General features: G+C 58.2%; 107 protein-coding genes, 2 tRNA genes and 1 pseudogene. 54 read left to right on the top strand and 56 right to left on the bottom strand.

Annotation, left to right across the window (positions count from 1 at the left end):
- On the bottom strand, positions 1-126 hold a 126-nt coding region (locus ABJD00_RS02070; RefSeq protein WP_413857550.1), incomplete at its 3' end, for a DUF5681 domain-containing protein.
- A 378-nt stretch (positions 127-504) separates the two neighbouring features.
- On the opposite strand from ABJD00_RS02070, the gene ABJD00_RS02065 reads away from it, so the two are divergent.
- Positions 505-993, top strand: coding sequence for a tetratricopeptide repeat protein (locus tag ABJD00_RS02065; protein ID WP_348188768.1), 489 nt, complete (start codon positions 505-507; stop codon positions 991-993).
- Between the two features lie 148 nt (positions 994-1,141).
- On the opposite strand, the gene ABJD00_RS02060 is transcribed toward ABJD00_RS02065, so the two are convergent.
- A complete protein-coding gene (locus ABJD00_RS02060) occupies positions 1,142-1,366 on the bottom strand; it encodes a hypothetical protein (RefSeq protein WP_348188770.1) in 225 nt (74 codons plus the stop codon).
- 138 nt (positions 1,367-1,504) lie between these two features.
- Here ABJD00_RS02060 and ABJD00_RS02055 point away from each other — a divergent pair, with 138 nt between their 5' ends.
- Positions 1,505-1,669: a hypothetical protein gene (locus ABJD00_RS02055; protein ID WP_348188772.1), complete on the top strand. Its 165-nt coding sequence runs from the start codon at positions 1,505-1,507 to the stop codon at positions 1,667-1,669.
- Between the two features lie 582 nt (positions 1,670-2,251).
- On the opposite strand, the gene ABJD00_RS02050 is transcribed toward ABJD00_RS02055, so the two are convergent.
- The 4 genes from ABJD00_RS02050 to ABJD00_RS02035 form a co-directional block, all read right to left on the bottom strand.
- Positions 2,252-2,800 carry an HNH endonuclease gene (locus tag ABJD00_RS02050; RefSeq protein ID WP_348188774.1) on the bottom strand — a complete coding sequence of 183 codons (549 nt, stop codon included), beginning with the start codon at positions 2,798-2,800 and terminating at the stop codon, positions 2,252-2,254.
- The gene (locus ABJD00_RS02045) at positions 2,800-3,000 is read right to left on the bottom strand and encodes a helix-turn-helix transcriptional regulator (RefSeq protein WP_413857544.1); all 201 of its coding nucleotides are present in this window, start codon (positions 2,998-3,000) and stop codon (positions 2,800-2,802) included. The genes ABJD00_RS02050 and ABJD00_RS02045 overlap by 1 nt, the downstream gene beginning before the upstream one ends.
- 147 nt (positions 3,001-3,147) lie before the next feature.
- Positions 3,148-4,320 carry a tyrosine-type recombinase/integrase gene (locus ABJD00_RS02040; protein WP_413835846.1) on the bottom strand — a complete coding sequence of 391 codons (1,173 nt, stop codon included), beginning with the start codon at positions 4,318-4,320 and terminating at the stop codon, positions 3,148-3,150.
- Positions 4,321-4,454: 134 nt separating this feature from the next.
- Positions 4,455-4,544, bottom strand: a tRNA-Ser gene (locus ABJD00_RS02035).
- Between the two features lie 210 nt (positions 4,545-4,754).
- On the opposite strand from ABJD00_RS02035, the gene ABJD00_RS02030 reads away from it, so the two are divergent.
- From ABJD00_RS02030 to ABJD00_RS02000, 7 genes are all read left to right on the top strand, one after another.
- Positions 4,755-5,657 carry an SPOR domain-containing protein gene (locus tag ABJD00_RS02030; RefSeq protein ID WP_413835849.1) on the top strand — a complete coding sequence of 301 codons (903 nt, stop codon included), beginning with the start codon at positions 4,755-4,757 and terminating at the stop codon, positions 5,655-5,657.
- 19 nt (positions 5,658-5,676) lie between these two features.
- The gene (locus ABJD00_RS02025; protein WP_413835852.1) at positions 5,677-6,843 is read left to right on the top strand and encodes a D-alanyl-D-alanine carboxypeptidase family protein; all 1,167 of its coding nucleotides are present in this window, start codon (positions 5,677-5,679) and stop codon (positions 6,841-6,843) included.
- Positions 6,840-7,469, top strand: a complete 630-nt coding sequence (tmk, locus tag ABJD00_RS02020; RefSeq protein WP_413835855.1) for a dTMP kinase — start codon at positions 6,840-6,842, stop codon at positions 7,467-7,469. Before ABJD00_RS02025 ends, tmk begins: the two co-directional genes overlap by 4 nt.
- Before the next feature lie 113 nt (positions 7,470-7,582).
- Complete coding sequence (locus ABJD00_RS02015; RefSeq protein WP_413835856.1) at positions 7,583-8,698, top strand: DNA polymerase III subunit delta'; 1,116 nt, start codon at positions 7,583-7,585, stop codon at positions 8,696-8,698.
- Complete coding sequence (locus ABJD00_RS02010) at positions 8,695-9,495, top strand: TatD family hydrolase (RefSeq protein ID WP_413835859.1); 801 nt, start codon at positions 8,695-8,697, stop codon at positions 9,493-9,495. Before ABJD00_RS02015 ends, ABJD00_RS02010 begins: the two co-directional genes overlap by 4 nt.
- Positions 9,492-10,295: an MBL fold metallo-hydrolase gene (locus tag ABJD00_RS02005; protein WP_413835861.1), complete on the top strand. Its 804-nt coding sequence runs from the start codon at positions 9,492-9,494 to the stop codon at positions 10,293-10,295. The genes ABJD00_RS02010 and ABJD00_RS02005 overlap by 4 nt, the downstream gene beginning before the upstream one ends.
- A 72-nt stretch (positions 10,296-10,367) precedes the next feature.
- Positions 10,368-11,297 (top strand): AEC family transporter, encoded by a 930-nt coding sequence (locus ABJD00_RS02000; RefSeq protein WP_413835864.1) that lies wholly within the window; start codon positions 10,368-10,370, stop codon positions 11,295-11,297.
- On the opposite strand, the gene ABJD00_RS01995 is transcribed toward ABJD00_RS02000, so the two are convergent.
- Positions 11,263-12,150 (bottom strand): YihY/virulence factor BrkB family protein, encoded by an 888-nt coding sequence (locus tag ABJD00_RS01995; RefSeq protein WP_413835866.1) that lies wholly within the window; start codon positions 12,148-12,150, stop codon positions 11,263-11,265. The genes ABJD00_RS02000 and ABJD00_RS01995 overlap by 35 nt on opposite strands.
- Positions 12,151-12,478: 328 nt before the next feature.
- Here ABJD00_RS01995 and ABJD00_RS01990 point away from each other — a divergent pair, with 328 nt between their 5' ends.
- From ABJD00_RS01990 to ABJD00_RS01970, 5 genes are read left to right on the top strand one after another with little or no spacing between them, the layout of a single operon-like run.
- Positions 12,479-13,606, top strand: a complete 1,128-nt coding sequence (locus ABJD00_RS01990) for an aromatic ring-hydroxylating oxygenase subunit alpha (protein ID WP_413835869.1) — start codon at positions 12,479-12,481, stop codon at positions 13,604-13,606.
- A gap of 10 nt (positions 13,607-13,616) precedes the next feature.
- Entirely contained in the window at positions 13,617-14,033 is a 417-nt protein-coding gene (locus ABJD00_RS01985; RefSeq protein WP_413835872.1) for a RidA family protein, read from the top strand.
- Positions 14,030-14,704 (top strand): DUF1028 domain-containing protein, encoded by a 675-nt coding sequence (locus tag ABJD00_RS01980; protein ID WP_413835875.1) that lies wholly within the window; start codon positions 14,030-14,032, stop codon positions 14,702-14,704. The genes ABJD00_RS01985 and ABJD00_RS01980 overlap by 4 nt, the downstream gene beginning before the upstream one ends.
- A complete protein-coding gene (locus ABJD00_RS01975) occupies positions 14,697-15,842 on the top strand; it encodes an aromatic ring-hydroxylating oxygenase subunit alpha (RefSeq protein ID WP_413835878.1) in 1,146 nt (381 codons plus the stop codon). Before ABJD00_RS01980 ends, ABJD00_RS01975 begins: the two co-directional genes overlap by 8 nt.
- 30 nt (positions 15,843-15,872) lie before the next feature.
- Complete coding sequence (locus tag ABJD00_RS01970) at positions 15,873-16,778, top strand: LysR family transcriptional regulator (RefSeq protein WP_413835881.1); 906 nt, start codon at positions 15,873-15,875, stop codon at positions 16,776-16,778.
- 6 nt (positions 16,779-16,784) lie between these two features.
- On the opposite strand, the gene argE is transcribed toward ABJD00_RS01970, so the two are convergent.
- The 4 genes from argE to ABJD00_RS01950 form a co-directional block, all read right to left on the bottom strand.
- Complete coding sequence (argE, locus tag ABJD00_RS01965; protein WP_413836104.1) at positions 16,785-17,939, bottom strand: acetylornithine deacetylase; 1,155 nt, start codon at positions 17,937-17,939, stop codon at positions 16,785-16,787.
- On the bottom strand, positions 17,939-19,183 hold the full coding sequence (locus ABJD00_RS01960) for a flavin-containing monooxygenase (protein WP_413835884.1): 1,245 nt from the start codon (positions 19,181-19,183) through the stop codon (positions 17,939-17,941). Before ABJD00_RS01960 ends, argE begins: the two co-directional genes overlap by 1 nt.
- A gap of 270 nt (positions 19,184-19,453) precedes the next feature.
- Positions 19,454-19,789, bottom strand: coding sequence for a hypothetical protein (locus ABJD00_RS01955; RefSeq protein WP_413835887.1), 336 nt, complete (start codon positions 19,787-19,789; stop codon positions 19,454-19,456).
- A 267-nt stretch (positions 19,790-20,056) separates the two neighbouring features.
- Positions 20,057-20,140: transfer RNA gene (locus ABJD00_RS01950), tRNA-Leu, on the bottom strand.
- 150 nt (positions 20,141-20,290) lie between these two features.
- Here ABJD00_RS01950 and ABJD00_RS01945 point away from each other — a divergent pair.
- Entirely contained in the window at positions 20,291-20,791 is a 501-nt protein-coding gene (locus ABJD00_RS01945) for a Hint domain-containing protein (protein ID WP_413835889.1), read from the top strand.
- On the opposite strand, the gene ABJD00_RS01940 is transcribed toward ABJD00_RS01945, so the two are convergent.
- Both ABJD00_RS01940 and ABJD00_RS01935 read right to left on the bottom strand, forming a co-directional pair.
- Positions 20,788-21,687 (bottom strand): NAD(P)H-hydrate dehydratase, encoded by a 900-nt coding sequence (locus tag ABJD00_RS01940; protein WP_413835892.1) that lies wholly within the window; start codon positions 21,685-21,687, stop codon positions 20,788-20,790. The genes ABJD00_RS01945 and ABJD00_RS01940 overlap by 4 nt on opposite strands.
- Positions 21,688-21,705: 18 nt before the next feature.
- On the bottom strand, positions 21,706-22,389 hold the full coding sequence (locus ABJD00_RS01935) for an NAD(P)H-hydrate epimerase (protein WP_413835895.1): 684 nt from the start codon (positions 22,387-22,389) through the stop codon (positions 21,706-21,708).
- 175 nt (positions 22,390-22,564) lie between these two features.
- Between ABJD00_RS01935 and ABJD00_RS01930 the strand changes: the two genes are divergently transcribed.
- From ABJD00_RS01930 to ABJD00_RS01915, 4 genes are all read left to right on the top strand, one after another.
- Positions 22,565-22,903, top strand: coding sequence for a P-II family nitrogen regulator (locus tag ABJD00_RS01930; protein WP_108838957.1), 339 nt, complete (start codon positions 22,565-22,567; stop codon positions 22,901-22,903).
- A gap of 33 nt (positions 22,904-22,936) precedes the next feature.
- Positions 22,937-24,340, top strand: a complete 1,404-nt coding sequence (gene glnA, locus ABJD00_RS01925; RefSeq protein WP_413835899.1) for a type I glutamate--ammonia ligase — start codon at positions 22,937-22,939, stop codon at positions 24,338-24,340.
- A gap of 271 nt (positions 24,341-24,611) precedes the next feature.
- A complete protein-coding gene (locus ABJD00_RS01920; RefSeq protein ID WP_413835902.1) occupies positions 24,612-25,409 on the top strand; it encodes a lytic murein transglycosylase in 798 nt (265 codons plus the stop codon).
- A 245-nt stretch (positions 25,410-25,654) separates the two neighbouring features.
- Positions 25,655-26,098 carry a glyoxalase superfamily protein gene (locus tag ABJD00_RS01915; protein WP_413835905.1) on the top strand — a complete coding sequence of 148 codons (444 nt, stop codon included), beginning with the start codon at positions 25,655-25,657 and terminating at the stop codon, positions 26,096-26,098.
- 5 nt (positions 26,099-26,103) lie between these two features.
- On the opposite strand, the gene ABJD00_RS01910 is transcribed toward ABJD00_RS01915, so the two are convergent.
- Together ABJD00_RS01910 and ABJD00_RS01905 are read right to left on the bottom strand one after the other, a co-directional pair.
- Entirely contained in the window at positions 26,104-26,853 is a 750-nt protein-coding gene (locus ABJD00_RS01910; RefSeq protein ID WP_413835907.1) for a heme-dependent oxidative N-demethylase family protein, read from the bottom strand.
- 41 nt (positions 26,854-26,894) lie between these two features.
- Positions 26,895-28,013, bottom strand: a complete 1,119-nt coding sequence (locus ABJD00_RS01905; protein WP_413835910.1) for a hypothetical protein — start codon at positions 28,011-28,013, stop codon at positions 26,895-26,897.
- 128 nt (positions 28,014-28,141) lie between these two features.
- On the opposite strand from ABJD00_RS01905, the gene dddP reads away from it, so the two are divergent.
- The 4 genes from dddP (at position 28,142) to ABJD00_RS01885 (ending at position 31,262) form a co-directional block, all read left to right on the top strand.
- Positions 28,142-29,482: a dimethylsulfonioproprionate lyase DddP gene (gene dddP / locus ABJD00_RS01900; protein WP_413835913.1), complete on the top strand. Its 1,341-nt coding sequence runs from the start codon at positions 28,142-28,144 to the stop codon at positions 29,480-29,482.
- 557 nt (positions 29,483-30,039) lie between these two features.
- A complete protein-coding gene (locus ABJD00_RS01895) occupies positions 30,040-30,306 on the top strand; it encodes a DUF1254 domain-containing protein (RefSeq protein ID WP_413836106.1) in 267 nt (88 codons plus the stop codon).
- Positions 30,270-30,995, top strand: coding sequence for a DUF1254 domain-containing protein (locus tag ABJD00_RS01890; protein WP_413835915.1), 726 nt, complete (start codon positions 30,270-30,272; stop codon positions 30,993-30,995). The genes ABJD00_RS01895 and ABJD00_RS01890 overlap by 37 nt, the downstream gene beginning before the upstream one ends.
- 9 nt (positions 30,996-31,004) lie before the next feature.
- Positions 31,005-31,262: a DUF1214 domain-containing protein gene (locus ABJD00_RS01885; RefSeq protein WP_413835918.1), complete on the top strand. Its 258-nt coding sequence runs from the start codon at positions 31,005-31,007 to the stop codon at positions 31,260-31,262.
- 259 nt (positions 31,263-31,521) lie between these two features.
- Here ABJD00_RS01885 and ABJD00_RS01880 read toward each other — a convergent pair whose 3' ends face one another.
- The 6 genes from ABJD00_RS01880 to ABJD00_RS01855 all read right to left on the bottom strand — a co-directional run bounded on the left by ABJD00_RS01880 (position 31,522) and on the right by ABJD00_RS01855 (position 37,550).
- Positions 31,522-32,937, bottom strand: coding sequence for an efflux transporter outer membrane subunit (locus tag ABJD00_RS01880; RefSeq protein WP_413835921.1), 1,416 nt, complete (start codon positions 32,935-32,937; stop codon positions 31,522-31,524).
- 166 nt (positions 32,938-33,103) lie between these two features.
- Positions 33,104-34,363, bottom strand: coding sequence for a TRAP transporter large permease (locus ABJD00_RS01875; RefSeq protein WP_413835924.1), 1,260 nt, complete (start codon positions 34,361-34,363; stop codon positions 33,104-33,106).
- The gene (locus tag ABJD00_RS01870) at positions 34,360-34,887 is read right to left on the bottom strand and encodes a TRAP transporter small permease (protein ID WP_413835926.1); all 528 of its coding nucleotides are present in this window, start codon (positions 34,885-34,887) and stop codon (positions 34,360-34,362) included. Before ABJD00_RS01870 ends, ABJD00_RS01875 begins: the two co-directional genes overlap by 4 nt.
- Before the next feature lie 66 nt (positions 34,888-34,953).
- Positions 34,954-35,928 carry a TRAP transporter substrate-binding protein gene (locus ABJD00_RS01865; protein ID WP_413835928.1) on the bottom strand — a complete coding sequence of 325 codons (975 nt, stop codon included), beginning with the start codon at positions 35,926-35,928 and terminating at the stop codon, positions 34,954-34,956.
- 17 nt (positions 35,929-35,945) lie between these two features.
- On the bottom strand, positions 35,946-36,488 hold the full coding sequence (locus tag ABJD00_RS01860; RefSeq protein WP_413835930.1) for a 3-hydroxyanthranilate 3,4-dioxygenase: 543 nt from the start codon (positions 36,486-36,488) through the stop codon (positions 35,946-35,948).
- A gap of 108 nt (positions 36,489-36,596) precedes the next feature.
- On the bottom strand, positions 36,597-37,550 hold the full coding sequence (locus ABJD00_RS01855) for a dihydrodipicolinate synthase family protein (RefSeq protein ID WP_413835932.1): 954 nt from the start codon (positions 37,548-37,550) through the stop codon (positions 36,597-36,599).
- Positions 37,551-37,694: 144 nt separating this feature from the next.
- Between ABJD00_RS01855 and ABJD00_RS01850 the strand changes: the two genes are divergently transcribed.
- From ABJD00_RS01850 to ABJD00_RS01830, 5 genes and pseudogenes are all read left to right on the top strand, one after another.
- The gene (locus tag ABJD00_RS01850; protein ID WP_413835934.1) at positions 37,695-38,471 is read left to right on the top strand and encodes an aspartate dehydrogenase; all 777 of its coding nucleotides are present in this window, start codon (positions 37,695-37,697) and stop codon (positions 38,469-38,471) included.
- 32 nt (positions 38,472-38,503) lie between these two features.
- Entirely contained in the window at positions 38,504-39,412 is a 909-nt protein-coding gene (locus ABJD00_RS01845; protein WP_413835936.1) for a LysR substrate-binding domain-containing protein, read from the top strand.
- A gap of 105 nt (positions 39,413-39,517) precedes the next feature.
- A complete protein-coding gene (locus tag ABJD00_RS01840; protein ID WP_413835938.1) occupies positions 39,518-40,948 on the top strand; it encodes an NAD-dependent succinate-semialdehyde dehydrogenase in 1,431 nt (476 codons plus the stop codon).
- 212 nt (positions 40,949-41,160) lie between these two features.
- Positions 41,161-42,813: a peptidoglycan-binding domain-containing protein gene (locus ABJD00_RS01835; protein ID WP_413835941.1), complete on the top strand. Its 1,653-nt coding sequence runs from the start codon at positions 41,161-41,163 to the stop codon at positions 42,811-42,813.
- Positions 42,814-42,969: 156 nt separating this feature from the next.
- Positions 42,970-44,196, top strand: a pseudogene (locus ABJD00_RS01830) (alpha/beta fold hydrolase).
- On the opposite strand, the gene ABJD00_RS01825 reads toward ABJD00_RS01830, so the two are convergent.
- The 6 genes from ABJD00_RS01825 to ABJD00_RS01800 all read right to left on the bottom strand — a co-directional run bounded on the left by ABJD00_RS01825 (position 44,193) and on the right by ABJD00_RS01800 (position 48,009).
- Positions 44,193-44,507 carry a hypothetical protein gene (locus tag ABJD00_RS01825; RefSeq protein ID WP_413835943.1) on the bottom strand — a complete coding sequence of 105 codons (315 nt, stop codon included), beginning with the start codon at positions 44,505-44,507 and terminating at the stop codon, positions 44,193-44,195. The pseudogene ABJD00_RS01830 and the gene ABJD00_RS01825 sit on opposite strands and share 4 nt — an antisense overlap.
- 11 nt (positions 44,508-44,518) lie before the next feature.
- Positions 44,519-45,082, bottom strand: coding sequence for a hypothetical protein (locus ABJD00_RS01820; protein WP_413835945.1), 564 nt, complete (start codon positions 45,080-45,082; stop codon positions 44,519-44,521).
- 118 nt (positions 45,083-45,200) lie between these two features.
- Positions 45,201-45,800, bottom strand: coding sequence for a biotin transporter BioY (locus ABJD00_RS01815; protein WP_413835947.1), 600 nt, complete (start codon positions 45,798-45,800; stop codon positions 45,201-45,203).
- 81 nt (positions 45,801-45,881) lie between these two features.
- Positions 45,882-46,295: a DUF6314 family protein gene (locus tag ABJD00_RS01810; protein ID WP_413835949.1), complete on the bottom strand. Its 414-nt coding sequence runs from the start codon at positions 46,293-46,295 to the stop codon at positions 45,882-45,884.
- Positions 46,285-46,653, bottom strand: a complete 369-nt coding sequence (locus ABJD00_RS01805) for a hypothetical protein (protein WP_413835952.1) — start codon at positions 46,651-46,653, stop codon at positions 46,285-46,287. Before ABJD00_RS01805 ends, ABJD00_RS01810 begins: the two co-directional genes overlap by 11 nt.
- Positions 46,654-46,761: 108 nt before the next feature.
- Entirely contained in the window at positions 46,762-48,009 is a 1,248-nt protein-coding gene (locus ABJD00_RS01800) for a hypothetical protein (RefSeq protein WP_413835955.1), read from the bottom strand.
- Positions 48,010-48,176: 167 nt separating this feature from the next.
- On the opposite strand from ABJD00_RS01800, the gene purB reads away from it, so the two are divergent.
- The 6 genes from purB to ABJD00_RS01770 all read left to right on the top strand — a co-directional run bounded on the left by purB (position 48,177) and on the right by ABJD00_RS01770 (position 53,787).
- A complete protein-coding gene (gene purB / locus ABJD00_RS01795) occupies positions 48,177-49,481 on the top strand; it encodes an adenylosuccinate lyase (protein ID WP_413835957.1) in 1,305 nt (434 codons plus the stop codon).
- Between the two features lie 152 nt (positions 49,482-49,633).
- Entirely contained in the window at positions 49,634-49,798 is a 165-nt protein-coding gene (locus ABJD00_RS01790; RefSeq protein WP_413835959.1) for a hypothetical protein, read from the top strand.
- Between the two features lie 103 nt (positions 49,799-49,901).
- On the top strand, positions 49,902-50,507 hold the full coding sequence (locus ABJD00_RS01785; RefSeq protein WP_413835961.1) for a tetratricopeptide repeat protein: 606 nt from the start codon (positions 49,902-49,904) through the stop codon (positions 50,505-50,507).
- A 75-nt stretch (positions 50,508-50,582) separates the two neighbouring features.
- Positions 50,583-51,653 carry a flagellar motor switch protein FliG gene (locus tag ABJD00_RS01780; protein WP_413835964.1) on the top strand — a complete coding sequence of 357 codons (1,071 nt, stop codon included), beginning with the start codon at positions 50,583-50,585 and terminating at the stop codon, positions 51,651-51,653.
- 349 nt (positions 51,654-52,002) lie between these two features.
- Positions 52,003-52,866: a DMT family transporter gene (locus ABJD00_RS01775; RefSeq protein WP_413835966.1), complete on the top strand. Its 864-nt coding sequence runs from the start codon at positions 52,003-52,005 to the stop codon at positions 52,864-52,866.
- 27 nt (positions 52,867-52,893) lie between these two features.
- Positions 52,894-53,787, top strand: coding sequence for a lysophospholipid acyltransferase family protein (locus ABJD00_RS01770; RefSeq protein WP_413835969.1), 894 nt, complete (start codon positions 52,894-52,896; stop codon positions 53,785-53,787).
- A 39-nt stretch (positions 53,788-53,826) separates the two neighbouring features.
- On the opposite strand, the gene ABJD00_RS01765 is transcribed toward ABJD00_RS01770, so the two are convergent.
- On the bottom strand, positions 53,827-54,519 hold the full coding sequence (locus tag ABJD00_RS01765; protein WP_413835971.1) for a DUF1223 domain-containing protein: 693 nt from the start codon (positions 54,517-54,519) through the stop codon (positions 53,827-53,829).
- A gap of 249 nt (positions 54,520-54,768) precedes the next feature.
- On the opposite strand from ABJD00_RS01765, the gene acnA reads away from it, so the two are divergent.
- Positions 54,769-57,456, top strand: coding sequence for an aconitate hydratase AcnA (gene acnA, locus ABJD00_RS01760; RefSeq protein ID WP_413835973.1), 2,688 nt, complete (start codon positions 54,769-54,771; stop codon positions 57,454-57,456).
- 422 nt (positions 57,457-57,878) lie between these two features.
- Here the strand turns inward: acnA and ABJD00_RS01755 are convergent, their stop codons facing one another.
- From ABJD00_RS01755 to yajC, 10 genes are all read right to left on the bottom strand, one after another.
- On the bottom strand, positions 57,879-58,421 hold the full coding sequence (locus ABJD00_RS01755) for a DsbE family thiol:disulfide interchange protein (RefSeq protein ID WP_413835975.1): 543 nt from the start codon (positions 58,419-58,421) through the stop codon (positions 57,879-57,881).
- The gene (gene ccmD / locus ABJD00_RS01750) at positions 58,414-58,572 is read right to left on the bottom strand and encodes a heme exporter protein CcmD (protein ID WP_413835978.1); all 159 of its coding nucleotides are present in this window, start codon (positions 58,570-58,572) and stop codon (positions 58,414-58,416) included. Before ccmD ends, ABJD00_RS01755 begins: the two co-directional genes overlap by 8 nt.
- On the bottom strand, positions 58,569-59,312 hold the full coding sequence (locus ABJD00_RS01745; RefSeq protein ID WP_413835981.1) for a heme ABC transporter permease: 744 nt from the start codon (positions 59,310-59,312) through the stop codon (positions 58,569-58,571). Before ABJD00_RS01745 ends, ccmD begins: the two co-directional genes overlap by 4 nt.
- 47 nt (positions 59,313-59,359) lie before the next feature.
- A complete protein-coding gene (ccmB, locus tag ABJD00_RS01740) occupies positions 59,360-60,016 on the bottom strand; it encodes a heme exporter protein CcmB (RefSeq protein WP_413835984.1) in 657 nt (218 codons plus the stop codon).
- Complete coding sequence (ccmA, locus tag ABJD00_RS01735; RefSeq protein ID WP_413835986.1) at positions 60,013-60,627, bottom strand: heme ABC exporter ATP-binding protein CcmA; 615 nt, start codon at positions 60,625-60,627, stop codon at positions 60,013-60,015. The genes ccmB and ccmA overlap by 4 nt, the downstream gene beginning before the upstream one ends.
- A gap of 115 nt (positions 60,628-60,742) precedes the next feature.
- On the bottom strand, positions 60,743-61,096 hold the full coding sequence (locus ABJD00_RS01730; RefSeq protein ID WP_413835989.1) for an Mth938-like domain-containing protein: 354 nt from the start codon (positions 61,094-61,096) through the stop codon (positions 60,743-60,745).
- Positions 61,097-61,101: 5 nt separating this feature from the next.
- Positions 61,102-61,854 (bottom strand): TSUP family transporter, encoded by a 753-nt coding sequence (locus tag ABJD00_RS01725; protein ID WP_413835991.1) that lies wholly within the window; start codon positions 61,852-61,854, stop codon positions 61,102-61,104.
- The gene (gene secF, locus ABJD00_RS01720; RefSeq protein ID WP_413835994.1) at positions 61,847-62,815 is read right to left on the bottom strand and encodes a protein translocase subunit SecF; all 969 of its coding nucleotides are present in this window, start codon (positions 62,813-62,815) and stop codon (positions 61,847-61,849) included. The genes ABJD00_RS01725 and secF overlap by 8 nt, the downstream gene beginning before the upstream one ends.
- A 3-nt stretch (positions 62,816-62,818) precedes the next feature.
- Entirely contained in the window at positions 62,819-64,483 is a 1,665-nt protein-coding gene (gene secD / locus ABJD00_RS01715; RefSeq protein WP_413835996.1) for a protein translocase subunit SecD, read from the bottom strand.
- A complete protein-coding gene (yajC, locus tag ABJD00_RS01710) occupies positions 64,483-64,761 on the bottom strand; it encodes a preprotein translocase subunit YajC (RefSeq protein ID WP_108838952.1) in 279 nt (92 codons plus the stop codon). The genes secD and yajC overlap by 1 nt, the downstream gene beginning before the upstream one ends.
- Before the next feature lie 242 nt (positions 64,762-65,003).
- Between yajC and ABJD00_RS01705 the strand changes: the two genes are divergently transcribed.
- The gene (locus ABJD00_RS01705) at positions 65,004-65,699 is read left to right on the top strand and encodes a trypsin-like serine peptidase (protein WP_413836000.1); all 696 of its coding nucleotides are present in this window, start codon (positions 65,004-65,006) and stop codon (positions 65,697-65,699) included.
- A 235-nt stretch (positions 65,700-65,934) separates the two neighbouring features.
- Positions 65,935-67,227: a serine--tRNA ligase gene (serS, locus tag ABJD00_RS01700; RefSeq protein ID WP_413836002.1), complete on the top strand. Its 1,293-nt coding sequence runs from the start codon at positions 65,935-65,937 to the stop codon at positions 67,225-67,227.
- Here serS and ABJD00_RS01695 read toward each other — a convergent pair.
- On the bottom strand, positions 67,224-68,300 hold the full coding sequence (locus ABJD00_RS01695; protein WP_413836005.1) for a DUF2235 domain-containing protein: 1,077 nt from the start codon (positions 68,298-68,300) through the stop codon (positions 67,224-67,226). The two genes, serS and ABJD00_RS01695, sit on opposite strands and share 4 nt — an antisense overlap.
- 94 nt (positions 68,301-68,394) lie before the next feature.
- Here ABJD00_RS01695 and ABJD00_RS01690 point away from each other — a divergent pair, with 94 nt between their 5' ends.
- A complete protein-coding gene (locus tag ABJD00_RS01690; RefSeq protein WP_413836007.1) occupies positions 68,395-69,084 on the top strand; it encodes a hypothetical protein in 690 nt (229 codons plus the stop codon).
- Here ABJD00_RS01690 and der read toward each other — a convergent pair.
- The 3 genes from der to ABJD00_RS01675 all read right to left on the bottom strand — a co-directional run bounded on the left by der (position 69,081) and on the right by ABJD00_RS01675 (position 72,675).
- Positions 69,081-70,538, bottom strand: a complete 1,458-nt coding sequence (gene der / locus ABJD00_RS01685; protein WP_413836010.1) for a ribosome biogenesis GTPase Der — start codon at positions 70,536-70,538, stop codon at positions 69,081-69,083. The genes ABJD00_RS01690 and der overlap by 4 nt on opposite strands.
- A gap of 81 nt (positions 70,539-70,619) precedes the next feature.
- Entirely contained in the window at positions 70,620-71,990 is a 1,371-nt protein-coding gene (locus tag ABJD00_RS01680) for a PQQ-binding-like beta-propeller repeat protein (protein ID WP_413836013.1), read from the bottom strand.
- Positions 71,991-72,000: 10 nt separating this feature from the next.
- Positions 72,001-72,675, bottom strand: coding sequence for a tetratricopeptide repeat protein (locus tag ABJD00_RS01675; protein ID WP_413836016.1), 675 nt, complete (start codon positions 72,673-72,675; stop codon positions 72,001-72,003).
- A 243-nt stretch (positions 72,676-72,918) separates the two neighbouring features.
- On the opposite strand from ABJD00_RS01675, the gene ABJD00_RS01670 reads away from it, so the two are divergent.
- From ABJD00_RS01670 to ABJD00_RS01650, 5 genes are all read left to right on the top strand, one after another.
- Complete coding sequence (locus tag ABJD00_RS01670) at positions 72,919-74,214, top strand: efflux RND transporter periplasmic adaptor subunit (RefSeq protein ID WP_413836019.1); 1,296 nt, start codon at positions 72,919-72,921, stop codon at positions 74,212-74,214.
- On the top strand, positions 74,211-78,104 hold the full coding sequence (locus ABJD00_RS01665) for an efflux RND transporter permease subunit (RefSeq protein WP_413836022.1): 3,894 nt from the start codon (positions 74,211-74,213) through the stop codon (positions 78,102-78,104). The genes ABJD00_RS01670 and ABJD00_RS01665 overlap by 4 nt, the downstream gene beginning before the upstream one ends.
- Positions 78,105-78,400: 296 nt before the next feature.
- Positions 78,401-79,471 carry a hypothetical protein gene (locus tag ABJD00_RS01660; RefSeq protein ID WP_413849850.1) on the top strand — a complete coding sequence of 357 codons (1,071 nt, stop codon included), beginning with the start codon at positions 78,401-78,403 and terminating at the stop codon, positions 79,469-79,471.
- A gap of 437 nt (positions 79,472-79,908) precedes the next feature.
- Positions 79,909-80,391, top strand: coding sequence for a hypothetical protein (locus tag ABJD00_RS01655; protein WP_413836028.1), 483 nt, complete (start codon positions 79,909-79,911; stop codon positions 80,389-80,391).
- Positions 80,392-80,401: 10 nt separating this feature from the next.
- Positions 80,402-81,058 (top strand): hypothetical protein, encoded by a 657-nt coding sequence (locus ABJD00_RS01650; RefSeq protein WP_413836031.1) that lies wholly within the window; start codon positions 80,402-80,404, stop codon positions 81,056-81,058.
- Positions 81,059-81,140: 82 nt separating this feature from the next.
- Here the strand turns inward: ABJD00_RS01650 and ABJD00_RS01645 are convergent, their stop codons facing one another.
- A complete protein-coding gene (locus ABJD00_RS01645) occupies positions 81,141-82,985 on the bottom strand; it encodes an ABCB family ABC transporter ATP-binding protein/permease (protein ID WP_413836034.1) in 1,845 nt (614 codons plus the stop codon).
- Positions 82,986-83,050: 65 nt separating this feature from the next.
- Entirely contained in the window at positions 83,051-84,538 is a 1,488-nt protein-coding gene (locus ABJD00_RS01640) for an Ig-like domain-containing protein (protein ID WP_413836037.1), read from the bottom strand.
- 128 nt (positions 84,539-84,666) lie between these two features.
- Here ABJD00_RS01640 and ABJD00_RS01635 point away from each other — a divergent pair, with 128 nt between their 5' ends.
- Positions 84,667-85,206, top strand: coding sequence for a TIGR00730 family Rossman fold protein (locus ABJD00_RS01635; RefSeq protein ID WP_413836040.1), 540 nt, complete (start codon positions 84,667-84,669; stop codon positions 85,204-85,206).
- A gap of 66 nt (positions 85,207-85,272) precedes the next feature.
- Here the strand turns inward: ABJD00_RS01635 and ABJD00_RS01630 are convergent, their stop codons facing one another.
- The 5 genes from ABJD00_RS01630 to ABJD00_RS01610 all read right to left on the bottom strand — a co-directional run bounded on the left by ABJD00_RS01630 (position 85,273) and on the right by ABJD00_RS01610 (position 90,240).
- On the bottom strand, positions 85,273-85,872 hold the full coding sequence (locus ABJD00_RS01630; RefSeq protein ID WP_108838890.1) for a superoxide dismutase: 600 nt from the start codon (positions 85,870-85,872) through the stop codon (positions 85,273-85,275).
- Positions 85,873-86,022: 150 nt separating this feature from the next.
- Complete coding sequence (locus ABJD00_RS01625) at positions 86,023-86,601, bottom strand: sarcosine oxidase subunit gamma (protein WP_413836044.1); 579 nt, start codon at positions 86,599-86,601, stop codon at positions 86,023-86,025.
- Entirely contained in the window at positions 86,594-89,608 is a 3,015-nt protein-coding gene (locus tag ABJD00_RS01620; protein ID WP_413836047.1) for a sarcosine oxidase subunit alpha family protein, read from the bottom strand. The genes ABJD00_RS01625 and ABJD00_RS01620 overlap by 8 nt, the downstream gene beginning before the upstream one ends.
- Positions 89,605-89,934, bottom strand: coding sequence for a sarcosine oxidase subunit delta (locus tag ABJD00_RS01615; RefSeq protein WP_413836050.1), 330 nt, complete (start codon positions 89,932-89,934; stop codon positions 89,605-89,607). The genes ABJD00_RS01620 and ABJD00_RS01615 overlap by 4 nt, the downstream gene beginning before the upstream one ends.
- Positions 89,935-90,021: 87 nt before the next feature.
- The gene (locus tag ABJD00_RS01610) at positions 90,022-90,240 is read right to left on the bottom strand and encodes a hypothetical protein (protein ID WP_413836053.1); all 219 of its coding nucleotides are present in this window, start codon (positions 90,238-90,240) and stop codon (positions 90,022-90,024) included.
- 200 nt (positions 90,241-90,440) lie between these two features.
- On the opposite strand from ABJD00_RS01610, the gene ABJD00_RS01605 reads away from it, so the two are divergent.
- Complete coding sequence (locus ABJD00_RS01605) at positions 90,441-90,626, top strand: hypothetical protein (protein WP_413836056.1); 186 nt, start codon at positions 90,441-90,443, stop codon at positions 90,624-90,626.
- Between the two features lie 3 nt (positions 90,627-90,629).
- The gene (locus ABJD00_RS01600) at positions 90,630-90,827 is read left to right on the top strand and encodes a hypothetical protein (protein WP_413836059.1); all 198 of its coding nucleotides are present in this window, start codon (positions 90,630-90,632) and stop codon (positions 90,825-90,827) included.
- On the opposite strand, the gene ABJD00_RS01595 is transcribed toward ABJD00_RS01600, so the two are convergent.
- A complete protein-coding gene (locus ABJD00_RS01595) occupies positions 90,821-92,065 on the bottom strand; it encodes a sarcosine oxidase subunit beta family protein (protein ID WP_413836062.1) in 1,245 nt (414 codons plus the stop codon). The genes ABJD00_RS01600 and ABJD00_RS01595 overlap by 7 nt on opposite strands.
- Positions 92,066-92,296: 231 nt before the next feature.
- Between ABJD00_RS01595 and ccmI the strand changes: the two genes are divergently transcribed.
- The 3 genes from ccmI to ABJD00_RS01580 are packed head-to-tail and all read left to right on the top strand — an operon-like array spanning position 92,297 to position 94,247.
- Positions 92,297-93,514 (top strand): c-type cytochrome biogenesis protein CcmI, encoded by a 1,218-nt coding sequence (gene ccmI / locus ABJD00_RS01590; RefSeq protein WP_413836065.1) that lies wholly within the window; start codon positions 92,297-92,299, stop codon positions 93,512-93,514.
- Entirely contained in the window at positions 93,511-93,987 is a 477-nt protein-coding gene (gene ruvX / locus ABJD00_RS01585) for a Holliday junction resolvase RuvX (protein WP_413836068.1), read from the top strand. The genes ccmI and ruvX overlap by 4 nt, the downstream gene beginning before the upstream one ends.
- The gene (locus ABJD00_RS01580) at positions 93,984-94,247 is read left to right on the top strand and encodes a DUF1289 domain-containing protein (protein ID WP_413836071.1); all 264 of its coding nucleotides are present in this window, start codon (positions 93,984-93,986) and stop codon (positions 94,245-94,247) included. Before ruvX ends, ABJD00_RS01580 begins: the two co-directional genes overlap by 4 nt.
- A gap of 102 nt (positions 94,248-94,349) precedes the next feature.
- Here ABJD00_RS01580 and ABJD00_RS01575 read toward each other — a convergent pair whose 3' ends face one another.
- The 6 genes from ABJD00_RS01575 to dusA all read right to left on the bottom strand — a co-directional run bounded on the left by ABJD00_RS01575 (position 94,350) and on the right by dusA (position 100,639).
- Positions 94,350-95,243 carry a fructose bisphosphate aldolase gene (locus ABJD00_RS01575; protein ID WP_413836074.1) on the bottom strand — a complete coding sequence of 298 codons (894 nt, stop codon included), beginning with the start codon at positions 95,241-95,243 and terminating at the stop codon, positions 94,350-94,352.
- A gap of 78 nt (positions 95,244-95,321) precedes the next feature.
- Positions 95,322-96,668 (bottom strand): cytochrome P450, encoded by a 1,347-nt coding sequence (locus ABJD00_RS01570; protein ID WP_413836077.1) that lies wholly within the window; start codon positions 96,666-96,668, stop codon positions 95,322-95,324.
- Positions 96,665-97,969: a hypothetical protein gene (locus ABJD00_RS01565; RefSeq protein ID WP_413836079.1), complete on the bottom strand. Its 1,305-nt coding sequence runs from the start codon at positions 97,967-97,969 to the stop codon at positions 96,665-96,667. Before ABJD00_RS01565 ends, ABJD00_RS01570 begins: the two co-directional genes overlap by 4 nt.
- A gap of 65 nt (positions 97,970-98,034) precedes the next feature.
- Positions 98,035-98,781, bottom strand: coding sequence for a hypothetical protein (locus ABJD00_RS01560; protein WP_413836082.1), 747 nt, complete (start codon positions 98,779-98,781; stop codon positions 98,035-98,037).
- On the bottom strand, positions 98,778-99,599 hold the full coding sequence (locus tag ABJD00_RS01555) for a sulfite exporter TauE/SafE family protein (RefSeq protein ID WP_413836084.1): 822 nt from the start codon (positions 99,597-99,599) through the stop codon (positions 98,778-98,780). Before ABJD00_RS01555 ends, ABJD00_RS01560 begins: the two co-directional genes overlap by 4 nt.
- Positions 99,600-99,631: 32 nt before the next feature.
- Positions 99,632-100,639 (bottom strand): tRNA dihydrouridine(20/20a) synthase DusA, encoded by a 1,008-nt coding sequence (dusA, locus tag ABJD00_RS01550; RefSeq protein WP_413836087.1) that lies wholly within the window; start codon positions 100,637-100,639, stop codon positions 99,632-99,634.
- A 99-nt stretch (positions 100,640-100,738) separates the two neighbouring features.
- On the opposite strand from dusA, the gene ABJD00_RS01545 reads away from it, so the two are divergent.
- The 5 genes from ABJD00_RS01545 (at position 100,739) to ABJD00_RS01525 (ending at position 105,305) form a co-directional block, all read left to right on the top strand.
- Positions 100,739-101,332, top strand: a complete 594-nt coding sequence (locus tag ABJD00_RS01545) for a hypothetical protein (RefSeq protein WP_413836090.1) — start codon at positions 100,739-100,741, stop codon at positions 101,330-101,332.
- The gene (locus ABJD00_RS01540; RefSeq protein WP_413836092.1) at positions 101,332-102,363 is read left to right on the top strand and encodes a tyrosine-type recombinase/integrase; all 1,032 of its coding nucleotides are present in this window, start codon (positions 101,332-101,334) and stop codon (positions 102,361-102,363) included. The genes ABJD00_RS01545 and ABJD00_RS01540 overlap by 1 nt, the downstream gene beginning before the upstream one ends.
- 122 nt (positions 102,364-102,485) lie before the next feature.
- The gene (locus ABJD00_RS01535; RefSeq protein WP_413836095.1) at positions 102,486-102,746 is read left to right on the top strand and encodes a hypothetical protein; all 261 of its coding nucleotides are present in this window, start codon (positions 102,486-102,488) and stop codon (positions 102,744-102,746) included.
- Positions 102,743-103,144, top strand: coding sequence for a hypothetical protein (locus tag ABJD00_RS01530; protein ID WP_413854466.1), 402 nt, complete (start codon positions 102,743-102,745; stop codon positions 103,142-103,144). The genes ABJD00_RS01535 and ABJD00_RS01530 overlap by 4 nt, the downstream gene beginning before the upstream one ends.
- A complete protein-coding gene (locus tag ABJD00_RS01525; protein ID WP_413854468.1) occupies positions 103,116-105,305 on the top strand; it encodes an AAA family ATPase in 2,190 nt (729 codons plus the stop codon). The genes ABJD00_RS01530 and ABJD00_RS01525 overlap by 29 nt, the downstream gene beginning before the upstream one ends.
- The last annotated feature ends 115 nt before the right edge of the window (positions 105,306-105,420 follow it).

Raw genomic sequence — 105,420 nt, 5'->3', positions numbered from 1 at the left:
TTCATCAGACAGAAGCTGCGTCATGCGATTAACCGCAAGCTCACCATTTGAACGGATGGCCTCGCGGACTTCTACTGGCATTTTCGGCCGCCCACTTGGATTGCCACTTTGGCCTTTTTTAAACACGGCACGGCTCCTGTTATCAGTTTGTTTCCAATTCACGACATCACGGGCGCGAGGTGCGCGTCTGCACGCTTAAATATGCCCCCCCCCTGAGCCAGGGGATGAGGGGTGCCCCCTGCTTTGGCTCGCGGCTTGGGCATGGGGACTTTTCAACCTTTGGCTGATCGGAAGGCACACCCAAATAATTACCAGAATAAATAATAAACGCAAACTTTATGAGTTTGGCTCATGGTCGAATTAGTGGCCCGCCACGGGGTTTTGAGCGCCAGCGATAAGCTACACAGTTGTCACTAGGCTCAGGCCCCACAAATCGAACAAAGCGCAACTGGCGTTTCCAATCTGTGGCGCATAACCTGCGATCAGTTATTTGAGGCGGACGTTTTGAAACAGGTTCTTGGTGCTACTGCACTGGCGGTGCTTTTGGCTGTCGGTGGTCAAGCCGTTTCGGCGCAGGATTACGATAAAGGATGGGCAGCGTATGAAAGCGGTGACTTTGAAACAGCACTGCAAGAGTTTCGACCGTTGGCAGAGCAAGGGAACGCAGACGCGCAACTCAGACTGGGTCGGATGCACGACAAAGGTGAGGGTGTCACACAGCACCATGTAGAGGCGGTGAAATGGTATCGCTTGTCGGCGGAACAGGGCGAGAAATTCGCGTTGTACTATCTGGCTGATGCGTATCGCGATGGCAGAGGCGTCATTCAAGATAACCTATATGCCCACATGTGGTTCAACATTGGCGCATCTTTGGGTTTTAAACTAGCCGCCCTGAATAGAGATGAAATGGCCAAAGAAATGACCGCCGAAGACATTTCCAAAGCTCAAACACTTGCGCGGGAATGCGTTGCCAAGGATTACAAGGGCTGCTGACCCACAGGCCTGAGATGCGCTCAGAGACTCACACAGCGCCTCTGGCGATAGTCGAGCCACCAACACCCCAGAATGGACCCACCGTCATTGTGTGAGTCTCTCAGTCGAGCTGTCCGAATACGTTTCCACCACCTCCACCGTGAGCATCTCAAAAAAGGCCGGGGCGCGTTGTGCGGTTGGCAATCAGTATCGCGGCTGCTGCTTCAACAAGTGATCCATACGCGGGGTGCGACATTGCCTGTGTATGTGACAGCTCCAATTTAGGTCGCTCGGATTTCTGCGCTTCATTGATAAGCGTCCGCGCCACCGTGTGCGCACGCCTCAGTTCTTCGGCTGCTCTGTCCATCATTACTTTTTCCGTTTCTTTCCTCATCCATCTGTCTCCTTGCTGGTGATGATTGGGGTCGGCTGTGCTGGCAGTTTCAGGATCACGTCACAGGCTTGACCAAAAACGAGACTTCAACCATCTTTCCCTGATTGAGTTATTTGATTGCGTGAGAGAGGAAACACCATGGACGTCGCCGCCACAATGGGCTGGGGTTTTGCATTGATGGGCATGGGTCTGTCCGGCTGTGTCTGCGCTTCGATAGCCGACAAAAAAAACTACGCGCCGTTGCCATGGTTTATCGCAGGTTATTTACTCAGCGGACTATCTCTCGCTGGCCTCGTCATGTGATAGTCCTGCTCTTCCGCAGCCATCTGCTTCCTGCGCCACCCTGAGCATTTTAAAAAAATGACCGTCTTGTTTTTGTCTCGTCTCGTTTTCGTCTCGTTTTAGTCTCGTCTAGTCTAGTCTCGTGTTACCGAACCCTTCGGGAAGCCTTTCGGAACCCTTTCCGGTGAGGCTATCTGACCGCCGGACATAGTTCCGCTTTCCGCATCAGGTTGACCCTGTAGGAGGTCAAAGCGGCCTGCCTGCTCACATGCTCTGTATCCACGCGCTGTCCCATTTAAACGGAGGGACCAGACCGCGACCGCAACTTAAGATCAGTTGCCACTGTCAACCTATAGGCGCGCTTCTGTCTGGGGGCGTGAGCACCACACCAGATCGGCCCGGAAACCCCGCTCGGCGCCCCGTAGGTCACGCAGGGGAGAAGCCCAAAGCATCTGACTATCAGGGGAGCCAGCACAACCACGCGCTTTTTTGGGAAACGTCAAAACCCTTGGCTGAGGTACAGTGTGCCCGACGAGCGGTCTGCCTGCTCAAGCCCATCGCATCCAACCAACGACACGAGACTGGGCTGTTTGGATTTGAGTGCTAGGCGGCGTCGAGATCGCGCGCGGCTCGGACCTTGTCAGACCTGCCGTGGAGTTCATCGAAACCGTATTTGATTTCAGCGGCTTTTCGGGCGGCGGCAGCGTCTTCCAGACGGTCGAAGTGTCCCAGATGGAGATTTTTCCCATCGACCCTGATCGTCGCGCGCCATTTGCGCGTGAGCTTGTGGAGATAGACGCCCGTAGTCCCAGACGTGTTGTTGGATCGCCTGCGCGTGTTTCGCATGTTCGCCGAGCGGTCACTGGGCCTGAGGTTCATAAGCCGATTATCCGCACGATTCCCGTTCGCGTAATCGACTTCTTTCGGAAAATAGCCGTAGACAATTGCAAAAGCTGCGCGATGTGCTTTGAGCATCCGCCCTTGGAACCGCCCAATCTTATAACCTTGACAGTCAGCCGTCAGCGCAGGTTGGTGCGCAAATCGGGTGTTCCACCACGCTGGTACGTCGTCTCTGTATCGCCAGAATAAATAACCTGTGACAGCACAATAACGCAGCGACTTTCTCAGCTCGTCGATGTCAGGGCGGCTCATTACGCCACCTCGTCACGCGCTCGGACGCGGTCTGCTATCCATGAGTCGACCTCTGACTCAAGCCATGCCACCGCCTTCGCGGAGATGCGTACTTGTTTCGGGAATTCGCCTTCTGCTGCTTGGCGATAAAGTTCCGCTTGCGAGAGTCCGGTTTTGGCCAAGACATCTGGCTTGCGAAGTAGTCGGGCGTGATTCTGCATCCTGCTAGAACCTCCAAAAGAAAGTTCCCGACACACGGACATCGCGTGCGGGTCGACTTTTTTTGAATAATCTGAGTAGGTTGCTTAGTTTGGCTCGCTGAGACACGCCCAGTGAGTACCAGAATCATACGGAATCAGTTGCGACAGTCAAGCACTATATGTTGAGAACAAATAATCCGCCCAATCGGCCATAAGTTCTTGACGATGCTCAAGAAAATCACCCCGGCGGTATGCCCGCTCAACAGCGTTTCCGACAACATGGGCCAGAGCGTCTTCGACATACTCGCGTCGATACCCCTCCCGATTTGCCCAGTCTGAGAACGAACTGCGCCAGCCGTGTGGGGTGTACTGGCCGAGGCCACAGCGGCGCATTGCGGCCTTCATCGTCATGTCTGAAATCTGGCCCATGCGGTTCGATGGGAATAAGAGGTCGCAGCCCTTGAACCGTGGCAGGCTGTCGAGGTGTTCCCGCATCTGAGGCGTGATCGGCACCCGGTGTTCCTTGCCCGCCTTCATGCGGTCCTTGGGCACCACGATCATGTCGTCCTGTATGTCGTCCCACAGCAGCCCTCTGACCTCTCCTGAGCGCAGGGCGGTCATGATGCCCAAGACCAGCGCAGCGGCCCCCTGCCCCTCTCTGCGGCGCTCCCACAGCTTGGCAAAGGCTTCTGGCACGTCATCAACCGGGACAGCAGCATGATGCGTCACGTCCTTCTTCTGGCGGGGCAGGACATGCTCCAGATTGTCTTTCATCGCAGCCGGGTTTGGGGCTGGTCGATTGCCAAGCGCGATCTGGGCCGACATCACCCGGTCAATCCGCCCCTGCACTCTGCGCGCTGTCTCGACCTTCGAATGCCATATGGGCAGCAGGCAGGCCACCACATCGGCTGTGGTCACGTCCTTGACGCCTCGGCTCATGAGCGGCGCTGCATACGTGTCGAGGGTGTTTTGCCACTGCTGGCGATGCTTGGCGTTTTTCCAGTTGGGGGCGTTCGCGTCGAGGAATGTTCGCACGGCCTCAGCGAACGTCACAGCCGCTGTCTCGGCCTCTGAGGGGCGGTCACGCTCTGCAATGGGGTCGAGGCCTTCAGACACCTGTTGACGTGCCTCAGTGGCCTGTGCGCGGGCCTGTGCCAGCGTTACCGTCGCCAATGCCCCAAGACCCATCTCACGCTTGCGTCCGGCCATTGTGTATCTGAAAACCCACGACTTGCGCCCGTTCTTGGCGCGCAAAAACAGCCCGCCTCCGTCGCTGTGCATCCCGTCGCCTGCTGATTTAACCGCCACAGCAGATAGTTTGTTTAGTGCTTTCGTACGCATCGCCCCACCTCGCGACCCACCTGAATGGTGGAGATGTCCTAATAAGTACACGGAACCTGTGGGAATGGGGAGAACTTAAAACCCTTAGAAATAAAGGAATTAATCAGTTTCTTGGAATTACTCGGATGTGGGGGTGGCGGAGGCTCAGGGATTCGAACCCTGGGGACGCTCTCACGCCCAACGGTTTTCAAGACCGCCGCATTCGACCACTCTGCCAAACCTCCGGTGAACCCCCTTTAGGCACGCTTTTGCGATTCGGCAAATGCCCCACACCATGTGGAAAATTGCCGATATCGCACACGCGCGCTTTTCAGAACGGTATATTGGCGCTATGCTTCCTTCAGAAACCCGCATGACGGGCAAAAAATGATGTCGAAAACGACATCAGGTCACAAAGTGGCCACTTGAGGCAACAGCAGGCAAGGATTTGGTCCATGAGCAGACCCATCACGCGTTCCACTCTTCGCAGCGGTGTAGTTTTAACCATGACGTTGGCTTTTTTGGCCGGATGTGACGAAAGTGGGCAGTCTGTGGCTATGCAAGCCTTCAAACCCAACACCGAAACTGAAGGCGTACCAGAACCCGGTGTGGCCATTAAAACGGTTGAACGCGATGTAGAAGCACCAGATGTGTTTTCCGCAAATGAAGCCGGTCTTTGGGACGGACGTCCGTCGCTTGGCGGTGTCTGGGTTGCACACCCGGACGTCACGGACCCTGAGAGGGTGATTATTCGCAACGCCAACAACGACAAGTTTGTAGTGGGTGCCCTGTTCCGCCGCGAACGGGACATTCCCGGCCCTCGCCTCCAAATCAGCTCAGACGCTGCCGAAGCTCTTGGCATGCTGGCCGGAGCCCCCGCAGAACTGAACGTAACGGCCCTGCGCAAAGAAGAAGTCGCCTTGGAGCCTGAAGTGGCACCAATCGAGGCCGACGCGGTCGCGGCGCCCTCCGAAGTGATCGCAACTCCGCTTGATCCAATTGAAAGCGCAGCGGCAGCCATCGACGCGCCCATCCCCACTATCCAGCCCACGGCTATCGCAACGCCTGAGCCGACCCCTGTCGCAGCTGTTGCACCGGCGCCAGCACCCGCGAAAACTTCTTCACTCGCCAAACCGTTCATCCAGATCGGCATCTTCTCTGTTGAGGCCAACGCAACCCGCACGGCCAAACAGATGAGCAGCGCCGGGGTTGTCCCAACGGTCAAAACGTTTGAGCGCGACGGAAAGTCATTCTGGCGCGTTGTCGTGGGGCCTGCAGCAACATCCGGAGCGCGCTCTGACCTGCTGGCAAAGGTTAAGAGCGAAGGGTTTACAGACGCCTACGCTGTAAAGAACTAACAAAGGGAGACGTCCGTCCGTGATCCGTATCCTTGCTGCCGCCACCCTCGCGGTTCACACCACTGCAATGTCCGTTGCCGCCTTTGATACAAGGGCGACTTCGGCCTATGTGATTGACCACACGACGGACACCGTTCTTTTGAACAAGAACGCGGACGAACCCCTGCCCCCGGCCTCGATGTCAAAACTGATGACGCTCTATATGGCGTTCGAGGCGATTGAGCGGGGCCAGCTGTCGATGACAGACGAATTGGTGGTTTCTGCACACGCAAACAGCTTTGGCGGCTCCACCATGTTTTTGCGAACCGGCGAGCGGGTGACAGTCGAAGACCTAATCCGGGGCATCATCGTTTTGTCTGGCAATGACGCCTGTGTCGTGATTGCCGAAGCCCTTAGCCCGGATGGCACCGAAGGTGGCTTTGCCCGCCTGATGACCCGGCGCGCGCAGGAAATGGGCATGACCAACTCGACCTTCGCGAACTCAAGTGGCTGGCCCGCTGCCGGACATTTAATGTCCATGCGTGATCTTGGACTGCTGGCTCAACGCCTGCTGACCGATTTTCCTGAATATTATCCGATGTTTGCAGAAACAGAGTTTCTGTTTGACCCTGAAGAGGCCTCGAACCGCTTTAACCGCAATCCGTTGTTGAAACTAGGGATCGGCGCGGATGGTTTGAAAACCGGCCACACCCGGGAAGCGGGATACGGCCTGACCGGGTCCGCCAAACAGGGGGACCGGCGTATTATTTTTGTGCTGTCCGGCATGGACAGCGGCGCTGTGCGCGCACAAGAATCTGAGGCCATCGTGAACTGGTCGTTCCGCCAGTTTGCGCAGCGCACTCTGGCCCCATCTGGTCAGCGGCTCGCCGTGGCCGATGTCTGGGAAGGTGCAGAGCCACAAGTGGGCCTTGTTCCGGCCCAGGACGTCAACGTTCTACTACCAGTTTTAAGCGCTGCGGCGTTGAGCGCCGAGGTTGTTTATACTGGCCCAATTCAGGCACCGATTGCTGCAGGCACTCCCTTGGCTGAACTGGTGTTGCAACCCGAGGGTCTTCCTGAGGTGCGCATTGAACTCGTTGCCGAAACAGATGTGGCCTATGGCGGTTTTCTGGCCAAAGTCTCGACTGCGGCCCTGTCCATTTTCAACATCGTGCGCGGCACACCTGCAGCGGAAGACGGGGCGTGAGCGCCAAAGGGCACTTTATCAGCTTTGAAGGCATAGACGGGTCGGGCAAATCGACACAAGCCCGCTTGCTCGCAGAGCATTTGCGCGCCAAAGGCTATGAAGTGGTGCTGACACGGGAGCCCGGGGGCAGCCCCGGAGCCGAAGAAATTCGCGCTCTTGTTTTGCAGGGAGATCCTGATCGTTGGTCCGCCGAAACTGAGCTGTTGCTTTTTACAGCCGCACGCCGGGATCACATGGAGCGGTTGATCTCCCCTGCCCTTGCTTCGGGAAAAATTGTGATCTGTGACCGTTTTGCGGACAGCACGCGCATGTATCAAGGCCTCAGCCGAGGCGATTTGCGTACTTCTGTGGATGCGTTGCATGACTTGATGATCGGGCGTGAACCTGACCTCACGATCCTCATTGACATGGACCCGGCCCAAGGGCTGGCGCGCGCCAAAGGGCGGCAGGGCCATGAAGAACGGTTCGAGGATTTCGGGGCTGAACTGCAACGCGCCATGCGTAGCGGTTTCCTCGCTCTGGCGGATGAATATGCCGGCCGGTTTCGGGTGATTGATGGCGCGCGCACCCCGGAAGCAATCGCTGAAGATATTCAATCCGTTGCGGACACCTATCTCGCAGGCTGACCTGCCCACTCTGCTTTTCTGCTTCAAAGAATCTCCGAATAGACGTGGCAAAGCCTCCGTCAATTCAACGCAGACCATTTCCCCTGCCCTACACCAGTGCTACATCGCGGGGCATGGCTGACGAAGCATCCGATCCCACCCGCGTCCCCGGCGCGCCGCACCCTCGCGAGACCGCAGAGCTTGTCGGTCAGGACGCGCCTCAGGCGGCCTTTCTGGACGCCTTCAATGCTGGGCGGCTGCACCATGCTTGGTTGATCACTGGCCCGCGCGGAGTGGGCAAGGCGACGCTGGCCTGGCGCATAGCGCGCTTTTTGCTGTCCACACCCGATCCGGACCCGGACGATATGTTCGGCGCGCCGATCCCGACCAGCCTTGCTGTTTCGCCAGACCACCCAGTTGCGAGGCGGATTGAGGCGGGGTCTGAACCCGGCCTCAAATCCGTGCACCGCAGCGAAAATGAAAAGACCAAGAGGTTGCGCGACCAGATTGTCGTGGATGACATCCGCGCACTGGCGAGCTTTTTTCAGTTGTCCGCAGCCGATGGTGGTCGCCGCGTAGTCATCATCGACGCGTCTGACGACATGAACGTCAACGCCGCCAACGCGCTTCTGAAAATGCTCGAAGAGCCGCCTGCGCGCACCACGCTGCTGTTGATCTGCCACCAACCCAGCCGCCTTTTGCCGACGATCCGGTCGCGCTGTCGGACTTTGCGTCTTGGCCCGCTTGATGGGGATCAGATGGCACAAGCCATGGCACAAGCGGGCGTTGATCCCGGCGCTGATGGTGCAGCCCTTGCCGAACTGAGTGCAGGGTCCGTGGGCGAAGCGCTCAGGCTTGCCCTGCTCGACGGTCTGAAACTTTATGCAGACCTCATCAACCTGATGAACACGATGCCAAACCTCGACCGCGCCCGTGCCCTCGCCTTGGCGGACACAGCCGGGGCACGCGGGAGTGAGGCAAAGCTTGATCTGCTCTACACTCTCATTGACATCGCTCTGTCCCGCCTTGCGCGCACCGGCGCCGGACACGCCCCGCTGAATCAAGCCGCGCCCAATGAGGCAGAGACCTTTGCACGTCTTTGCGCACACCCGGGTCAGGCCCGCGCATGGGCCGACACGGCGCAAACCGCACTGGCCCGCGCCCGTCATGGACGGGCTGTGAACCTTGACCCCGGTGCGCTTGTGCTCGACACCCTGTTCAAACTTTCCAATACGGCCGCGCCCAGATGACTCCACAGATCACCGACAGCCATTGCCACCTCGATTTCCCCGATTTCGAAGGACAGCTAGACCAGATCGTTGCGAACGCGACCGAAGCCGGTGTGCACCGCATGGTGACAATCTGCACGCGCCTACGCAATGAACCCAGCGTACGCGCCATTGCCGAGGCACACGCGCAGGTTTTTTATGCTGCTGGCACCCATCCCATGAGCGCGGCGGATGAACCTCTGGCCAGTACCGACGATCTGATCGCGTTAGCCAAACACCCCAAGTTCGTCGGCATCGGAGAGACGGGGCTGGACTATCATTACACCTCCGAAAGCGCTGATATACAAAAGAAATCACTGCGCATCCACATCGATGCAGCGCGTGAAACGGGCCTACCCTTGATCATCCACGTGCGCGCCGCAGACGAGGACATGGCGCACATCCTAACCGAGGAGCACGGTGCTGGTGCCTTCAGTTGCGTCATGCATTGTTTTTCGTCCAGCGCGGCATTGGCGCAGGCTGCTCTCGACCTTGGGTTTTACCTGTCTATGTCCGGCATTGCAGCTTTTCCAAAATCCCAAGAGGTGCGCGACATCTTTGCTGCCGCCCCTCTTGATCGGGTTCTGGTAGAGACCGACGCCCCCTACCTCGCGCCGCCACCTCATAGGGGCAAGAGGAATGAACCCGCCTACACAGCTCACACCGCGCGCAAAGGGGCTGAGATCTTTGGCATCGACTATTCAGATTTTGCCGCCCAAACCGAAAAGAACTTCGACCGCTTGTTCTCCAAAGCGGCACAGGCCACAGTCCCGAAATGAGCGATAAGCTGACATTTACCATCCTTGGCTGCGGGTCCTCCGGCGGAGTGCCGAGACTGGGCGGGCTCTGGGGCGCATGCGATCCAAGCAATCCAAAGAACAGGCGGCAACGCTGTTCGCTGTTGGTCGAGCGGCACGGGCCAAACGGGACCACGACGGTGCTGATCGACACATCACCAGACCTGCGCAATCAATTGCTCAACGCAGAAGTCGGGCGGTTAGACGGTGTGATCTATACGCACGCCCATGCAGACCACGTACACGGTATCGACGATTTACGGATGATCGTGTTCAATATGCGCTCCCGTCTGCAAGTCTGGGCGGACGGGGCAACACAAGACGCACTGGTATCACGCTTTGGCTACGTGTTCGTTCAGCCCAAGGGGTCGCCCTACCCGCCGATCCTGGACCTGAACACACTCAAGGGCGCCACCACAATCGATGGACCCGGCGGGCCGATCACCTTTGATCCGTTCGAAGTCGGGCACGGAAGCATCGACACACTTGGATTTCGGATTGCAAATCTCGCCTACCTGCCAGACGTCGCTGAGATCCCGGATGCAGCCTGGGACGCTCTCAAAGACCTCGACATCTGGATCGTGGATGCATTGCGGCGGGATCCGCACCCCACGCACAGCCACCTCGCCAACACGCTGGACTGGATCGAACAGGTGTCGCCCAAACGGGCGATCCTGACCAACATGCACATCGATCTGGACTACGACACCGTATTGGCAGAAACCCCTGATCACATTGAGCCAGCCTATGACGGCATGACGCTTACCCTGCCCGCACCCTGACCCATTTTTATCTCGTCAGATTAACTCCCGCCGGAGGCACATGCACTCTCGGCACACACTAAGGCCTGAGACATGCAAGCCCTCCTCGAAGTCATCCTTCCCGTCTTTCTGGTGATTGGGTTTGGCTATGTTGCTGTCTGGCGCGGGCTGTTTCCGGCATCCGGGGTCGATGCACTGATGAAGTTTGCGCAAAACTTCGCAATTCCCTGCCTGCTGTTCTCGGCCATCGCCAATCTCGATCTGTCGGTCAGCCTCAATCCCCGGCTTCTGATCAGCTTTTACGTTGGGGCCGCGGTCGGCTTTCTGGTTGGCCTATTGGGCGCACGTTACCTGTTCAATCGTGACTGGGAGGATTGCGTTGCCATCGCGTTTTGTTGCCTGTTTTCGAATTCCGTCCTTCTTGGGCTTGCGATCAACGAACGGGCCTATGGTGCGGATGCGCTTCAGGGGGCTTTTTCGATCATCGCATTCCATTCGCCATTTTGCTACGGGGTCGGCATCATAGCGATGGAAATTGCGCGTAATCGCGGACAATCCCCTTGGTTGATGGCGCGCGGCGTGGCGCGAGCGATGTTTCGCAACGTGCTGGTGTTGGCCATTCTGGCCGGGTTCGTCGTGAACCTCACAGGCATTGCGCTGCCCGGCGTGATCCGCGACGGGCTAGACCTTGTGATCCGGGCAGCCTTGCCGACGGCCCTCTTTGCCCTCGGCGGTGTACTGATCCAATATAAACCCGAAGGGGATGCCCGTGTGATAGCAATGATCTGTGCTGTTTCCCTTTTGGTGCACCCGGCGGTCACATGGGCCCTGGGCACCGCATTGTCCGTGCCCTCTGGTATCTTCAAAACAGGTGTCCTGACCGCAGCGATGGCGCCAGGCATCAATGGTTACATCTTTGCCAACATGTACGGGCGTGCACGCCGTGTGGCCGCCTCTTCCGTGCTGGTCGCGACGGGGGCGTCTGTGGTTACGGCGTGGATGTGGCTGGTGGTATTGGGTTAGCCGCATTGCGCGCTAGTTGCGCATTGAGCGCGCCCCCTAGCAGGACGAGATAGGCGCTGATGAACAGCCACATCAACATGACGATCACGGCGCCGATCGAGCCATAGACCTCGTTATATGTCCCAAAGTTGCGCAGGTAGATTGAAAACCCAACCGACGCGGCAACCCAGCACACCGAGGCAAAAACGGCGCCCGCAGATATCAGTCTAGGATAGCGCCCTTCAAGGTTCGGACCAAGCCGATAGATCAGGGCAAAGCCCATCAGCAACACTCCGAAGCCCACAACCAGACGCACCACCTCAACACCCAGCCCGGTCCAGGGCCCCAAGGGCACAAATGCAAGGATAAGCGGCAGGATCACGATGCAAGCCATTGCGACGAGAAGAACGCCGATCAGGCTCGCCGTCAGTAAAAGCGAGCGGAAGAATTGCGAAAAGCCGGCACCGTTAGGTGCATCGTAGATCGTGTCGAGACCGCGCATGATCGCTGCCACGCCCGCCCTTGCCGACCAGAAGGCAAACAAGAATGACACGATTGAAGCCCAACCTAGTGTGAGGCCATCCGCCGTAGACAACTTGCTCAATTGCCCCGCCAGAAGGCGGTAAACATCACTCGGTATGACGGCCTGAAACTCTTCAAGCTGGGTCAATGCCAGACCTGGATCGCCGACAATCCCCCAAAGTGCAATGGTCGCTGCAAGTCCCGGAAAGATCGCGAGGATCGCGTAAAACGCCACGCCCGCAGCGATCAGCCCAAGGTTCTTTTCGTTCATCAGGCGCATCACATGACGCCCAACGCGCCACCAAAGTGCAGCAGGTTGCGCGGCGCGTGTCGCGAAAGCAGGTTTATTCATGGATTGGCAGTCGCCCTTGCTGGTTTGGCGGTCATGTTAGCCTTTGCTTGGCGCGGCGCAAAGCCATGGTTCTGAAGTCACTGAGTTCCTCGGTTTACCGTCGATACACTTGGCCACCGAGCCGCTTGCCGTGTCTTTATGCATTCATGTACGCGTTGCGTTGATTAGCTTGTCCCAAAGCAGGTGTTGGGCAGAGCATCCTTTACCCAACCCAATTTTGCGATCAACATCGCGTTGACGCGACTTTGTCTTGGGCAATTTGGGCCAACCCGTGAATGGGAGACAAGGCAATGACGCAACCACAAGGCCAGACCAGGGGACTCCATCGATGAAAGACGCCGTAGACGAATTGCGCGAAAACGTCTCAGTTCCGTTCGAACGGGCGCGTGCCATGCCGCCTTCGGTGTACACATCAGAGGCGTTCATGGAGCGAGAACTGAGCGACATTTTTACCAAGGACTGGTTTTGCGTTGGACGCGCTTCGGCTTTGTCCGAAACGGGAGATTACGTCACACTGGAATTGGCCGGGCAACCGATCATCGTGTTGCGGGACGGGCATGGTGCGTTGAAGGCAATGTCCAATGTCTGCCGCCACCGTATGTCCACACTGCTGGAAGGGCGCGGCAACGCGCGCAGCATTGTGTGCCCCTATCACGCATGGACCTACAATCTGGACGGATCGTTGCGCGGCGCACCTGCGATGACCCAGAACGAGGGGTTCTGCAAAACCGATTACGCCCTGCCCGACATCCGCTGTGAAGAGTGGCTCGGCTGGGTCTTTGTGACCCTCAACGCCGATGCAGCACCTGTGTCTGATCAACTCGCCTCTCTGGCCGAAATGATCGCCGACTACAATATGGAGAACTACACCGAGACGTTCTTTGAAACCCATATCTGGGACACGAACTGGAAGGTGCTGGCCGAGAATTTCATGGAAAGCTATCACCTACCCGTCTGTCATGCAGGCACAATTGGTGGGCTTTCCAAGCTCGAAGAGATGGTCTGCCCACCCGGCGAAGACGCCTTTAACTATCACACCATCCTCAAGGATGAGACTCTGAGAATCGCGTTGGCCCATCCCGACAACACGCGGATGGTTGGGGACCGACGTCGGATGACGTACCTGATCGCTATCTACCCCAGCCTGATGATCACTCTGACGCCGGGATATTTCTGGTACCTGTCTCTGCATCCGCACGGGGTTGGACAGGTCAAGATCGGTTTTGGGGGCGGCATGTCAAACGACTACGCCAATGACCCGGACGCTCAGGCCAATTTCGTGCAACTCAAGACTCTGCTCGATGATGTGAATATCGAGGACAAGGGTTGTACCGAAAAGGTCTATCGCGGACTATCATCGAACGCCGCCACGGCTGGGCACCTATCGCATCTGGAACGGCCCAATTACGACTTTGCCCAGTATATCAACGCGCGAATGGCGCAAGCTCAAGGATAGGATCAGACCCTTGGCGCACACCCGTATTCGGCCTTTCAACACCAAAGACACCTATCCCGAACAAAGCCTCGACAACGATTTGGCACAAGCGGTGGTGACCACCGGCGGGCGGATCGTGTGGCTACGCGGGCAGTGCCCCCAAAACCTCGACGATGCCAAAAACATCGAAAGCCATGACCCCGTCGAACAGACTCACAAGGTGATGCAAAACATCAAGCAACTGATCGAAGAGGCTGGCGGTGAGATGGCGCATCTGGTCAAGGTCGTCGTCTACATCACCGACGTGCGTCACCGCGAGGCGGTGTACCGCACCATGGGCGAGTACATCAAAGGCGTGCATCCTGTCTCAACCGGCCTCGTGGTGCAGGCGCTCGCCCGCCCCGAGTGGCTGGTCGAAATAGATGGCACGGCGGTGATCCCGGAATGACCTTTTCTCTTGTCGCACGCTGCGCTGATACCGGCATGTTTGGCATTGCGATTTCGTCGTCTTCGCCGGCGGTGGCCGCGCGCTGTGTGTACACGCGGGCGGGCGTGGGTGCCGTGGCCAGCCAGAACATCACTGACCCGCGGCTGGGTCCTTTGGCGTTGGATGCGATGCAAGCGGGCAAGAACGCAGGTGAAGCAATTGCGCAGGTGCGCGATCAGGGTGACTTCATCGACTACCGGCAGGTGTTGGCCATCGACGCCCAAGGGCGCACAGGCATCCATTCTGGCCCAAATTCCCTAGGGATCTGGACGGATGCGGCAGGCGTTGACGTTATCTCAGCCGGTAATCTTCTGGCCAACGAAACCGTGCCACAGGCTATCGTGGTCGGGTTTGAAACAACTGCGGGCCACATCGGGGATCGCCTCATCGCCGCACTGCGCGCAGGCCTTGCTGCGGGCGGCGAAGCAGGCCCAGTACACTCGGCTGGTTTGCAAATCTGCGACAAAGTCGCATGGCCCGTAGCCGACCTGCGCTGCGACTGGACAGATGACTGCCCGATAGAAGCCGTAGCAGCGGCGTGGGAGGTCTACAAACCGCAACTGGACGCATACGTGCAACGCGCCCTGGATCCGCGCGAGGCACCTTCATACGGAGTGCCCGGGGATGCTTGATCTACACGATGCGACGGACAGTCTGTCTGACTTACGAGCCCAACTGGCAAAATGCGCCGCCGCCCCTAACGGTGCACCGCGCAGCCTGCCCGGGCGGGCCTATACCGACCCTGCCCTGTTCCAGCATGAATGTGCCACTGTTTTGCGCACCGGCTGGCACTGCGTGGGTCGGGTCGATGAACTGGAACAGATCGGCGACTATCTGACGCTGAACCTCTTGGGCGAGCCTCTGCTGATCGTTCGGAACGAGGACGGGATCAAAGCCTTGTCGAACGTGTGCCGCCATCGCGGGATGCCTCTCGCCGAAGGCAGCGGAAACGCGAACCGGTTCGTGTGTCGCTACCACGCGTGGACGTACGGTACCGACGGGCAGCTGTTGCGCGCGCCGCGCATGAAAAACACCAGTTTTGATCCCAAGGCGTGCAAGCTGGGCACGTTTCATTGCGCCGAACGGTTCGGGTTTATCTACGTGAACCTTGACGGGGCACCGAGCGATATCGATGCCGATCTCAGCGGCCTTGACGATCTGATCGGACCTTACCAGCCCCAAGACTACAGCATCGCCCATGTGGGGACCGAAATCTGGCACTGTAATTGGAAAACGCTGGTCGAGAATTTCATGGAAGGCTACCATCTTTCGGTCGTCCATCCTCAAACGCTGCATGGCTACACCCCCACTGGCCTCAGCAAAAAGGGGCCGTTTGGGCCCGGATTTACAAGTTACTTTGCGAACTATCCCGACAATATCCCGGGCCGGGGCGAAGGCGCGCCGGGTCTGGACAAAGAAGCGCTGCACCGCTCGACCCTGTTTGCCGCGTTCCCCTGTCAGGTGGTGAGTGTCGCGGCCTCACTTCTCGTCTCGCTCAGCATTCGCCCCCTCACGCCAACATCGATCGAGGTGCGTTGGACCATGTCCGTTTATGGTGACGCGTTGGATGGCGACACAATCGACCAGCGGATCGCGCTTTGGGAAGACGTCAATCGCGAAGACCGGGAAAAACTGGAAGCGATGCAAACCGCTCTCGGCTCGATCCATGCGACGGGTGGGCCGTTGGCGGGGCCTGATTACGAGGGCACGGTGCATGATTTCTTGCTCTGGCTTGCCGGCAGGACGCGCAAACCCTCTGATAGCGCTTGATTTGTCGCGACAGCTGCGCATTGTTCTGTGATGCCTTTGCGGTTCACATTCAGACAGTTGGAGTACCTTGTCGCGGTCGGCGATGAAGGGACCATCGCGATGGCCGCGCAGCAGCTCAACGTTTCCTCACCGTCGATCTCAACCGCCATTAACCAACTTGAGGGGCATTTCGGCATCCAGCTGTTCGTGCGCCGCCATGCCCAAGGCTTGTCGCTGACACCTGGTGGCCGACGTGTCTACAACGAGGCCAAGCGTATCTTGGGCGATGCGGCGGCCCTTAACGATCTGGCCAATGATATCATTGATCTGCCGCGTGGACCGATCTCCATCGGTGCGCTCTCAACCATCGCGCCGGTGGTCAGCGCGCGGTTCCGCAGGTCGTTCGAGGATGCATTTCCCGATGCGCAGGTTTCGTTGCACATGGGCGATCAGGTCGAATTGTTCCGTATGCTGGGTCGAGCCGAAATTGATGTCGCAATCACCTATGACATGCAGTTACCTGTGGATATTGATTTCCACCCGCTCATATCCCTTGCGCCCAAGGTCATGTTGCCCATCGACCATCTGATGGCCGAACAGTCTGATGTGTCCTTGAAGGCGCTGGAGCCTGAGCCGATGGTCCTGCTCGATCTGCCGCTGAGCCGAGATTACTTTTTGTCCACTTTCCAAATGGCCAATACTCAACCCAACATCGCTGAACGCGCCACCGACCTCGCGCTAGTCCGGTCATTGGTCGCAAATGGGTATGGCTACAGTCTGGTCAATATCGGCACTGATCACACCCTGTCACCGGAGGGGATCGAATTGGCGTTCAAACCCGTGCGCGAGCCAGTCAAACCGCTGATGCTGGGCCTTGCCACTATGCGCGCCGATCAACGCTCCGCCATTGTGGCCGCGTTCTTTGATCACGTGGCGGGCATGGATGTGACCCCTTAGCTTCGTTTAAAGCCCAACCATCAGCCGCTGTAGCAACGTATCCATCATCGCATCACAGGCCTCAAGCTGCACGACGCTGACGTACTCATCCGGCTTGTGCCCCTGCGCCATGGACCCCGGTCCACATACCACTGTCGGCACGTCTAGCCGCGACGAGAACAGCCCACCTTCGGTGCCAAACGCAACCTTCAGCGTTGCGTCATGCCCGCTGAGGCCCTGCACCAACTGCACCACGTCACTGTCGGGGGCGGTGTTGAGCGGTGGGTAGGTGTTTGTAACGTCTATCGAGATGTCGGCTTGCGGAAAATTTTTGCGCAAGCCTTGCACATAACTTGCCGCATGGTCTTGAATTTGAGCCAGAATTTGCTCCGGGCAATCTTCGATCAAATTCCTGATTTCGAACAGAAATTCCGATCTGTTGGGCACGATGTTCAGGGCCGTCCCCCCTTCGATCACACCCACATGCAAGGTCGTATAGGGCACGTCATAGGCCGGGTCCCGCGCGCCTGCCGCGGCAAGTTTGTCCTGCAGGTCACGAATAAAACTGATGATGTCGCAAGCCATGTGGATGGCGTTGAGCGCGTTGGGTGCAAGCGCCGAATGCCCGTCCTGCCCAGTCGCGACAAGGCGCGCTGCGGTCTTCCCCTTGTGCCCTGTTGCGACCTGCATCGACGTCGGTTCTCCTACAATACAGAACTGGGGTCGGATCGGTGCCGCCGCCAGCATATCGATGAGAGAGCGGACCCCAACACACCCAATCTCTTCGTCATAAGACAGCGCGAGGTGCAGTGGTGTTTTGAGGTCCAGTTCTGCCGCACGCAACGCCGCCGCCATCGCGCAGGCCACGAACCCTTTCATGTCAGCGCTTCCGCGCCCGAACAGCAAGCCGTCGCGCTCTGTCATCTCGAACGGCGGAACGGTCCAGTCCTGCCCGACCACGGGCACCACATCTGTGTGCCCCGACAACAGAACGCCAGGGCGATCCAAGGGCCCGATGGTGGCATACAGATTAGCCTTCTGGCCGCTTGGGTGTTCGATCAGTTCAACTTGCGCACCAACATCGCGCAACAACGTCTCGCAATACTGGATCAGGTCCAGATTGGGGTCCGCGCTGACAGTTGGAAACGCAATCAGATCGCGTAGCAGGTCGGTTGTTTGCATCACATGGCGACGTCGTTTTGGTGGGAGGCGGAGATATGCTCCGCAAGGTGCTGTGCATCCACCCAGACACCCCAGATAAAGGACGATCCGCGCATATAAAGCCACGGAAGGCCCAGAAAATACACCCCCGGTTCGGATGATACGCCCCGGACGTGCTGCGGTGCGCCGTGCGCGTCAAAGGCATCCACCTTCAACCAGCCAAAATCCTGCGTGAAGCCAGTCGCCCAGATGATCGTACGTATCCCGGCCTTTGCGAGGTCCAACTCCAGCACCGGTTTGATGACGCATTCGGGATCGGGCCGCATGATGCGAGCTTCAGGGTCGGGCGGCAGGTCAAGACCCTCGCGCGCGACGTAGTCATCCGCTTCATCAAGTATCGACAGGTAATTGGCATCCCCCGCCTCGATATTGCTTGCCAGATCCGGGGCGAACCGCATCACTCCATCCTCGCAGTCACGGGTCATCCCCACAAGGTTCATTCCCTTGGTGGCAAAGCGTCGGAAATCCACGGTTTGCCCGCCATTTGCACCGCTCACGGCTATGGTCACATGTTCGGCCCCGGCAGGCGGCAATTTCATCTCCCACTTGCCCAACACGCCCAACCACCAGACAAAATCGTGTCCCCGATAGCTGCGCGGCGGGCGATCGTGCGGGCCAACTGACAGGTAAACATCGCGCCCGGCATCCAGCAATTCTTCGGCGATTTGCGACCCCGACGATCCCGCTCCCACCACCAAAACACCGCCAGCGTCCAACTGCGATGGATTGCGGTAGGCGGTTGAGTGCATCTGCACGAGGCCCGCCTGTTCAGGAACGAGTGGAGGTATCGCCGGGTTCTGAAACGGCCCGGTAGCCGCCACTACATTGCGCGCGCGAATGGTCCCGTGAGATGTCTGGGCAACAAATGAACCGCCATCTGCAGTTTTTTCTACCGACGTCACTTCAACGCCGCAGCGAATGGGTACATCCATCTTGTCTACAAATTCTTCAAAGTAAGCGGCCATGGAATGTTTCGAGGCAAAGTCATCCGGACCGACATCAGAGATTTCCAGACTGGGAAAGCGGTCGTGCCACGCAGGACCATTGGCAACAAGCGAGTCCCAGCGCGCACTGCGCCAGCGTTCGGCAATGCGATGGCGCTCTAAGACCAAGTGATCGATGCCGTGCTTGCTCAGATGTTCGCTCATTGCCAAGCCGGCCTGACCACCCCCAACAACAAGCGTATTTACGGTCTCATCTGACATCGCATTTCCTCAGCCGGGAATTCAGAACGGTTAAATGAAGCTTAGCCAAGGAAAAAGGTGGTTTATACTTCGCATTTGCTAACCACTGCTTGGAGCGACGCTAAGGTCTCTGACCGGGAACGCAAATATCAGAATGTAGAGCGGTGTGCCGGTGCGAAGAAAGTTCAAACTGAACGATAAATCGCCTGCGCCGTTCAAACCAACTAGAACAGCGCACACCGTGAATGAGTTAAAACAATCGATCGCGAACAAGTACGACCGTGAAAAGCATCAGAAACCGCGAGTGTCGTAGCGCGAGAAATTGATGGCCGATTCACAATCGAGATCATCCGTCGCCGAACAGCTGACGGCCCGTATACCGTCGTATATGACCCGACGTTCGAATACTCGGCCGTTTTGATCATAGGTTCTCACCTCTGCTCTCAACGATTCCCCCTGGAAATTGAACGTGGTTTCTTGCGTGGCAATCGTCTCGCTGCACGCGCTTAAGACCAAGGGCAACACCAACAACGATTTTCTAACCATGACTTTTCTTTCCTTTCGGTCGACATTCCCCAAGCGTCGTGCGCCTTTTTCAATGGTGACGCTGTTTTCCGTCGCGTTCAAGTCTCTTGTGTCCGCCCCGTGGAGACGCCGGAACGTGCACTCTTCAAACTGTTAGGCGAGGGCTAGTTCCGGTTGTCAAACCTCAGGCATCCAGAATTTGCCAATACTTATTTCTTTTGCAGACGGCTTCGGTCTTAGCGGAAGATCCCTTTGCCGAATTGGTTCGGACCATCGTCACTCAACCAAAATTTGGAGATATGCGAGTTACTTAGATCGGAATTGTAGCTGCCAAACTTTGATCAGAGTATTTTAAACTCAAGTAGTATTTGGTGCGGGTGAAGGGACTCGAACCCCCACGCCAAAGGCGCCAGAACCTAAATCTGGTGCGTCTACCAATTCCGCCACACCCGCATAAGCGCTGCCTTACCAAAGCCTGTCAAAAGAGGCGAGAGGTATTCGCGCACCAGTACCCCAGAAACTGCAAGATGTTGCGCGACATCAAACCTGTCTTGAGCTATCCTCTTTTTGACCTAGAGGCAGGTTGCAAAAAAGAGAGACGCCATGAAACCGAATACGGTCGGGCGCGAATTGAGCGGGCAAATGCCCCCGTTGCGCAAAGAGATATCCCATGCTGGGCTTGTGTCCGGCACAGTCATTTTGACATCAGACGGAGAAATCCCGGTCGAATACCTTTCGCCGGGCGACCGGATTGTGACTCGCAATGCCGGTCTCGTGCCCCTTGCTGCGGTCCAAACCGTGCGCGTGAGCGAAGAAGCTGTAAAAATCGCGGCTGGATCTCTGGGCGACCGGAAACCGACCCACAACGCCATGCTTCCCGCAGCTCAAATGGTGCTGGTGCGCGACTGGCGCGCAAAAGCCCTGCGTGGCGCGACGCAGGCGGTGATGCCAGCTGGGTGCCTGATAGATGATGAGTACATCACCGCCCTCGGCGCACGCGAAATGACGCTGATACGGCTCGGTTTTGATGCACCTTATGTGGTTTACGCCGACGGTCTGGAACTGTCGGTCCCAGCCATGAGCACGCCGCGCGTCCCGGCCTAGGCCTCAAGGTTTCGTAGTACCTGAGGTAAAATTTCAGGCAGGTCTTCGGCAATGAGGCCGGCGCCAAAAGCACGTGCGCATTCCACATGCAGCCATGTGGCCGTTTCGGCGGCCACCATCGGATCAAACCCGCGTGCCAAAAGGCCCGTTATGAAACCCGCCAACACATCCCCTGCCCCTGCAGTCGCAAGCCAAGGTGCGGCACGGTCATGTTTTGCCGCATGGCACGCTACGCGCCCATCGGGATGAGCGATCACGGTTTGTGATCCCTTGAACAGAACAACGGCGCCACTGCGTTGCGCTGAGTCGCGCGTCGCGGCCACTTTGTCATATGTCGATTCCTGCTCCCCCCCCAGCCGTTCTGAAATGTCCGGAAACAGGCGGGCAAATTCGCCGCCGTGTGGTGTGAGGACGGCATTTGTATTCAAAGCAGTCATGCGGGAGCTGTCCCGCGCAATCAACGTCAATGCATCAGCATCAAAAACGGCACGACGCGAAATGCTAAGGTGGCCTCCGCCCAACACTGCATCCACAAGCGAGGCGGCATGATCATCCAACCCAAGACCAGGACCGAGACACAGCGCGTTGATCCGGGCATCTTCCAGAACGGTGGCTAGTGCGTCGCAATCCGCAACGCGCCTGAGCATGAGGGCAGTGATCTGCGTTGCCACCTCCATCTGCGCAGAAGGTGGTACGCCCAGCGTCACCAGACCCGCTCCAATTCGCAATGCTCCGCGTGCGGCCAAGCGGGCCGCCCCCGTGCGTCCAGCTCCACCGGACAGCACAAATGCATGCCCATGATCAAACTTTTGACCCTCCGCCTTGGCAAGGTCGGGCAGCGTGTCGCGCGTGATTTCTGTCCGCTCAGGGATTTTGCACCTCCGGTTGCACTTCATTGGGCAAAGAGAACTTCGTCACAGTCCGATATCGACCACCGCGCATCTCGTGTCCAGAAAATGAGGCATTTTGTGTATGGGCTTTGGACGGTGAAATGTGACTGCCAATTCTGATGGCAGGGGGCGGCCCGCAAGTGGTTCACCGGTATCTGCGTCATATCCTGTGGGAACGTCAACGGAGATGAAAAGTGGCGCACTCGCTCCGGCATGCCCCGCAGACCAAGCGTCGATCATGGCGTTCACCGGAGCAATCACCTCATCCAACGGTGCCCGCTGCCCGATCCCGAACAAGGCATCGATGACCGGAACAAGGGCCTGAGGGTCAGCGGCCAACCGGTCCAACGCCCCCAACAAATTCACTTTGGTCAACGCTGCGACATCTCCGATCAGGCGCCAGCGTTCATAGTTTCTGCGTGCGTCCGGAGGCAGTTTATCGGCGCTCCCGAGCAAAAACACTTCAACAGACCATCCGGCTTCGGCAAGTAACCGGGCCACGACAAACCCATCGCCCCCATTATTGCCAGGTCCGCACAACACAAGGACTCGATGAGACCCCGCCGCGAAGTCCGGCCATTCCTCGAAAAATGCTTGGACCAGACCCGTGCCGGCCCGCTCCATCAATTCCAGCCCTGAGGCCTCCCCCGATTCAATCACGGCGTGTTCCAGCTTTCGCATCTGCGCAGTCGTCAGCACTTCTGTCATAGTCAAAACCCTTTGCGATTCACTTTCGCCTATTTTTTGTGCGATCCGCACACAAAAAGAGCGGCACAGCAATATTCCTGTGTACACATTGGTATATCGCGCCCCCTCCCATGGACGCCCTACAGGACAGATGGTCCACCCATTTCCACATGATATGGCAATGGGAGGCCACCGCGTGAAAAAGATCGAAGCGATCATCAAGCCCTTCAAACTTGATGAAGTCAAAGAGGCTCTGCAAGAGGTCGGCGTACAGGGTCTCTCTGTCATCGAAGTCAAAGGGTTTGGGCGCCAAAAAGGGCACACTGAACTGTACCGCGGTGCCGAATACGTGGTCGATTTCCTGCCCAAGGTGAAAGTCGAAGTTGTTTTGGATGATGATCAGGTCGATGCCGCCATCTCCGCCATCGTAGATGCCGCCAAGACTGAAAAGATTGGCGACGGCAAGATTTTCGTCACCCCCGTTGAACAAACCATCCGCATCCGCACCGGCGAAACCGGTTCGGACGCTCTCTAATTCTACATCCAAGACAGGAAGGATTTTCCGCACATGGCAAACCCCGTTCTCGACATGATCAAGGCAGAAGATGCCGAATACGTCGACATCCGTTTCACAGACCCACGTGGTAAACTGCAGCACGTGACCGTCATGGCCGATCAGGTCGATGAGGATTTCCTCGAAGAAGGCTTCATGTTTGATGGCTCCTCCATCGCGGGCTGGAAATCGATCGAAGCCTCAGACATGAAGCTGATGCCAGACCAAGGCAGTGCCTATGTTGACCCGTTTTATGCGGAAAAGACGATCTGCGTGCACTGCTCGATCGTTGAGCCCGATACAGGCGAAGCCTATGACCGTGACCCACGGGGCACAGCCGAAAAGGCCGAGGCCTACCTTAAAGCATCCGGTATCGGAGACGTGGCCTACATGGGCCCAGAAGCGGAATTCTTCCTCTTCGACGATGTGCGTTTTTCAAATAGCATCAACAAGGTATCCTACGAAGTTGATGCAACAGATGCTTCCTGGAACACCGACACTGAGTACGAAATGGGCAACATGGGCCACCGTCCCGGCGTCAAGGGCGGCTATTTCCCTGTGAACCCAACGGACGAAGCGCAAGACCTGCGCTCCGAGATGCTCTCTACCATGAAGCGCCTCGGCATGAAGGTCGACAAGCACCACCACGAAGTGGCGTCGTGTCAGCACGAGCTGGGCCTGATCTTTGGCTCTGTCACCGAGCAAGGCGATGAGCTGCAGAAATACAAATACGTCATCCACAACGTTGCTGCCGCCTATGGCAAATCGGCGACGTTCATGCCCAAGCCCATCGCGGGCGACAACGGGACTGGCATGCACGTGAACATGTCGATCTGGAAAGACGGCAAGCCTTTGTTTGCAGGCGACAAATACGCCGACCTGTCGGACGAGGCCCTGTGGTTCATCGGCGGCATCCTGACCCACGCCAAGGCACTCAACGCCTTCACCAACCCATCGACAAACTCATACAAGCGCCTGATCCCCGGCTTCGAAGCACCTGTTCTGCGCGCCTACTCGGCCCGCAACCGCTCGGGCTGTGTACGTATCCCATGGACAGACTCGCCCAAAGCCAAGCGCGTCGAAGCTCGGTTCCCCGACCCATCCGCCAACCCTTACCTGTGCTTTGCAGCGCTGTTGATGGCTGGCCTTGACGGGATCAAGAACAAGATCGATCCAGGCGAGCCATCGGACAAGGATCTGTACGACTTGCCGCCAGAAGAGCTGGCCGGGATCCCAACGGTCTGCGGCTCCTTGCGCGAAGCGATGGAAGAGCTGGAAAAAGATATGGACTTCCTGCTGGCCGGTGACGTGTTCACCAAAGACCAGATCGAGGGCTACATTGAGCTTAAGATGGAAGAGATCACGACTTACGAACACACACCTCACCCGGTTGAGTTCGGCATGTACTACAGCTGCTGATCCTCCCTGGCAGCTAAACTTGAAAGGGCGCCTCCCTCGGGGCGCCCTTTTTTTGTTGTTCAACGTTCTCCAAGGGATGCCAAGACCCTGTAGTCGTCCTTGGGCAAAACAGATTCCAGTTTGGTCACAAAGGGTCGTTTCTGAAGGAGTCGATCAGCGAATTTGTCGTCCGCCGCAAAGGAACTCAATCTACCGCGCAGCGCGCCCCCTTTTCCAATCGATGTCAATTCCGCTAGGCTGCTTGCAACAAAGTACGAGACGGAGTGTTGGTATGCTGTTGAAACCCCTCGGAGTGGCGTGCGCGATGATCGCACTTTCAAGCGCTGCACATGCCGCTAGTTGCGGGAATACGGGGGCTGGCTTTGAGGCATGGAAAGCCGAATTTGCGAGAGAGGCCAAGCGCTCCGGAGTCAAAGCACGCGGCCTCGACGCACTCGCGCAGGCTCGCTACGCCACACGCACCATTGCCGCAGACCGCAATCAAAAATCATTCAGATACAGCCTGCCCAAGTTCATGCAGATCCGTGGGGCCGACACGATCGTGGCCCAGGGCCGAAAGCGGAAGGCGCGCAATCCGGACTTCTACGCGGCCCTTGAACGTCAATATGGAGTGCCTGCGGGCGTGTTGATCGCGATTCACGGGATGGAAACCGCCTTTGGTGGTTTTATGGGAGATAGCGCTGTCGTGTCTGCCATTGTGACGCTGACTTATGACTGCCGCCGCTCAGACTTTTTCAAACCCCATGCGATCGGCGCGCTGAAACTGGTCGATCAGGGCGCGATCACCGGGGCAACCCTAGGCGCCAAACATGGCGAGTTAGGTCACACCCAGTTTCTGCCCGGCAATGCGCTGGAATACGGTGTCGACGCCAATGGCGATGGGCGCGTGGATTTCTACAACCAGACCGACGCACTGGCTTCTACCGCCAACTTCTTGCGCAAAAAGGGATGGAAAAAGGGGCGCGGCTATCAGGAAGGTGAGCCGAATTTTGCCGTGATCAAACAGTGGAACGCGGCCACGGTGTATCAGCAGGCGATTGCGATCATGGCCGCCCGCATCGACGGCTAAGTGCAGGAACAAGACTGTAACCCCCATCCGTCTCCTCACTGATTTGCGGGCAGGTCGGTGAGATGTGGTGAGCCTAACTCTGCCCTTGCCAAAGCCAAATCACTCACTTAGTGACCCGCCCATAGGGTTCAGGCCCCTGCCCTGCGCATATGGTGAAGCCTGACTTTCCGATCCCTGATTGGTCGCAGCCCCGGCAATGCGCAGACCCGAACGGCACGTCTCGCGACTATAGACAGGAGACGGATATGGATATCCCCCTTCCCTCACGGGATGCGCTGAAAGCGCAAGCCAAACGACTACGTGCTGGTCTGAACGCGGCCGGAACGCCATGCTCGCATGCCCAAGCTCTTGAAACAATCGCCCATCAATGGGGCGCGCGTGACTGGAACACGCTCAGCGCGCGGGCCAAAGACACCCCGCAACCGGGCTACCACCCCGGACAGCGCATCAGCGGGCGTTACCTTGGGCAGCCGTTCGTCGGGCAGATCAAAGCGGCCAGCCGCGTCGGTTCTGCGCGGTACCGGCTGACTTTGCGCTTTGATACCAAGATCGATGTTGTGCGCTCTGCTCTTTTTTCGTCATGGCGTCAGCAAGTGAACTGCGTGGTCGACGGCACCGGGCGCAGTTTGCGCAAAACCTCTGATGGTGTGCCCCATGTCGTCCTCGATGACGCATGGTCTGGTGGTTAAGAGCGTCAGCTCAACTCAGGCACATCTGCACGGGCCAACACATAGGTGTGGATTGCAAAAACCACTGCATTGCTGCGCGGCAGGCGCAATAGCGTCTGCCGTTCAGTGCGATAGTAGGGTCCCTCTTTCAGGCCCGAACCAACCCGGCGCAGCTCGAACGCAGAGCGCGGTTGGTAAAGTTCGGGATCCTGATACCAAAGCTGATTGAAGCGCCACAACGGGCTCCCCGCTTTTATCCCGTCAAACAATCGCTGGACCCGGCGCGCCAGATCCTCAGTGTATTCGCGCACGGGCACGTGGATGTCGGTCAACGGATGACCCGCCTTTTCGCTCAGGCGCCATGACGCAGGAAAACACAACACGGCGCCCGTCAGCACATGCTGATCACCGCGCTTTTCCATCAGCACGAAATCGTTCTGGAACATCCGCCCCAGTGCCTCCAGCGGCGGAGTAGACGACACGTTCACGTCACGGCCATCCGGACAGGTGACAACGTCTCCAGCTCGCGCAAAACCAAGGTCAGGTGAAGCCTCCAGAGCAGCGTCAAGAAGTTCCTGTGCTGCCGGTAGCGCCTCCCGTTCCAGATACAGAACATGGTCCGCCTGCTCCTCCAGCAGCGCAACCCGACGTGCCATCTGCGCGGCATAGGCGTCATCCACACGCAGCCAAGGCCCGCGCACGGGCTGGATACCGGGCAATGCACGAGTGTCACGCATATCTTCGGGCAAACTCTTCTGTAAAATGGGTGTACTCATACTGTGTGTCTGCCATGAGCGCTGCGTTGGTTCCAGCCAGTTCAGGCCTCTCGCACAAAGGCCACCGCCGTCTGTTCCTGTTTTGCGCTCTCGATCTGCGTCACGCGCAGTGGGCCCGCAGCTACCAAGTGCTCTGCGATCTCGGGTGGGGTGCTGACGGCGATTTGCCCGGTCTCCCAATCGTGGCGGGCCGTCGAATGGCGCAGATGTGCGCCCGTATCTTGCAAAACAATCGTGCCCCCTTCTGCAAAGAACGCCAGATCGTCTCCCATGTCCGCCCCAATCAACTGTGCACGCATTCCCAAATGGTGCGCCAACAGGGCCGCTGTCACAATCGCAGCAGAAAAGGTGTACGCGTCAACCAACACGGCACACCGCTCGCCACGCCAGTTCCCGCGCAACCAGTCAATCAGAGGCATCGCATTCAGAAAGCTGCCACCGGGATTGCCGCGCAAATCAATCACGACATTTGCACCCGGCTGCTCAGACATTTGCGAGACACCTCGCGTGACTTGCTCAATCTCGAGTGTTTTCAAATCGGCAATGCGCCACCACCACAGCCCGTCGTGCCACACCAGTACAGACCCATCCGGCAAAGCATAGTCATCGCGCTGCGGGTCGAGCGCACCAGTTTCCGCGACCGGATACAAGTCCAGCGCAGGCGCACAGTCTTTCGTCGAAACTACTAAATCAGCGCCGGTCACAAGGCGATAGCGCACCTCCTTGCCCTGCCCGGCCCCAACCATTTGCAACGCCGCGGGCCACGCCATCATGATCCCGGACAAAAGCCGGCGCCGCGCGGCATTACCTGCCAGCAGCCCATCCCACGCCGTCAAAAGCTGTTCAGTCGCTATGCCATCCACGGCAAGAATGCGATGCGCGCGCCCGTCTTCGACCAACGAGGGGTGCCCATCCCGGATCACGATGCGACGCGGAACAACCGCAATGGCCGCATTCGGGATCACCCGGCTGTGACCATTGCCGGCCAGCGCGACAAGCTTCATCGCAGCGAGCATAAAAGCATCCGTATCCGCCCGCTGAGCTTGCGCTTTCAACGCCAGCAGGGCGTCGTTCAATACGTTTGGCGGCACGCTTTCAAAAGCGGGATCGCCTGCAATGACAACACCCTCGATCGCCTCAATGTCGCGCGCAAAATTCATGAATTCACACTGCCCTACATGGCGCGCCACGTCCAACACGCATGAAAAACGACGCGAGATCACGTCGCAAATCGACAAACACCGCGGGAAAAACGCGCCCAAGCTGGCCTTAACACCGGAGAACGACCATGAACCAGCATTACCGTGATACCCGCAAGATTGACCCGACCCGTGGCCCGGTCCTTGGCGATGGCACCCCAAACGATGCCGATCGGATCGAGATAGGGCCAACGCAGCTTGCCTTTGCCGAGTGGGAGGCTGCGGGCCTGACCTTGCCAAACCTGGAGGCGATGCGCGCCTATCGCCTTGAACGTCTTACCCAGCAAGTCGTGGATCGCGCTTACGGCGGGGTGTTGATGTTTGACCCCCTCAACATTCGTTATGCCACTGACAGTACCAATATGCAGTTGTGGAACGCCCACAATCCCTTCCGCGCAGTACTGGTTTGTGCCGATGGATATATGGTGATCTGGGACTACAAGAACGCGCCGTTCCTGACCTCCTTCAACCCGCTGGTGCGCGAAGTCCGCTCGGGGGCTTCTATGTTCTACTTTTCGGCTGGGGACAAACCGGATGTGGTGGCCGACCCGCTCTCAGCCGAAATCCGGGACCTGATCCACGACCATGGCGGCGGCAATATGCGACTGGCCGTAGACAAGATCATGCTGCACGGCGCGCGCGCCCTTGAGGCGCAGGGGTTCGAGATCATGGACGGCGAACAGGTCACCGAGCATGCCCGCTCGATCAAGGGCGCAGACGAGATTTTGGCGATGCGCTGCGCCAACCATGCCTGCGAAACCACCGTGCGCAAGATGGAGGATTTCGCCCGCGCCAATGTCGGCTATGGCGTGACCTGCGAGGACGATATCTGGGCGGTCATGCATGCCGAAAACATCAAACGCGGCGGTGAATGGATCGAAACCCGGCTGCTGTCCTCCGGACCACGCACCAACCCATGGTTTCAGGAATGCGGTCCGCGTATCTGCCAGAACAACGAGATCATATCCTTTGATACAGACCTGATCGGAGCCTACGGCATTTGCATCGACATTTCTCGCAGTTGGTGGATCGGAGATCAGAAACCACCCCCCGAAATGGTTTATGCGATGCAGCACGCGGTTGAGCATATCCAGACCAACATGCAGATGATCAAACCCGGAGTGATGATCCCGGAACTGACGGCGAACTGCCACCGGCTCGACGACAAGTATCAGGAGCTGAAATATGGCTGCATGATGCATGGTGTCGGCTTGTGCGATGAATGGCCCCTCGTGGCCTACCCGGACAAGGCAGTGCCCGGCGCCTTTGACTACCCGCTTCAGGCGGGGATGGTGTTGTGTGTTGAGGCATCGGTTGGCGAGGTTGGGGGAGAGTTCTCGATCAAGCTGGAGGATCAGGTTCTGGTCACCGAAGACGGGTTTGAAAATTTGACCACCTACCCCTTTGATGCGGCCTTGATGGGGGAATAGGCATTGGGGTGTCCCAGCGTGAGACACCTTTCTGATTCATATTTTTCAATAGGTTACATAGGCAGGTTTACCTCGCATTAAAAAATAGCTGCGTGCGACCCGCATTAGAACGTGCCCTCAATTTGCGTCAAATCATCATGCGGACATCGCGACCCTTCGCGTTGTATGGCGTCCGTTTTCCTTTGGAGCTGAGGGCCCGGATCGGACTCAAACTGAACGAGCGGATGCAACCATTGTCCGACAGGTGATTTGGATTTGCCAATTCGGCCAATGGGGGGCAGCCCCGCCGGTCTGACAAGGGATCGGTGCGGCATAGGATTAAGGCCTGCTGACAGATCAAAGCAAACCTTGCTACTAAATTGAACCCATTACAATCTTGGCCTTCAAACTCCCGCATTCTTAGCCCGTAACGAATTATTCTTTGAGGACATCTTGACTAAAAAATTTTAGCAGCAGCCGTGGCATTCGGCTTGAGTGCCGGATCGGCTCTTTCTGAACAAAAGCCTTCGCTTTCCGAAAACAACTTGCGTCAGCTTGCAGCAGACACATATATTTTCATGTTCCCCGTGGTGATAAATTATCGGACAATTTACGCACGGGCGCTAAAGCAAGGTGAGTTTGGCGAGTGGTTGCATCTTTGTGCATCTTCGCCGGCAGGAACCGACATTGTGCCCCCCAACAATGATACCCCGCATTCCTATGCCTGCGTTGATTTGCGAGTAGAACCTTGGGTCCTGACCATGCCCGAGATCGAAAGTGAACCGTTTTCACGAGCCAGTGGGATGACTTGTCGGGCTATGTTCTTGATAATCCGGGGTCTGTGAATGACGGCAACGAGGGCCATTCCTACCTACTTGCTTCGCCATCTTGGGACGGCGACGTTCCGGACGGCATTGAACGGGTCATTCAGGGCGAAAGCAGTATTCTTGGGACACTGACCCGCACCCAAGTTATCAACGGCCCCGACGACATGGCCCGCGTTCAAGACATCCAGAAAAGTCATGCTTTGCAGCAGTTGAGTGCCTTTGCGGGTGCGGCTGTTCTGACCGATGCTGAAACCATTGATTGGCCGGAATGGACTGACGGCGACGAGCTTTCCGAAAACTTTTTTGAATACATGAGCTTTTTGTTGCCTTTCACGCCTGACAACCCTGATGATGCCGAAATGTATGAGAAATTGGCGAAAATGGGGATTGTACGTGGGCAGCGATGGGACGCCGCATCGCTGGACTCTGCGTCTCTTGCGGCAAAGAATGCTAGCATTGCGAACGCGCAAAACCACATGAAGGAAATTTCTGAGGCTCTTTTTGATCCTGCATTCTTTTGTGACACCCGCGAAAAAATTGGAACGGACCACATCAATCGCGCGGGGGGGGGTTATGTCGGCATTTTTGGCGATACGACTGACCAGTCGGTGTATCTGACCGAAGTGAATGATCAAACCGATGCAAGCAAGAACGATTACACTGTCACGTTTGAAGCGGGAAACATGCCACCTGTAAAGTATTTTTAGTCCTACACGATGTATCGTCTTCCCAAGCGATTGTTAGTCGACAATCCAATGGACCGGTATTCCATCGGAAGCAGCACGCCCAGATTGCAGAAAAACGAAGATGGGTCGCCTACGATCTATCTGTCCAGGGACAGCCCCGGTGCCGACAAAGAAAGCAATTGGCTACCGGCGCCTGATGGTCCGTTCTGGGCCGTTTTGCGCACCTATGGTCCAAACGATGCAATCAGCAAAAAGGAATGGACGCAGCCTCCGTTTGTTCCAGAATAGAATGCCCTCTGGACTGCTGGCCTCTCATCAACAACGCACTCATTGTGAGCTCGACGTGTGAACCTTTGGCCCGGAAGGAAATCTGGGCCACCGAAAAGCGCCAGACGTTCCTGTTGGGCTCCATTTAGGTCAAATTCGACTGGATAAGCGCGGGTGAAAGGGTTTTTGCTTTGAGGTCGGCGCTGGCCTTCGCTGCGATCGCACAGGCTTGGAACGGGGATGGGGCGCAACGACGGCCCACCGGGGAAACCGCTCTACATCACCCGTAATTCCCGCCCAGAGCCACGTTCAGATTCACGAAATCGACAGCAAAATTGCGTTTGTCCAACGCCAGAGCATTTTCTGTCGCAAGCAGTGCGCGTTCGGCATCCAGCACCTGCAAAAAGCTTACACGACCTGAGATGTAACCTTGTCGTGCCAAACGCAGAACTTCCTTTAGCTCTTCGATGGCTTGTGACGTAAATTGTACCGCTTCGCGGTGATTGACGAGGCTGACCAATGCGTCTTGAACCTCTTCGACTGCCGTTACGACTTCTTCTTCCCATGCAAAAATCAGTTCTTTGGCGCGTTCCTTTTGAAATGCAACCTTTGCCCGGCGTTCAGGCAAATCGAACAAAGGGATATCAATTCCGGCGCGCCCGAACCCTGCAAGTGGTGGTAAGTCGCCTCCTGAATAGCTTAGGTTAATGTTTCCCGTCAGCCTGAGTTCAGGATACAATTCTGCCTCGGCAACACCCGTCAGCGCGACAGCTTCTGCCAGCCTTTTTTCTGCCAGAATGACATCTGGGCGGTTCCTGACCAGATCGGCGGGCACGCCTGTTGAAAGGGAGTTCAACTGGGGAACGGGCTGAGGTGCTTCTTTGTCCAACCCCTCTTTTGGTCGGTCCCATGCCTGGCCCAAGAGCATACCGATACGCGACACCGACTTGAAAAAGAGAATTTTGGTTTCAGGCAATTCGGCCCGTGCATTGGCCACAAGTGAGTGTGCCTGCGCGACGTCCAGTTCCGTGACCGCAACGACTGGAATGTCGCCATTGTCGTTTTCTGGCAAGCGCTCGATGGAACGCATTGATTCACGCGCCGAAATGGTTGCAGCGAGCGTTTCTTCTCGGGATTCAAGAACCCGTTGGTTGATGCGTATGAGTTCCTGAAAAAACCGAGCGTCGATGTATGCGGTTGTGAGTTCGCTCAAAAGGGTCGTGCGCGCGACACTGACGTCAGCGAAGGCCGCTTCAAGCCGATAAAGAGTTGCCTCTCTTTCTCGCGTCAGGCGTCCGGCCAAATCGGCTTGCCACGTTGCCTCGGCACGTACAAAGCCGCTTTGTACGCCGCCCTCATTGCCTCCGCCATTTGCTCGGAACTCTCCCACTCTGGCGACCCCGGACCATGCGTACCCGGATCCTTCAAACAGCGCCTTGGACTGTTCGACGCGTGCCTGAGCACGCCGGACATCAAGGTTTTCTTTGAGGCCGAATTCGACCAGACGGTTGAGTTTGGGATCATCGTACGCCGTCCACCAACGTTCGTAGCCCCGTGGGACTGGACGCGTTGACCGGCTGGTAAAGAACTGTTCCGGAACCTCTTTTTCTGGGCTGACAAAGTCTTCACCCACAGTGCAGCCTGTCAACCCCGCGACAAGGCAGGTTGAAGTCTTTAAAAATGAACGCCTGTCCATGTATTCGTCTGCTCAGTGGTCTGTTTTTTGAAAATCGTAGCATTTCGCCCAACAAGCCCAAAAGAAAGTCTGCAGCCAATTGCAACAAAGTTGAGGATAGTTGCAGAAAGATGCGCAATGCACGCACCGTTCAGACGGTTGCGGTCATCTCAGCCCGCCCTGCCCCTTAGATCAGCGCCGTTGACAGGACCGGGAAATAGCTCAGCAGCACCAGCACGACCGCCACGGCGATCAGAAATGGCCAGAGAGAGCGCAGGATGGATCCTGGGGTTGCTCCGCTCATGGAAGAGGCGATGTAAAGGCCGATGCCCACGGGCGGTGTCAGAAGCCCCAGCACAAGGTTCAGGCACGCCACGATGCCGAATTGATGAGGGCTGATGTCGTAGGACCCGGTTGCGATGGGCAGCAGGATCGGTGTGATCAGGATGATCGCTGCGATCCCGTCGATCACCATGCCGACCAAGAGCAAGCACAGGTTCACAATCAGCAGGAACATGAACGGATCGGAGGTTATGGTTGTCAGCAGCGCGGCGAGCTTTTGGGGCAGTTCTTCGTAGATGATGACCCAGCCAAACACGCTGGCGGCAGCAATCATGAACAGGATCATCGAAGCGTTCGCTGCAGTTCGAATGAACATGGCGCCCAATGCAGCGGGCTTGAGATCCCGATAGACGAGCCATCCCACCAGAAACGCAATCAACGAGGCGATGGCTGCAGACTCAGTCGGCGTGGCGATGCCAAACAAGATGCCACCGATGATGGCGAGCGGTACCAGCAAGGCTGGCAGCGCCGCAACCAAGGCCCGCCCAGCCTCGACCCGGGACATCCAAACGCCTTTGGGAAACTCCTGAAACCAGCCGATCAGGGTGATGACCAGCGCGAAGGCAACGGCCAGCAGTAGTCCGGGAATGATCCCGGCCACGAACATCTCGCCAATCGGGACCTGCGCCAGAACACCAAAGATCACGAACATCATAGACGGTGGGATCACTGGGGCGAGCAGGCCACCTGCCGCGGTGGTGGCGGTGGCAAAGCCTTTGTCGTAGCCCTCTTCCTCCATCGCTGGGACCATGGCGCGTGACATCACGGCGATCTGCGCTGTGGCCGATCCGATGATGGCGGCCATGAACATGTTGGCCAGAAGATTGATATATGCCAGCCCCCCGCGAAAGCCGCCCACGAACACACGCGCCAGCGCGATAAGACGGCGCGTCATGCCCCCTTCGTTCATCAACTCACCCGTAAGCATAAAGAGTGGGATCGCCAGCAACCCGTAGTTTTCGAGCCCTGCGAACATCTTTTGCGCGAAACTGTCATAAAGGATCGTGTTGCCGCTGTCCCAGATATACCAGATCGCTGTAACGCCCAGCACCAGCGCGATGGGAACCGACAGCAGCAGCGTGGCGGCAAAGACGACCGGGCTCATTTTGCGGCCCTGGGCTTGGAAAGCAGATGCATGGTGGCGTGCAGCGTCGCCCCAAGGGCAAAGACCCACATGACCAGCCAAAACAGATATTTGGGCAAGCCCAGTGTCAGCGTCGGTTCGGCGTAGATAAAGTTGAACGTCGCCCCCTGAAAGGCGGTCCGGTCAAACCCTGCACGCGCGATGTCGAGCGGCAAGAACCAGCGCCAGCAGAGCCACAGCATAGCCAGTGCAAAGGCGAAAACGATGATATCGACGATCTTGTCGATGATCCGGCGGACGGAGTCCGGCACGGCATCTGTCAGAAGTGTGATGGACACCGAATTGCGGTGGTGGAGTGCTGCGGACGCCCCCAGAAAAGTCATCCAGACCATCGCGTAAATCGCCAGTTCGTCCACCCAGAACAACGCATTGCCAGCCGTCCGGGTCACTACGTTGAGCAGGATCAGACCGGTCACACAGACGGCAAGCAGAGCCGCACAAGTCAGTTCTATCCGCGCCCACAGGGCGGAAAGGCGAAACAGCATACCTGGTCCTTTCACGACAAAGGGGCGCAGGTTGCCCCTGCGCCCCCCTTTAGTCGTTTGATATCGTTACTGTGTTTCTGCCGCAGTCGCGCGCAGGGCGTCAAGCGAGGAGGTTTTTTCGGACCAGATTGTGTTCCACTCCTCGATTGCGCCGCCAAAGAAAGATGCGTCCACCTTGGTGTAGGTTTTGCCTGTGCCCGCGATTTGTTCGAGCCAGCTTGCCTCTTTTTCGACATATGAATCGATGGTGCTGTCGACGTATTTTGCCATCAGATCGCCAACCAATGTGCGGTCTTCTTCGGACAGACCAGCCCAGACACGGGCCGACACAAGGCCGACCATGGGGAACATCATGTGATCGGACTGCACAACTGTGTCGGCGTGTTCGTAGTATTTCAGCACCCAGATCAATTCGGCGTCCATGTCGATGGCATCCACCTGCCCGTTGGCCAACGCGTCATAGACAGACGGCAGCGGCATGGGCGTCGGGGCGGCCCCGATTGCGTTGTAGAAATCAAGGATTGGCGTGAAGGGGGTGATGCGCAGCTTGAGCCCTGCGAGGTCCTCGGCGCTGTTCACGTCGCCCCGCGCAACGATCTGGCGCAGACCGGCCATGCCGTACCCAACCCCGACGACACCCACGTCTCCGGCGAGGGGTTCAAGAAGTGTCTTGGCCGTGTCCGAGCGCAGGATACGACCCGCGTGCCCGATGTCATCTGCGAGGTAAGGCGCATAGAATGCACCCAATTCAGGTGCCCGGTTGGACACTTCAGCCACTGTCATGAACGCCATATCAAGCGCGCCTGTCTGAAGCTGTTGCAGCATCTCGGCCTCGTTGCCCAATTGGCGGGCCGGGAAAACGGAGACTGAGTGCGCACCGCCCGAGGCTTCGGCCAGTTCTGCACCAAAGGCTTCGGCGGCCTTGGTCCAGATGTGGGGCGGAGGTGTGATCAGGCCCAGACGGAATTCATTGGCTTGCGCGGTGAGTGCCGAAGCCGCGAGGATCGCTGTGCTTGCGACGATATTTGTGAAGTTTTTCATGGTGTTCCCTATTGTTTTTAAAGTTTGACCCAGCCTTCAGGCGGTTCCTTTCCCGGATGCACTGTGTTGCAGTTCGGGCATGTGCGGGCCTCTTCAGAGGCATAAAATTTTTCATAGACGGGCGGCAGGTCGGTGACGATGGATTTCAGTTGCATTGCAGCGCGGTGGACCCGCGTGCCGCAATTAAAGCAGTACCATTCAATGGCGTCCAGTTGTCCTGCCTGCCGCTTGGGTTCGATCACCAGTCCAACGGACCCTTCCTGTGGCCGCTGCGGAGAGTGACGCACATGCGGGGGCAGCAGGAACACCTCGCCCTGACGGATCGGGACGTCGTAAAACTCTTCTCCGTCAAAGAGTTTGAGCAGCATGTCCCCTTCGAGTTGGTAAAAGAACTCTTCGACTGGATCGTCGTGATAGTCGGTGCGCTTGTTCGGCCCGCCCACGACGGTGACCATCATGTCGCTATCTTCAAACACCATCTTGTTGCCGACAGGGGGTTTCAGCAGGTGACGGTGGTCGTCGATCCACTTTTGAAAATTGAACGCTTTGAGCTTTGTCATGGTTCTCTCCCCTTTTTCAAAACCCTTGGCGGTATTGGTGCCTTCCGCAAAGGCTATGTCCGCATGTAGGTATCTGATTTGTTTATATCGCGTGTGTTTGAGCCAAGCCTAGCGCATGAGCCCGCAGTCTTCAAAGGCTGCGCGAATGGTGTCTTTTTCGGCCTGTGTCAGTTCCAGCATGGGCGCGCGCACCCGTCCGCCCCGTTGACCCAGCAGTTCCTGCCAGTATTTGCCGAAGGCGGTGGGTTTGCCGGGGGGCCGTGTGCGCGCCATGGCGTCGCGCACGGGCGCGAGGCTGTCAAAGACGCGGCGCGCCTCGTCGGCCTGACCGTTGAACGCAAGCTGTGTGTATTCGTTCATCCGCTGGTCTTGGCTGCTTTGCAGCTGGTAGGGTGGCGAGGAGCACAGGTAAAGCTTCCAATCCAATTCCAGAATATTGTCGAGCCATTCGTGTTCTGCCGAAGTGGAGACATGGATTTTGTCGCCCACCATATGGGTCAGCCGTACATACATTTCACGCGGGACGGAGTATTTGATGGCCACGATATTGGGCAATTCGGCGATGCGTGCGCATTCCTCGGGCTGCATCAGATAGCCGCTGTCGGGATGGCTCCACATCGCGATACCGATTTCAATTTCGTCGCAGAAGCGCTTGTAATATTGATATAAAACTTCGCCTCGATCATGCACAAAGCTGAGCACAGGCGCGTGCACGACGATATAGTCCGCCCCACAGTTCTGAGCGTGCCGAGCCAGATCCAGCGCGGTGTCCATATTCTGGTCAGAAACCGAGACAATCACCCCCGCCTTGCCTGCACATTCATCCACGGCAATCTCGAAATTGCGTTTGCGTTCCTCCAGGCTCATAGAGAAGAATTCGCCCTGCTTCCCGGCCACAAACAGCCCCTGAATGTCCAGATCGTCGATCCAATGCCGGATGTTTGAGCGCAACCCTGCCTCATCCAGAGAGAGGTCGTCGTTGAACGGATTGAGGGCGGCGGCCCAGATGCCGGTCATGTTTTCGCGCGCGTAGGCTTTGGCATCGTGTTTGGTGTAGTTCATGGCGAGGTTCCATTGGGATTACCTGCCACAAGACGCGAAGTTGCGCCCTAAATCCAAGGTGAAATCCTACAATTGGATATTTCATATGCGAATACCCACGCCTTTTGGGTTTCGATTTTGTGGGTGCTGGCATAGGTTTAGGGCATGAAAATCGGATTGATCGGTCAGGGTGCCATTGCCCGCTATGTCACAGATGCTCTTGGCTCCAGCACCCATGAGGTGGTGGCAGTGCTGCTGCGCCCCGAACGCGCCCGCGACAATGTGCCGTTTGAGTTTGGGTCTGTTGATGCCTTGCCTGCGGATATCGACGTGATGATCGATTGCGCGGGGCACACGGCATTGGCCGCCTATGGCCCGGCTTTGCTGGCGCGCGGTACGGACGTGATCACCGTTTCGCTTGGGGCGCTGGCGGATCAGGTAACGGCGGAGGCGCTGGACGTTGCGGCCCGTCAAGGACAGTCAAAGCTGCATCTGGCGAGCGGCGCAATTGGTGCACTGGATTGTCTGCGTGCGGCGCGTATCGGCACGTTGGACACTGTCACCTATACGGGCCGCAAGCCGCCACAGGGTTGGATCGGTTCTCCTGCAGACGACGTGCTGGACCTTGCCGGGCTGACGCAGGGCGCACACACCCATTTCGAGGGCACCGCGCGGCAAGCCGCCCTTGCCTATCCCAAGAACGCCAATGTCGCTGCTGCCGTGGCGCTGGCGGGATTGGGCTTTGATGACACCCGCGTTCAGCTGATTGCGGACGCCGACATCAGCCACAACATTCACGAGGTCACCGCCGCGGGCGATTTCGGCACATTTCAGTTCCAGATCAGCGGCAAGGCCCTACCCGACAACCCGCGATCCTCGGCCCTTGCGGCGATGAGTGTGGTGGCCAAGCTGGACCAACTCAGTGCGGCGGTCACGTTGTGATCGGGCGCCATTCGCGCATTGTGGACCGGGCGTTGACCCGCCTGAAGTTGCGCCAATTGCGCCTGTTGGTGGCTGTGGGTGTGCATGGCAACATTCAAAACGCGGCGCGCGAACTTGGCATCTCGCAACCTGCCGCGACCAAGATGATTCAGGACCTTGAGTTGGATTTCGAGGTCAAACTGTTCAACCGCACCAATCGCGGCGTGGTGCCGACCGTGTCCGGTGAGAGCCTGATCCGTCATGGCAAGTTGATCTTTGCCCAGATTTCCAATGCAGCCCAAGAGCTTGATGACTTGAACGAAGGCAATGCGGGCCGTGTTGTGGTCGGCACGCTGCTGGCCGCCTCAACAAGCCTGTTGCCGCGTGCCATCGACATTCTGCTGGCCGAGCGTCCCAATGTGGCCGTCAAGATCACCGAAGGCACCAATGAGGTGCTGATGCCCGGACTACTTTCGGGTGAAATCGACATGGTCGTGGGCCGCCTGCCCGCCCATCGTCACCGCGACAAGATCAGGCAGGAAAAGCTGTTAGAGGATCGCATTTTGGCGGTCGTCGGCCCCGATCATCCTCTGGCTGGCCAAAGCGATGTCACCTTTGCACAGACAATGCCCTTTGGCTGGATCGTGCCGCCGTTAGAGACCACGTTGCGCCGTCAGGTTGATCATTTCTTTGTCGGGCAGCAGCAATATGTGCCGCCTATGAGCATTGAAAGCGTGTCTTACCTTGCCAACCGTGCGCTGTTGCAATCGCGCGATCTGGTCGGATTGATGCCTGCCGAAGTGGTGGCGCAGGACGTGGCCAACGGGCATTTGATGGCGCTGGACTGGACCGTGCCGTTTGGTCAGGGACCGATTGGTGTGTCCTTGCGCGCGGACGATGAACTGTCCCCGGCGGGCCGCGCATTCCGCGCCGCACTGCACCGCGCGGCAGAGGCGAAATGAGCCCGGGTATGCCCCAAACTGATACCAGTATTCTGACAATCCGCTTGAAGCGCTGTCGAGGCCAGCGTGAGTTAAGTGCATAGGGCGTTGGGAGGCGCGGGTTTCATGTATCCAGAGCTAAAACTCTTTATTGCAGGCGCGTGGCGGTCAGCGGCGTCAGATATGCCCGTGATCAATCCCGCCACCGAAGAAGAGGTCGGGCGGTTGCCCTGTGCCAGCATCAGCGATCTGGATGATGCGCTGGAGGCGGCCGTCGCCGGATTTCGCCTATGGTCCCGCACGTCCCCCCGCCAGCGCGCCGATACGATCCTGCGCGCCGCAGCGTTGATCCGCGAACGGCAAGAGGAGATTGCCCAAGCCATCACCCTTGAGCATGGCAAGCCCCTGCCCGAAGCCCGCCTTGAGGTGATCCGTGGTGCCGAATTTTTCGAATGGGACGCGGGCGAAGCGATGCGGGCCTATGGCCGGGTTATTCCAGCTGCTCGCGGGCACAAGTTTTCCGTCCATCATCAGCCCATTGGCGTGGTCGCCGCCTTTTCCCCGTGGAATTTCCCGATGAGCCAACCGGCCCGTAAGATCGCCGGTGCATTGGCGTCGGGCTGTTCCATCATTCTTAAGGCCGCAGAGGAAACGCCCGCCGGTGCCGTGCATATCGTCAAGGCGTTTGAGGATGCGGGCCTGCCTGCGGGGGTGCTGAACCTTGTCTTTGGCAACCCGGCAGAGATTTCCGGCCATCTGATCCCGCAAGATCCGGTGCGTTTGGTTGCGTTCACAGGTTCGACCGCAGTGGGCCGTCACCTGACCACCCTCGCGGCGGGTCATATGACCCCTGTTCTGATGGAGTTGGGCGGGCATGCCCCTGTCATCGTGTGCGAAGATACGGATGTGCAGACTGCCGCCCAATCCGGTGCCGTGCGCAAGATGCGCAATGCCGGTCAGGTCTGCACCTCGCCCACGCGGTTTTTCGTGAACGAAGACATATTTGATCAATATTCAGAGGTGTTTGTCGCCCGTGCCGCTGCGACCGTTGTGGGCAACGGAATGGATGCAGGTGTCGAAATGGGCCCGCTGGCCAACGACCGCCGCGTGCCTGCACTGACAGAACTGGTTGAAAACGCCCGCGCCAAGGGCGCGACTGTTGCCACGGGCGGCGCCGCAAGCGGCAATTGCGGATATTTCTTTGAACCCACTGTGTTGCTGAACGTCCCTGATAACGCGCGTATCATGCAGGAAGAACCCTTTGGCCCCGTGGCGATTGTGAACCCCGTGGCGTCATTGGACGCGGCCATCGCAGCGGCAAATGCAGTGCCCTTTGGACTTGCAGGGTACGGATTTACGAACCGCGCCGACTATATCGATCGCATGATTGATGAGGTGGAAGTGGGTAACCTCAGCATCAACACGCTTGAGGCCTCGATGCCCGAAACGCCCTTTGGGGGTGTGAAATCCAGCGGTACGGGGCGCGAGGGGGGCACGGAAGGTGTTGAGAATTACATGACGGTCAAGAACGTGTGGCACGCGTCCAAAATTAGCTGAGTTTGCCTTGCACCAACTTTGAATTCGCAAAGTCGTTCCCATCACTTTCGCAAATACGCCAGTTTTCGGCGTGATCCTGCGGTCCAATGCGTATGGAATTCCTTACCTTCAGAATTTGCTCAGTTTTACCTAGCTTCCGATAATAACGGGCAATTATTCGAGCCCTGTTCTGCCCTGCGGCAGCTGTTTGAACATGACTTAGGAGTTTAAATTTGAGCCTCGCAATTGCAGCCCCCGTCGGAGACAAGAACCGTATTACCAAAGCTGACAAGAAGGGCGAAAAGTTCAAACCCGTCGCCAACAAAGCCGACGACGTCAAAATGGTGCAGCTTTTCCTGATAGCAAATGGTTTCAGCGTGCCTCTCGACGGCAAGGTGAACGCCGGGATGATCAAGGCGATCCGTGCTTTTCAAAAATCCGCATGCGGCTTCAAGAAGCCCGATGGTATTGTCGATCCCGGTGGTCGGACTTGGAAGGCAGGCTTTGCCAAACTCAAAGCGAAGCATGACGCGAACATGAAAGAACTCGCCAACCGGGTCGAGATCAAAGAAGGCGGTAAGGTCAAATACGTCACGATTAAAGAATTCGAGAAGCAGCAGGCCAAGATGCTCAGGAAATTCTCCGATCGCGCAGATGGTTTGATCAGTCAGGCCGATGTTTGGGAAGATTTCTGCAAAGATGCAGAAAAGACCATGCTCGGCGCCGACGGCTTCATGATGCAGATGACGGAGTTCACGGTCCGTTGGGCTAACAACAAGGCAGAGCCCCCTTGGGGCGCGATCCACGCGGCATGGATCGAGGCCAAGTCGCTCAAGTCTTTGACCACAAGTTCCAAACCCAACTGGGAAAAGATCAGCGCGCAGGAAACAAAGGCTGTCAAAGCGCATAACAAGGGCGTGAAAGCGTTCAAGACCTATATCAACGCGCGCATTGGTACAGCCAGCGTCTTTGCAGGCAGCCTTGAAATCGTGAGCGACACCGCTTTTGCTGTGGTCGAAGTCTATGCCACCGCGCAAATCGTCATCCAATCCAAGGGCAAGATCAAACCCTACGAGGCCCAGATCCTCGCCTCCGTGGCCGTGCAAGGTGTCAAAACCAGCGCCAATCAAGTGGGCGAAGTCCTCGCGGGTAACAACGTCACGTTTGAAGGTGCCGCCAAAAAAGTAGCCTTGGACATGTTCTTTGCCGGTGCCGCGTCGGCCATCACAGGCAAACTAGGGCCGGCCATGGCCAAAAAATTCGCAGGCGATTTTTCTGTGCAGATGTTTTCCAAACTGGGTACCAACAAGATCCCCAAAGAAGCCATCGACAAACTGATCACCAAGTTCCTGAAATCCGGGGCGGGTCAGGCGTACATGGAAAACATGGCCAAAGAGACGTTCATGTTGCTCAAAACGGGCATAGAAAAGGGCAAAGTCACTGGCAAAGATTTTCAGGACGCATTCTTTAAGGCTGCAACCGCCGGGTTGTTAAATGGGACTTTTGGCAAGGCAATTTCCAAGTTCAATGCGGATCGCCCCAACCGAACCGCCCAGGTCGTAGGTAAACTAGTTCACTCCAAATACCTCAAGGGTTCACCAGACATGCTGCGAAAACTCTATCCGGACGAGGCAAACCTGACCATGGTTCTGGTCAAGCATGGGCCTGATATTGCTAAAAACATTTCGGAAAAGGTCTCCGGCAAGATCACCGAAACAGCTATTTTGGCGGCAGTCGACAAGGCTAGCGGCACGGAAAACGAAAAACAGCTTGGGAACCTTTACGACGCCGAATTGCGCAAGTCCAAGGCGCTGCACGACGAGTTGGACAAGCTGATGAAATCCGAAGTGGGCAAATACTACAAAAAGCTTGAAAAGGCGAACTGATCCGAAAGTCGCCCTGACCATTTAACAGAGAGCGTCTTGAAACCGCTGGTGGTGTTCTGAAGCATGTCCTACACAACACCGTCACCCATATTACACCCCCCTTCACAGTTGGCCCTGCATCCCCCACCTTCAGGGCGAGCACGAAGGATCACGCCCATGCCAGTCGAACGCATTTCATTCCCCGGCCATGCAGGTACGCTGGATGCGCGCCTTGATCTGCCTGACGGCCCGCATCTGGCCACAGCCGTTTTTGCCCACTGCTTTACCTGCGGCAAGGATATCCCCGCTGCCCGCCGGATCGCAGCCCGCCTGACCACGCTGGGCATTGCGGTTTTGCGTTTTGACTTCACAGGCCTCGGCCACAGTGACGGTGAGTTTGCGAACACCTCATTCACCTCAAACGTATAAGACCTCGAGCGCGCGGTGGCTTACCTGGAAGAACGCAACATGCCGCCCACCCTGATGATCGGCCATTCGTTAGGCGGTGCCGCTGTTTTGAAGGCGACAGCCAACCTGCCCCAGATTAAGGCCGTAGCCACCCTTGGCGCCCCCTTTGATCCGGGCCATGTAACCCACAACTTTGCCGATGCCCTGCCAGAGATTGCCGCCAAAGGCGAAGCTGAGGTGTCTCTTGGCGGGCGTCCGTTTCGCATCGGTCAGACCTTCGTTGAGGATGTGGCAAGCGAGGCGCTGGCCTCATCGATCGCGAGACTGCACGCAGCCCTGATGGTGCTCCATGCCCCCGGCGACGCCATCGTGGGGATCGAGAATGCCAGCCAGATATTTCTAGCCGCCAAACATCCCAAAAGCTTTGTCACGCTCGACGACGCCGACCACCTGATTACTCGCGCCGAACATGCGGAATACGCCGCAGACATCATTGCGACATGGGCCAAAAAGTATCTGGCGTTGAAACCACCAGCCCCGCCCATTGGCGCGCCCGAAGGCATCGTTCGCAGCTCCGAAGCGGACCCGAACGGGTTCCTTCAGGACATTACCCACGGTACGCGTCACCACGTTCTTGCAGACGAACCGCGCGCCTATGGCGGCACAAATCAGGGCCTGTCGCCGTACGGGCTGCTGAGCGCCGGGCTTGCCGGCTGTACCTCAATGACCATCCGCATGTATGCCCGGCGCAAAGGCTGGCCGCTGGAGCATGTGTCGGTGGACGTGAGCCACGACAAGGTGCATGCACAGGATGCAGACACCGCAAGCGGCGACAAAATCGACACGTGGAAGCGGGTGATTTCGCTGCGCGGTGCGCTGGACGCGGATCAGCGTACGCGCCTTCTCGAAATCGCCGACAAATGCCCTGTGCATCGGACGCTGGAAAAAAGCTCGACCGTGATCACCGAGCTGGCTGAGGCGCAGGCCGCGACTTAGCGGCGACCGCGCCCCCCACCTCCTGCCGGACGGTGTGCCGGCGGGCGGGCCGCAGGCGGACGGGAGAAACCAGGGTCAATTCCACCACCGGGCGGACGCACGGGTCTGTCCGGGCGATCCGGTCTATCAGGTCGGTCTGGCGGTGGGCGATAACCGGGGCGATAGCTGCCATAGTAGTAGTCGTTCCACAGCATCGAGTCGTAATAGACCGCGCCAGATGTCGAAACACCGGTGCCGTCACAGCCCGCAAGAGCCAGCGAACCGGCAAAAGCCAGTGTCATCAGCTTGGAGAAACTTTTTTTGCACGTCATGTTCGTCACCTTCATCGGATTGACCTGATCGATGCCAACATGCGGTTGATGTCCGCGATGGGTTCCTGATCTACGCCCGCTTCCAGAACAACGACGGCGATGACCATCCGGTTGCTTGGCAGGTCGATGGCAAGTGCGGTGAACGCGACGTTTTTGCCGTCGCGGCGCCCCGTGCCTGCGATGCTGCGTGCCGGAAGGCCGCCGATCTGGCGAGATTTGGGTTCTTCGGCCTCAGCCTCTTGGACCAGAAAGGGTCCAATGTCTTGCAGGTATTCACGTGCTTCGTCAAAGTTGGAAACACCATGGGGCGAAATCACCCCGACCCAGACGCCCGGATGCGCATCTGCCGTCATGCCAAAAACCCGTGAGACATCGCGGATGTCATCGGCGTCTGGCCCCTCCAGATCGCGCAAGCCACCTGTGCGCAGGGTCCAGAAGTCAGGCACTTCTAGTTTGAACAGCGCCCGACCATCGTCTTCATAAACAACCGGGGTCCCGGCTTGGGCCGCTCCGATTGCAAGCTGCGCGGCCAGACAAATCGCAAGCCCTCCGCGATAGAAAGCGTTTCTCTTCAAAGCGATCACTCCCATACAACTCACTTCAGCTATTCAGGACCAAAGCACACGAACTGTCCAGCCACAAAAAAAGGGCCAGTGCACCGCACCGGCCCTTTTCGTTTTGAAATCAATAATGTCAGCGACGTGCGTCGCCTACCATCTTCCAGACCGTTGGCAGAACCACTGCCGCCAGCGCCAGTTTGAGCGCATCTCCGATCAGGAATGGAGTGAGCCCCCACTGGAGGATCGGCTTGTCCCAGCCATAAAGCTGACCCAGCCACAGAAGACCCGGCACATAAATCAGCACGGTACCGATCAGCATCGCCAGAGCCATCCAGCCCACTGAACGATCCCAACCGCGTTGCGCCAGCGCGCCCAGCGCAAGCGTCGCCAGCACATAGCCCACCAGATAGCCGCCAGTGCCGCCCATCATGTATGTCAGCCCCGACGCTTCCGCCGAAGAGCTTGCAAAGATGTCAAAGCCCAGCGCGCCGATGATCATGTAGGCAAAGATTGTCACCAGCCCCAGACGCGCGCCATAGGCCGCCCCGATGGTCAGCACTGCAAAGGTGCCCATTGTGATCGGCACGGGCCACATTGGCACTTTGATCTTGGCCGCCACAGCCAGAACAAGCACCCCGACCAGCACCAATGCCACCTGTTTGATGCGCAGGCCAAGGCCCTCATCAGCACCAAAAACGTCGCTCAGCACTTTGTTATTCCACGTTTGCTCCATGAACTCTCGCCTTGTCATATGAATTTGCTGACGGTGTTGTGCCAAGACGGTCACTTTTCTGCAAGCGCAAAGGACATGCGCTCAGGGCGCATTGGCGCGTCGATACCTGCTGATCATCACATAATCCTTGCGTGGTCCCGTCACGTCATAGCGCACTGTGAATGCGGGCCAATCGCTGAAATCGTATGAAACAAGATAGGTGTCGGGATCACAGAAATGCGTGTCCTGGCCTCCGGACGCGGGCACGGTATGAAATGGCCGGCCGTCCTCAAATTGAACCGACAGGTCCTCGCTCCAGATGTATTTCCGTTCGGCGGTCATCGGGGCTGCGCCCTGAAGCTGCAGTACGCCCGTTTCGGTGTAGATCGCCCCACCCGCCTCGGCCTGCCATGTTCCATAGCCGCTGAATGCGGCAGGCGGTCCGTCTGCCGGTGTGATCTGGCGCACGATCTCCCACCGTCCCAGAAAGTCCGCCAGTACCCGTTCAGTCGGCATATTGGGCCACCGCAATATCGTCCCGTTCTCCGACAAAGCGCACAGACTCGCCATCCCGTTCCAGTGCGTAGCAGGTCCAAAGGTCATTAGGGGGCCATTGGCTGCAATACTGATCGTTTTCGACCCGCCAGTATCCCCAGCTTTCGCGTCCCTTGAAGGTGTAAAGCGTCGCGCCCGAAGCGCGGAAGTCTTGAATGGTATCCACGCGCTGTGTCGGGTCGTCTTTGTCGAGGTACACCAGCGTGCGCCCGGTCAGGGCCGTGCGGATTTCGGCGCCCATCAAGCGGGTCCAGTCCGGATCAGCCAGTCCAAGCGTGGGCAAGGTGGCTGTCACGGCGCACAAGACAATGCGGATCATCAAAACCACTCCGGGGCATCAAACTCGGTTAGCATTGGCACAGAACGCAACGGCGCGCGCAAACAGAAAGTTGCGCGCGCCGTCGGTCTTGCCCTTGGAGGGGGTGGCTCAGCTTTCTTCGATAATATCTGTTTCCCCTGTGTCGACCTGCGCCTCATCGATCACTGTTTCGTCGGTCACCGGCTCTTCGGTTGCGGGCTGCTGTGCGATGTAGTCATCGATCAAGCCGTCCTGATCTTCACCAACGCCCATTTTTTCGCTGACCCAATCAAACACCTCTGGCGTAACGTCCTCTTCGGTGGTCGGGCGAGCACCTGTTGCATTCCACCCGTCGACGATTGCCTGTGTCAGAGCCTCGTCCGACGTGGCTATCAATCCCTCATCGACGGCTTCCTGCGCCTCTTCCACGGCCTCGAACGCATCTGACACCTCGTCATAGCCTTCAAGCGCCGCCTCGGCCGAAACCTTGTCCGCGCTCCATTCGTTTACCGCCATGTCATAGGCGTCTTGATCAACGAAGTCGTCGATTACAGGTTCATCCCCGATGGTTTTATCTTCATTCCAAGCGTCGAGAGCCTTTTGATATGCCTCTTGATCGGGAAAGTCTGCGATGGATGGTTGCGGCGCAGTCGCCTGTTTATTCAACAGGTCGGAAAGCGTCTCGAGTTCCATTAGGTTTGCCGGAACGTCATATCCCAGACCGTCCAATAGCGTACCGTACTTCTCCAGAGTTGGCCCAAATGTCTCGAGCGCAGCAGCCAGTGCCTCCTGATCCTCGACAAGCATTGCGCTTGCCTCAACATAGGCGCGGAACCCGACCATCTTTGGATCGTTTGAATTCATCAACCCGTTGATGTTCCGGTTGAGCGAATTCAGGCCCTTAAGTTGCGCCTGTACCGGCTTTTGTTTGGGCGGGCGGATCGACGCGGTCACTGTGGGTCCTGTTGCGGGTCGTGACTTGGCTTTTGCAGGCTTACTGGCCGTCCTGCTCGTCTTACCGCTGCTTCTGTTTTGTTTGTTTGATTTTGGTTTCAGCCCCAGCATTTCACCAAGGCTCTTGCGATTGCCGCGTGTGGCCGAATTGCCCTGTCCGCCTCCGTTGCCCTTGCTGGCGCTTTTGGACTCGTTTTTGGATCCTTTGTCGCTGCTTTTGCCTTTTCCGCCTCCATCGCTCTTGCCGCCGCTATTGCCGCCACCGTTGCCGCCGCCATTACCCCCGCCGTTGCCGCCGCCATTGCCGCCACCATTACCGTTCTTGGCGTAGGCCGACGCATTATCCGTCAAACCGATGGAATCGGTCAGAACGGGTGCGCCTAACGCCAACGCCGAAACTGCAAAAATTTTGATGAGTTGCATGATGTCCTCTTGGGCAGAATTGTGTTCCTGCCTCAATCTTATGCGCAATATGGGCAGAATTGTGTTCCATTCCCGGACCGGCGGAAAATCGCCCAAGGTGGTCGGCCTTGTATACGTCTCAGGCCCATTCTAAGAGGCGGGCAAAGCTAAAACGAAAGGCATATCCTATGATCCCACGTTATTCCCGTCCCGACATGGTTGCGATCTGGGAGCCTGCCACAAAGTTCAAAATCTGGTACGAGATTGAGGCACACGCTTGCGACGCCATGGCCGATCTGGGAGTGATCCCGCGCGAGAATGCCGACGCCGTCTGGAAAGCAAAGGACGTCGAATTCGATGTGGCCCGCATTGACCAGATCGAGGCCGTCACCAAACATGACGTGATCGCATTCCTCACGCACCTCGCCGAACATGTCGGCAGCGACGAGGCGCGTTTTGTTCACCAGGGCATGACCAGTTCGGATGTGCTGGACACCTGCTTCAATGTCCAGCTGACCCGCGCCGCCGACTTGCTGATCAAGGATATCGAAGGGCTCCTTGCCGCCCTGAAACGCCGCGCGATCGAGCACAAAGACACGGTCCGCATAGGGCGCTCCCACGGCATTCACGCAGAACCCACAACAATGGGCCTGACCTTTGCGCGCTTTTATGCAGAGATGGACCGGAACCTCAGCCGCATGCGCGATGCCCGGGCAGAAGTGGCCACAGGCGCAATCAGCGGCGCGGTGGGCACATTCGCCAATATCGACCCAGCCGTCGAAGAACATGTTTGTGAAAAGCTTGGCCTCGTGCCAGAACCGATCAGCACGCAGGTAATCCCCCGTGACCGGCACGCGGCGTTCTTTGCCACTTTGGGTGTCATCGCCTCGAGTATCGAGAACATCGCCATTGAGATTCGCCACATGCAGCGCACCGAAGTGCTGGAAGGGGCAGAATTTTTCTCCATGGGCCAGAAAGGCTCGTCCGCGATGCCGCACAAGAAAAACCCGGTGCTGACCGAAAACCTGACCGGACTCGCCCGCATGGTGCGCGCCGCCGTGATCCCCGCGATGGAGAATGTGGCCCTGTGGCATGAACGGGACATCTCGCATTCCTCTGTTGAGCGGATGATTGGCCCGGACTCGACGATCACTCTGGATTTTGCCTTGTCCCGCCTGACCGGCGTGATCGACAAGATGTTAATCTTCCCCGACAACATGCTGGAAAACATGAACAAGTTCCCCGGCCTCGTGATGAGCCAACGGGTGCTGCTGGCCCTGACCCAAGCTGGGGTGAGCCGCGAGGACGCCTACACTTACGTCCAGCGCAATGCGCTTAAGGTCTGGGAACATCGCACGGATTTCAAAGAAGAACTTTTGGCCGATGCAGATGTTGTGGCGGCGTTGAGTGCTGAAGAGATCGAAGAAAAGTTCGACCTCGGCTATCACACCAAACATGTCGACACGATCTTTGCTCGGGTGTTTGGGGACTAATAACGACCGGCCTATGGCGTCTTCGCCTGACGAAAACCGCGCGGAAATTGGGCAGTTGGGTGCATCTCGATGCGTCCATGACAATAATTCGTTTTGAACCCAGCCCGATCTGCCCTACCCTTACGTCACCTCAAACCTGAAGGAGACGACTGATGAAGACCAAGACGCTCGCAGTGGCCCTTGCACTCACCCTCGCCCCCGCTTTGGCGCTGGCAGAAGGCTGCAATTACGGCAAGATCGAACAGCAAGCCATGTCCTGCGCTGCTGGTACCACCTATGACGCAGGCACCAAATCCTGCCTGCCGACCACCAGCTAAAACACCTTCGGCAAAAAAACGGTTTCGTGATCGCATAAAACCGGGACGCGCGGGGTTATTCCCTTATCTTACGCTCAAGCGCGTCCAAACCGGAGAGACCATCATGCTACGTACCCTGATCCTGACATCCGTCATTGCCTTGCCCCTTGCCCTGCCAACGGCGTCGTTCGCAGCGGGTGACGATAACGAAAGCAAGCCAAAGAAAACCGAGACTACCCAAAACTGCCTGAAGGCAGAACAGTGGGATCCGGAAATCAAGAAATACGTCCGTTTCTCCAAGCCGGTGAACGGCGTGTGGGATGCAGACATCAAAAAGTGCGTGCGCCCCGACAAAACATCTCATCTCGACAGCGACACCCTTTACAAGGCCGTGCGTGAACTGGCCTATGCAGGCCGCTATGGTGAGGCCATCGACGTTCTTGATCAGATGCCCGACCAGTTGGATGATCGGGTGTTGACTTATCGCGGCTTTACGGCGCGCAAGCTGGGCAATCTGGAACAGGCCAATCTTTATTATGAGCAGGCCCTGACCGTGAACTCCAACAACATTCTCGCCCGCTCTTACATGGGTCAGGGCAAGGTTGCCGAGGGTGACAAGGTTGCCGCCATGACGCAACTGCGTGAAATCCAGGCCCGCGGCGGTGCCGGCACTTGGGCCGAGACGTCTTTGCGCGACGCAATTCAGTCCGGCACGACCTACAACTATTGATCTTGCCCGATCGCGGTTGAGAGTTTTTCAACCATTGCCTGCCAGAAATGTCCGGAAATAGTTTCAAGGCAGGACATGACCGATCTGGTACCCGTGTCCGCCGCCCCTGCCATCGTGCAGCCGGGCGGCGGTTCTTCTTTGCCCCCCATGCGTCTGAGCCAGCGGGCCAAGGCGGCGATCGTCGTGCGTTTGATATTGAACGAGGGCGCGGACATTCCGCTTGAGGAACTGCCGGAAGAATTGCAGGCCCACCTGACCAAGGCGATGGGGTCGATGCGCGTGGTGGATCGGGATACGCTGTCCTCTGTAGTGTCCGAATTTGCCGCCGAAGTTGAACGCATCGGCTTGCGCTTTCCTGGCGGCATGGCCGGGGCGCTGACTGCTCTGGACGGTAAGATCAGCCCGCAGACTGCCGCCCGCCTGCGAAAAGAAGCCGGTGTGCGCGAAGGCGGCAACCCCTGGGCCCGGATTCGCGAAACGGACAACGACCTGCTGGTGCCCGTTCTGAAAGACGAAAGTGTCGAAGTGGCTGCCGTCATGCTGTCCAAGCTTGACGTGAAAAAGGCCGCTGCTCTACTCGGCCAGCTGCCGGGGCCGCGTGCGCGCCAGATTACCTATGCCGTGTCCAAGACCGGCGCCATCAGCCCAGACGCCGTGGAACGGATTGGCCTGTCCCTCGCCGCGCAGTTGGATGCACGCCCAGTAAGCGCCTTTGACGATGGCCCCGTCCAACGTGTCGGCGCGATCCTGAATTCCTCCACTTCCATGACACGCGATGATGTACTGGCCGGCCTTGATGAGACGGATGAGGGGTTTGCGAATGCCGTGCGCAAGGCTATTTTCACCTTTGGAAACATCCCCGAACGCATTGCGCCCCGCGACATCCCCCGCATTCTGCGCGATGTCGATCAGGCTGATCTAATCACTGCCCTTGCTGGCGCTGGATCAATGGGGATGGATGCCAGCGTAGAATACGTCCTTGAAAACATGTCCGCCCGTCTAGCCGATCAGCTGCGCGAAGAAGTGAACGAGGCAGGCACTCCGACCCCCGCCGACACAGACGCCGCAATGGCCATGATCGTAACTGTCATCCGGGATATGGAGAATGCGGGCGACCTGATGCTGCTGAGCGCAGATGAAGAGTGATGCTGTGCGATAGCCAAAAGGGCCTGAGTGATACGCGTATGCCTAAGGGATAGGCGCACCCCTGCGTCGAAGCAGGCCGCTTTGGTGGCCGCGATACGCCTGAGTGTCATTTGCGACCGCGCTCTTCCCTCACTCCGGCTGGCACAAAGCGGCAGAGACTTGGAATGTTTCATGCAAGGGGGCGCGAACCCGTTTTCGAATGATCCTGCGGATCGCAAACTTGTTTGGTCAGTTCACGCCGGATGCGTTGCGTGCGGTAAGGCCCCAAAAAATGTCCCGGTTTTCAAATACTTTGCACAGAACTGCGCACCGCGTTCCCTTCTTTGTAAAAACCCACTAAGCCACCAAGATGACAAACAAGACGCCTCCGCCGAAACGCGCCATTCTGCTGGCGGTGGCGGCCATTTTTTGTTTCGGAATTATGGACGTCGCAGTCAAAGCCGTCAGCCCGATGACCGGGACCCTTCCCGCCCTTTGGGCCCGCTATGCCGGGCAAATGCTCATCGTTCTGGTGCTGGTTGCACCGCGCTTGCGCCAGGTGGCCCACAGTGCCTATCCAAAACTGCAAATCACCCGGTCCCTCTTGCTTATGATGGCCACATTTTTCTTCTTCTTGGCTTTGGGTCAAATTGGCCTTGCAGAAGCAACTGCGGTGATGGCGATGAACCCGCTGCTTATCACCTTGGGCGCAGCGCTTTTTCTGGGAGAAGCGCTTGGGCCGCGGCGGATCGGTGCGATTGCGGTTGCGCTTGTCGGCGCACTTATCGTGATCCGGCCCGGGACGGACGTGTTCCAACCTGCCGGATTGCTGCCGCTGGTCGCCGCGTTTTGCTTTGCAAGCTACACCCTGATCACCCGCCGCCTTGGTCCCGACGAAGACGTATGGACATCGCTGTTCTACACAGGGTTGGTTGGTGCCGTGATTCTGACCCTGATCCTACCCTTTCACATGCCCACCTTTAACCTGACCAGCATCTCTTTGCTGTGCCTGATCGGCGCTGTCGGCACCGCAGGACAGTTGATGCTGATCCGCGCGCTGAGCATGGCCGAAGCAGGACTGCTTGCGCCTTTCAACTACACTGGTCTGATCTTTGCTGTGATCTGGGGGCTTGTCCTGTTTGGCGAGGTCCCCGATGCCTTCACCATGCTGGGCGCGCTTGTGATCGCAGGGGCAGGGATTTATGTCTGGCATAGAGAAACACGTGTTGCCTGAGCGACAAACTAAAAAGCAAAGAAGTCCATGGCCCAAGACCCTGCCAACATAGCGCCCAAGAAGCGCGTAGAGTATTATGCGGTCAACTTGCTTGCGCGGGCCTTTATCGGAACGGCCTTCGCGATGCCGTATCGTTGGCGCGTGCCGTTCATGGGCAAGGTTCTGTCTCGTTTCATAGCGCCCGTGTCCGGGTATATGCGCCGTGCACAAAAGAACCTCGAACTCATCCTGCCCCACCTGCCCCATGCCGAACACCGACGCATCGCGCATGCCAGCCTCGACAATGCAGGCCGGACTTTGATCGAAAACTATTCGACAAAACAACTCCTTGCCCGCCAGAACGGGGCCGAGATCAAAGGCGAAGGGTTTGACCATCTGCAACAGGCGGTGGCACGCGGTCAGCCTGTCGTTCTGGTCACCGGGCATTTTGGAAACTACGAAGCCGTACGGGCGACGCTGGTGTCGCGTGGGTTTGATGTGGGCGGGCTTTATCGCGATATGGCGAACCCTTATTTCAACGCCCACTACGTGCGCACCATGCAGGCCTTTGGTGGCCCTGTGTTTCCGAAGGGGCGCAAGGGAACGGCCGGTTTCGTGCGCCACCTCAAGGCTGGCGGGCAGCTGGTGTTGCTCTTTGACCAACACGTGCACGGCGCGCCAGTTTTGGATTTCATGGGCAAACCGGCACACACTGCGGTCTCCGCCGCCGAACTGGCTCTGCGCTATAATGCCTTGCTGATTCCGTTCTATGGACTGCGGGGCGCGGACGGGCTGTCATTTGAATGTGTGATGGAGGCTCCGATCGAACATTCGGATCCGATCACGATGACCCAAGCCATGAATGACAGCATCAGCGCGCGCATCCGTGCGAACCCTGAACAATGGTTGTGGGTGGCCCGGCGCTGGCGCGGCACTGTCTGATCTGCGGCCAGAGAAAGCCCGCCGTAAACCGAACCGTGCCTATTGTATCTGTGCGGCCGCCAGAATGGGGCCATGGCGGCCCACCTGTACAATGACAACGACGGGCGCGTCGCCACTGGCTTGCGCCTCAAGGTCCAGATCAGTCACCCCGTCCCACTCACGCAGGATTTTCCAGTCTTCGGTGACGTTGGCATAGGTCAGCGTGTGGCCCGCGTTTTCGCCCCGCGTGATGCGGGCCACACGCTCGGGTTCGATGCGCAACATATGGACCAGCATACCAGTGTTGCGGGCCGCTGTTGTGGCCCTAATCCGTACCACGTCACCGTCCCGCATCGCGTTGAGCGTCACAGGAGAGGTCAGAGCGCTGTGATCCGCAATCGCCTTGGACAGTTCCATCGGCCGCGCGCCTACAATATCGGTGGTCCCGTTGATGATCATTTGCGGCGTGTAAACAGACCGCCTTCCCGCCTCCATCGCATAGCCACGCTGGCGATCGGCATTGGCCGGGTGCGCAAACTCGTCCTTCCAGCCTATGTAATCCCAATAATCCACGTGCAGGGCCAACGCGATCACGTCGTCCCGCTTGGCCAATTCATGCATCAGCTTGTCCGCAGGCGGGCAGGATGAACACCCTTGCGAGGTGAACAGTTCCACAACCACCGGGGATTGGGCCGAAACCGGCGCGCTGAGCGCGGCAAAGGCAGCCATGACCAGAGGAATCAGATGTTTCATATGCGCAGCTCGATCGTGTTTTGATGTGTTTGTGTGGCGATACGGGACAGACATACGCCGCATAGTTCAGTTTCGCCAATCAAGGTTTGTTGAGGTTGTGTGACAGTGACATTCATGTTTTGACCTAAAATTGTACACCATGGTATACAAAATCGTCACAGGGGTCTGAATTTCTGTTGAACCACGCTGGTCCTTGGGGCATGACACCCTCGAAACAGCCCCCCGCCGCCGCAAGGAAAGGATTTCCCAATGCCCATTACAGTTGGCCACGACAGTGCAAAGACACGCAAGACGCTTAGCGTCGGAACCCAGTCCATCGACTACTACTCCATTCCCGCCGCGACCGAGGCCGGTCTTGGTGATTTTTCGAAGTTGCCCGCCGCACTGAAAGTGGTGCTGGAAAACATGCTGCGCTTTGAAGATGGCAAGACAGTCAGTGTCGATGACATCAAAGCATTTGCCGAATGGGGCACCAATGGTGGCCAGAACCCGCGCGAGATCGCCTACCGCCCTGCCCGCGTGCTGCTACAGGATTTCACCGGTGTTCCTGCTGTTGTGGACCTTGCGGCCATGCGCGACGCTATCGTCTCTCTTGGCGGCGACGCCGAGCAGATCAACCCACTGAACCCCGTCGATCTGGTCATCGACCACTCGGTCATGATTGATGAATTCGGCAACCCTCGCGCCTTCCAGATGAACGTGGATCGCGAATACGAGCGGAACATGGAGCGTTATACATTCCTCAAATGGGGCCAGTCCGCCTTTAACAACTTCCGCGTTGTGCCCCCCGGAACCGGCATCTGCCACCAGGTGAACCTTGAGTATCTGTCGCAAACCGTCTGGACGGACACCGACCAGAATGGCGCCGAAGTCGCCTATCCCGACACGCTCGTCGGTACCGACAGCCACACAACTATGGTCAACGGCGCCGCCGTCCTGGGCTGGGGCGTTGGCGGGATCGAAGCCGAAGCCGCGATGCTGGGTCAACCGATCTCCATGCTGATCCCCGAAGTCATCGGGTTCGAGCTGACAGGCTCGATGATGGAAGGCACCACGGGTACGGACCTCGTGCTGAAGGTCGTTGAGATGTTGCGTGAAAAGGGCGTTGTTTCCAAATTCGTCGAATTCTACGGCGAAGGCCTGAACCGCCTGCCGCTGGCCGACCGCGCCACCATCGCCAACATGGCCCCCGAATATGGCGCCACCTGCGGCTTCTTCCCCATCGACAACGAAACCCTACGCTACCTGCGCAACACAGGCCGGGACGAGGACCGCATCGCGCTGGTCGAAGCCTATGCCAAGGAAAACGGGTTCTGGCGCGGTGACGATTACGCCCCGATCTACACTGACACCCTGCATCTGGACATGGGCACCATCGTACCTGCGATCTCGGGCCCCAAACGCCCGCAGGATTTCGTGGCGCTCACGGATGCCAAGGCGGCGTTCAAGCGCGAGATGGAAGAGACGTTCAAGCGTCCCATGGGCAAGGAAATCGCCGTCGAGGGCGAAGACTACACCATGGAAAGCGGCAAGGTTGTGATCGCCTCGATCACGTCGTGCACCAACACATCCAACCCTTACGTGATGATCGGTGCGGGCCTCGTGGCGCGCAAAGCCGCCGCACTGGGGCTGGACCGCAAGCCTTGGGTCAAAACATCGCTCGCTCCGGGCTCTCAGGTTGTCTCTGCCTATCTTGAGGCGGCTGAGTTGCAGGACGATCTGGACAAGATCGGCTTCAACCTCGTCGGCTACGGCTGCACCACCTGCATCGGCAACTCCGGCCCGCTGCAACCCGAAATCTCGAAATCCATTGCGGACGGTGATCTGGTCGCAACGGCCGTTCTGTCGGGCAACCGCAACTTTGAAGGGCGGATCAGCCCGGACGTGCGCGCCAACTACCTCGCCTCGCCCCCCCTCGTGGTGGCCTATGCGCTGGCGGGCACGCTCGATATCGATCTGTCCAAAGATGCGATTGGTCAGGACAAGGACGGCAATGACGTCTTCCTGAAAGACATCTGGCCAACGTCGCAAGAGGTTGCCGAACTGGTTGAGGCCACCGTGACGCGCGAAGCGTTCCAGACAAAGTACGCGGACGTCTTCAAAGGTGATGAAAAGTGGCAAGGCGTCGAAACGACGGACGCGCTGACCTACGACTGGCCACCAACTTCGACCTACGTGCAAAACCCACCCTACTTTCAGGGCATGGGCGCCGAGCCGGGTACTATTTCCAACATCGACGGTGCCAAAGTACTGGCTATCCTCGGGGACATGATCACAACCGACCACATCTCTCCAGCCGGATCGTTCAAAGAAAGCACGCCCGCTGGCCAATACCTGATGGATCGTCAGGTCGCCCCGCGTGAATTCAACTCCTACGGCTCTCGTCGCGGCAACCACGAGATCATGATGCGCGGCACTTTCGCCAACATCCGCATCAAGAACGAGATGCTCGATGGGGTCGAAGGTGGCTACACCAAGGGCCCTGATGGCGCTCAGACGTCGATCTATGACGCAGCTATGGCCCACCAAGACGCAGGCACACCGCTGGTCATCTTTGGTGGTGAGCAATATGGCGCGGGATCGTCCCGTGACTGGGCGGCCAAAGGCACGGCCCTGCTGGGCGTCAAAGCGGTCATCGCCGAGTCTTTCGAGCGCATCCACCGCTCGAACCTCGTGGGCATGGGCGTGATCCCATTTGAGTTCACAGGTGGCGACAGCCGCAAGTCACTGGGTCTGACGGGGGAAGAGACGGTTTCGATCTCAGGCCTCGATACGATCCAGCCGCTGCAGGTCGTGCCCTGCACGATCACGATGTCCGATGGCACGGTCAAAGAGATCCAGCTGAAATGCCGGATCGATACCGCGATCGAGATCGAATACATCGAACATGGCGGCGTGCTGCACTACGTGCTGCGCAACCTCGCTCAGGCGGCCTAGCCTTAACACCATCGAGCAACAGCACATTAAACTGAAAAACCCGCTTCCGGCGGGTTTTTTGTTCGACCTGCAGCTTAGACATGCCCGATTCGCGCGTCATTTTTCGGCAACAATCCAATCGATGCATAAGGTTTAGCCCTAACATCTCGGCCAACCCACACGCTTGAGGGGAATTATTTCAAAACCTCGCATTATGTGAAACCAAATCCAGCCAAATTTGGACAGGCGAAAATCCGCGCGCTATACTAAGGTATAGAAAACGAAGCTTGACAAATTTTTAAGTGAGACCGCTCGAGACTCTTGTCTAATTGCGACGACTAATTGGTGATTCTGGGTCGATGGCGCTCATACTCAATTTAAACAAAGCATAGCTTAAAGACTTTTCAGCACGTATCGCGCTCGTACACTTCGGTGTGCGGGCGCTATTTTTTTGCGCCCGCCTCTTCGAATGCTGTTACAAACCGGTTTTCGTAATCCGACCCCACAAGCGGGCCAATAAAGCGGTACAGTACCGTGCCATCCCGCCCCAGAATAAATGTCTCTGGCGGTGCGGTGACCCCCCAGTCAATGGCAGAACGACCTGCAGGATCAAAGGCCACGCCAACATACGGGTTCCCATCATCATCAAGGTAACCGCGCGCCGCGTTTTCCGTGTCGCGGAAATTCACACCAACGATCGGAATTCCCGCGGCAGCCATCTCCAGCAGCTTGGGGTGTTCCGCCCGGCACGGTGGGCACCACGAGGCCCAGAAGTTGACCAGGGTCACCTCGCCGCTCGCCAGCATCTCGCGGGTCACGCCCGGAAAATCGCCAAGCGTTTCTTCAGTCAATTCGGGCGCGGGTTGGCCCAACCGGGTTGATGGCAATTCACGCGGGTTGTCACGAAACATCCCCACAGCCGCAAGCGCCACGAACCCGGCAAAGATACCGATGGGTGCCAACATCAAAGGCGACAGCTTAGCCATTGTTTTTGGTCCGGTTTTCTACGTCACGCATAGCTGCACGGACGCGACGTCCGCGCCACAGGCTAAAGCCGACAATCGCGACCAGCAATACGATAGATACCGCATAGGCTGACAGGACGGCGTCCGCGTATTTGCCCAGATCAGGCATCATGCCCCCTGCTCCAATTTGCGCCCTTCGCGGGCGATCAGCGCCCGTGTCCGACGCACCCGAATTTCGGTGCCCGTCCGATACAAGACCAGCGCGAGGAACAGCAGAACAAAGCCTGCGATACACACCAGCAGCGGTTGATAGAACACGTCCGCCACGTTCTCTTCTTTGTCGAGACTCAACGAGGCTCCCTGGTGAAGCCCCTGGTTCCAAAAGTTGACCGCATAACGCGACAGCACAGCAAACACAGTCCCCACGAGACACAGGATCGAAGTCAGGTCAGCGCCCGTGTCCGGATCTTCAATTGCCTCCCACAAGGCGATGTAGCCAAGATAGAACAGGAACAGGATCAGGAACGAAGTCAGGCGCGGATCCCATGCCCACCACGTCCCCCACATCGGTTGGGCCCAGATCGCACCGGTAAACAGTGCGATCAGCGTCATCACCACCCCTACGGGGGCCGCTGCGCGCGCAGCCAGCGCAGACACATGGTGCCGCCGCACAATCCAGATCAGTGAAGCGACAAGCATCATGAACCACGCGTTGATCGCCATCAAAGCCGAGGGCACATGCAGGTAGATGATCTTGACGGTGGACCCTTGACGGAAGTCATCCGGGGTAAAGAAAAAGCCCCAGATCAAACCGACGGCAAGGCAAATACCGGACGACACCCAGAGCCACGGCATGACCCGTTCGCTTAAGGCCAAGAACTTGACCGGATTAGCATATTCCCAAAGTGACATATGTCTTACCTAAATCTTCGCCGCAGCCATCTCAATCAAAATGCGCGTTATCTGAGGTTCACGCGCAGCACAGCCCCTGCGGCAAAGGGCATCAGGGCCAGAACCGCTGCTGTGATCCCCGCAACAAACAGCAAAGGGGTGCTTGCATCTAGCCCTTGCGCCGCACGCCGCGCCGCCTCTGCCCCAAAGATCAACGTCGGCACATAAAGCGGCAGAACCAACAGGGACATCAGCAACCCACCCCGCTTGATCCCCACCGTCAGTGCAGCACCAAAGGCCCCGATCATCGACAGCGCCGGTGTGCCAAGCGCAAGGCTCACCACCAGTACGCTGTATCCTTCAGGCGCAAGGTTGAGCAGCACGCCCAACACAGGGGCCGCCAGCACCAGCGGTAGGCCCGTGGTCACCCAATGGGCGGCCGCCTTGACCGCCACAACGCCCTCCAGTGGCAAGGGCGAGGTTGCGAGCAAATCCAACGCGCCATCCTCAAAATCCACGGCCAGCAACCGGTCCAGAGACAACAGACACGCCAGCAGCGCCCCCAGCCACAACACCCCCGGCGCGATACGCGCCAACAGGTCCGGCGCCGGGCCAACCGAAAACGGCACCAGCACAACCACGATCAGGAAAAACGCAAGCCCAAGGCCAAATCCCCCCCCGGCGCGCAAGGCCAGCGTCAGGTCGCGGACAAACAGCGCTCTCACAAGAACGCCTCATCCGCATGGGCCATCGTTTCGGCAGCAGCACGAAACGGGGTGACATCCAGCACATCCGCGTCCAGTCCAAGTTCGATATGGGTGGCAATCAGGGCTGAACCACCCCCGTTCAGATGCGCACGCACCGCATCCGCAAACAACCCGACAGAGACCGCATCCAGTGACACCGTCGGCTCGTCCAGCACCCAGACCGGGCGCCCCGTGACCACCATCCGGGCCAGTCCCAGACGCCGCTTTTGTCCAGCCGACAAAGATGCAGCCCGCCGGTCCGCAAGAGCCTCTAGATCGAAGGCACGCAAAGCGCCCTCAATGTCGCGTTGGCCAAAGACGGCGCCCCAGAACCGCAGGTTCTCTGTCACGGTCAACGCAGCCTTCAAACCGTCCGCATGGGCACCATAGGCCACGCGATCTTCTGCGCCGGCGAGATGCCCTGCCATGGGCGGCTGCAAGCCTGCAACGGTGCGCAACAACGTGGTCTTGCCCGCCCCATTTGGCCCACGCAGCACCAGTGCACGGCCTGAAGACAGCGCAAAATTCAGCCCCGCCAACACCGGAACGCCCGCGCGTCCCACAGCCAGATCAGAAACAGTCAGGTCCATGGCATCATCGCTAACGGATTGAGGCTGCTCACAAAAGCCCTCGATCCAACTTCATCTTGCAAAACGGACTCCGTGGGAAGTGCGCACGCACCGTCGGCCTGCCCCCTGCAAAGGCTCAAACAGGCAGCATTGCAAGAGCAACTCGGCGCCCTTCGCTCAAAAGCACATTGTACGTACGCGCCGCAGATGGCGACGACATCACCTCGACCCCAATACCAGCGCCGTCCAGCGCTGTGCGCAGATCGGCCGGGATATGCGCAATCTCAGCGCCCGTGCCAAGAAACAGCACATCTACGACGCCCGAGAGATCCAAAAGGTCCTCTGGCGCCTCCAACCCACCCCACGGCCCGGTTCCTTTGGGCCCGGTCAGCACCGCGCCCTGTATCACTTCACCGCCAATGCGAAAAAACCCGGGGCCGTAACCCTCTACAGGTTTGGCATCGGTATAGGTGATCTCATTCAGACGCATATCGCTCAACTCCAGACGGGCAGACCCACAATAGCGGACAGTGCAATGACGATATAGGCCACGCTGCGAAAAAGTCGTTCTGCCTTTGGATCAAACAGCCATGCGCCCAACACGTTGGCGCACATGTAAACCGGCACGCAGACCAACCCCACCGTAATCGCCAGCAGGTCCAACAAACCTGTGGCTGCAAAAATGGCAATCATCAGAACATCAATGCCCAGAAGGTACAAAAGAAAGTTGGCACGGATCGTAGCGATAGGCATTGCACTGGCCATGTAGAGCATGATCACGGGCGGCCCCGGCACGCCGACGAGGCCGCCCAGGAATCCACCAACGCCACCTACTCCGAAAGTACTGGAATGGCTAAGCCGACCCGAATAACGCCAGCCCGTCATCACCAGCACAAGAAGCACCAACACAACAACGGAAACGGCCCATCCAAAAACCGCAGGTTCAAGCTGCGACAGCGACCAAAGGCCCAGCGGCAAGGTCAGCGCAGCGCCCCCCAGCAACAATGCCACCTCGCGCGCGTCACCTGTACGCCATGCCGCGCGCAGATTGGGCAAAGGTCCCCAGAACTCCACAACAGTGAGAAACGCAAGTGCTGCAAAGGGGCCCAGCACCGAACTGGCCACGGGCATGATGATCATGGCCGACCCAAAGCCGGTGAAACCGCGCACGAGGCCGGCCATTACAATCGCCCCCAGCAACCACCACAGCCCCGGCAAGGCCAGGGCCGAGGCGATCAATTCAGGCATCTATGTTGGCGTATTGGTTGCCTGCATTGGCATCCGGCTTGTCCCAGTTGCGCTTGACCCCAAGCCACAACAGGATGGTCGAAGCGACAAAGACGGAACTGTAGGTCCCTACGATTACGCCCCAGATCATCGCGAACACGAATCCGCGGATCACGTCGCCGCCAAGCACATATAGTGAGATTAGCGCCAGCAGCGTGGTCACAGAGGTCATCAACGTTCGGCTCAGCGTCTCGTTGATCGAAATGTTGAGCACTTCGTTGAGGGGGCGTTTCTTGTACTTGCGCAGGTTCTCCCGCACGCGGTCAAACACAACCACCGTGTCGTTAAGGCTGTAGCCCACGATCGTCAGAAGGGCTGCAATAATGGCCAGATCGAACTTGATCTGCAGTTCGGAAAACACGCCAATGGTCAGGATCACGTCATGAACAAGGGCCGCCACAGCCCCCAGCGCAAACTGCCATTCAAAGCGAAGCCAGATGTAGATCAGAACCGCCGCGATGGCCAAGATCACGGCCAGTGCCGCCGTCTGGATCAACTCGCCCGACACTTTCGGCCCAACGGATTCGACAGAGACGAACTTGATGTCCGGCACAGCCTCTTTCATCGCTGCTTCAACGGCAAAAATGGTCTCGGGCGTCACCGCTTCCTGCCCGTCTTGCGCCTGAATGCGGATCATCGCCACGTTCTCATCTTCGTCAAACGTGGGGTCAAACACTTCGGTTATCGAGATATCGCCCAGTTCCAGCGGGGTCATCGCATCGCGGTAAACCCCAATGTCGACGGCTTGCGTGCTCTCGGTGCGGATTGTAGTCCCGCCACGGAAATCTATCCCAAAGTTCAGGCCCTGAATGGCGAAAGACACAAAGCCGAGGATGACCAGCAGTGCCGATATCCCCAGCCAGATCTTCCAGCGGGAAAAGAAGTCATAGGTCGTACCCTGTTTGATCAGTTTCAAACGCATCGCTCAGACCTCAATCGTTTTCGGGCGGCGGCGTTCAAACCACATGACCAGCAAAAGGCGGGTCACGAAGATCGCCGTGAACACGGATGTCATGATCCCCAGCCCCAAGGTTATCGCAAACCCGCGTACAGGGCCCGACCCCATGGCAAACAGGATCACGGCCGTAATGAATGTGGTGATGTTGGCATCCAAAATGGCCGACAGCGCCTTTTCATAGCCAAGTTCAATAGCGCGCGCCGGACCACGAGCCGATTTCAGCTCTTCGCGAATACGCTCAAAGATCAGCACGTTGGCATCCACCGCCATCCCCACTGTCAACACGATCCCCGCAATACCTGGCAGTGTCAGCGTCGCCCCAATCAGGGACAAAAGACCAAAGATCAGCCCGATATTCACAATCAGCGCAATATTGGCAAAGATTCCAAACAGCCCATAGCTCAGGAACATAAAGACCAGCACCGCGGCAAAGGCGACCATAGTCGCCACCTTGCCCGCATCGATACTGTCCTGGCCCAGTTCAGGTCCAATGGTGCGTTCTTCAAGGAAGGTCAGTTCCGCCGGCAAGGCCCCAGCCCGCAGCAAAACGGCCAGATTGGTGGACTCTTCGACATCAAAGTTGCCTGTGATGATCCCTGACCCGCCCGGAATGTGGCTCTGGATCACGGGGGCACTCACCACCTCATCATCCAGCACAATGGCAAAGGGTGATCCGATATTTTCGGCTGTATAGTCCCCAAACGACCGCGCACCGGATGTGTTGAACCGGAAGTTCACCGCTGGATTGCCGTTCTGGTCAAAAGCAGGCTGAGCATCGACCAGGTCTTCGCCAGTGACCACAGGCGCACTCTCGATCACATAGAACTGACCGGGTTCGTCCAGCGACGGAACAAGCTTGTTCCCAAGCCCTGGTGACTGGTCCGGATCCGCAGTCCGGCTAACCACCGGGTTAAAAGTCAACTGCGCCGTCGTGCCAATGATCGCTTTCAACTCGGCAGCCGACCCAATCCCTGGCACCTGAATCAAAATTCGATCGGCCCCCTGACGTTGGATCGTTGGTTCGCGCGTGCCGACCTCGTCGATACGACGGCGTACGATCTCAAGAGATTGCTGGACCGTGCGTTCATCGCTTGCAAGCTTTTCGGCATCGCTGAGCGTAACGACGATCACGTTGGTGCCGTCCGCGCGTACCTCGATATCATTTGCCCCGACACCCGTCAGGGTCTGGACTGGTACGGCCAGGGACCGCACAATCTGCAAGGCGCGCTGCATGCCGCTTTCTTCAGAAATGCGCACGCGCAACTCATCCGGAGCAGACTGTTGAAGGCGAATGGTGCCAACGGTGTTGCGTTCGGGGCGCAAGGCGTCGCGAATCTCGGGCCAGCTGGCCTCCATCCGGGACGCATACACATCCGCAACCTGTACTTCGGCAAGCAAATGCGCTCCGCCGCGCAGATCGAGGCCAAGATTCACAAGAGAGGACGGCATCCAAGTCGGCCATTGCGCCAAGGCGCTCTGGTTCTCTGGCGTATCCGCGCCCAGTTCTATGGCTTGGGCGGCGTCATTGTGCCCCTCAACGCGGGTGTAAAACCCGTTTGGCAGCGCCAATATCAGACCAGCGACGACTGTCGCCCAGATCAGAACCCGTTTCCACCCTTCGATCTGCAGCATTACTTGGCAGGCTCGGTCTTGCTAAGGACTTGTGCGATTGTTGACTGTACCACACGCACTTTGACGCCGTCGGCCACCTCAACTTCGATCTCGTTGTCGTCTTTGACCTTGGTCACTTTGCCAATCAGGCCGCCTTGGGTCACAACCTGATCCCCCCGGCGCAACGCACCGACCATAGCGGCGTGTTCTTTCACTTTCTTTTGCTGCGGGCGGATCAGCAGAAAATACATGATCCCGAAGATGAGGATCAGGGGTACGAACTGAGCAAAGGCTTCCATGTAAGTCGCGTCCTTTTTGTCTTGGGGCAAGCACGCCCGTCGCAAGTTTTGGCATTACCTATTGTTGGTGCGCGCGCGGTGCAAGGTGGAAAGGGCTGTGCAACGACCAATTGGTCGCGCAATGACGTTTTGAGGGTACGGCTGACCGATCTTTCCGGGCACAACCGGCTCCTGCGCCACCCAAAGCGCGCGACAATATGGTGCGATAGACGACTTCAGCAATGGTCGCTAACGTGCGTTCCATGATCCTGCGCATTCTGCTTTTCATCTTTGCCGCTCTGCCCGTTGCCGCAGAAAGCCACCTCACTCCTATGCTTCCGTTGCCAGAGGATAAGGCCGCCGACTGGCCCGCGATCGGGCGTGTCTTTGATCCGAAAAATCCCAACCGTGGTTTTTGCTCCGGCGCGCTGGTGGCGCCGAACCTTGTGCTCACGGCCGGGCATTGCGCTGGAGGTACAGCGTCCAAAGACCGCGACGCACAAACCGTGTTTCTCGCAGGGGCCTTCAACAGTACCGTTTTCGCCAGCCGCCGCATTGTCGAACGGATCAGGCATCCTGACTATCGAAAAAGCGGGCAGCACTCACCCGAAGCGGACATCGGCTTGTGGAAACTCGACAGCCCCATCACAGACATTACCCCGCTTCCATTGGGTCGCCCACAGCAGGACACACTTGCCCTTTTGGGATATCACCGGCTTGCGCCTTATCGCCTGTCTGGCCGCACGGACTGCCCAGTTCGCAAAGCTGCGGCAGATCTGTTTGTGCTGGGATGCCGCGTGATCTCGGGCAATTCAGGTAGCCCAGTGCTGCAACTGGGCCCGGATGGAGCAGAACTGGTTGGAGTCGTGTCGTCTCAGAGCGGTGGAGACGCCATTGCGGTGTCCATCGGGCCATGGAGCCGTACCAACATTGCAATCCATCGCTCGGATGCGCCCTGAAACTGGCCGCTACGCAGTTAACCACCCGGTACGGGCTGTGTTTCTGGTCGGTTGGCCGCATCTGAGGGGCAAGCAAAACACTGAACACCGCATTGACCAAAAACATGCACCAAGCGGTGCACAGGTGGTGCACACCGCGTGTACGCTCTGTGCATCGCCATTCCGCCCCTTTTCGGCGCCTCAACAATCGGGCATATGACCCCCACACATCCACCCTGACCAAAGGTTAGAAACCATGCACGACATCCGCGCCATCCGCGAAAATCCCGCAGCCTTCGACGCCGCCCTCGCGCGACGTGGGGACTCGCCGGTGTCGTCCGAATTGCTTGCGCTTGATGAAGCACGCCGCGCCAAGATTCTGGCAGCAGAAACCGCGCAAGCCGAGCAAAACAAAGCCAGCAAGGAAGTTGGTGCGGCCAAGGGCCGTGGCGAGGAGGCAGAGTTTGAACGGCTGCGCGCCGTCATCGCAGAAAAGAAAAAAGAAATCAGTGTGATGCAGGACGAAGCAAAGGCTTTGGATGCACAGCTCACAGATCGGCTCGCCTACATCCCCAACCTGCCAGCAGACGATGTGCCGGACGGCGCAGACGAGGATGACAATGTCGAGGTCACGCGCTGGGGTATCCCTCGTGACTTTGATTTCAAGCCTCTTGAACACTTCGAACTGGCAAGCGTCGCTCCCGCCATGGATTTTGAGACAGCCGCCAAAATCTCTGGGAGCCGCTTTGTGTTTGGCAAAGGCGCCGTTGCGCGCATCCATCGTGCGCTGGCGCAGTTCATGCTCGACACCCATGTCGACAAGAACGGGCTGACCGAAGTATTCACGCCCGTCCTTGTACGCGACGAAGCCATGTACGGCACTGATAAACTTCCGAAATTTGGCGAAGATAGCTACCGCACCGAAGACGGAATGTGGCTGATTCCCACATCAGAAGTGCCACTGACTTACTCGGTTGCTGGTGACGTGCTCGATGCTAGCGCTCTTCCCATCCGGATGACTTGCCATTCGGTCTGCTTCCGTTCTGAAGCAGGCAGCGCGGGCCGCGACACATCCGGCATGCTGCGCCAACACCAGTTCGAGAAGGTCGAAATGGTGTCGATCACACACCCGGACGAAAGCGAAGCCGAGCAGAAACGGATGCTCCGTTGTGCTGAAGGTATTCTGGAAACGCTTGAAATTCCTTACAGAACGGTCGTGCTTTGCACCGGGGACATGGGCTTTGGGGCGCTCAGAACTTACGACATCGAAGCGTGGTTGCCCGGGCAGGATGCCTACCGAGAGATCAGCTCGGTCTCTACCACCGGTGACTTTCAGGCGCGCCGCATGAACGCCCGCTTCAAGCCCGAGGGTGGCGGCAAGCCACAATTCGTGCACACGCTGAACGGATCGGGTCTTGCTGTCGGGCGCTGCCTGATTGCGGTGCTGGAAAACGGTCAGCAAGTAGACGGATCAGTCAAACTGCCGGACGTGCTTGCACCCTATCTGGGTGGCAAGACGGTGCTGGGCAGCGACGGTATGCTTGCCTAAATGCGCAAGGATTTGGGGCGATAGTCACCGCGCCCCTTCCACCTTTCTCGCACTGAGGCGTGGGTTTCCCACTCCTTAAGCGGGCCTTGGCGCCATTTTTGCAAGAAAGACCGTTTGGGTGTGATCGCAGGTGCATCCACCAATGGATCCGGTTCGCTGGGTGGGAATTTGACCCCCTGCTCAAGCGTCAGCCGGCCCGCCCCCTGTACGACCCAGTCCAGCGGGATCATCGACAGCGGCTGTTCAGCCCCGGACCCACCTACAATGCTGTGATTGCCCACAAACCACATCTGCTGATAGGCGCGCAGAGGGCCGGTGTCACCTTCGTTGAGCCCGCCCTCACCTTCCAGATTGTCCCATTTTGCAGGCTTGTAAAGGACACGGCGCTCATCCAGCGCGAGCGCATGGCGGGCCGATTGCACAAGGCTCGACAGGTTCATGTCGTGGAACTTGTACTGCCGGTTCCAAAGCGAGGCGACGGGTCCAAGCACTGAGGGCGGGATGCCCCGCGCGCCTACAGTGTCCCAAACGCCAATGTAAGCAATGGCCACCAATCGCGACGTGTCGTTGCGCCAGGTCATGTCACTCACCGAGGTCGCAAAACGCGGCGACATCTCGCGCCGCGCCTCACGGATATGTGGCGCATCGGGCGCGTTTCGTTGGCCCTTTTTGCGGTAGAGTTTGAAGGCCGCGTTGATCCCTTCAGTGCTTGTGTCTTCAATGATCCCACATTTGCGGATCATTCCCGCAACAGACCGCGCTGTAAAAGCCCCGCGTGAAAAGCCAAACAGATAAATCTCGTCCCCGGGCTCATAGGCCTGCGCAATGAACTGGTAGGCCTGCTTGACCTTCGCATCGAGGCCCCAGCCAAATGCGCCTCCACCCCATTTGTTGAGGAACCTTTTCACCCGTCCATCAAAACGCTCGTCCGTTCCAATCCCTTGAAAATAGGCGGCAACCTGCCCCCGGGCTGGATCGCTCACCAGTGCCTGCTTTAGTTTATGCACACTGGTGGGTTCCTGGATTTTAGGCGAATTCCACGTTCCATCACAAAAAATCGCAATCCGAGTCATGTGTGGTCAAGTCCTTGAATTACATATGAAAGCAATAGACAGTGCCTAAGCACAGCGTCGCTGAACTACTTTAAATTGTAAACGGTGGAATACCATGCCCCTGATTGTCTTGCTGTTGGCGGTCGCTTTTGCAGCCTCTCCCTTGTGGGTTCCGGGGTTTGGCGGCTTTGATGCGGACCAGTTTCCGGTGCCCCAGATTGACCCGCCCGTGCAGCCCGAAGGCTATGCGTTTGCCATTTGGGGCGTGATTTATCTATGGCTGATTGTCGGGGCCGGTTTTGGGCTATGGAAACGCAGGACTGCGCCCGAGTGGATGGCCATGCGCCTGCCCTTGGCGCTGTCCTTGGGGGTCGGTGCGGTTTGGTTGCCTGTGGCGGTGCGCAGCCCGGTTTGGGCGACAGTATTGATCTGGGTGATGCTGATCACGGCACTTTGGGCACTATGGCGCTCCCCACGCACGGATGCATGGGCGGCGGCATGGCCGGTTGGCCTTTATGCGGGATGGTTAAGTGCCGCGAGTTGCGTGGCCATTGGCTTGCTTCTGGCGGGCTACGGAGTTCTGGAACAAGGCCCGACAGCTTGGATCATGGTCAGTGTTGCGATCGCGCTGGCGTGGGCTGTCCAATGGATTTTGGGCCATACACCCACCTATGGCATCGCAGTGATCTGGGCGCTGGTCGCCATAGCGTTTCAGAACAGCTTTGCCGGTGTGGGGTTGCTGGCACTGGCCGGTGGCGCCGCCCTGATTTCACCCACCCTCAGGGCCGCGCGGGCTTCCAGTTAACTGCGGCGCCCGTTCGTATGTTTGCGCAATTTGCTGGGCGGTGCTTTTTTGCGGCCCTTATAAGGGTTGGCGTCATTCTGGCCGCGCATAAAGATGCGGATGGGCGTGCCCGGCATGTCAAAGTCCAGCCGTAAGCCGTTGACAAGATAGCGGTTATAGCTCTCGGGCACTTTGTCGGGATGACTGCACATCACAACGAACCCCGGCGGGCGGGTTTTGGCTTGGGTCATGTAGCGCAGCTTGATCCGCTTGCCTTGCGGCGCTGGCGGCGGGTGCGCCTCGAGCATGCCAGTTAGCCAACGGTTGAGCTGCGCCGTACTCACCCGACGGTTCCAGACCTCATAGGCCCGAAGGATGGCGTCATGCAGGCGGTCCATGCCCCGCCCTGTCTTGGCAGACACCGTGATTAGCGGAGCACCTTTCAGTTGCGGCAGCAGACGCTCAAAGCTTTCCTTGAGATCTCGCAACTTAGCCTGCTTGTCCTCTTCGACGTCCCATTTGTTGATGGCAACGACGACAGCGCGCCCTTCCCGTTCGGCCAGATCTGCGATGCGCAGGTCTTGCTGTTCAAACGGAATGGCAGCATCCAGCAGCACCACAACCACTTCAGCAAATTTGACCGCGCGCAGACCGTCGCCTACGCTCAGCTTTTCCAGCTTTTCCTGCACCTTGGCCTTTTTGCGCATGCCAGCGGTGTCAAAGATACGCATCGGCGTACCGTTCCAGTCGGTGCGCAGCGAAATCGCATCACGAGTGATCCCGGCCTCTGGCCCCGTCAACAGGCGATCTTCCCCAACGATTTGGTTGATCAGAGTGGACTTGCCCGCATTTGGACGACCGACCACGGCCACCTGCAGTGGCTTGGCGTTGGTGGGCTGAGGAATTGCGTCCGGATCATCGTCTTCTTCATCGAGGTCCACATCAACCTCAGGCGCTTCTTCGGCGGCTTTTTCTGCGTAGAGATCGGCCAGAGGCTGCAGCTGGACATACAGGTCGTTCAATCCCTCGCCATGTTCAGCCGACATGCGGATGGGTTCACCCAGTCCAAGCGAATAGGCTTCGATCACACCCGCATCTGCCGCCGCGCCCTCGCCTTTGTTGGCGGCTAACAAAACGTGGGCAGAGCGTTTGCGCAGGATGTCTGCAAAAATCTCATCCGTCGGCGTCACCCCGGTGCGCGCGTCGATCATGAACAGGCACACATCGGCCATGTCCACCGCCCGCTCCGTCAGGCGTCGCATGCGCCCTTGCAAACTGTCATCCGTCGCTTCTTCCAACCCGGCCGTGTCAATCACGGTAAAGCGCAGATCAGCCAGCCGTGCGGCTCCTTCGCGCAGATCGCGCGTTACGCCCGGTTGATCGTCGACAAGCGCAAGGCGCTTGCCCACAAGGCGGTTGAACAGAGTCGATTTGCCCACATTGGGGCGGCCGACAATTGCGAGGGTCAGGGTCATGGGTCAGGTCCGAACGGATAGGAGTCGCGCACATAGACCAATTGGGCGCCCGCGAAAAGCACCTAAAGTGGTGGCAGCTACTTAGCGGTAGGCGACCAGTTGCCCTTTGCGGTCGACGAGGTACAGCGTCTGACCGGCCACGACCGGCGCTGTAGACGCCCCATTTGGCACCTCAGTCGCCTCGATCAGAGTACCAGATACAGGGTCAAAGCTGCGCATTAGTCCGTCAGATGAAGCGACGATCAAACGCCCTCCGGCCAGAATGGGGCCGTGTTGGGCATAGACCTCGGCTTGCCGCCCCTGCTTGACGTTCACAAAACCGGGCAATGACGCTCCCCAGACCCGCGCGCCATTGCTCGCATCAAGGCGCAGCAATTCGTTGCGATCACTGACCAAGAAGACGCTGCCGCCGACAGGCAGAACAGTGTCGACCGCACCCTCGCTTGCAGTCCAAATCCTTGCACCACTGCGCGCATTTACGGCCACAGTACGTCCTGACTGGTTTCCGGCATAGATTACATTGCCTACCGCAATGGGCCGCCCGGTCACATCATCGTACTTAGACAAGGCCCGTCCCTTGCGTTCGCCCAGCACGGAGGCATCCCAGCGGCGCAATCCACCCTTGCTGAACACAGCCTGCATCTCACCAGAGCCGAATGAAAAGACGGTCAGCCCGGCCACAACAACTGGTGCAGGCGCGCCAAGAACGTTTGTCGGGCTGTCTGATCCGGTGATTTGCCAGGCCAGACGACCGTCTGATTTGTTCAACGCCCAGCCAGTGTCGTCCCCGGCCATAATATAGATCAGATCGCCAAAAACCGTGGGCCGGCCAGATCCTGTCGCCTCAAGGTCTTGGACCCAGATGATATTCCCGGTGGAGGCCTCAAGTGCAGTCAGGGCGCCAAAGCCGGTGGAGACATAAACAACGTTGCCATCAACGGCGAGGCCGCCACCCGTCGCATCACCTTCTTCGGCACCATCAGGCAACACATCGCGTTGCCACAGGACCGCGCCTGATGTCGACACGGCGGTAACAGTGGTTTGCGCATCCAGCGTAAAGATGCGGCCGCCAGACACCACAGGATCCGCGATAATGCGGTGCTTGCGGCTGTCGCCTTCACCGATGTCTACGGCAAAAATCTGGCGCAGCGGTTTCCCCAAGCTTGGATGATCCGTGCGGAAAGCCTGGGTGCCAAAGCTCTGTGCGGCATCTGAGTTTGACACTTGCGCGGGCAATTGAATGCCGCGTGCGGCGTCCGCCACGGTCTCAGCTTCGTCCGTACCTGGCGTGTCTGCTTGCGTCAGAACAGAGCGCACATCTTCACGCGGGCCAGGCAGAATGAATTCGCGTTCGTCGCAGGCCGCCAGAACTGTCAGGGTGATCACGGCAAAACCGAGAATGGTCCGATTGCGCGCAAAAGACCGTCCTTTGGTCGCGCCATGCTCTGTCATGCCAGTGCCCTCACCCATCCTCGGCGGTCTCGGTGGCCTGCGGCGCGCCGCCTAAAGCCACCATCGCCTGTAGGGCACGGCGTTGCAAGCCTGAGGTCACTTCAGCATCGTCCATGATCATCTGAAACCGTTCCAGTGCGGAGTCGGTGTCGCCGGCTTCAACATCCAGCAAAGCCAACTGCTCTTCGGCCAGCAAACGCAGACGCACACCCGGAGCGGACAACGCCTCGAATCCGGCGCGGCGCAGTTCTGCATCCATGCTGTCCGATTGCAGAATCAGCGATTTGAACGACGCCACCTGACGGTAAATCAACGGCACTTCGCCATTGCCTGCCACCGCTTCAAGAGTTTGAGCGGCCTCTTCGGTCTCGCCCGCTTCGGCCTGCGCACCCGCGGTCATAAAGGCAAGAACCGCAGCACCTTGGGCTGTCTCGCTCGTGACATCGGCCAATGCGCTCGCGCGGGCTACATCGTCATTGCGCGACAAAGCGGCCAACATGGCATCCCCAAGAGCCTGCGCTTTGGCGGTCTCCTGATCCTTGCGATATTCGTTGTAACCGGCGGCGGCAACGATCCCGATGATCACTAGCGCAGCAATCCAGCCATACTTGCGCAGGTAGCCATAGAGGCGGTCACGCCGCACTTCTTCGTTGACTTCTTCGATAAAACTGTCGGTGTCGCTCACGCCCGGCGCTCCCCAGATTTTCGGCGCGTTGTGCCCACGCCCGTTCAGATTACGCGCTCCTCTTAACCCGCCCGTGCGCCCAAGCCAAGAGCGACAAAGACACGCCTGATGCCCGGCATTTGATCACCATTGCGAAAAATGCGTAAAAAAAGTAATCTGAACTGGTTAGTTCAGTCGTAAAGTCCCATATAGCACAACAATTGCGTAGTGATGCGCGCACAGTGATGCTGACGGAGAGCGAAAATGCGGTTTGTTTCAGTTATTTTGGCCGTTTTGGTGGCCACAGGTTTGTACCTTGTTGTGATTGAACGCGAGTGGACCATGGCCACACTGGCCGGGATGTCGGAGGGTGACGCCCCCGAAACCACTGAGGAAACGGCCGATGCAGAGGCTGTAGAAGCTGAGCCTTTGGACGCAAGCGCTCTGATCAAAGTCGTCGCTCGCAAGTCTATCGCCCGCGAAATCGACAGCGCCGTCATCCTGCGCGGCCAAACTGAAGCCATGCGCGAAGTTATGGTTCGCGCGGAGACATCTTCGACCGTGGTATCCCCGCCCTTGCGTAAAGGGGAGTTCATCGAAGAAAACCAGTTGATGTGCGAACTGTCCCCCGGCACTCGCGACTCAGCTCTGGAAGAGGCGCGTGCGCGTCTGGCCGAAGCGATTGCAAGCAAAACCGAGGCCGAAAGCCGCGTGCCAGAGGCGCAATCCCGCGTCGTCGAAGCTCAGGCGCGCATAGACGAAGCACTCGTGAACCAGAACGCTGCCCGTCGCCTGAGCGAAGGCGGCTTTGCCGCTGAAACTCGCGTAAAATCAGCCGATGCCAGCCTTGCAGCGGCTCAGGCCGCGCTTGAAGCAGCGAAGGCCGGTGTTATCGGGGCCACCTCGGGCCTGCAGTCCGCGGATGCACGCATCGAAAGCGCCGAAGCTGCCATCGCAACCGCTGAAAAGGAATTGGAACGCATCGAAATCCGCGCACCTTTTGCCGGCCTGCTTGAAAGCGATACCGCCGAGCTGGGCAGTCTGCTCCAGCCGGGTGATCTGTGCGCTACGGTGATCCAGCTTGATCCAATCAAATTGGTGGCATTTGTTCCCGAAACAGAAGTTCAGCGCGTGAACGTGGGGGCGCCTGCTCGCGCCGAACTGGCCGCAGGTGGAACGCCGATCACCGGCACAGTCAAGTTCCTGTCGCGGTCGTCCGACCCCACAACCCGCACCTTCCGCGTGGAAATCGAAGTGCCCAACCCTGACCTCGCGATCCGCGACGGGCAAACAGCGGAAATTCTCATTTCCGCGCCCGGGTCCAAGGCGCACCTTTTGCCACCCTCGGCCCTTACGCTCAATGCGGACGGCCAGCTGGGTCTGCGCACCTTGGACGGTGACAGCACGGTTGTGTTTGTGCCCGTGCAGGTTCTGCGCGATTCGACCAATGGTGTCTGGCTGATCGGCCTGCCGGATGAGGCAGATGTGATCGTCGTCGGGCAGGAGTTCGTGACCGCTGGCGTCAAAGTTGCACCAACCTTTCAGGAGCAAACTCAATGACTGGTATTGTTGACTGGGCCGCGTCTCGGGCGCGGATGGTACTTGCCTTTATCATTCTGTCCCTGACTGTCGGGACATTTGCTTATGTCAGCTTGCCCAAAGAGGGTGAGCCCGACATCGAGATCCCAACGCTGGTGATCTCGGTCCCCTTCCCCGGCATCTCGGCCGCGGATTCGGAGACCTTGCTGGTCCGGCCCATGGAAACCGAACTGGCCGATCTCGACGGTCTCGACCGGATGACGTCCACAGCAGCCGAAGGCTATGCCAATGTCGTGTTGGAATTCGAATTTGGCTGGGACAAGACCCAAGTTATGGCTGACGTACGCGACGCCATGGACGGGGCCGAGGCCGATTTCCCGGACGGGTTCGAACAATATACGCTGGACGAGTTCAACTTTTCCGAATTCCCGATCATCATCGTGAACTTGTCTGGCCCCGTACCCGAACGTACAATCACGCGCTTTGCCAAAGACTTGCAGGACGACATCGAGGCAATGGATGCAGTGCTTGAGGCTTCCATTGTGGGCAGCCGTGATGAGATGGTCGAAGTCATCATCGACCCCCTGCGCCTTGAGGCCTACAACGTCACCGCCGCCGAACTGATCAACGTGGTGCGCAACAACAACCAGCTGATCGCCGCAGGCGAGATTGAAACTGCACAGGGCGCATTCGCCGTCAAGATCCCGTCGTCTTTCAACGAAGTCAGCGACATCTACGACTTGCCCGTCAAAACAAATGGTGACCGCGTTGTGATCCTTGGGGACCTCGCCCAGATCAACCTGACGTTTGAGGACCGCCTTTCCACCGCCCGTTTCAACGGCAACGACACCGTCGCGCTGCAGGTAGTCAAACGCAAAGGTTACAACCTGATCGACACCGCCACTGCCGTCAAAACCATGGTCCATGAACGGGTGGATGAATGGCCCGACGGCCTCAAAGTCGCGGTCGATGTCGGGACGTCCAACGACCAAAGCCGCGAAGTGGCAGGCATGGTCAGCCAGCTTCAGGGTTCTGTCTTTACGGCCATCGCGCTGGTGATGATCGTGTCACTGGCTGCTCTGGGCCCGCGCGCTTCGTTGTTGGTGGGCTTTGCCATTCCGACATCATTCTTGCTGTGTTTCGTGCTGCTGGCGATCATGGGGATCTCCATCTCGAACATCGTGATGTTCGGCTTGATCCTGTCAGTTGGGATGCTGGTGGATGGCGCAATCGTGGTTGTTGAATACGCCGACAAGCGCCAGCAGGAGGGTGCCGGGCCTATGCAATCCTACGTGGATGCGGCCAAGCGTATGTTCTGGCCCGTGGTCTCTTCCACCGCCACAACCCTCTGTGCGTTCCTGCCGATGCTGTTCTGGCCCGGTGTGCCCGGTGAATTCATGGGCATGCTTCCTGTGACGCTGATCTTTGTTCTGTCAGCCTCGCTGATCGTGGCTTTAATCTACCTGCCCGTTATGGGCGGGGTTCTGGGGCGGCTGACCACGTGGATTTCGGCCAAAAGCGGTGACATCGCTCACCTGCCCATGCTGGCACACATTTTCCTGTTCCCACTCGCGATCTTGCTGCTTGCAGGCCTCGGCGTGATACCGGTCCTGCAAGGCTTCGTGTCGGCTGAGTTCGCAGCCATGGATCAGCAGAACACCACGGGCTCTGTGCTTCCAACTTTCCTAACCGTATTTGGTTATGCGCTTGCCATGGTCACACTCGTAGGCCTCGCGCTCAGCGGCATTGTGTTGGCCTTCCTCGCCGCAGGGGCGCTGTTCGTGCGCCTTGGCTGGGCCAGTCAGTGGGCCGGGCGCAAGATGTTCGGACAAAGCAACCGCAAGGTGCGCTCCGGTTATCAGCGCTCAGGTTTTGGCTATGTGATCCAGGGGATCGTTGGCAACCCGGTGATGCCGCTGGTCATGGTCGCTGCCGTCTTTGTCTTTGTCGGCACCACCCTCATCTACTTCATCAACAACAACAAAGGCGTCGAGTTCTTTGTCGAGACCGAGGCAGAACAGGCCATCGTCTATGTGCTGGCCCGAGGGAACCTTTCGCTGGATGAAAAAGACACGCTGCTGCGCCAGGCCGAAGAGGTTGTGATCAACCACCCGGGCATCCGCAGCGCCTTTTCCTTCGCAGGCAACGGTGGCCTCAACGCCAACACAGGCGGAGCGGGCGCACCCAAAGATGCGATCGGACAAATCCAGCTCGAAACCATTCCATGGGAGGAAAGGCCTGAAGCGACGGAACCTTGGTTCACCATCCCTCTGCTGAACTACACCGTCACACGCGATATCAAGGCGCACGAATATGACGGCGACTCTATCATGGAAGAGATCGGCGACCAGCTGGCTGAAATCCCTGGCATCCGCACCGAAGCCCTCGCCCTTGCCCAAGGCCCGGCGACTGGCAAGCCGGTTCATCTGCGCCTGAAGGGCAACAACTGGGACGACCTGATGGCTGCCACCGCGCAAACGCGCGCGCAGTTCGAGGCCACGGATGGTCTCATCACAATCGAAGACACGCGCCCCCTGCCCGGCATTGACTGGCAGATCGACGTGGATGTGGAAAAAGCAGGGCGTTACGGCGCGGACGTGGCCACCGTTGGCGCCATGGTTCAACTGGTCACACGCGGTCTGTGGCTCGACAACATGCGCGTCGACTCCTCGGATGAGGAAATCGAAATCCGCGTGCGGTTGCCCGAAGAAGACAGGGTGCTCTCCACCCTCGACACACTCAAGGTGCGCACCGGTGATGGCCTCGTACCCTTGGCGAACTTCATCACGCGGACTCCTGTGGCCGAACTTGCTCAGATCAACCGTGTGGATCAGGTGCGCTATTTCGACGTGAAGGCAGATGTGCTGGCCGGTTTGCAAAAATTGGTCACCACCCAAGAGGTCGACGGAGCAGAGGTTGAGGTGGTCTCGGCGATATTGCGCCCCTCCCCGAGCGGTGAAATCACCTTTGAAGACGGTGCGACCTACACCGTCTTTACCGTGAATGAGAGCGGGCGCGGCGTTGATCTGCAAGCGGCAATCTACGCAGGCGACCTACGCGTGATCCCGATCAATGCGAACGAAAGGGTGCAGGAAATCAGCAAATGGCTGGAAACTGATCCGTTTCCTGCCGGGCTGGACCATGAATGGACAGGCGATCAGCAAGACCAGGAGGAGTCAGGGGCTTTCCTGGCACAGGCCTTCGCGGGTGCGCTGTTCTTGATGTTCATCATCCTGCTGGCGCAGTTCAACAGCTTTTACAACGCAATCCTCGTGTTGCTTGCGGTCGTGCTGTCGACAGCCGGAGTGCTGTGGGGAATGTTGATCATGGATCAGACATTCTCGATCATCATGACGGGCACAGGGATTGTGGCCCTTGCCGGGATCGTGGTGAACAACAACATCGTGCTGATCGACACCTATCAGGAATACGAACGCTACATGCCCCGCATCGAGGCTGTCATTCGCACCGCTCAGGATCGTATCCGTCCCGTGCTGCTGACAACGATCACGACAATGGCGGGTCTGGCTCCAATGATGTTCGGGCTTAGCCTCGACTTTGGTGGCGGTGGGTACACAGTGGACAGTCCGACAGCCCTCTGGTGGAAACAGCTGGCAACAGCCGTGGTCTTCGGCCTTGGGATCGCTACAGTACTTACGCTGATGATCACTCCGTCGCTGCTGGCTATGCGAGTGTGGGTTGTGACCTACGCCGAATGGCTCAGCCAGCTTCTGGCCAAATTGTCATTGGGACGCGCCAGCGTCGCCGCACGCGACTGGTCGCTATCACGCCAGACGGGCAAGATGAAAAGCCGAGAGTTGGTTTGGGATTTCGATGACGAACCGCAAGCTAAAACATCGCAACCAGAGTTGCCCTTTGCAACGACGCCTCCCTTGAAGGCTGCTGAGTAATCAAAACATGGGGCGGGCAGAAATGCCTGCCCTTTTGTTCTATGAAGACCGGCCGGTCGTGACAACGGACTTTGGCACGCTCGCAAAGTGCTTTTCGTCAAATCGCGATGGTGGCTATACGGCACTTTGCAGCCACTCGTCGCAACGTCCATCAAGGACCGCTGTGCGGACGAAGCTGCCGGAAGCGGGCAACGCAACTCGCCGGACCAATAACAAGACAGTTTAGCAGCGCGGCGGCAGTATTACCCCGAAGCAGCCATTCGCAATGGTTCGAACTGGACTGACGTTTCCAATAGATGGATGACCTCGGGGCTGGTTATTCACCACCGGAAGGTGCAGTTTATAGGTATGTCCATGCCAATCGAGTCCCATTCTTGACCAGACCTGATTTACCCAGACATGATCCAATTATGAGTGAACCGGCCAGTCCCAAACCACGAGCGGCGTTTCTTTTGCCTTGGCGGTTGGTTGCTCTGCTGTTCGTCGCTGTGTGTCTCGCCGGAGGGTTGGCGGCAGTGAGCGCAGGTTCGCAATACGTACCGGGCGCGATCTCGGGATTAATTTTAGGATTTTTTGGCACGGTGTTTGGCGGGCGCACCAAAACGATCTGCGCGATTGCAAGCGTAGCACTAGCAAGCGTAGCGAGCACGATTATCCCAAGTTGGGTCAGTTTCTATGCGTTGGCGCCGGCCTTTGCGATGCTTGCAGGAACAGAACTCGCACGCTTTGGAACCCGTGTCAGCGTTTTTGCAATCATGTCATGGATTCTGCTTAACGGTCCCGCGACGTCTGGTGCAGACCTTATTCCCCTACTACTTGCGTTTTCGGCATCGGCCGCGCTGGGGACGGCCATGGCGGTTGTGTTGAAAGTTGAGGGACGTGTTCCCAGCACGCACGTCGAGCGTGGTTACGCGATCGCACATGGGTGCGCTTTGGCACTTGGACTTGTATTGGCGCAACTCATCGCAAGTCAATTTGACAACGCAAACTCTCATTGGATTGCACTGTTGTTTGCAGCACGTGCTTTGGATCCTCCCGGAAGCCACGCCAAGCAAGCCGGACGCAGAGGGCTCGCTATGGTGCTCGGCGCCGGTGTGGCCTCGGTTCTGGTTATGCTTCCCATAACTCTCCTATGGTACAGGCTCGTGGCAGTAGCATTCTTCTTGATTGGCCTGCGTTATCTGCCGTCAGGCTGTTCTGTATCACCTGCTCTAATGTCGGCAGGTATTATTCTCGCGTCCTCCCCAACTACTGAGACCGCAGTGTTTCGTGCCGAAGCGGCCATCCTGGCCTGCGGCTTGGTACTGTTTGTCTTTTTTCTGGCACGTTTGGCCCGCAAACTCATTCTGGAACTGCGCGGATACTGAGACCGACTTACGGTTCTATCAAACACTATCGACCTGAGCCAGTCGCGGCGATTGCGTACCCGGACTTCCAGTGTTTCCTCATCGACCTTATGTGTATTTTGCACCGAATTCGGCTATCGGAACCTTCCGGCGTGCTATGAAACAGATCTGACCTAGGTCTCCTGAACAACTGACTTGCTGCATCTGCAAGGGTCGGTGCGGGGCAGTGTCCGCTTTGGGTGGCGACCTCAAAGAAGTCGTCGCAGGACTCGCGCGCTAACGCCCGCAACTCCGCGTACAGACATCCCAACACGCCGCATACATGTCCAAAAAAACACCAAGCGCATACTGTCTGCAGCTTTGTCGCGTTTCTCGTTGGTGGAATCCCAGGGAGGATCTATTGTTGCCCAACATAAAGCACGATCCGATTTTAAGCCTGCCTTTGATTTGAGGACGCAATGACCCAAATTTTTCAAGTTGCCGCAATCGCAATAGCCACGCTTGGAACCGGAGCGGCAACGATGACCGTTATGCAGAGCGACATACCGGACTTTGCCGTGCCACAGGGCGATTGGGCCGCTGGCAATGCATTGGATGGCAAATCCTTTCAGGTGGTAGGCCAAGACCTCAAATTAGGAGAGATCCTGGAAGATGAATTTACCTTCGTCGACGGCGCTTTCAAATCCATCAATTGCCAAGCCTATTGCGACTTTGGCTGGACCGCCTACCAGACCAGATCCGACGGGGACATGATCCACTTTGTGTCTCGCCCCGTGTGCCCCGACGCGCCGCATCAAATTGTGTTCTACGGCACGATCATCGGCGAAGATGTCCAGTTCGAAGGCAGCTGGACCACCCGGCGCTGGTACTGGACCCACCAGATCACCTTTGCCGGATCGGGTGCGCAGATGCCGGCCTCAGACACCAGTGTCTCGGGGTGAGGCAGCACGCTTGACCCTATCGCCACCAAGCCTGCGCGCCCTTATCTTTCGCGTGGCACTTTTGATCGCCATTCTGCTGCTTGCCACGTGGGGCGCGCATATGGTGCGCGATGCACTCAGCATCGAAATCAGACCCGAAAACGAACAGCAGGTGCATCGCGGCATCATGTTTGGGACGGTTGCCTACGTTGTATCGCTGGCGCTACCGTTTGTGCCGGGGGCAGAAATCGGGATGGCACTGCTCGCAGCATTCGGCTCAAGCATCGTGCCCCTGATCTATGTAGCGACGATTACCTCGATGATGCTCGCCTATGCAATCGGGCGCTTCCTGCCCATCGGCATGCTTGAAAACACTCTGGCGACGCTCAGGATGCAACGGGCCGCACATCTGGTCGCCCAGGCCGCACCGCTGTCGCAAGAGGAACGGCTATCGATGCTGCTCGAGGGACAGCCCCCACGCATTCTGCGCTTTGCCCTGCGCTATCGGTACATTGCCGTGGCGCTGGCGGTGAACACACCGGGAAATTCCATAATTGGCGGGGGGGGCGGCATCATGATGATGGCGGGGCTGAGCGGCCTGTTTTCACCTGTGGCGACCCTCCTGACGATCATGATCGCGGTGGCTCCAGTGCCATTGGCGGTCTTTTTCTTCGGTCTGTCGCTGTAATCCTAGCGGCAAAACAAATGAACACAGCTCCGTAGCGCATTCAAAATTATCATATTTACCGGGCCTCAACAGATGGCGTTTCTTATGCCTCTTCGTCCGCCTGCTGGCGCTGCCACAGCTGAGCATACCGCCCATCCCGGCCCAAAAGCTCTTCATGAGTGCCCGTTTCAACCTCCTTGCCGTCCTCCAGAACCACAATCCGATCTGCCTCCGCCACAGTGGAAAGCCGGTGGGCAATGGTCAGGACAGTCCGCCCCTCCCCAGCCGCATTGAGCGCGTCCTTGATGTCCTGCTCCGTCTCGGTATCGAGGGCACTGGTGGCCTCGTCCAGCAACAGGATCGGCGGGTTCTTGAGCAAGGTGCGCGCGATACCGACCCGCTGTTTCTCACCACCCGACAGCTTGAGCCCCCGCTCCCCCACGGTGGTGTCATACCCATCCGGCAGGCGCGTGATGAAGTCGTGGATTTGGGCCGCCCTCGCCGCATCCTCAATCTCAGACTGGCTGGCCCCGTCGCGCCCATAGGCGATGTTGTAGCGGATCGTGTCGTTGAACAGCACCGTATCCTGCGGCACCACCCCGATCGCCGCATGCAGGCTGTCTTGGGTCACCTCGCGCACATCCTGCCCATCGATGCGCAAAGCGCCCCCGCCCACATCGTAAAAGCGAAACAAGAGCCGCCCGATGGTCGACTTGCCCGATCCGGTCGAGCCAACGATGGCGACCTGTTGGCCCGGTTCAGCCACAAGGCTCACCCCCTTGAGGATCGCGCGATTGGGGTCATAGCCGAACTCGACATTGTCCAGTTCAACCCGGCCGCCGGTAACATCCAGAACCTTCGCGTCCGGTGCATCCTTCACCTCGGCGGGCTGCTCGAGAAGGTCAAACATTTCGCCCATATCGACCAACGCCTGCCGGATCTCACGGTAGACAGTGCCAAGGAAGTTCAGAGGCATCGTGATCTGGATCATGTAGGCGTTGACCATCACAAAGTCGCCCACGGTGAGCGATCCGTTCTGCACCCCCACAGCCGCCATGATCATCACCCCGACAAGGCCACCAGTGATAATCACTGACTGGCCAAAGTTCAGAAAGGCGAGCGAATAGCTCGTCTTGAGCGCGGCAGCCTCATATTTCTCCATAGCGCTGTCATAGCGGGTCGCCTCGCGTTTTTCGGCGCCGAAATACTTGACCGTTTCATAGTTCAGCAGGCTGTCGATGGCCTTTTGGTTGGCGTCGGTGTCCTGATCGTTCATGACCTTGCGCTGTTTCACGCGCCATTCGGTCACCGTGAAGGTAAACCAGACATAAAGGGCGATGGTGACCGCGACGACCAATAGATACCACGCATCAAACAGGATCGTCAGCACGACCCCTATCATCAGCAATTCCAGCACCAGTGGACCGATCGAAAACAGCAAAAAGCGCAAAAGGAATTCGACACCTTTGACGCCCCTTTCGATGATGCGGCTCAGGCCTCCGGTCTTGCGCGTGATGTGATAGCGCATAGAGAGCTGGTGGATGTGGTCAAACGTCTGCAACGCGAGCATACGCAGGGCGCGCTGCGCGACACGGGCAAAGATCGCGTCGCGTAACTGCTGAAAACCGACAGTCATCAGACGTGCCATGCCGTAGGCAATGGTCAACCCCACAGCGCCAAGCGCCAGCGTCGACACTCCGTCACCTGCCAGCGCATCAACTGCGTCGCGGTAGATGATGGGCGTGTATACAGACACGACCTTGGACAGAACCAACGCCAGCATTGCCCAAACAACCCGCTTTTTCACCCAAGGCATATCCGCAGGCCACAGGAAAGGCGCTACCTTGCGGATCGTACGCCAACCTGACGCGCGCTCGACCGCTTCGACCGGTTTGTCGGCTCCGGGTTGGTTCGCAGAGTCTGTAGTGGCAGTGGTGTCAGATGGCATAAGGCGTCCTTGTCAGTCAGACGCCCTTATCTAGTCCAGCCGTGGGGGATGTGCCAGTACCGCGCTTAATTTGGCAGGGCAAAGACCTGACCAGGAAAGATCATATCGGGGTCGCGAATGCGGTCGCGGTTGGCTTCGAACACCTCGACATAGAGCAGACCTTCGCCGTAACGATCCCGTGCGATAGCCCACAGAGTATTTCCGGTTTGTACCGTAATCTGTGTGGCTGCGGCTGACGTGTCGCTTTGGGCGAGCACTGCAGGGTCTTCACGCCGGAATGGAGTTTCAACGCGACTGGTCACGTCCCCGTCGGCATCCAATTCATCGACCCGTAGCGTGTAGACGCCAGTGTCAATCTGAGGCAACGCGCCACTCCAATCGCCATTTGCGTCCACGTCCAGATCGGCAATCGGACGGTTGTCCACGTATACGCGCACCGCGTCAGCCTCGGACTGCGCACGCCCTGCCAGTTGCACATCGCCCTCGCTCGAGTAACTGATGGTGTCGAGTTCGATGTTGTCGAGCGCCTCTGGTGATGACGTATTGAGCACTTCGACGCCGTCAGGAGTAGATTTGAGAACGGTGACTGCGGGCGTAGTTTCGGCCGAAACAGTTGGGGTCGGTTCCTCTGTTACTTTTTCAGCAACGCTTTTCTCATCAACCTCCGGCTCCTCCAAAACTTCCGGTTCGGCAGTAGTAACAACTGTATCCTGAAGCTCTTCGCCGCCATGCGAGGTTGGGGTTTTGGTGGTCTCTTCGGGTTTGGGGGGCGCCGGGGTCTCTTGCCCGGAGGCCACAACATCAGGCACAGGAGCCGGGGTATCGGCCTGAGGCTTTGCCGGGGATGGCACCGGCACTTCAGGCACCGTTGTGGCAGGTGCCTGAACAATCGCTGGGTCTGTCTGATCCGGTGTCTGTGGTTCCGCGCGAATGTCAGCAGAGGGGGTTTCGGGCACATCAGACGGGACGACCGAGACCACTTTGGTATCTTCGGCGTCCGTGATCTCGTCTGTTTTCTCCTCGGCCAACACAGGGGCGTCTTCCTCTGGTGACAGAGGATTATCTTCTTTTACGGCAGGATCGGGTTGCGCGAGCGGGGCCAGAATGACCTCATCCACCGATGCCGTTTCGTCCAGTCCGACGCGTTGAACGACTGTCAACACCTGCGCCTCTTGGCTTGATGGTAGGAGTGTGATCGCAGCGAAACTGCCGCCGGGGTCGGTGGTTACGGACGCCTTGCTGTTTCCATCCAGCAGGACAGACACTTCGCTTCCAGGTGTGGCGCGCCCGGCGATGATGGTCAGTCCATCCGGCTCCAGCCGAACTTCGTCGATAGAAGGTGGAGCTATCTGCGCTATTTCGGGGTCGCCGGCAGGCTCTTTTGGCGTTGGCGCGACTTCGGGAGCTACGGCCGCCTCGACCACGACTTCGGGCGTGTCATCTACCGAATTCGAGTTCACCCACAGGGCTGCGCCAATTGCACCAACGGCCACAAGGGCCGCCGCGCCGATCAGGGTGCCATTTCCCCCGGCAGAACCCGCTTCTTTCGACATATTTTCGCATTCTCCTGCGCCCAATACGGGCCGGTTTCGTTGCGTCTGCATATCAGGGCGGATTAGAACGGTCAAAACACAGGCGCTTTAAGCGCCCGTTTTCACCACTGATATCAGGAACTGTTGCCATGGCCCCACTGTCTGTATGCGTTTTTTGCGGCTCACGCCCCGGAACTGACCCGGAATACGCCACCGATGCCACACGGCTTGGATCTGGCATTGCGGCTCGCGGCTGGCGGTTGGTCTATGGCGCAGGTGATGTCGGCCTGATGGGGGCGGTGGCCCGCGCGGCCCAGGCGGGCGGTGGCGACACGTTCGGCGTGATCCCAAAGCATCTTGTGGACTGGGAAGTCGGCAAGACGGACCTGACCAGCTACGTGGTGACAGAGACCATGCACGAGCGCAAAAAAGTGATGTTCATGAACTGCGATGCGGTTGTGGTTCTGCCAGGTGGGGCTGGGTCACTGGACGAGATGTTCGAAGTGCTCACTTGGCGGCAATTAGGACTGCACGAGAAACCCGTGGTGCTGGTGAACACACATGGATACTGGGACCCATTGGTCGCACTGGTGGACCATGTGATCGAGGCCGGGTTTGCCGACGCCGATTTGCGCGATTACTTCGCGGTTGCGCCGGATGCAGATGCGGCCTTTGCCATCTTGTCCTGAATACAAAACGAAAACAGCGCCTCAAACGAGGCGCTGTTTTTTTTAAATGCGTGATGAACTGCAGCTTTACAGGCGGCTCGCCACGTTTTCCCAATTCACCAGATTGTCGAGGAAGTTGGTGAGGTAAACAGGCCGCTTGTTGCGGAAATCGATGTAGTAGGAGTGCTCCCACACATCACAGCCCAACAGTGCCGTCTGACCAAAGCAGAGCGGGTTTACGCCATTCTCGGTCTTCGTCACTTTAAGACCACCATCGGCGTCCTTGACCAGCCAGCACCAGCCAGATCCAAACTGACCCGCGCCTGCAGCGGAGAACTGCGACTTGAATTCGTCGACAGAGCCAAAGCTCTCGGTGATTGCTTTTTCAAGTTCACCGGGCATCGCGCCGCTGTCAGGACCCATCATTTCCCAGAATTGGTTGTGGTTCCACAACTGGCTGATGTTGTTGAAGATTCCGTTTTGCGCAACGGCCGAAGCATCATATGTGCCCACGATGATCTCTTCCATGGACTTGTCCGCCCATTCGGTGCCCTCAATCGCCTTGTTGCCGTTTGTGACATAGGCGTTGTGGTGCAGGTCGTGGTGGAATTCCAGCGTTTCGGCAGACATGCCTTTGGACGCCAGCGCATCGTGCGCATATGGAAGATCTGGAAGTTCAAAAGCCATCTGGGCCCCCTTTTTTGGTCATTCACGGACTGACTGACAGATTGGTCCGTTTACCGCAAGGTCAAGGGATCAAGGGTCAGACAGATGACAGTTTTCCGCGCGGTATGCGATTTTTTCGCGGTAAGAACAGCAGACCGTCGATTTCATGTCCTATGAGGTTGCGAAGTAACCAACCTCACTGCCCGGTTGCGCAGCCGTTTTCAGCAGATCGAACATGTATTGCGCGTTTGAGCGGAAGCACACGATGTGGAATGCGTCTTCATCCCGCATCCAGAATGCAGCAGGCACCTGCGCCATCCGGGTGCGTCGGAACATACCGGGTGTGAAGGCGGCGGGCTTCAAATCAACTGGCGCGAGTTTCGCGATCACCTCACGTGCGTTTGCCCCCTTAACAACGAACAGCGCACGCGCGTCGGACACGTCTACCGCTAGGCTGTGCGCGTCGCCCAAGTGAACCCGCATCTTGTCCAAGGTCTTGCCGACCTCCGCGTAAGAGCACAACACCAGTACTTCGTCAGGCGACATCCAGCAAATGCCTTTGTCACCCGCGCATTGCGCCGCGCCTTGCGCGGGCATCTTTTGGCCCGTCGCGCCAGTTGCAGCCTTGATCATCGCCGCGGAATTCAGATCACCCCGCAGCGTGATCATGCCTTGCAGGGGCGCTTCGCTGATATGTGCGATACCGCCCTCCCATGAAGCTCCGTTCAATGCGGTCACAGTCTTAGACATTCTGTTTCTCCCCTTCGGGGTCGTAGAACACTGGGTTTACGATGCGGGCGCTGTAAGTCTTGCCATCGGTGCCCGGGAACTCCAGCACCTCACCCATCCGGTCCGGTCCGTTCAGGATCAGGCCCATCGCGATCCCTTTGTCGAGATTGGGTGAATAGTAGGTCGACGTTACCCGCCCCTGCACATTGCGCTGGCCGTTGTCATTGGTTCCCTCCGCAACCGCATAGGCTCCGTCCGGCAGGACAGACCCGTTGGTCGTTTCCAGACCCACGAGCTTCCAGCGTGTTGGGTCAGCCATATGAGTGCGCAGATGGGCGCGCTTGCCCAGGTAGTCTTCTTTCTTCTTGGACAGGGCCCAGTGGAGTCCGAGATCCTGCGGAATCACGGTTCCGTCTGTCTCGTCGCCGATCATGATGAACCCTTTTTCAGCGCGCAGGATGTGCAGCGCCTCGGTCCCGTAGGGCATAACGTCATGCGCGGCGCCGACAGCCATCAGCGCATCCCAGAATGCCTGCCCTTCAGAAGCTTTGACGGCAATCTCATAGCTGAGTTCGCCAGAGAACGAGATCCGGTAGACCCGCACGTCAAAGCCGCCGATGGTGCCATCCGCCCATTCCATGAACCCTAACGCCTCTTGAGAGACGTCCATACCGCCGAGCGCTTCAAGCGCGGCGCGGGCTTTGGGCCCGACGACAGCGATCTGCGCGTATTGCTCGGTGACGTTGGCGACATAGACTTTCCAATCCCACCACTCGGTTTGCAGCCATTCTTCCATGTGCCCATGGATGTGCTCGGCCCCACCCGTGGTCGTGTGGCATAGGAACGTGTCTTCATCGATGCGCGCGACCACGCCGTCATCAATGAGGAACCCGTTTTCACCGCACATTAGGCCATACCGGCATTTGCCCGGTTTCAACGTGCTCATCATGTTGGTGTAGAGCATGTCGAGGAAGCGGCCAGCATCTGGCCCCTTCACGATGATCTTGCCAAGTGTCGAAGCGTCCAGCAGGCCCAGATTTTCGCGCGCGTTTCTGGTTTCGCGGTTCACCGCATCGCTCAGTTTTTCCCCCGGCCGAACATAGGCCAACGGACGACGCCACTGGCCGACTGGTTCCCAATCGGCACCGTTTTCTTCATGCCAGTCATACATGGGCGTGCGCCGAACCGGTTGAAAGACCTCGGCCCGCGCTTCCCCGCCAATCGCGCCCATAGAAATCGGCGTATAGGGCGGACGGAACGTTGTGGTGCCGGTCTGCGGGATCGGTTGATCCAGTGCATCAGATAGGATCGCAAGGCCGTTGATATTGCTTAACTTTCCTTGATCCGTCGCCATACCGAGCGTGGTGTAGCGTTTGGCGTGCTCGACGCTTTCAAATCCTTCTTGCGCGGCGAGCTGTACGTCGGACACTTTAACGTCGTTCTGGTAATCGAGCCACGCCTTGCCGCGCAGCGTCACGTCTGCACCCTGCGGCATCAGCCAAACGGGGGCCATCGGGGCTTCGTCTACGCTCTCGGCTTTAGGGGCCTTGCGTCTGGATTTGGCGTGACCTGTCGCCTTGGCCGCAGTGCCACCGCTGGCATGGGCATCGCTCAGGATCTCAGACAATCCGAAATAGCCGTTGGCGGCGCCCGCAGCGCTAACAAACCCACTGCCGTCTTTGCCTGTCGGTGCTTTATCCACATCGGGGCGGAACATTGCGAAATCGTTGTCCCAAAGAAGCTTGCCACCACAATGGGACCACAAGTGGACGACGGGTGACCAGCCGCCAGACATAGCAACCGTATCGCATTCTATTTCTTCAAGAACTGCACCCTCGCCGGCCTGCGCACAGACGGCCACGCCGGTCACGCGCTTGCCCCCGAGGACCTTGGCGACGCCATGCCCCATCAGAACGCGAATACCTGCTTCCTTGGCGGCGGTTATCAGTGGACTGTCCGTCTCTGGCACTCGCGCATCAAGGATAACGGGAACGTCCAGACCGGAGTGTTTTATGGCCAAAGCTGTCCGATAGGCATCGTCGTTGTTGGTTACAACCACAGCACGATCGCCCGGAGAGATTCCGTAGTTCACCACATAGTCGCGCACAGCGGAGGCCAGCATGACGCCCGGAATGTCATTGCCTGCAAAGCTGAGTGGGCGCTCAAGCGCACCTGTTGCCGTGATCACATGTCCGGCGCGAATACGCCAAAGCCGATGGCGCGGGCCTTGGACCTCAGGCGCATGATCGCGCAAACGCTCATATCCAAGCACATAGCCGTGGTCATAGACCCCTGCCCCCATAGTGCGTAAGCGCAATGTGACATTTGTCATGTCAGAGAGCTCTGACACCAGTTCGTCCACCACTTTATCCACAGGGGTGCCATCCACGCTGCCGCCATCGACCGGGGCACGACCGCCCCAATGGGCCGTTTGTTCGAACACCAGCACTTGTGCACCGGAGGCTGCTGCGGATTTCGCGGCCGTCAGGCCAGCGATACCGCCGCCCACGACCAGCACGTCGCAGAATGCATAGAAGTGTTCATAGGTGTCCTCGTCCCGCACCTTGGGGGCCTTCCCCAGCCCGGCCGCCTGCCGGATGAACGGTTCGTAGACGTATTTCCACAGGGGACGCGGGTGGATGAACATCTTGTAATAAAAGCCTGCAGGCATGAAACGCGCGAGTTTTGCGTTGATGGCGCCTACGTCAAACTCAAGACTGGGCCAGTGGTTTTGGCTTGTCGCGCCCAAACCATCAAACAGCTCGGTCGTGGTGGCGCGCTGGTTGGGTTCAAATGTGCCCCCGGCGCCAAGGTTGACCAAAGCGTTGGGTTCTTCCACACCGCTGGCAACGATACCGCGCGGGCGGTGGTATTTGAACGACCGCCCCACAAGCATCTGGTCATTTGCCAAAAGCGCAGAGGCAAGCGTATCCCCGGCATAGCCTTTGAGCGTTTTGCCGTTGAAGGTGAAACTCTGCGGTGCGCCCTTGTTTATCAGGCGGCCGCCTGTGGAAAGACGTGTGCTCATGAAAATGCTCCCCACGACCAGCCGTGACGTTTCTTACTGATTTTGTCGCGCAGTTCTTTTGGTGGTTCCATTGTTTGTGCGGGATACGTGCCGAACACTTCCAGTGTCATGGTGCAGCGCGCCGCGTGGAACCACTTGCCGCAGCCATAGGCATGCCGCCAGCGTTCGAAATGCACACCTTTGGGATTTTCACGCGTGAACATATAGCTTTCAAAATCTGCATCACTGGAGCCCGGACCAAAGCGTTTCAGGTGTGCTTCGCCGCCTCCGTGAAATTCGGATTCTTCGCCCGTTTGGCCGCAGCAGGGGCATGTTAGGATCAGCATGAGGGCGCTCCGTTCTGATGGGGCGACGCGAAAAAGGCGGACGTCGTGAGACGCCCGCCAGATGCGGTTCGATGTGATTGGGTAGGATTATTCGGTTGGCACTGGGGCCGGTTCGATTTCGGGCGCAATGATCCCCTCACCCGCAGGTGTGATCGCGCTGTCGGCCGCGCCGCCGTCACCGCCCGCAAAGGACCCGACAAATGCGATGAGGAGGATGAAGGCAACGATGAGTCCAAAGGCGATAAGCAGGCCGCGCCCGCTTGTACCGTCACTGCGGTGTAGGTTGGTGTGTGAATGGTCTGACATGATGGTGACTCCTGTCTGTGAGCCTCCATCACAGCGGATTTGACGACAGGCACAACGGATGGGTGCGCGGCCAAGCGAAACGGGCCAAGGACAGCCGGTTGCGTGCATCCGCGCTGGCTGCGTCCCGCCGGTTCGGCGAATTTACGTGACGCCGTGACCCGGTTTGTGTCAGTGTCAGACAAAGTTGACAGGAGAGTGCCATGAGCAAAGAGATGGGAGCCGTTCTGGTCTTTGGCGCCATTATCGTGGGCGCAATTGTGATGTTCGTTCTCGAACAGCGCGCCGCGGCCAAGCGCAAAGCAGCGCGCGGTGGACGGGAAATCGACGTGAGCAACCTGATTGCCTTTGGCTCGGCCGCCGGTGAGGGCAAGAAAACAATCGAGTAAAGCATGGACTGGCTTTGGCTCATCGTTCTTGGGTTTCTTATTGTGGGCGTTGTTCTGGCCCTGCGCGAACGGCGCACGGGACGCGGGCGCATCATCGACGAACGCGGCACGCCCGGTCCGCAAACCGATGCGCACCGCCAAGCCATGCGCGCCCAAGACGCCGCCCATCATCATAGCAGCATGCCCAATGACCATCAGTGAGCCACCCCTGCTGCGACACTTTCGTCGATGAACTTGCCCGCCCGGAACCGGTCCAGCGAAAACTCATCCGTCAAAGGCGAGCGTCCTTTGGCCATCAGTTCCGCCATGGCCCATCCCGAACCCGGTATCGCCTTGAACCCGCCCGTGCCCCAACCGCAGTTGATGAACACGCCCTCGACCGGTGTCTTGGACAGGATGGGTGAGCGGTCGCCTGTGACATCCACGATCCCACCCCATTGGCGCAGCATCTTGAGACGCGAGATCATCGGGAATGTCTCGATCAGCGCGCGCACGGTTTCCTCGATGTGGTGGAACGATCCGCGCTGGGTATAGTTATTGTATCCATCTGTACCCCCGCCGATCACCATTTCGCCTTTGTCGGACTGGCTCATGTACCCATGCACGGTGTTGGCCATCACCACCACATCCATGCACGGTTTAATGGGTTCAGAAACAAGGGCCTGCAGCGCCACAGACTCTATTGGCAGACGGAAGCCCGCCATGTTCGCAACATCGCCCGAGTGCCCCGCAACGACGATACCCAGTTTGGCGCAGTCGATCGGGCCTTTGGACGTATCGACACCGACCACCTTGTCGCCTTCACGGCGGATGGCAGTGACTTCGCATTTCTGGATCACGTCCATGCCCATATCAGAACACGCCCGTGCATAACCCCACGCCACAGCGTCATGGCGTGCCGTCCCTCCCCGCGCCTGCCACAGTGCGCCCAGAACGGGGTAGCGCGGACCATTGATATCGATGATCGGGCACAGTTCCTTGACGCGTTTGGGGCTGATGAACTCGGTTGTCACGCCTTGTAGCGCGTTGGCGTGAGCAGTGCGCTGATAGCCACGGATTTCGTGCTGGGTCTGCGCCAACATCATAACGCCGCGGGGACTGAACATGACGTTGTAGTTCAAGTCCTGGCTCATCGTCTCGTAAAGAGACCGGGACTTTTCATATATCGCCGCTGAAGGGTCCTGCAGATAGTTCGAGCGGATGATGGTCGTATTCCGCCCCGTATTGCCGCCGCCGAGCCACCCTTTTTCAATGATAGCGACATTAGTGATGCCGAAATTTTTTCCAAGGTGGTAAGCAGTAGCAAGGCCGTGCCCCCCTGCACCGATGATAATCACATCATATTTCGGTTTGGGTTCCGGCGCACGCCAAGCCCGTTCCCAGCCTGTGTGATAGCGCGCGGCTTCGCGCGCAATGGCAAAGGCAGAATATCGTTTCATGATCGCTCACTCCACCGCTGGAATCGAAGACTGGGTTTCTGGCGTTTGTAATGGCCGCTATAGCGAAGAAAAAGGCCAGCGCGGGCGGCACTTTTTATCATTTATGCGACACGAAGCCGCGCATTCTTGTCGCAGATCCGGGCGCAAGGCCGTATGCGCGACCTCTTTGCCTCTTTTGCTTGGCGGGGGCAGTGTTTACATGTGGCGGCATTGCTTGGGGAGAGGACCTTAATGCTGTTCTGGATTGTCACGGGATGTCTGACGCTCGTTGTGGTGGCGACACTGCTGCGCGCGCAGTTCCGTGGTGGCGAACAGGCACGCCCTGCAGCTGCTTATGATCTGGATGTTTACCGCGACCAGTTGCGCGAAGTTGAACGGGATCTGGAACGAGGCGTGCTGTCACCTGCAGACGGTGAACGTGCATTGACCGAAGTGTCACGCAGAATTCTTGCTGCCGACGCGGCCCTGAAGAACGCCACAAGTGCCGCGCGCGGCGCGCGGAGAGGTCCGCTTCTGGCCATTGTGACGGCTGTCGCACTGGTAGGCGGGTCCTTTGCCATTTACCTCGAGCTGGGTGCGCCTGGATACGGTGATCTGGCCTTGGCGGACCGGATCGAAGCCGCGCAGATCCTCCGCTCCGAACGCCCCAGCCAGGAGATAGCTCAAGCCAGTGTTCTAGAAAGCCCTCCTGTGGATGCGGCGCCCGACTATGTTGCTCTTGTTGAGCGGTTGCGCGAAGCCGTTGAAGCCCGCCCTGATGACCTGCAAGGCCTGACCCTGCTCAGCCAGTCAGAGGCCCGTCTTGGTAACTTTGCCGCGGCCCATGTCGCGAAGGCCCGCGCAATCAGCCTGAAAGGTGAGGACGCTACTGCACAGGACTTTTCAGAATATGCCGATTTGCTGGTGTTGGCGGCAGGCGGCTATGTGTCGCCCGAAGCCGAGCAGATGCTGGAACGCACGCTCGCGATGGATCCTCAAGATGGAGCTGCGCGCTATTACTACGGGCTGATGATGTCGCAGACCGGGCGCCCGGACACAGCGCTGCGGATCTGGGATCAGTTGCTGCGCGAAGGGCCGATGGATGCGCCATGGATCGCGCCTATTGATGCACAGATGCCGGACATCGCGATGCGCGCCGGTGTGGATTATGCCCGACCAACGTTTGGTACAGGTCGTGGCCCGACCCGAGATCAAATCGACGCCGCATCCGACATGAGCCCGGCTGAACGCATGGAGATGATCCAAGGCATGGTAGCGGGCCTCAGTGACCGGTTGGCCACGGATGGCGGTCCGGTCGAGGACTGGGCGCAGTTGATCTCGGCCCTAGGGGTGTTGGGCGATCTTGATCAGGCCCGCGCGGTCTTTGACAACGCCATGGAAGTCTTTGGTGGTGACCCGACGGCGATCGACATGCTGAATCGGGCTGCAGATCGCGTCGGCCTGCAATGATCTTTGATGACGTTCACGAATTTGCCTCTGCACTGCCTGACACGCGTGCGCTGATGGGCTTGGATTTGGGCGACAAAACCATTGGGGTGGCCGTGTCAGATACCTTCTTGTCCATCGCGACCCCGCTTGAAACCGTGCGGCGGCGCAAATTCGGACTGGACGCGGCGCGGCTGTTGGAACTGATCGCTGGGCGGGATGTGGGTGGCCTTGTGCTCGGACTACCACGCAACATGGACGGGTCCGAAGGGCCACGCTGCCAGTCGACCCGCGCGTTCGCCCGTAATCTCAGCCAGTTGTGGGATGGACCGATCACGTTCTGGGACGAACGCCTGAGCACCGTTGCGGCTGAAAAGGCACTGCTGGAGGCGGATACGACACGTAAACGTCGCGCAGAGGTTATCGATCACGTTGCGGCGGGCTATATTCTGCAGGGGCTGCTGGACCGGCTGGCAGCGATCAAGAGGCAAGCATGAGCAACGGCGATCAAACCGCGCGTTCGGCGCGCGACATCCCCATCTGGACACGTGACGAGATCGAAAGCCCTTGCGTGCAGATCTGCGTCATCCATCCCGAGACGCGATTATGCGCAGGATGTGCCCGGTCGATCGATGAAATTGGGGCGTGGAGCCGTATGAGCGCTGACGAGCGCAGCGCTATCATGGCGGAGTTGCCGAACAGGCAGGCCGCGCCAACAACCCGCCGGGGCGGGCGTAATGCCCGGCTCAAACGCTAGACGAAGACCAGCGTGGTCTCTGATTGTTTTTTAACACAGTAAACGGCGCAACCTTACAGGACATCGCGTCGACGTCCGGCAAGTCTTTGCGCCAGAAAACGTTTACGCGATGGACGCGGCGTGAATTGTCGAAATGTTGCTGCCCAACGCCGCTTCGAAGTCTGGATCCGCCATATCGCGCTGCAACCCCTCAGTCAGGGCGCGGCTAAAGCTGGCGATCATCTTGTGGTTCTTGGCCAATCGCGCGCTGGCATCTGCTGTCGAATACCCGCCTGACAGAGCCACGACCCTCAGGACCCGCGGGTGATCCGCCAATGCATCATATAGCCCCGGCACATCTGGCAAGGTCAGTTTCAACATCACATCTTGCCCGTCACCCAGCGTTTCTATCTGTGCCATCAAAGCTTCAGCCAGCATGGCCTCCGCCTCACCTTTTGTGGTCGAATGGATGTTCACTTCGGGCTCAATGATGGGCACCATGCCTGCATCAATCACTTCATGTGCGACGTCCATTTGGTTGGCCACAATGGCCTTGATCCCGTCTGCATTGGCCGCGTTGATGACCGATCGTTCCTTTGTGCCGTATACACCCATTTCCTTGGCGGCAGCCAGTGTCTCAGCGAGGCCCGGAATTGGTTTGAGAAGTTGCACATCGTCCGCTTCTTCTTGCAGGCCCTTGTCGATCTTCAGGAAAGGAACAACACCTCGGTTCTCCCAAAGATAGCTGGGCACGGGCTGACCCGAAACCGCCTCGTTCAGCGTCTTTTCAAAAAGGATCGCGCCAATCACTTTGGCACTGGTGAAATCAGGCGCCGTCATGATCCGAGCTCGCATTTTCTGGATTTCGGCGAACATCGCCTCTTCGCCGTCATAACCGCTGGCATCGACGCCATAGAGGGCGAGCGCCTTGGGGGTAGACCCGCCCGACTGATCAAGCGCCGCGATAAAACCCGCACCGTGTTCCATTTGGTCGCGCATCTTTGCAAAATCGGGCATCTGTCTCTCCGGGGTCTGGTCCAAGTTGTCACACTCCTAACTCATTAAAACGCTTGGGTTAATCCCACGCAGGCCATGTTAGCGCTGCCGTTTGCGCAAATTCAGCCATATCCCGTCGCGTGCACGTACTGTGAGGTGGGCAACGGGCACGGGATCGCGGTCTGGAACGATTTCAACCTCAAAGTCGCGCAACAGTTGGGCCAGAATCAAAACGCCTTCGACCATCGCAAAACCGGCCCCCGTGCAGACACGCGCCCCTGTGGAAAACGGGATGAAGGCATCCCTCTGACAGGATTTGCCATTTTCCGTATGCCACCGGGTCGGATCGAAATCATCCGGGTGCTCCCAAAGCCGTTCGTGGCGGTGCAGGTGCCATGGGCTTATGACAAGCTGACTACCACGTGGAGCAGTTCGATCGCGAAACTTTTCGGATTGCGTGGTCTCCCGCACCATCATCGGCACCGGCGGATAGAGGCGCAGAGTTTCGCGGAACACATCGCGGGTGGTTGTCAGTTTAGACATCGCAGAAAAATCGCAGCTTTCAAGCGCCTGAGCCTCAGCCGCCACCTTGTCCTGCCAGCCGGGATAAAGCGCCATCAAATAGAGCGCCCAAGCCAGAGCGGACGCGCTGGTTTCATGCCCCGCAAGGAAGAAGATTGCGACCTGATCCACCATCTCTTCAGGCGAAAACGCCTCACCCGTGACCGGATCAGTGGTGGTCATGATCTTGGTTGCCAGATCGTCCGGCGCGGTGCCTGCGGCAATTTCATCAGCGCGCTGTTCCACCAACTGAGTAATCAACCCGCGAATGCGCGCCGCACTGGCGCGGGTGTCGCGCCGAAACAGACGGGGCATCCAGCGGGGCAAGGGCACAAAAGCGGCGAGGTTCAGAATCGGCTGGCTGCGTTGATAAGCGCGGAATTCGTCGAACACTGCTGCCGCCAGTGCGTTTTCAATGGGAATGGAAAAGAGCGTGCGAAAGATCACATCCGCCGCCGCGTGACTGGTTTGCGCTTCAACTTCGCTTATGCCTTCCTGCAAACGGCTGGCAGCCGCTTCGGCTGCATCCCACATCGCTGGGAACGTCTCGCGCAGGCGTCCGCCCTCGAAAGCAGGGTCAATGATACGGCGCTGGCGTTTCCAGACGTCGCCGTTTGTCAGAAACACCGAGTTACCAAGCAAGGGCCGCAACCCCTCCCCGATGAGATCCGATTTCGGGAAGTTATCGGGCCGGTCCTTCAGCACCGTCTTGATCAGTTCGGGCTGGTTCATCAGAAAGCTACGGAAAAACGGGGTGCGAAACTCGGCCATCCACGCGCGATAAAGCCGGGCAGGCTGAGCGGATAGGATGTCGGCGCGAAACAGCTGCATATAGCGCCAAAGCGAAACGCGGTTCGGACGGCTGGGCGGTTTGGGTGGGCTCATGCGGCAATCCAAGTGTATTTGGACACTGGCACGTCAATCCGGGATTTGGACGGCGGGCGGTGCGCATAGCGCGCGCCCAATGTCATGGGGCCCGCAGTGATCTGGAAGTAGTCGTAATCCAGCGGGCGATCGAATGCGCACAGGTACTGGAAATGCAGTCGGAAAAACCGCCAGCGTAATTCGGCCCAGCGCTCAGGGCTGAGGCTGCGCGTGAACTGAGCGGAAAAGACCAGCGGCCAGCGTTTGGGCTCGGGGGCGACACCGGACACCGACACTGGGTCGCACAACGCAAAGGCGCATCCGTCACCGGGTGCTGTTACATCGACCCATGTGAGTTCGTCACGAATGGACAGATATTGCAGGTCAGCCCGCAACCGGTGCGCATCTGGCAAAAAGGAAACCATGGGCACGACCTGCCCCAGTGACAGGAACGACAGGGCCGGAGCGCCCTCGGGTACACGCCCCGAACGGATCAGATCGGCAAGGATGGACACCCCCAAATGCGCGCCCGAGGAATGGCCAACGACCAACACCTCATCCACCTCCCCTTTGAGGGCCTCAGCGATGGCGTCCCGAAACTGCGCCATTCGCGCCTCCAGCGGCGCAGGATTTGCGCCACGCGACTGGGCCGAATAGGCATAGTCATGCATGAGGTAGTAGGCAAAGAATTTGCCATCCTTTGTCTTGAACCAGCGCAGAATGAAATACGCGACGCATCCACCAGCAACCAGGCAAAGCAACGTACCTGTAGCGACTGCAGCCGCGAAAAACACCGACATCCCCGTTTCTCCCAAGGGCGGCAACATAGGGCTGATCAGCGAACGCATGACCCATTCAAATGCAGTGCGTGTTCCAGCCATCGCACCCCATGCGCCAAGGAGCGCAATAATCAGTTGCAGCAGCAACATCCCCACTGGGTAGAGAGCAGCAATAACCGGCCCTTTGCGCAAGCGCATCAAGCGGCGCAGTGCGCCCGAAGCGATGTAAGTCCACGCCGTGCGCAGCAGTTGCGCATATGTTCCGGCGATAGATGTATCCATGCTGTCTCGCACGATGTCGGACCAGACCAGCACGCTGACATCTGCGTGCACAGACTGATTGTCGATACTGGCATCAACCTTCCAGCCATAGTGTGGCTTGCTGTCGCCACGCGACAAGGAGATGTCATACCCGGAGATTACGGCCTGTGCCGCACTTTCAGTGCGGTAAAGTTCACGGTAACGGCGGGGATGAATGGGGTCGTAGCCCGGAATGTAGAACACCCGGCGGCTTTGGACGGTTTGTGGATGCGACCTGCTCATATCTGCACCTGTTGCTAGCGCGCAGTCTAGCCGGATTATCAGGCCAAAGTAAGGCGCACACTTCCTCAGGTGGGGTCCGCAGCTAACCAGTCTTTTGCATCGCTGAATTCAGGGCGGAAAAAGGCGATCATGCGCCCGTCTGTAACGGGACCGTCCCAAGGCGCCGTTCCATGCAAAGCAAAGCGGTGAATGAGAAAAGATTGCCCGGGTCCGGCGACAATCGGGATTGGATCGCTTGCTTCAAAAGCAGCGCGCCTAGCGGCGTGATAAGCATCTGTCAGATCAACCTGATCGATAGGCTGTGCGCCGATCAGTTCACTCAACGCGGCCTGCATGATCAGATGGCTGCCCGGCCAAACGACCGTGGGCGCCGCCGCTACAGGATTGAGCGGCAGACCAAGGATGTAAGCATGGAACTCGCGCGCAAAACGGCGTCGCGCAGGTCCTTCAGGCAGTAGCCCGTCCACATGCGCCGCCGCACGTGTAACACGATAGCGGTGGTTTGCCTCGCTTTGGTCCGGGTCGCGCTTCGGATAGCCTGGATAGATGATCGAAAGTTGCGCGCTGTGCATCGCCACTGAGGGAACGTGATCCTGCCAGGGACCGGCAAGCGGTACGTTGTCCACTTTCCCCATTGGTCCGTTGGGCAGTGCATCAACGCCCACAAACCACGTCTCGCCGTGGCGCAAGTTCGCAGCGCGCATCTCTGGATCGCTGGCGATGTCCCGCGCGACACGCACTGCCGCACTCGCCCACTTGGCAACACGCGGATCAGCGTCAAAGACAGCATATCCGTCGCGCCCAAGATTCATCCCAATACAGCCTTGCGCAACATGTTTAGCGCGACCATCACCAGAAACACGGCAAATACTCGTTTAAGCGGACCGGGATCCATCGCATGGGCCAGTCGCACGCCCCAGGGGGCTGTGATCAGGGTCATCGCGATGATGACGGCAAAGGCGATCAGATTAACTGCTCCAACTGTGAAAGGTGGCACCGGAGCGGACGTAGACACCAGCAAAAAACCGTTGACCGCAGGCACCGCGATAAGAACACCAAACCCAGCCGCCGTCGCCACAGCCCGATGGATGGGTACACCAAAGAGGCTCATAAGCGGCACACCAAAGCTGCCGCCGCCAATACCCATCAAGACCGACAAAAAACCCATCACAGGCGATAGAGCGGCGCGCGTCACCCCGGTCGGCATACGCGGCCCCAAGCGCCAGTCATTGCGCCCAAAGCTCATGTAAAGGCCGACACTCAACGCAAGCACCCCAAAGATGGCCTGCAACGTGGTCGAGCGCAGTTGTGCCACGACGAACATACCAAGCACCGCACCAACGACAATTCCGGGCGCCCAGGTGCGCAGGATGTCCCAGTCAACTGCGCCCTTCTTGTTGTGACTGTGCACTGTGCGCAATGACGTCACGATGATCGTGGCCAACGATGTTGCCAGGCACATCTGCATCAGACCTGGCCCATCATAGCCAAGTGTCTGAAACGCATAAAAGAACGACGGAACCAGAACGATCCCCCCGCCGACGCCCAGCAACCCGGCCAAGACGCCCGCAAAGGCACCGATACCGGCCAGCATCGCAAGCATGGACAGAACAAGGGATATATCAGGCATCAGGCGAACTCTTTTTGATGGGTTCGCGCCTGCTACACGGCTTTGGCGGGCTCTTCCAGAGGGGTCACCCGCGCCAGCGCAGCCAGCACCAATTCAGGTCCAGCATCGGTTTGTGTGGCGCCTTCGCTCAAGGTGCGCCGCCACCCCCTTGCTCCGGGACGACCCGAAAACAGACCGAGCATGTGGCGCGTGATTTGGTGCAGGCGTCCACCCGCACTCAGGTGGGCTTCGATATACGGCAGCATCGCGTACACAGCACCCTCGGCACTGCTGTCTTCGCCTGCGCCAAATACCCGACGATCGGCTTGGGCCAAAATGTCTGTCGGTTGGTGATAGGCCGCGCGTCCGATCATGACGCCGTCAAGGCCGGACTCGAGCAGATCAAGGGCCTGATCCAAGGTCTCGACCCCACCATTGATCGAGATATGCAGATTGGGGAACAGGCCCTTCATCCGCATGACCAGATCGTAATCCAGAGGAGGAATATCCCTGTTTTCCTTCGGACTCAGACCCTGCAACCACGCTTTGCGCGCATGAATCGTGACCCGTTCGCAGCCCGCAGCCACGATGCGGGCCAGAAACTCGGGCAGCACAGTTTCCGGATCCTGTTCATCCACGCCGATGCGACATTTGACGGTAACAGGTACGTGGACAGCTGCACGCATGGACGCCACACAGTCGGCCACCAGCCCTGCATCACGCATCAATACCGCCCCAAACGTGCCAGATTGCACACGGTCCGAAGGGCAACCGCAATTGAGGTTAATCTCATCATATCCCGCCTGCGCGCCCAACTGCGCGGCACGGGCCAGTTCAACCAGATCAGAGCCACCAAGCTGCAAGGCGACGGGATGCTCATCCTCGTGGTGATCCAGCAGATGCATCGCTCCACCCCGCACCAAAGCAGGCGCGGTCACCATTTCAGTGTAAAGGAGAGCATGGCGGCTGAGTTGCCGATGCAGAAAACGGCAATGCCGGTCGGTCCAATCCATCATGGGGGCAACGGACAATTTATCATTATATTCTAATGGTTTAGACATTAGTTTTGCACACGTTTTTGCTTACTATTGCACACGGATTGCACACGTCTTACATGCTCATTGCACAGAGTTTGATATGAATTTGCACAGGAGATGCACATGAACCGTTTCGCCGTAACTATCGCCGCCGCATTGATGGCGTCAACCGCTGCTGCTGAGAACTATCCTTTTAAGATGGTGGGCTTTGCCTGCGACGCTGAGAAGGATTTCGCCGTAGCGATTGTGCGAAACAAGGACGCCTCTGGTCTGCTTAATTCTTGGTCAGAAGATTTCGAGACCTTTGAGATTGAGAACGGCTTTCTGGTGCAATACCCGTTCGAGTATTCTGATGAAATCCCTATGACGGCCAACATTTTCATCACGGAAGAGAATGGCAATTGGAGCTTCAAGGCCATTTACGGCGACCAAGCCGAAGAAGGCACTTGCTTAGACATTTCGAGTATGACCAACAGAATGCTTCCCTTCTGGGAGCGGGTAATTGCCGATGGCGGACCGGATCAGAAACAGTTCCTGCGCGACCGCATTGCAGAACTGGAACAAGAGAACGCACGCCTGCGTGCCGTGACTGCTGCGCACAAAGAGCTACGCAAGCGCGACGCCCGATCGGCTGCTCTCTGCGAAGATGTCCGCCAGCGCGTTGCCGAAGGTGCCGAGTTTCCCGAAACTACTCTTGATATTTGCGGGGTGAAGTAATGGCCACCATTTCCCGCCTACCCTCTGGCAAACACCGCGCCCAAGTCCGCAAGTCCGGCGTCTACAAGGCCAAGACCTTTGCCCGCAAGTCAGACGCTACCGCATGGGGCGTAGACATCGAGCGCGCCATCGAAGGCGGCTCAAGTGCTGGCACGATCCAAGCCAGCCGCGACATGACGCTTGCCGATGTGGTCGACGCATATTTGAAACAGGTGCAGTTGGGACGCACCCCGCGTTTCAACCTCGAACGCATCAAGGACCGCCTCGGAGCGACACCGATCCGCGATCTATCCGCCATCCACATGACCGAGTTCGTCGATGGCAGGCTCGCCGAAGGTGCCGGTGGAGTAACGGTCGCCTCGGACCTGTCGAACCTGTCAGCGGTCCTCAAATGGGCCAGAGCCGCCAAGAACATCGACGTGAACACAGAACTGGCCAAAGAGGCCCGACGTGGCCTGACGGCCCGCCGGATCGACACCCGGAGCCATGAGCGCACCCGTGTGCCAACACAGGCCGAGCTGGACCGCATCCTAGCCCACATCGAAGGCAACGACCGACAGGTGATCCCTGCCGCGACGATCATGCGCTTTGCTGTGGCGTCGGCGATGCGTCTCGGCGAGATTTGTCGCATTCGGATCGAAGATATCAACTGGAACGAAAAGGCCGTGATCATCCGCCAACGCAAAGACCCACGCCGCAAGCTGCGCAATGATCAGTCGGTGCCGCTGGTTGGTGACTCCTTTGAGATCGCCCGTGAGGCCGCACAGGGCCGCTCTGAAGGCCGTCTGTTCCCATATGATGCGAGGTCGGTCGGAGCCGTCTTTACCCGTGCCACACGCAAGCTTGAGATCGAAGATTTGCACTTTCACGACCTCCGACATCTGGCGATCACCGAACTATTCCGCCGAGGCCTGCCGATGGAGTTGGTGGCCGTTGTGAGCGGCCATAAGGATTGGAAACATCTCAAGCGTTACACGCAATTAGACGCATCTGACGTGCATAACGCATTAGGACGCTTGCAAAATCTTTGACCCTCATGCGATGGATTAGGGGCGGTGATTCGTCCCCGCGACAATCAATCAAAGAAGCAACGAATTAACTCTGCGCCCGTCGGGCGTGGTTTTATTTCTGTTCTGATTGTCGCGAGAAAAACATGGCAAACGAAAACCCGAACCCGCTCCCTGAGAGCGTCCGTGCAACCTTCCTTGGCGCTGGTTACATCGTCGAAGAAGACCTTTCCGACCTCCGTAACGAGAAGCTTGAAACGACCCGCATCAAGCGTTCACGGGGCGAGATGCCACCCCATCACAAATTCGGCTCACGCATCTTCTACCGTGTCGAGGATGTTCTAACTCTTGTCGAACACGGCGCGCGCAAGGTCCGCGCAGGTACAGCAATGGATTTGCTGTCATGAGACTCACACCAAAGGCACTGCGCGAACTGGTCGGCTATTGCCCCCTCACGGGCCAGTTCTGGTCAAAGGTGAGCAGCACCCACCGCCCCCTGTTCACATCCGTAGACAGCCACGGCTATCGGGTGGCGACCATCAAGGGCCACAGGATCAACGCGCAGCGTGCCGCCTTCGCTCTTATGCATGATCGCTGGCCGCTGGCGGTGCAATTTCGAAACGGCGATAAAACGGATTGTCGGGAATCTAACCTCAAGGAGGGTTGGCGCGGTTTGCGCTTGATTAAGACCGAAACGGCCCGCCATGAGGATGACGGGCCGTCAAAGAACCAAGGAAAGAATAGCTGCGAAACCGAACCCCTTGGAGGTCTTACTTGTGAACCAGATTACTCAAATAACCGCTGAAGAGCAAACCGACGCCGCAGCGTTCGTCGCCAAGATCGAACGCCTCCGAACAAATCACACAATGGGCGCGATCCTGCTGGGTGAGCAGGTTCCAAAAGGAGCCTTCCTGCCCGTTGGTCACGATGGGACGAATTGTGATGCGCAGCTGACGCACATCAACACAGGCCTTTTTCAACCCGATGATGATGGCAGATGGTCCGAGCGCGATGGTTGCGCCCACGGCACAGCCTGCTTGGTGCTGGACGACATCGGCACGAAGGCAGGCACCCCGCCTATGGAGCCAACCCTGATCATGGAGACATCCCCCGGCAATTACCAATGGGTCTATTATTACTCTGACTTTGTGACGCCTGAATGGGGCGCAGGAATGGCCACGGCTGCTGCTGCTGCTGCGAACCTTGGAGACCCGTTCGTCCGTCTCAGGTCACATCACTGGTGGCGGTTGCCGGGAAGCCTGCCAGCAGACAAGCGGATCGAACGGGAAGACAAGGCACGCAAAGAGGGCGTAGCGCCCGATTATACCCCCGCCAGACTTGTCTGGGCGTCTTGGAAGACCTTCACATATGCGGAGGTGGCAGCAGGCCTAGGGATCGATCCCAAGCCCGAAGAGACCAAAGCGCACAAAGGCAGTATTGAGTACGACGCCGAGACAGGCGAACAGGACGTGGTCCTGCAGTGGTACAGGGCCAATCACAAGGTAGGGCGACCGGACCGCAGAGGCTGGCACAAGATCACTTGCCCGAACCACGAACAGCATACGAACCAGCGAGAGACCACAGCGGGATATGTACCGCCCAACGCGAAGAGCCGAGGCGCGTTCAAGTGCCAACATGCCCATTGCGACGGGGTGAAAATGGCTCATTTGCGGCGCTGGGTCGCCTCGCAGGGCGGTCCAACTGTGGCCGAGGCCGAGGCATATGCGCGCCGGGTCGAGCCGCCTGTGGTGGTCGATATGCCCCTGACAGACCTGCCGCCGGGTGCATTACCCATCGGATCGGAGCATCTATTGCCCATGCCGCCACGCGCCATTGAGCCGCGCACGCTCGACCTGTGGCCCGCCTCGACCCTGCACGGGCTGTCGGTGCCGCCGAGGCAATGGCACGTCCAAGACATGGTTCCTGACGCCACCGTGACGCTCCTTGGCGGTGATGGCGGGACAGGTAAATCCCTGCTTGCCCTACAACTCGCAGTCGCAACAGCCTTGGGGCGCAAATGGGTCGGGATCGATGCGCGACAGGGAGCCGCCCTGTACGTGTCCGCAGAGGACGACAAGGCCGAACTGCATCGCCGCCTGTCAGACATAGCCAGAGCCGAGGACGTGGCCCTGTCGGACCTCTCAGGCCTTCATGTGGCATCTTTGGCAGGCGAGGATGCCTTGCTTGCCACAGCAGAGCCAAACGGGGTCATGATCGCCACACAACTGCTCGACTTGGTCCGTGAACGGGTCGAGGCGCTGCGCCCGAAGCTGATCGTGCTGGACACGCTGGCTGACCTCTTTGGCGGCAATGAGAACGACCGATCTCAAGCCCGTCAATTCATCGGCATGCTGCGCGGCATCGCAATCAAGTTTCAATGCGCCGTGGTCGTGCTGTCGCATCCCTCTCTGACAGGGATGGCGTCGGGTACAGGCTCAAGCGGCTCGACCGGGTGGAACAACTCTGTGCGGTCGCGCCTGTACCTGTCACGTCCAGACGACGAAGACGGTGGCGACACAGACGGGCGCGTCCTTCAGGTCAAGAAGGCCAACTATGGTCCTGTCGGTGATGAGGTGGCGCTGAGATGGGTCAAGGGTGTTTTCATCAAGAGCGGGGGGGCAGGCTTTGTCTCCGCTGATGGAGCGTACCTTGGTGACGTGGTGGCCGAGGAAGCCTTCCTCAAATTGCTGGATGAGATGAACAAGCAGGACCGCCGGGTGTCATCCAGCGGTGGCAAGAACTACGCTCCATCACTCTTCGCCACAAACCCTGATAATGAGGGGGTTTCAAAGAAGCGTTTTCAGCGCGCAATGGAGCGGCTTTTGGCTTCGGGCCGCATCGAAATTACCAAGGAAGGACCACCGAGCAAACGGGTAGAGAAGATACAGAAGGTCACAAAAACCGATAAATCTTTTTATCCAGAGCCTTCCAACGGCTCTGCCAATGAGGTGCCCCTAGATTTGTAGACGCTTTGCTTGGTAATTTTGGAACCAAGGAGAGACGGATATGAACAAGGGCATACGGTTTACGGATGAGTTTAAGCAGGACGCCGTGGCGCAGGTTGTTGAGCGTGGATATGCG

The sequence above is a fragment of the Tateyamaria sp. genome (assembly GCF_039945315.1).
Taxonomy (GTDB): Bacteria; Pseudomonadota; Alphaproteobacteria; order Rhodobacterales; family Rhodobacteraceae; genus Tateyamaria.
This window is presented reverse-complemented; position numbering and strand designations above follow the sequence as displayed.

Excerpts from the sequence above, each read along its gene's own strand:
- ABJD00_RS01670 (WP_413836019.1), top strand. The coding sequence starts at position 72,919 with ATGCGGTTTGTTTCAGTTATTTTGGCCGTTTTGGTGGCCACAGGTTTG.
- ABJD00_RS01615 (WP_413836050.1), bottom strand. The coding sequence starts at position 89,934 with ATGCTGATCCTAACATGCCCCTGCTGCGGCCAAACGGGCGAAGAATCC.
- ABJD00_RS01635 (WP_413836040.1), top strand. The coding sequence starts at position 84,667 with ATGGCCCCACTGTCTGTATGCGTTTTTTGCGGCTCACGCCCCGGAACT.
- ABJD00_RS01630 (WP_108838890.1), bottom strand. The coding sequence starts at position 85,872 with ATGGCTTTTGAACTTCCAGATCTTCCATATGCGCACGATGCGCTGGCG.
- ABJD00_RS01980 (WP_413835875.1), top strand. The coding sequence starts at position 14,030 with ATGACCTTTTCTCTTGTCGCACGCTGCGCTGATACCGGCATGTTTGGC.
- ABJD00_RS01945 (WP_413835889.1), top strand. The coding sequence starts at position 20,291 with ATGAAACCGAATACGGTCGGGCGCGAATTGAGCGGGCAAATGCCCCCG.
- ABJD00_RS02010 (WP_413835859.1), top strand. The coding sequence starts at position 8,695 with ATGACTCCACAGATCACCGACAGCCATTGCCACCTCGATTTCCCCGAT.
- ABJD00_RS01755 (WP_413835975.1), bottom strand. The coding sequence starts at position 58,421 with ATGGCTAAGCTGTCGCCTTTGATGTTGGCACCCATCGGTATCTTTGCC.
- ABJD00_RS01545 (WP_413836090.1), top strand. The coding sequence starts at position 100,739 with ATGAACCGTTTCGCCGTAACTATCGCCGCCGCATTGATGGCGTCAACC.
- ABJD00_RS02045 (WP_413857544.1), bottom strand. The coding sequence starts at position 3,000 with ATGCAGAATCACGCCCGACTACTTCGCAAGCCAGATGTCTTGGCCAAA.
- ABJD00_RS01935 (WP_413835895.1), bottom strand. The coding sequence starts at position 22,389 with ATGACAGAAGTGCTGACGACTGCGCAGATGCGAAAGCTGGAACACGCC.
- ABJD00_RS01560 (WP_413836082.1), bottom strand. The coding sequence starts at position 98,781 with ATGAATCTTGGGCGCGACGGATATGCTGTCTTTGACGCTGATCCGCGT.
- ABJD00_RS01880 (WP_413835921.1), bottom strand. The coding sequence starts at position 32,937 with ATGGACAGGCGTTCATTTTTAAAGACTTCAACCTGCCTTGTCGCGGGG.
- ABJD00_RS02030 (WP_413835849.1), top strand. The coding sequence starts at position 4,755 with ATGAGCAGACCCATCACGCGTTCCACTCTTCGCAGCGGTGTAGTTTTA.
- ABJD00_RS01905 (WP_413835910.1), bottom strand. The coding sequence starts at position 28,013 with ATGAATTTTGCGCGCGACATTGAGGCGATCGAGGGTGTTGTCATTGCA.
- ABJD00_RS01885 (WP_413835918.1), top strand. The coding sequence starts at position 31,005 with ATGTATCGTCTTCCCAAGCGATTGTTAGTCGACAATCCAATGGACCGG.
- ABJD00_RS01915 (WP_413835905.1), top strand. The coding sequence starts at position 25,655 with ATGGATATCCCCCTTCCCTCACGGGATGCGCTGAAAGCGCAAGCCAAA.
- ABJD00_RS01770 (WP_413835969.1), top strand. The coding sequence starts at position 52,894 with ATGGCCCAAGACCCTGCCAACATAGCGCCCAAGAAGCGCGTAGAGTAT.
- dusA (WP_413836087.1), bottom strand. The coding sequence starts at position 100,639 with ATGTCTAAACCATTAGAATATAATGATAAATTGTCCGTTGCCCCCATG.
- ABJD00_RS01730 (WP_413835989.1), bottom strand. The coding sequence starts at position 61,096 with ATGCGTCTGAATGAGATCACCTATACCGATGCCAAACCTGTAGAGGGT.
- ABJD00_RS01975 (WP_413835878.1), top strand. The coding sequence starts at position 14,697 with ATGCTTGATCTACACGATGCGACGGACAGTCTGTCTGACTTACGAGCC.
- yajC (WP_108838952.1), bottom strand. The coding sequence starts at position 64,761 with ATGGAAGCCTTTGCTCAGTTCGTACCCCTGATCCTCATCTTCGGGATC.
- ABJD00_RS01990 (WP_413835869.1), top strand. The coding sequence starts at position 12,479 with ATGAAAGACGCCGTAGACGAATTGCGCGAAAACGTCTCAGTTCCGTTC.
- ABJD00_RS01575 (WP_413836074.1), bottom strand. The coding sequence starts at position 95,243 with ATGCCCGATTTTGCAAAGATGCGCGACCAAATGGAACACGGTGCGGGT.
- ABJD00_RS01970 (WP_413835881.1), top strand. The coding sequence starts at position 15,873 with ATGCCTTTGCGGTTCACATTCAGACAGTTGGAGTACCTTGTCGCGGTC.
- ABJD00_RS01960 (WP_413835884.1), bottom strand. The coding sequence starts at position 19,183 with ATGTCAGATGAGACCGTAAATACGCTTGTTGTTGGGGGTGGTCAGGCC.
- ABJD00_RS01775 (WP_413835966.1), top strand. The coding sequence starts at position 52,003 with ATGACAAACAAGACGCCTCCGCCGAAACGCGCCATTCTGCTGGCGGTG.
- ABJD00_RS01800 (WP_413835955.1), bottom strand. The coding sequence starts at position 48,009 with ATGCAACTCATCAAAATTTTTGCAGTTTCGGCGTTGGCGTTAGGCGCA.
- ABJD00_RS02015 (WP_413835856.1), top strand. The coding sequence starts at position 7,583 with ATGGCTGACGAAGCATCCGATCCCACCCGCGTCCCCGGCGCGCCGCAC.
- ABJD00_RS01765 (WP_413835971.1), bottom strand. The coding sequence starts at position 54,519 with ATGAAACATCTGATTCCTCTGGTCATGGCTGCCTTTGCCGCGCTCAGC.
- der (WP_413836010.1), bottom strand. The coding sequence starts at position 70,538 with ATGACCCTGACCCTCGCAATTGTCGGCCGCCCCAATGTGGGCAAATCG.
- ABJD00_RS01860 (WP_413835930.1), bottom strand. The coding sequence starts at position 36,488 with ATGACAAAGCTCAAAGCGTTCAATTTTCAAAAGTGGATCGACGACCAC.
- secF (WP_413835994.1), bottom strand. The coding sequence starts at position 62,815 with ATGCGTTTGAAACTGATCAAACAGGGTACGACCTATGACTTCTTTTCC.
- ABJD00_RS01810 (WP_413835949.1), bottom strand. The coding sequence starts at position 46,295 with ATGCCGACTGAACGGGTACTGGCGGACTTTCTGGGACGGTGGGAGATC.
- ABJD00_RS02060 (WP_348188770.1), bottom strand. The coding sequence starts at position 1,366 with ATGAGGAAAGAAACGGAAAAAGTAATGATGGACAGAGCAGCCGAAGAA.
- ABJD00_RS01705 (WP_413836000.1), top strand. The coding sequence starts at position 65,004 with ATGATCCTGCGCATTCTGCTTTTCATCTTTGCCGCTCTGCCCGTTGCC.
- ABJD00_RS01530 (WP_413854466.1), top strand. The coding sequence starts at position 102,743 with ATGAGACTCACACCAAAGGCACTGCGCGAACTGGTCGGCTATTGCCCC.
- ABJD00_RS01540 (WP_413836092.1), top strand. The coding sequence starts at position 101,332 with ATGGCCACCATTTCCCGCCTACCCTCTGGCAAACACCGCGCCCAAGTC.
- dddP (WP_413835913.1), top strand. The coding sequence starts at position 28,142 with ATGAACCAGCATTACCGTGATACCCGCAAGATTGACCCGACCCGTGGC.
- acnA (WP_413835973.1), top strand. The coding sequence starts at position 54,769 with ATGCCCATTACAGTTGGCCACGACAGTGCAAAGACACGCAAGACGCTT.
- ABJD00_RS01745 (WP_413835981.1), bottom strand. The coding sequence starts at position 59,312 with ATGTCACTTTGGGAATATGCTAATCCGGTCAAGTTCTTGGCCTTAAGC.
- ABJD00_RS01600 (WP_413836059.1), top strand. The coding sequence starts at position 90,630 with ATGGACTGGCTTTGGCTCATCGTTCTTGGGTTTCTTATTGTGGGCGTT.
- ABJD00_RS02040 (WP_413835846.1), bottom strand. The coding sequence starts at position 4,320 with ATGCGTACGAAAGCACTAAACAAACTATCTGCTGTGGCGGTTAAATCA.
- ABJD00_RS02050 (WP_348188774.1), bottom strand. The coding sequence starts at position 2,800 with ATGAGCCGCCCTGACATCGACGAGCTGAGAAAGTCGCTGCGTTATTGT.
- ABJD00_RS01790 (WP_413835959.1), top strand. The coding sequence starts at position 49,634 with ATGAAGACCAAGACGCTCGCAGTGGCCCTTGCACTCACCCTCGCCCCC.
- argE (WP_413836104.1), bottom strand. The coding sequence starts at position 17,939 with ATGCAAACAACCGACCTGCTACGCGATCTGATTGCGTTTCCAACTGTC.
- ccmI (WP_413836065.1), top strand. The coding sequence starts at position 92,297 with ATGCTGTTCTGGATTGTCACGGGATGTCTGACGCTCGTTGTGGTGGCG.
- ABJD00_RS01910 (WP_413835907.1), bottom strand. The coding sequence starts at position 26,853 with ATGAGTACACCCATTTTACAGAAGAGTTTGCCCGAAGATATGCGTGAC.
- ABJD00_RS01660 (WP_413849850.1), top strand. The coding sequence starts at position 78,401 with ATGGATGACCTCGGGGCTGGTTATTCACCACCGGAAGGTGCAGTTTAT.
- ABJD00_RS01865 (WP_413835928.1), bottom strand. The coding sequence starts at position 35,928 with ATGAAAAACTTCACAAATATCGTCGCAAGCACAGCGATCCTCGCGGCT.
- ABJD00_RS01895 (WP_413836106.1), top strand. The coding sequence starts at position 30,040 with ATGTTCCCCGTGGTGATAAATTATCGGACAATTTACGCACGGGCGCTA.
- ABJD00_RS01995 (WP_413835866.1), bottom strand. The coding sequence starts at position 12,150 with ATGAATAAACCTGCTTTCGCGACACGCGCCGCGCAACCTGCTGCACTT.
- glnA (WP_413835899.1), top strand. The coding sequence starts at position 22,937 with ATGGCAAACCCCGTTCTCGACATGATCAAGGCAGAAGATGCCGAATAC.
- ABJD00_RS01580 (WP_413836071.1), top strand. The coding sequence starts at position 93,984 with ATGAGCAACGGCGATCAAACCGCGCGTTCGGCGCGCGACATCCCCATC.
- ABJD00_RS01565 (WP_413836079.1), bottom strand. The coding sequence starts at position 97,969 with ATGAGCAGGTCGCATCCACAAACCGTCCAAAGCCGCCGGGTGTTCTAC.
- ABJD00_RS01620 (WP_413836047.1), bottom strand. The coding sequence starts at position 89,608 with ATGAGCACACGTCTTTCCACAGGCGGCCGCCTGATAAACAAGGGCGCA.
- ccmA (WP_413835986.1), bottom strand. The coding sequence starts at position 60,627 with ATGGACCTGACTGTTTCTGATCTGGCTGTGGGACGCGCGGGCGTTCCG.
- ABJD00_RS01625 (WP_413836044.1), bottom strand. The coding sequence starts at position 86,601 with ATGTCTAAGACTGTGACCGCATTGAACGGAGCTTCATGGGAGGGCGGT.
- ABJD00_RS01825 (WP_413835943.1), bottom strand. The coding sequence starts at position 44,507 with ATGACGTGCAAAAAAAGTTTCTCCAAGCTGATGACACTGGCTTTTGCC.
- ABJD00_RS01535 (WP_413836095.1), top strand. The coding sequence starts at position 102,486 with ATGGCAAACGAAAACCCGAACCCGCTCCCTGAGAGCGTCCGTGCAACC.
- ccmD (WP_413835978.1), bottom strand. The coding sequence starts at position 58,572 with ATGATGCCTGATCTGGGCAAATACGCGGACGCCGTCCTGTCAGCCTAT.
- ABJD00_RS01645 (WP_413836034.1), bottom strand. The coding sequence starts at position 82,985 with ATGCCATCTGACACCACTGCCACTACAGACTCTGCGAACCAACCCGGA.
- ABJD00_RS01640 (WP_413836037.1), bottom strand. The coding sequence starts at position 84,538 with ATGTCGAAAGAAGCGGGTTCTGCCGGGGGAAATGGCACCCTGATCGGC.
- ABJD00_RS01785 (WP_413835961.1), top strand. The coding sequence starts at position 49,902 with ATGCTACGTACCCTGATCCTGACATCCGTCATTGCCTTGCCCCTTGCC.
- ABJD00_RS01870 (WP_413835926.1), bottom strand. The coding sequence starts at position 34,887 with ATGCTGTTTCGCCTTTCCGCCCTGTGGGCGCGGATAGAACTGACTTGT.
- ABJD00_RS01665 (WP_413836022.1), top strand. The coding sequence starts at position 74,211 with ATGACTGGTATTGTTGACTGGGCCGCGTCTCGGGCGCGGATGGTACTT.
- serS (WP_413836002.1), top strand. The coding sequence starts at position 65,935 with ATGCACGACATCCGCGCCATCCGCGAAAATCCCGCAGCCTTCGACGCC.
- ABJD00_RS02000 (WP_413835864.1), top strand. The coding sequence starts at position 10,368 with ATGCAAGCCCTCCTCGAAGTCATCCTTCCCGTCTTTCTGGTGATTGGG.
- ABJD00_RS01920 (WP_413835902.1), top strand. The coding sequence starts at position 24,612 with ATGCTGTTGAAACCCCTCGGAGTGGCGTGCGCGATGATCGCACTTTCA.
- ABJD00_RS01850 (WP_413835934.1), top strand. The coding sequence starts at position 37,695 with ATGAAAATCGGATTGATCGGTCAGGGTGCCATTGCCCGCTATGTCACA.
- ABJD00_RS02005 (WP_413835861.1), top strand. The coding sequence starts at position 9,492 with ATGAGCGATAAGCTGACATTTACCATCCTTGGCTGCGGGTCCTCCGGC.
- ABJD00_RS01855 (WP_413835932.1), bottom strand. The coding sequence starts at position 37,550 with ATGAACTACACCAAACACGATGCCAAAGCCTACGCGCGCGAAAACATG.
- ABJD00_RS01805 (WP_413835952.1), bottom strand. The coding sequence starts at position 46,653 with ATGATCCGCATTGTCTTGTGCGCCGTGACAGCCACCTTGCCCACGCTT.
- ABJD00_RS01555 (WP_413836084.1), bottom strand. The coding sequence starts at position 99,599 with ATGCCTGATATATCCCTTGTTCTGTCCATGCTTGCGATGCTGGCCGGT.
- ABJD00_RS01875 (WP_413835924.1), bottom strand. The coding sequence starts at position 34,363 with ATGAGCCCGGTCGTCTTTGCCGCCACGCTGCTGCTGTCGGTTCCCATC.
- ABJD00_RS01595 (WP_413836062.1), bottom strand. The coding sequence starts at position 92,065 with ATGAAACGATATTCTGCCTTTGCCATTGCGCGCGAAGCCGCGCGCTAT.
- ABJD00_RS01605 (WP_413836056.1), top strand. The coding sequence starts at position 90,441 with ATGAGCAAAGAGATGGGAGCCGTTCTGGTCTTTGGCGCCATTATCGTG.
- ABJD00_RS01570 (WP_413836077.1), bottom strand. The coding sequence starts at position 96,668 with ATGAGCCCACCCAAACCGCCCAGCCGTCCGAACCGCGTTTCGCTTTGG.
- ruvX (WP_413836068.1), top strand. The coding sequence starts at position 93,511 with ATGATCTTTGATGACGTTCACGAATTTGCCTCTGCACTGCCTGACACG.
- purB (WP_413835957.1), top strand. The coding sequence starts at position 48,177 with ATGATCCCACGTTATTCCCGTCCCGACATGGTTGCGATCTGGGAGCCT.
- ABJD00_RS01815 (WP_413835947.1), bottom strand. The coding sequence starts at position 45,800 with ATGGAGCAAACGTGGAATAACAAAGTGCTGAGCGACGTTTTTGGTGCT.
- ABJD00_RS01655 (WP_413836028.1), top strand. The coding sequence starts at position 79,909 with ATGACCCAAATTTTTCAAGTTGCCGCAATCGCAATAGCCACGCTTGGA.
- ABJD00_RS01940 (WP_413835892.1), bottom strand. The coding sequence starts at position 21,687 with ATGAAGTGCAACCGGAGGTGCAAAATCCCTGAGCGGACAGAAATCACG.
- ABJD00_RS01695 (WP_413836005.1), bottom strand. The coding sequence starts at position 68,300 with ATGACTCGGATTGCGATTTTTTGTGATGGAACGTGGAATTCGCCTAAA.
- ABJD00_RS01725 (WP_413835991.1), bottom strand. The coding sequence starts at position 61,854 with ATGCCTGAATTGATCGCCTCGGCCCTGGCCTTGCCGGGGCTGTGGTGG.
- ABJD00_RS01610 (WP_413836053.1), bottom strand. The coding sequence starts at position 90,240 with ATGTCAGACCATTCACACACCAACCTACACCGCAGTGACGGTACAAGC.
- ABJD00_RS01690 (WP_413836007.1), top strand. The coding sequence starts at position 68,395 with ATGCCCCTGATTGTCTTGCTGTTGGCGGTCGCTTTTGCAGCCTCTCCC.
- ABJD00_RS01680 (WP_413836013.1), bottom strand. The coding sequence starts at position 71,990 with ATGACAGAGCATGGCGCGACCAAAGGACGGTCTTTTGCGCGCAATCGG.
- secD (WP_413835996.1), bottom strand. The coding sequence starts at position 64,483 with ATGCTGCAGATCGAAGGGTGGAAACGGGTTCTGATCTGGGCGACAGTC.
- ABJD00_RS01780 (WP_413835964.1), top strand. The coding sequence starts at position 50,583 with ATGACCGATCTGGTACCCGTGTCCGCCGCCCCTGCCATCGTGCAGCCG.
- ABJD00_RS01840 (WP_413835938.1), top strand. The coding sequence starts at position 39,518 with ATGTATCCAGAGCTAAAACTCTTTATTGCAGGCGCGTGGCGGTCAGCG.
- ABJD00_RS02055 (WP_348188772.1), top strand. The coding sequence starts at position 1,505 with ATGGACGTCGCCGCCACAATGGGCTGGGGTTTTGCATTGATGGGCATG.